Here is a 114171-nt window from a genome sequence, read left to right as displayed (position 1 = left end):
CCCGCCAGCTCACAGTGACACCGAATGCGCATGGCCATTATTCACTCACCGTCGCCACCTTGTGCGAGCAGCTTGATTTAACCACAGCAACGGCGCGTGATGGCTTGCATTTACTCGCCATGGCCGGACGCATCAGCTACCAACCCCATCTTGGATATCAGTTAATGCCCTTAAGTCAGCCAGACTGGCAACCTCTCGCGGCTGGCATACAGGCGATGGTTGGCGCTTTCATGGATAGGCTGCCGCCTCGGTTGGATGAGCCGACCTCATTGACCCTACTGGGCTTACTGCACAGCCTACAGCATCTGCCAGCCAAGGATTATCGTGACCTCGCTGCCTTGGCGCATTGGCATCAGCAGCTTCATTACACGCTCTTTGCCGGCATCAATCCGTATCTTGCAGACGCGATACAGCCGCTTGTCGCCCAGCATTTACGCTACCTCACGCATCCCGATATCGGCTTTGAATTCGCATCCAGTTGGCAGCGCTTAATGCCAGTATTGCGCGGGCTAGTCTCTGCGCGACCGCAGGCTCATAGTCACGCTTATCAACACTACTGGCTGGAGCTTAATACTGCGATCGGAGAAAGGCTCAGCACCTTTACCAGTGGACAATTTCTTTGAAGTGGGTTTTTATCAAGACCGCTAACGGTACCAAATAGATGGCACTAAACTTGACGGCCATCACTGCCAACGTCAAGGTGGTGAGACGTACTAAGCACTTATTGATTGTTTGTAGTAAAGGGTGACTCATCATCATTTCAGTCTAAAGCGGGATGTCTGTTCAAAAATCAGGCATTAGTTTACAAATTAATCAATAAATCGCAAGCGCCAATCACGCCTGTTATCATCACACTCCAACAGGCGGCGACTAAGCTGCTGATTTAGTGTGACGACAGAGAACAAGATGACAAAAGCATTGACGATTTTGGATATCGCCCGCTTAGCCGGGGTGGGAAAATCGACCGTATCTCGTGTGTTAAACGATGATCCACGGGTCAAAGACAGTACGCGCGAGAAAATACAAGCCGTGATTGACCAACACGGCTTTATGCCCTCCAAATCTGCACGTGCGATGCGCGCACAACGCAGTGGCGTCGTGGGTGTGATTGTGGCAAAGCTCAGCTCTAATTCTGAAAACACCGCGTTGACGGGCCTGCTCAACACCTTATATGCCAAAGGCTATGACGCCGCCATTATGGAAAGTCAGTTCTCACAACAAAAAGCCCAAGCACATCTGGATGTGCTGAAACGCCGCAATGTTGATGGGATTATCTTTTTTGGTTTTTCTGGCTGTGATCTCAACGCGCTCGCGCCTTTCGCTCCCAACTGTGTCGTTCTGGCCGTTGATAGTGATCAATACATTAGCGTCAGCTATGACAACCAAGGCGCAGTCACACAAGTGATGGACCATTTTTATCATCAAGGATGTCGTCATATTGCCTTCTTGGGAATTGATGAGCGCGATGAAACCACCGGCCTTGCCCGCTCCGATGCCTATCAGCGTTTTTGCCAACGCCACCAACTCTCACCACAATTACATCGCTGTGAAATGCGCTTACACGCCGCCTATGACGCCACCGATGCCCTCATGAACTCACATACTGATGCGATTGTTTGTGCGTCAGACACCCTGGCGCTAGGGGTTGCCAAACGGCTACAAACCCTAAATCGTGAAGATATCGCCATTGGTGGCATCGGTAACCATGACATGCTTCGTTTCATGTTCCCGCGCGCCGTGAGTGTGGAGCTAGGTTACCATCAAGCAGGGCAACATGCGGCTGACTTGCTGCTCAAGCAGCTGGATGACGACGCTCCCGTGATTAGCCACTGGACACAACCTTGCCACCTAGTCACTCCCTAAGCGGCGGCTCACACCAATAATCAGGCAGTTACAGATTTCTCTGTGATGGTTTTCAAATAATGGGAACGATTCCACTGATAAATTCGATAGTAGGATCCATAATGAGTGGGAACGTTACCAATGAATACCCTACAGCAATACAGGATTGCTTATGAGCCAGATAGATAAAAAAGCCATCGACCAATTGGTCACTCATATTGGCGGCAAAGATAACATCGCAACCGTTAGCCACTGCCTCACGCGTTTACGTTTCGTACTAAATGATCCAGAAAAAGCGGACGTGGCCGCGATTGAAGCGATCCCCATGGTCAAAGGCTGCTTTACCAGTGCCGGCCAATTTCAAGTCGTGATCGGCACCAATGTTGATCAAGTGTATGCCCTATTGGAAGCGCAAACCGGCGTGGAAGGCCAGTCAAAAGATGAGGCCAAACAAGCCGCGCGCCAAAATATGAGCCTAACTGAGCGTGCTATCTCACACCTCGCGGAAATCTTTGTGCCCCTTTTGCCCGCGATTATCACCGGTGGTCTGATCCTCGGCTTCCGTAATGTGATCGGCGATATCCGCATGTTCGATGGCAAAACTCTGACCGAGATCAGCGAGTTTTGGGCCACTGCTCACGGCTTTTTGTGGCTGCTTGGTGAAGCTATCTTCCACTTCCTCCCTGTCGGTGTGTGTTGGGCGACGGTGAGAAAAATGGGCGGCACCCCCATTTTGGGTATTGTTCTGGGTATTACCCTGGTATCCCCCCAATTGATGAACGCGTACCTTATCGGTAAAGAAATGCCTGAAGTGTGGGACTTTGGCTGGTTCTCAATTGAAAAAGTCGGCTATCAAGCACAGGTGATCCCAGCGATGTTTGCCGGTATGGCGCTGGCATTTATTGAAACCCAGTTAAAACGGATTATTCCAGATTACCTCTATCTTGTGGTGGTGCCGTTTGTTGCGCTGCTGACTTCCGTGATCTTGGCGCATACCCTGATTGGTCCATTTGGGCGTGAAATCGGCAACGGCGTCGCCTTCTTAGCTCGCACGGCGATGACCGGTGATTTCGCCTTTATCGGGGCAGCGCTGTTTGGCTTCCTCTATGCACCTTTGGTGATCACCGGGGTTCACCACACCACCAACGCGGTGGACTTGCAGCTAATGCAGGAAATGGGCGGCACACCTATTTGGCCGCTGATTGCCCTGTCCAACATTGCACAAGCCTCGGCGGTAGTCGGTATTATTTGGGTCAGCAAGAAAGAAAACGAGCGCGAAATTTCGGTGCCCGCGGCGATTTCCGCCTACCTTGGCGTGACAGAGCCGGCCATGTACGGGATTAACCTGCGCTACAAATTCCCGATGCTCTGCGCCATGGTTGGCTCGGCGCTAGCGGCGATTGTGTGTGGTCTTTCCGGTGTGATGGCCAACGGTATTGGTGTCGGGGGTCTACCAGGCATCTTATCTATTCAGCCACAATTCTGGGGTGTTTACGTAGTCGCGATGTTAATCGCCATCTTAGTGCCAATCGCACTCACCGCCTTTATGTACCGCCGCCAGGCCAGCAAAGGCAAATTGGCGGTCGTCTAATTCCCATTCCGTCTGCGGGGAGGGAACGCTCCCCGCTTTTTTTAGCGTTAAGAGAGACATTATGCACGCACATCCCTGGTGGAAAACGGCCACCATTTATCAGATTTATCCAAAGAGCTTCCGTGATACCACACAAACAGGGACAGGTGATCTGCCAGGCATTATCGAAAAGCTGGACTACTTTTCGACACTGGGCATCGACGCGTTATGGCTAACCCCCATTTATGTATCGCCACAAGTCGATAACGGCTACGACATTGCCGATTATTACGCGATTGACCCTAGCCTAGGCACCATGGACGATTTCGACACCTTGCTCGCCGAAGCGCATAAACGCGATATCCGCATCATCATGGATATTGTGATTAATCACACCTCAACCGAGCATCCTTGGTTTCAATCAGCGCTTGCCAGCAAGGACAGCCCCTATCGCGATTATTACATCTGGAAAGATCCGGTTAACGGCGGCGTTCCAAACAACTGGCAATCAAAATTTGGCGGTAGCGCGTGGCAATGGCATGAACCGACCGGCCAGTATTACCTCCACTTATTTGCCACCGAACAAGCCGATCTTAACTGGGAAAATCCAGCGGTGCGGAAGGCCGTCAAAGAGGTGATGGCGTTTTGGGCCGAAAAAGGCGTGGATGGCTTTCGCCTCGATGTGATCAATTTGATCTCCAAAGATCAGTCGTTCCCTGATGATCATCAAGGCGATGGTCGCCGCTTTTATACCGACGGTCCCCGCGTTCACGACTACTTGCAAGAAATTAGCCGCGACATTTTCCAGCGTTACGGCAGCGTCACTGTAGGCGAGATGTCTTCGACCACCTTGGAGCATTGTCAGCAATACTCCGCGCCAGATGGCAAAGAGCTCTCCATGGTGTTTAACTTCCACCACTTAAAAGTCGATTATCCCGGTGGTGAAAAGTGGCGACTGGCACCGTTTGACTTCTTGGCCCTAAAACAGCTTTTCCGCACTTGGCAGCACGGCCTGCACAATCAAGGTTGGGGCGCACTGTTTTGGTGTAACCACGACCAACCGCGTGTGGTCAGCCGCTTTGGTGATGATCGCCACCATCGCGTTGCCTCCGCCAAAATGCTCGCCACCGCGATTCATATGCAGCAAGGCACGCCTTACGTGTATCAAGGGGAAGAAATTGGCATGACCAACCCTGGCTATCAGCGTATTGATGACTATCAAGACGTTGAGAGTCGCAACATGCACCGTCTGCTGTGCGACCAAGGCATGCCAGAAGGGGAAGTACTGGCCATTCTGGCGGCACGCTCGCGCGATAATTCACGCACGCCTATGCAGTGGGACAGTTCAGCAAACGCCGGTTTTACCACAGGTACACCGTGGCTAAAGCCTGCGCCTAACTATGCTGACGTCAATGTCGACACCGCACTGGCGGATAAAGACTCGGTGTTCTATCACTACAAGCAGCTGATTTCCCTGCGTAAAACCTTACCCGTGATCCGTGAAGGCGATTATCAGGACTTGTTGCCTGACCACCCACAACTGCTCGCCTATCGTCGCGACAATGGCGATAGCCAACTGGTGGTGGTGTGTAATTTTTATGGCGAACCGGTCACGGCGACCTTGCCTATCGCCCCTGCCCCGACCGCAGACTTGGTGAGCCATAATTACCCAGAAGCCAAGCCGTTGATGCCAGAAATGCAACTGGCCCCCTATGAAGCCTTGGTGTATTTGATTAATCCCGCTTAACCGACAAAAAATGGCACGCCTTGGCGTGCCATTTTTCTACCACAATGAGTGGCTTTGATTACTGGCGCAGCGCTCGCTCGCCACGTGCAATGCCCACTACGCCACTGCGTGCAACTTCAATAATCTCGGTAATCTCACCCACCGCGCGAATAAAGGCATCCAGTTTGTCACTATCACCGGTCAACTGCACGGTGTAAAGCGAGTTCGTGACATCGACAATCTGCCCGCGGAAAATATCGGCGGTGCGTTTTACCTCCGCGCGGGCAAAGCCGCTGGCTTTCACTTTCACCAACGCCAGTTCACGCTCAATGTGATCGCTCTCGGTGACATTGCTCACTTTTAGCACATCAATCAACTTGTGCAGGTGCTTTTCGATTTGCTCGCGATCCGCGTCGCTCACTACCGAGGTGGTGATATTCAAGCGCGATAAGGTCGCGTCATCGGTCGGTGACACCGTGAGCGACTCAATGTTGTAGCCACGCTGAGAGAATAATCCCACTACCCGCGATAAAGCTCCCGGCTCGTTTTCCATTAAAACCGATACAATACTGCGCATTAGGTTCTCTCCGTTTTGCTCAACCACATTTCATTCATCGCCCCGCCGCGTACCTGCATCGGATACACGTGCTCAGTTTCATCGACATTAATATCGACAAAAACTAAGCGATCTTTCATTGCCAGTGCCTTTTCTAGGCCGGCTTCCAGCTCAGACGGATGATTAATGCGCATCCCCACATGACCATAGGCCTCAGTGATCGCCGCAAAGTCCGGCACCGAGTCCATATAGGAGTGCGAGTGGCGACCTTGATAAATCATATCCTGCCATTGTTTCACCATCCCGAGGAAACGATTGTTAAGGTTGACGATCACTACCGGAATGTCGTATTGCAACGCTGTCGACAGCTCCTGAATATTCATTTGAATACTGCCATCACCGGTGACACACACCACCTGCGCGTCCGGTAGCGCAAACTTCACCCCCATGGCGGCGGGAAGCCCAAAGCCCATGGTGCCCAAGCCACCCGAGTTAATCCAACGACGTGGCTTATCAAACGGATAATAAAGTGCGGCAAACATTTGATGCTGGCCGACGTCTGAGGTCACATAGGCCTCGCCATGAGTGAGGCGGTACAAGGTTTCAATCACCTGCTGCGGTTTAATCCGCTCAGGATCGGCGACATACTGCAAACACTGGCGCTCACGCCAAATTTGAATATTGTGCCACCAGGTGCTGATCGCATCACTGTCATTGCTGCCACCTTGCTCCACCAGCAGCTTGACCATGCTATTTAATACCGCATCCGCCGAGCCAACGATGGGAATATCCGCGGCGACGGTTTTAGAGATGGTGGAAGGGTCCACATCAATGTGCATGATGGTGGCATCGGGGCAGTATTTTTCTAAATTATTGGTAGTGCGATCGTCAAAACGGACACCAATACCAAAAATTAGATCGGCTTGGTGCATCGCCATGTTCGCTTCGTAGGTGCCATGCATGCCCAGCATGCCCAGCGAGTGTTCATGGGTGCCGGGAAACGCCCCCAGCCCCATCAAGGTGCTGACGACGGGAATGTTTAGGCTTTCTGATAATTGACGGATTTGTTCACCACAGTCGGCCATGATGGCGCCGCCACCGACATACAGCACCGGCTTTTTCGCCGCCAACAGCGCTTTTAAACCACGCTTTATCTGCCCTTTGTGTCCCGAGGTGGTCGGGTTGTAAGAGCGCATGCGCACACTGTCAGGGTACTGATATGGATGCTTTTGTGCCGGGTTCAGCATGTCTTTGGGAATATCGACCACCACAGGGCCAGGACGTCCCGTCGCGGCAAGATAAAAGGCTTTTTTAACAATATTGGGAATATCTTCGGCGCGTTGAACTAAAAAGCTGTGTTTAACCACCGGGCGGGAAATCCCCACCATGTCACATTCTTGGAAGGCATCATTGCCAATCAGGCCGCTCATGACCTGGCCAGAAAAGACCACCATGGGGATCGAGTCCATGTACGCGGTGGCAATACCGGTAATCGCATTGGTTGCCCCTGGGCCTGAGGTGACCAGCACCACGCCCACTTCACCCGTAGCCCGTGCGTAACCATCGGCCATATGCACCGCGGCTTGTTCATGACGCACCAACACATGGTCAATATCACTCTTTTCGTGTAATGCGTCGTAAATATCCAGCACCGACCCGCCTGGATAGCCAAAAATATGTTTTACGCCTTGATCGATCATGGAGCGCACGATCATCTCGGCACCGGATAACATTTCCACTCTACGCCTCCCTGTCTGCATAGTTAGGACTTACTTTTAGCCTAATCTTGCCCCTTACGCTTGGATGTACTGGTGGCCACTCACCACGCGGACATCTAAACCAAATACTGGCGGTAAGGCGGCGTTAGATTGTCATTTGGCCTGCTTCGAATGAAGCTGCAATCAATGTAACGTTTTATTTGCAAAACTGTCTATTAGCTAATCAGTATTTACATTTTTAATCTAAATGTTGAGTGAATGTTGCTGGTTTACGCTGACCAAGGGGGATGAAATTGGAAATATCCACTATAAAATCGCCACTTTGCCAGATTTGCTATCCAGACATGAGGAGAAAAGAGGGGGAAAAGGCATAAAAATATCAGGAAAAAAGGAAGATTCTCAGCCATGAGAAATCTTCCTCGCTTTGGTACACCAAACTAACGCTGATACATCGTATTAATGTGATCTTGGTAACGTGAAAGGATCACTTTGCGGCGCAGTTTCATAGTCGGCGTGAGTTCGCCACTGTGCATGCAAAAGCCCTGCGGCAACAAGGTAAAGCGTTTGACTTGCTCAAATTTGGCCAATTCATGTTGCAAGCTCTGCAAACGCTTTTCAAACAAGGCCACCACATCAGCGTGTTTTAGCAGCTCTTTACGGTTTTGATATTCGATATTGGCCGCCCTCGCCCACTCTTCCAAGGCATCGAAGCAAGGTACAATCAAGGCAGAGACAAAATGACGCGCCTCAGCCACCACCGCAATCTGGTCGATAAAGTGATCACGTACCAAAGCGCCCTCTACCCGTTGAGGCGCGATATACTTACCGCCAGAGGTTTTCATTAGCTCTTTGATTCGGTCGGTGATAAACACGCTGCCCTTGGTATCGAGATACCCCGCATCGCCGGTTTTCAAAAAGCCATCCTCGGTAAAGGTCGCCGCCGTCGCATCGGGTTGATTAAAGTAACCCCGCATCACCATCGGCCCACGCACTTGAATTTCATTATCCGCCCCAATCCGTACTTCTGCGCCCGGCATCGGATGGCCAATCGATTGAGGGTCAAAGCAGGTATCGTCCCAGCAAGAAACCGTGGCGGTGGTTTCGGTCATGCCATAACCGAGCTTGACGTTAATGCCGATTGCATGGAAAAACGCGCCGATGTCAGGGTCAAGACGCGCCCCACCGCATGGCATCAAGCGCATCTTGCCACCCAATAGCGCACGTAACTTACTGAGCACCAGCTTGTCGGCCAACGCCAATTGCCATTGCTGACGCCGCGACAGTGATTGACCAGCGCGTAATTGCGCAGCATGACGTTCGCCTTGGCGCAGGGCCCAACGGAATAAATGCGGTTTAACGCCAGTGGCCCGACTGAGTTTGTCGTGAATAGCACCATGGATTTTTTCGTAAAAACGCGGCACTGCACACATCACCGTCGGTTTGACCTCGGCCAATGCCTCACGCACCTGAAGCGGGTTGGAGAGGTAGCAATTGACCGCTCCGCGGTGAAGCACGTAATAGCTCCATGCGCGCTCAAACACATGGGAAAGTGGCAAAAAGGCCAAGGACACATCATCCGGTCTTAGTGCCAAGACTTGGTCATGCACCTCCAACTGCGCCGCGATATTGGCATAATCCAGCATCACTCCTTTCGGATCGCCCGTGGTGCCGGAGGTATAAATCAAGGTGGTCAGATCGTCCATGCATCGTGCGTCAATGCGCGCCTCTAATTCGGCTTGGTAGCCACGATCGTCTTGCAATAACCAACTGGCCCAATCCCACACCTTGGGGTGCGTTGGAGCCGTCGTCTCTTGGCTTAGGGCAATCACCCCTTTGACATTAGGACAGTGTTCGAGAGCAGCCACCGCGATCTCTCGTTGTTCGTCACCGACGAAAACCCATTGCACGTCCGCATCATTGATAATGTGTGCCGCTTGCTGAGCGGTGCTGGTGGCGTAAATCGGCACAGGTACGGCGCGAATTTGCAATGCGGCGTAATCTAACATTGCCCACTTTTCGCTGTTCGGCGCAAAGATAGCGATGGTTTGTTGAATCTCACACCCGGCATTTAACAAACAGCGTGACAGCTGATCGATTCGCTCGCCCATTTGACGCCAGCTGAGGCTTGCCCACTGTGACTGTTGCTGAAAACGAATGGCTTCGCGTTCACCTTGGGCGCGAATCTGCTCGCGGATGCGAGTAACGATATGGTTTTGGGTGTTCACTGTCTCTCTCTTGGTTCGCATTTTTGGCGAACACATGTACGCTCAATAATGACAGCGAGTGTACCGAGCGCACGACCAAACTCAAGAAAAATTGAGTGAATGCTCTAGAGAAAGTGTAAAAACGTGATTCAACCTTGTGGAAGCGGCTGATCGACGCACTTACCGCACAGCGCGCTACCGAATCAAGCGTTGCAACCTAAGTGGGTGTGGATCCATACGTATTGATGAGCGATTAAAGTCCAAAATCGACTCCTCAACCGTTTCTGGGTAATCCACCTGAGCCCATAGATGGTGAAACAGGCTGCGTGTCTGACTTAGCTCGCCTTTCACCAGCCATTCCGCCAATGCTTGAGCAACATCCGGGTAGCCAATCGCGCCCACCTTCGGTGCCTGCAACCATTCGCGTACCGCACTCGCATCCAAGCTATCCATACTATGTGCTAGCCCAAGCTGAGAAAGTGTGGCGACATTACTCAACTGTTCAAACTGACCAGACAATGGCTTTAAAAGGAGCTTTTTCCCTAGGCTTAACGCCTCGGAAGGGAGTTCAAATCCCCCATTGGCAATCACGCCCTGGCACTGATTTAGCGCTGTGTGAAAGCTTTCTTTGCCTAAGGGCATGAGCGTTAGGTTTTCACGCTGATAGGGCGCATTAACCTCGGGGTGAAAGCAGATAAAAAGTTGGCTAAAGCGCAACAACAACTCACTCACCGCAGATAAAGATTCAAAGGGAAGATACACCAGCACCGCCCTCTCCGCAGCCGGCGGTGTCACCGCTTTATCTACCGGAGTGGTATCAATAATCGGAGGTAAGATCGGTTGGTTAAAGTGATACCAGTGCAAGCCAATGGCATAGTCTGTTGGAGCAAAATAACGCATGATCATGCGATTGATCAGCGTTTCTCCATGTTTGGGCACCGCGTGAGAAAAAGCCGCTTGGTGGCTGATCGCCACCGATGGTACCCCTTGCTGGCGCGCCGCCCACGCACTGATGGGTTCAAAATCAGAGATGACCTTATCGTAGCCTGATACATCAAGCTGGCGAATATCGCGTCGTAGCTGCGCCAAGTGATTGTGTCGCGCGGTGGCGAGCATATCAATTTTGCCATCACGGCTGACAAAGCTCATCCCAGTAAATGTGCGATAATCGCCAAATGGCGCCATATCAAAATAGCGCTCGGCAGGCCGCCCGGAAAAAACAAAATCGACGTCGACATCGTATCCGGCCAAGGCACGCGCCATCGCACGGGCACGCGATATATGCCCATTACCGGTTCCCTGAACACCGTATAAAAGCTTCATTAAATACCTGTTATTCTGTAAAGATCGAAAGTGATACTGTGTGCCAACGTCGCGCACATCAGCCCTAATCCAGCGCCCACCACGATATCGCTCACAAAGTGCACGCCCAGTAGCACGCGCGAAATACCGATTAGGCTGGCCCAAATGAACACCAAAAGGGTTAACGAAGGGAAGAAGGTGCTCAGCAATGAGGCCATGAGAAAAGCGGCGGCCGTATGGCCTGATGGCATACTGTAAAGATCGGAAGGCGTGATAAAGGCGGGCAACTGCGAAGGGCGTGCGCGCCGAAAGCTGCGTTTAAGTACCCAGTAAATCGGCAGCTCGATGGCAAAAGCCGTCAGTCCGGTGAGCAAAAACCAGAGCCCGACCGCCTCATGAAGCCACCAAGCCGTGAAGCCAATCACCAAATAGAGGGGGCCGTCACCGGAACGGGAAACGGCACGGGCTATTTTTGCTGTGCCAGCGCTAAAGCGATGCGATAGACAAAAGGTCGACACCGTGTGATCGAAGCGTTGAATCGCGGTAAAGCTTCTCATCCTGCCTCCCAATGCGGCGAGCTGATGGTTAAACTCTAGTCAGCCGGTATGACAGGTCGGTGACGTTATTGGGTCATCTCGATGAATTTACGTCGCCGCTTGATCTCAGGGACGTTGGGACAAGTAAAAATAATGAAGACTGGATAAAGCCGCGCCAGAGCACAGCACAAAAATCTAACTTTTAGTTTTAAATCCAGTTTAATTAACCAGTTTTTTACCTTTGCATTGCGCAGAAAACGGGTTTTGTTTTTTTCAGATTGACGCTTTCCCCATCGCTCTGTTATTTCTGGTAACAGAATATTTACTGACGGACATCAGCATGACATTGTTTCACCTACGCCTCATCCTCCTTCTTATCGTGACCCAGTCGCGCGGGTAGGTTTTGGGCAGAAAACAGTGAATGCCAAATCTCAAAAACCCGCGCCAGACGCGGGTTTTTTTGTATCTAACGTCGCCAAAATAACATCAAGCGCCAATTAAAGAGCCCTTCAAAGCGGCCAGCAAACACAACAGGGAGTCACCCATGAGCGAGAACAGCCAAGTTATTCTGTTTGATACCACCTTACGCGACGGCGAGCAGGCGCTGTCAGCCAGTTTAACCGTCAAAGAGAAATTGCAGATCGCCCAAGCCTTGGACCGCATGAAGATAGACATTATTGAAGCCGGTTTTCCGGTCTCCTCACCGGGCGATTTTGAATCCGTGCGCACTATCGCCGAGCATATGCAACATGCGCGCGTTTGTGCCTTGTCTCGCGCGGTCCCCAAAGACATCGATGTGGCCGCCGAGTCCCTCAAAGCCGCTGACGCCTTTCGTATCCACACCTTTTTATCCACCTCGACCATCCATGTAAAAGACAAGCTTCGCCGCAGCTATGATGACGTGGTCGAGATGGGGGTACGCGCCGTCAAACATGCGCGCCAATACACCGACGATGTAGAGTTTTCCTGCGAAGATGCCGGGCGCACCCCGATTGATAATTTATGCCGTATGGTCGAAGCGGCGATTGATGCCGGCGCGACCACGGTCAATATTCCCGATACCGTCGGCTACACGGTTCCCAGTGAATTCGGCGATATCATTGCGACCTTGTTTAACCGCGTGCCTAATATCGACAAAGCGGTGATTTCTGTCCATTGCCATGATGATTTGGGGATGTCGGTCGCCAACTCTATTGCCGCGGTACAAGCTGGCGCTCGCCAAGTGGAAGGCACTATCAATGGCATCGGTGAACGTGCGGGGAACTGCGCGCTGGAAGAAATTGCGATGATTTTAAAAACCCGCGCCGACTTGTTAGGCGTAGAAACAGGGTTGAACCACACCGAAATTACCCGCACCAGCAAGTTGGTTAGCCAGCTTTGCAACATGCCTATTCAGCCCAATAAAGCCGTCGTCGGCGCCAATGCCTTTAGCCACTCCTCCGGTATCCACCAAGATGGCATGCTGAAAAACAAAAACACCTACGAAATTATGACGCCAGAGTCGATTGGTTTGGGCAAAAAAGCGCTTAACCTGACCAGTCGCTCCGGCCGTGCCGCGGTGAAAAGCCATATGGATAACCTTGGCTACAGCGAACAAGACTACGATTTAGACACCTTGTATCAGTCATTCTTACAGCTGGCGGATCGCAAAGGTCAGGTATTCGATTACGATTTAGAAGCCTTGATGTTCTTCAATAATCTTAAAGAAGAGGACGACTTTTATAAGCTGAACTATTTGGGCGTGCAATCGGGCAGCTTAATGGCAACCACCAGCATCAAGTTGCAATGTGGCGATGAAGAGAAGCACGAAGCAGCCACTGGCAACGGCCCCGTCGATGCGCTGTATCAGTGTATTTACCGCATTACCGATTATGATATTGAGCTGGATAAATTTGATCTGACCGCCAAAGGGGAAGGGGAAGATGGCCTCGGCCAAGCTGACATCATTGCCAACTACAAGGGTCGTAAATATCACGGCACCGGAGTGTCAACCGACATCATCGAGGCCTCAGGCGAAGCGTTATTGCATGTGATCAATGCCATCTATCGCGCCGACAAAATCGCTCAGATTAAGGAACAATCCCACTTGAAACAGGAGACAGTATAACCATGGCCAGCGCACACCAGATTGCACTCTTACCCGGCGACGGTATCGGCCCCGAAGTCATGACGCAAGCCGAGAAGGTGCTTGATGCAGTTAGCGAGCGATTCTCACTCACTTTGGAGCGTCAGCATTATCCGGTGGGGGGAGCCGCGATTGACGCCCATGGCTCGCCGCTGCCCGAGCAGACCTTGGCGGGATGTGAAAAAGCCGATGCGATTTTATTTGGTTCAGTGGGCGGCCCAAAGTGGGAGCATTTACCGCCCAATGAGCAACCGGAGCGCGGTGCCTTGCTGCCGTTACGCAAGCACTTTGGTCTTTTTTGTAATTTGCGTCCGGCGCAAATCCATACCGGTCTCGAAGGCTTTTGCCCACTGCGCGCCGATATTGCCGACCAAGGCTTTAACATCGTGGTGGTGCGAGAGCTGACCGGCGGGATTTATTTTGGTGAGCCCAAAGGGCGCGAAGGCGAAGGCCGCGAGGAAAAAGCGTTTGATACCGAGGTTTATCATCGCTATGAAATTGAGCGTATCGCCCGTATCGCCTTCCAGTCGGCTCAGTTGCGTAACAAGCAAGTGTGCTCAATCGATAAAGCCAATGTGTTGCAAAGCTCGATGCTGTGGCGTGAAGTCGTGGAAGAGGTGGCCAAGGACTATCCAGATGTCCACTTAAGCCATATGTATATCGACAACGCCACCATGCAGCTGATTAAAGACCCATCGCAATTTGATGTGATGCTGTGCTCGAATATTTTCGGCGATATCATCTCCGATGAGTGCGCCATGATCACCGGCTCGATGGGCATGCTGCCATCCGCGAGCTTAAACGCGAGTAAATTTGGTTTGTATGAGCCCGCCGGCGGCTCTGCCCCCGATATCGCGGGGAAAAATATCGCCAACCCGGTCGCACAAATTCTCTCCGCCGCGTTGATGTTGCGCTACTCGTTAGGCGAAGAAGACGCAGCCTGTGCGATTGAGCATGCAGTCAGCCAAGCACTGGCGGCCGGTGAGCTGACCGCCGATCTGGCAGGCAACCATCCTGCATTGAGTACTGAACAAATGGGCGATCGTATCGCCGCCTATATCCGCCAAGGCGCAGAATAATTACCCGTAAGGATACGAGCTATGTCGAATGCAAACACTCAGCAAGGCGCCAAGACCTTGTATGAAAAAATCTATCAAGCCCATGTGGTCACCGAGCAGCCGGGCGAAGCGCCACTGCTGTATATCGATCGTCATTTGGTGCACGAAGTGACTTCCCCACAAGCCTTTGATGGCCTGCGGGAAAAAGGGCGTCCGGTGCGCCAAGTGAGCAAAACCTTCGCTACCATGGATCACAATGTCTCCACCGAAACCAAAGACATTAACGCGTCTGGAGAAATGGCGCGCATCCAAATGGAGACGCTAGCCAAAAACTGCGACGAATTTGGCGTCACCCTGTACGACCTAAATCACCCTTACCAAGGCATTGTCCATGTCATGGGCCCCGAGCTTGGCATTACCCTGCCCGGCACCACCATCGTCTGTGGTGATTCGCACACCGCGACGCATGGTGCCTTCGGCTCCCTCGCCTTTGGTATTGGCACCTCAGAAGTCGAACACGTACTCGCCACCCAAACGCTTAAGCAATCCCGCGCCCGCACGATGAAAATTGAAGTCACGGGCAAAACTGCCCCCGGGATCACCGCCAAAGATATTGTCCTCGCGATTATTGGTAAAGTCGGCCACGCAGGCGGCACCGGACATGTGGTGGAGTTTTGTGGGGACGCGATCACCGCCTTGTCGATGGAAGGGCGAATGACGGTCTGCAACATGGCCATCGAATTAGGCGCCAAAGCTGGCCTGATCGCGCCGGATGACACCACCTTTGCCTATTTAAAAGACAAGAAATTTGCTCCTAAAGGCGAGCAATGGCAGCAAGCGGTCGCTTACTGGCAAACTTTGCACTCGGACGCCGATGCACAGTTTGATCGCGTGGTCACCCTCGATGGCAGTCAAATCCATCATCAAGTCACTTGGGGCACTAATCCCGGCCAAGTGGTCAGTGTGCATGATACCGTGCCTGCCCCTGAGACAATGACCGATCCGATTGAACGCCACTCAGCAGAGCGCGCGCTAAAATACATGGGACTGGCACCGGGACAAGCCATCAACCAAATCAGCATTGATAAGGTCTTTATCGGCTCTTGCACCAACTCACGGATTGAAGACATGCGCGCGGCCGCCGCGGTCGCCAAAGGACGACGCGTGGCAGATAGCGTCCATGCCATGGTGGTGCCTGGGTCCGAGCAAGTGCGCGCCCAAGCAGAGCAAGAAGGGCTGGATGTGATTTTCCGCGACGCTGGCTTTGAGTGGCGCTTACCCGGCTGCTCAATGTGTTTGGCGATGAACAGCGATCGCTTGGGCCCCAAAGAGCGCTGCGCGTCCACCAGCAACCGTAACTTTGAAGGCCGCCAAGGCCGTGAAGGCCGCACCCACTTGGTCAGCCCGGCGATGGCCGCCGCCGCTGCTATCGCGGGTCATTTTGTCGACGTTAACCAATTATAAGGAGGCCTTATGTCAGGCATACACACTCACACCGGCATTGTTGCTCCATTGGATGCGGCGAACGTCGATACCGATGCGATCATTCCCAAACAGTTTTTGCAAAAAGTCACCCGTACTGGCTTTGGTCAGCACCTGTTTCACGATTGGCGCTTTTTAGACGATGCGGGCAAGCAACCGAACCCCGAGTTTGTGCTTAACCAAGCGCGCTATCAAGAGGCAAGCGTGCTACTCACCCGCGAGAATTTTGGCTGTGGCTCGTCACGCGAACATGCCCCCTGGGCGCTGGATGATTACGGCTTTAAAGTGATTATCGCCCCCAGTTTTGCCGATATTTTCTATGGCAACTGTATCAACAACCAAATGGTACCGGTGACCCTTGAAGAAGCCCAAATCGATGCTTTATTTGCGTATGTAGCCGAAAATGAAGGCGCGACGGTAACCCTGGATTTGCCCGCCCAAACCATTCGAGCCGGTGAGCACTGCTTTAGCTTCCAAATGGATGATTTTCGTCGTCATTGCCTGTTGGAAGGCTTAGATAGCATTGGCCTCACCCTACAGCACGATGCTGAGATCTCGCGCTTTGAGCAGCGCATCCCGGACTTTTTGTCATAAATCCCCGCTTTAGCCCACTCCACCAATAAGCGCGATCCTCGCCGCGCTTATTGGTCAAGCCCCACTTTTTTCCATTCACCATGAAACCAACAACGCATTTGCTTGGTCTAGTCTGAAAAGAAGGCTTGCTGAAAATAAGGACGGGCAATGCAAAAACGTTTGATACTTCTATTCTGTTTGGTTTTTCCGCTGTTTAGCCAAGCGGCCCCCAAAGCAGAGTATTGGGCGATGTGGGATGCCCATAATCCTGACAGCCAGGCGACCTTCACTCATCACAGCTGGCAAGTATTGCTCGATAAGTATTTGCAGCCTCAGGGGCAGCACACCTTATTTAACTATGCGGCGGTCACCGACGCTGACAAGAAAGCCCTCGATCATTATATCCGCATGCTCACCGCGCGCGACCCGCGCACCCTGACCAAAAACGAGCAATACGCGTATTGGGTCAACCTTTACAATGCGGTCACCGTAAAACTGATTATCGCCGAGTACCCGGTCAGTTCCATCACCAAACTCGGTGGGCTGTTTAGCTTTGGCCCATGGGATGATGAGGTGGTCACGGTGGCAGGTGAACCCCTTACCTTGAATGATATTGAGCACCGCATTCTGCGCCCACTATGGCAAGATCCGCGTACCCACTATGCGGTTAACTGTGCCAGTTTGGGTTGTCCAAACCTGCAACCTAAGGCCTTCCAAGCAAACGCGCTTGAGGCACAGCTCGAACAAGCGGCCTATCGTTTTATTAATAGCGATAAAGGGGTAAGTCAGCAAGGCGATCAATGGCAGCTTTCTTCTATCTATGAGTGGTTTGAGGCTGATTTTGGTGGCGATAAGCAAGGCGTGATCGCTCACATAAACCAGTATCGCGATATTCCATTGCCACAAGAGGCAACATTGGAATACGACTACAACTGGGACCTTAACCAACTCGCTGACTAAAAGGCTTGGTTAACCCTAAGCCAATCAGTACAATGGCTTGGTACTCATTGGGGAGCCTCATGGCTGAGATTGCGCTCTGCGCTAGACCCATCGAACCTGATCCAGCTAACACTGGCGTAGGGATTGAGACTTGATGTTGCCATCAACTTGCCTCAACACCCACGCCCAACTTAGGAGCGTGCTGTGAAAGTTTTTACCTCTGTTCTCACTCTGATTTCTCTGTCGCTGTTATCACTCAGTGCCCGCGCCGCGGACCCACTGACCGTGTATACCTATGACTCCTTTATCGCCGAATGGGGCGCAGGGCCCAAAATCAAAGCCGAATTTGAAAAACAGTGCGATTGCCAACTGGAATTCGTGTCTCTCGATGATGGCGCCGCTTTGCTCAATCGCCTACGCATTGAAGGGGAAACCACCCAAGCCGATATCGTGCTCGGGATGGATACCAATTTAATGAAAGAAGCCGAGCGCAGCGGCATTGTTGCTGAGCATGCAGTCAATACTGAGCGCCTGCAAGTGCCTGGCGGGTGGGACAACAACTACTTTATCCCTTACGATTACGGCTATTTTGCCTTTGTGTATGACACTACCCGCTTGCTCGACCCGCCCAAAAGCCTCAAAGCCTTGATTGAAGAGCGTGATGACATCAGTGTGATTTACCAAGATCCGCGCGTCTCAACCGTCGGCCAAGGCTTAATGCTCTGGATCCAAAAAGTGTATGGCGATGACAACCAACAAGCATGGCGCGAACTGGCTGATAACACCATTACCGTGACCAAAGGCTGGACCGAGGCGTACAACATGTTCCTTAACAAAGAAGCCGACATGGTGCTTTCTTACACCACTTCACCGGCCTATCACCGGGTTGCTGATGAGGACGACCGCTTTGCCGCTGCCATGTTTGAAGAAGGCCACTACATGCAAATCGAAGTGGTGGCAAAATCAGCCTACACGGATCAACCGGAACGTGCAGACGCGTTTTTACAATTTATGCTCAGTGATGCAGCTCAATCTGTGCTCCCAACCACGCAGTGGATGTATCCGGTAACCGATGTCAACCTGCCTGATGCCTTCTACACCTTAGACAAGCCGGAGGAAAGCCTGCTATATCAGCCTGATGAAGTGATGGGCAATCGCCAGCAATGGGTGCGTGACTGGCAAACCGCGCTGGTTGAATAGCCAAGATGCTCAACCCTTCTCGAACCTGGCCGGGCAGTATGGCGGCCAGCTTAGTCGTGGTTTTGATTGGCAGCGCACTCTGGGCGCTGTTCTCTCACAGCCACGACCTAGTGCTCACCGCGTTGTGGCAAGATACCTACCTGCGCCATGTCACCTACTTTAGCTTTAAGCAGGCGACCTTATCTGTGATGCTCAGCGTTGGGCTTGCGATACCCGTCGCCCACGCCCTGTATCGCCGGCAGTTTCCAGCCAAGGCATGGCTGCTTAAGCTATTTGCCATGACCTTGGTGCTACCGGTATTGGTGGGGGTATTTGGACTGGTTGCCATCTATGGCCGCAGCGGCTGGATTGCGCAAGCCTTCGCGCACTTTGATGCGACGATGCCGTTTTCTATTTATGGTTTAAGTGGCATTTTGCTCGCGCATGTGTTTTTTAATCTGCCATTTTCCGCCCAACTCATGGTGCAAGCGTTAGAGGGGATCCCCGCTGATCAACGTCGTCTTGCTACCCAGCTAGGGCTGAAAGGCTGGCAGCGCTTTAAGCATTTAGAATGGCCGTATTTACGCCAAAGCTTGCCTCATATCGTCGGGCTGGTGTTTATGTTGTGCTTTACCAGCTTCGCCACCGTGATGGCACTGGGTGGCGGACCTAAAGCCACCACGATAGAGCTAGCCATTTACCAAGCCATTCATTTTGATTTCGATTTACAAACGGGTGCTGTCCTTGCGCTTTGGCAAATGCTCTTGTGTGGCGCCATCGCATTTACCGTGCAAACCTTGACGCGCCCGCTGCCGAGTACGCCCAGTGAAGTGCTGCCTCTTCCCGCCTCTTTGGATAGCCGTGCCGCCAAATGCTGGGACAGTCTATGGATTGGCCTCGTTTTGCTACTGGTGTTACCGCCGCTGGGCGTGGTGATTGCACGTGGGCTCAACCCCAGCGCATTAGCGGTACTCGGCGATGGCGCACTGTGGCAGGCGACACTGCACTCCCTCGCCATTGCCTCAGGGGCAACCAGCTTTGCCTTTGTGCTTGCAGCCGCAGTGATCCTCGCTAGCCGCCACTGGCGCTTACACGGACGCAAAAAACAGGCGGATGGGATAGAAACGCTAGGAGCCATTATCCTGGTGGTCCCGAGCATCGTGCTCAGCACCGGGCTTTTTTTGCTGTTTCGCCAGTTTAGCGACGTATTCAGTTTAGCGCTGTGGCTAGTGATGGCGGTGAACGCGCTGATGGCGCTGCCTTATCTCATAAAAGTATTAAGTGCCCCCGCGTTTCAGGTTGCCCAGTCTTACCATAATCTGTGCGCCACCTTAGGCGTAAGAGGCATCACGCGTTTACGTCTGATTGAGTGGGACTGTTTACGTGCACCGATTGCACGCGGTATCGCGGTCAGTTTTGTGTTATCGATGGGTGATCTCAGTGCGATAGCCCTATTTGGCAGCCAAAACTTTCAAACCCTGCCCCTGTATTTATTTCGCTTAATGGGCAGTTACCAAATGGAAGCCGGTGCTGCTGCAGCGATGCTGTTACTGCTCACCAGCTTGGGATGTTATGCCCTGCTTACGCGCCTTATCCAATGGAGACACGCATGTTAACGCTTTCCAATGTCCATTACCGTTACCAGCAAGATTGGATGATCTTTGATGCCAAGATAGCGCCGGGGGAGATTGTGGCTGTGCTCGGCCCAAGCGGGGCGGGAAAGAGCACCTTGTTATCCTTGATTGCCGGGCTGATCGCGCCAGATAGTGGCGAGATCACCATTGATGGCAAGCCCGTCACCACGACGCCCGCCCACCAGCGGCCATTGTCTATCTTGTTTCAAGAGCACAACGTCTTTACTCACTTGTCGGTATTCGACAATATGGCCATTGGCTTGTCGCCATCACTGAAACTTACCGCTTCCCAGCGTGACAGCATTCACCAGGCGGCCCACGCCGTGGGTTTAAATGACTATCTGTCACGTCTGCCCGGTCAACTATCAGGCGGCCAACGCCAACGTATCGCACTGGGTAGAAGCATCGCACGTAACCAGCCTTTATTGCTGCTCGATGAGCCCTTTTCAGCGCTCGACCCTGCGCTAAAAAAGGATATGCTGGCATTGGTCAAGCGTACCGCCCAAGCACAAGGCACGACGGTGGTGATGGTCACTCACCATCCCGAAGATGCCCAAGCCATTGCCTCTCAGTTTCTTTATCTCGATGAGGGACAAGTTCGTCTTCATCGTCCGATTGAGGCGCTCAATCATCCGCCAGAAATGATGCAAGGTTACATGGGCACCGCTGACGATTCGTTTTGGGTGGCATCCCCCTGATAGGCTTCTATACTAAGGAAAACACGGTAGATTCCAAGGGGGCGTCCTGTGGCCGCCAGCAGTATCCAGATTCTCGACTCGATCGTCGACTTTACCGCTAAAACGGAAGTCGACGCGATTACTAAGAGCTTGCTGACCTCGATTACCGAGCTTACTCCGGTAGGCGAAGTCGTACTGCTTGATTACTGCGATGATATGCAGCCTGCCTTTACCGTACTCGGCACCAACGACAACAGTGCGTTTCAGCAAGAGAATATCCATCAAATTGACGCGCTTTTGGCAGAGTGCCTTGCGTCCCAAGCGGTTATTCAACACCACACTCATGATCATGTATTGATTGCCGTTCCCATCTATTATGAGAAAGAAGATGGGGTCAGCGGTATTTTGTGCGGCCGCGCCAAAAGCCTTAGCCAGGATCAACGTGCTTTGGTGGCCGGACTCACGCGCATTTATGAGAACTACCAGCAGATTATTATGGCGAGCGAACGTGACAGCTTTACCAGCTTATTTAATCGTAAAGTCTTATCTAAAAAGCTGGATCTGATATGTGATCGCTTAGCGCAAAGCGAGGCGACGCCAGACAGTGACGCTGACAGCGCTCTCTCACCTTGGGTGTGCATTTTCGATGTCGACCACTTTAAGCAAGTCAATGACAATTTTGGTCATGTGTTTGGTGACGAGGTCATCTTGTTACTAGCTTCACTAATGCGCCAGAGCTTCTCTTCACAAGACACCTTGTTCCGGTATGGCGGCGATGAATTTGTAGTGCTATTTCAGCCCTGCTCGCGGGCCATGGCCGAACAAAAGGCCAATGCCTTTATTGCCAATGTCAACGCGCGAGACTTTGGTGCCGCCCAAACCGTGACCATTTCCATGGGCGCGACACGGATTGAACATGGACAGCTGAGCACCAGCGTCATCTTAGGCTATGCCGATCAGGCGCTTTATCACGCCAAACAAAATGGCCGTAACCAAGTCGCTTTTTATGATGATTTACTGCAGTCTGGGGTGGTCAAAACCTTTGTCGCCGAGGACGATGTTGAATTGTTTTAGGCAATGGATGAAGGTGGCGGCCTGATAACCGCCACCTGATATCAGCTATAGATTCTCTTCGGCAAACTCAGCCAAGCGACTGCGCACCACGCCATTGAGGTACACACACGCACTGCCTTCAAAGTTTTTAAACCGCTCAACAATATAGGTCAGCCCAGATGTCACTGGGGTCAAATACGAAGAATCGATTTGCGCCAAGTTCCCCGAGCACACCAACTTGGTCCCCTCCCCACACCGAGTAATAATGGTTTTAAGCTGAGAGGCGGTGAGGTTTTGGCACTCATCCAAAATCACGAACGCGTTTTGAATCGAGCGGCCACGCATAAAGTTAATCGATTTAAACTGCAGATTCGCTTTCTCCATGATGTAACGCATCGAGCCATCGGTGCACTCATCGTGCATGTGCAAGGCTTCTAGCGTATCGGTCACGGCCCCTAGCCAAGGCAACATTTTCTCTTCTTCGGAGCCCGGCAAAAAGCCAATTGACTCGCCAATATCTGGAGTGTTGCGGGTCACGATGATTTTATCGTACATCCCTTTTTCTACCACCTGCTCCAGCGCGGCGGCCATCGCCAGAATGGTTTTACCACAACCTGCCGGACCGGTGAGGATCGCCAAGTCGATACTCGGATCGAGCAACGCATCCATCGCCATCCCTTGGTAGATATTTTTCGGTTTCACATCCCACGCAGCGCGATGCATCAATCGCTCTCGGCTCAGATCTTTAATCACCGCTTTATCGCCATCAATGGCTTGCACACGCGCGGCAAAATCGTCACTGTCATCTAACAGGTATTGGTTAACAAACGGCGTATCGAGAAGCTCTGACGGCAACGTATGTAGGGTCTCTGTGCCATAGGCTTGACTATTACATTCTCCCACTTTATCCCAAAAGCTGCCTGTAAATTGGTGGAAGCCTTTGGTTAGCAGTCGCACATCATCAATCAGCTGATCGGTGCGGTAGTCCTCCACATACATCACCCCCGCCCCTTTGGCGCGCAGGCGCATATTGATGTCTTTGGTCACCAATACCACTTTGCGGGGGGAGCGCTTAGTTTGCAGGTACAACACCGCATTGAGTATGCGGTTATCACCCGCTTTATCGGCAAAGGCATGGACGGTTTCTTTGATCTCAAAATCAGCGAGGATCGACACCGTCCCTGTCGCATCGCCTTTGCCAACGGCAATGCCCTCGCCAATTTCGTCAGGAGTGGCCTCTTTAAAAATATCTTCCAGCGCACGGATCGCCACACGCGCATCGCGTGAAACATCGCGTTTGCTATCTTTAATCCGGTCAAGTTCTTCGAGGACGGTCATGGGGATCACGACATCGTGTTCTTGGAAAGAGTAAATCGAGAAAGGCTCGTGGAGGAGAATATTAGTATCAAGTACAAACAGCTTCCGGTCGGCGTCGCCCATAGGCACCTCCTGTATCGGCAGTTCACTGTCGGTGACAGCGCTTAAAATAAGCGTAGACCTGGCCGTTGGGATGCGCCCAACTTGTTTTACTGCGCCAGCTCACGCTTTTATCTTTGCCGTCACTTGATGACGTTTGTATGTCAATCTACCTCTTTGCCACTATTGATTGAGTTTCATCGTGACCCTCCTCACAAGTTCGAGTACTATTGGCGGCCAATTTTTTCAGTGCCACACTGAATAGCAGAGTATTTAAACGGTGCCGTCGTCAACGGCGCCGCGTCTTTCGACAATCGAGTTAATTCAGAGGTTTTCCCTTATGTCATTTGCGCTTGGACAACGTTGGATCAGTGATACGGAGCATGATCTTGGACTCGGCACCGTGGTGTCCGTTGATGGCCGTACCGTGACCCTAATGTTTCCTGCTAGTGATGAAACACGGCTGTACGCCAGCCATGATGCGCCCGTGACCCGGGTGATGTTCAACCCCGGCGATGAGGTAGAAAGTCACGAGGGCTGGACCATGACCGTCTCGCGCATTGAAGAAAACGATGGGGTGTTGACCTATTACGGCCAGCGTACCGACACAGGGGAAGATGAGGTCGCACTGCGTGAGATCTTACTCAGCCACCAAATTCGCTTCAACAAGCCGCAAGACAAACTGTTTGCTGGCCAGCTCGATCGTATGGACCGTTTTGCCCTGCGTTATCGCGCGCTGACCAATCAGCACCAGCAACTGCGCAGCCCATTACGCGGTTTAACCGGCATGCGTGCTGGCCTGATCCCCCATCAGCTTTACATTGCCCATGAAGTCGGTCGTCGTCATGCACCGCGCGTACTGCTCGCCGATGAAGTGGGGTTGGGGAAAACCATTGAGGCAGGGATGATCATCCACCAGCAAGTGCTAGCGGGTCGCGCGGAACGTGTACTGATTGTGGTGCCCGAAACCTTACAGCATCAGTGGCTGGTGGAGATGATGCGCCGCTTTAATCTGCATTTCTCGATTTTCGATGAAGAGCGCTGTGTGGAGGCTTTCGCCGACGCCCCCAACCCCTTTGATACCCAACAATTGGTGTTGTGCTCACTGGAGTTTCTGCGCAAAAACCGCCGCCGGGTGGAACAAGTGTGTGATACCCATTGGGATTTATTGGTGGTCGACGAAGCCCATCACCTCACTTGGGCACCCGATGCGCCGAGCCGCGAATATCAAATTATTGAAAGCATCGCTGAGCACACCCCTGGCGTATTGCTGCTCACCGCGACACCAGAGCAATTGGGCCAGCAAAGCCATTTTGCCCGCTTGCGCCTGCTCGACCCCGATCGCTTCTATGATTACGACGCCTTTGTTGAAGAAGCCCAACAATACGCGCCCGTGGCTGAGGCGGTGGAAGCGCTGCTGGACGATACGCCACTGACCGACGCGGCACAAGCTGGGATACGTCAGCTATTGCAACACGAAGACCTGTCAGCACGTTTGGCCCAAGTGCACAGTGACGACGCAGAAGAAAACGCCCAGGCGCGCCAACAGCTGATTGATGATCTGATGGATCGCCACGGCACTGGACGCGTCTTGTTCCGTAACACCCGAGCGGCCATTAGCGGCTTCCCCAGCCGCCGCCTGCATATGCAGCCACTGGCGCTACCCAGTCAATACCAAACCGCCATGCGGGTCGCCGGCATGATGGGCAGCACCGGATCAAGCGAACAAAAGGCAGTGCAAAACCTATACCCAGAAGATATCTATCAACAGTTTGAAGGGGATAGCGCGAGCTGGTGGGGCTTTGATCCACGTATTGATTGGCTGTTGGATTACCTAAAAGCCCACCGCAGCGAGAAGGTGCTGATTATTTGCTCGCGGGCGCAAACCGCACTGACCCTAGAGCAAGCGCTGCGTGAGCGCGAAGGTATTCGCGGGACTGTATTCCATGAAGGGATGTCGATTGTTGAGCGTGACAAAGCCGCGGCTTACTTTGCCCAAGAAGAGGGGGGCGCGCAGGTCTTGATCTGCTCGGAAATTGGATCGGAGGGGCGCAACTTCCAATTCGCCCATCAGCTAGTGATGTTCGACTTACCGATGAACCCCGATTTACTTGAGCAGCGTATCGGCCGTCTTGACCGTATTGGCCAGACGCAAGATATTGCCATTCATGTCCCGTATCTTGAAGGCACCGCTCAGACCATTTTAGCGCGCTGGTATCACGAAGGCTTAGACGCGTTTGAAGATACCTGCCCCACCGGCCGCGCGGTGTTTGAGCAATATGGCGAGACCTTGTTAACGCTGCTCGCGGCCAATCAACAGGATGACGCGCTGTCGGCGCTGATCAGTGACAGTGCAGTAATGAATCAGCGCTTAAAAGCAGAAATGGAAGAAGGCCGAGATAAGCTCCTCGAAATGCACTCTCACGGTGGGGAAGCCGCTAACCAACTGGCAAACACCATTGCCGAGCAGGATGGCGACACTAACTTGGTCACTTTCACCTTGGGGCTGTTTGATACCATCGGAGTTAACCAAGATGACAAAGGCGAGAATGCCTTGGTGGTCAAACCGTCTGAACACATGATGGTACCCAGCTATCCAGGACTGCCTGCCGATGGCTGCACCATTACCTTTGACCGCGATACCGCATTGAGTCGCGAAGATGTTCAGTTTGTATCTTGGGAGCACCCGATTGTTCGAGGCGGCATTGATTTGCTGCTGAGCGAAAACATCGGCACTACCGCGGTATCACTGCTCAAAAACAAGTCACTGCCGGTAGGCACGCTGTTTGTCGAGCTTATCTACACCATTGACGCCCAGGCGCCGAAATCGAGCGGTATCCACCGCTTTTTACCGCAAACGCCCGTGCGATTGCTGCTTGATGCCAACGGCAATGATCTGTCCACCAATGTCGAGTTCGAAAGCTTCCATCGCCAGCTCAGTCCGGTAAATCGCCACCTCGGCAGTAAAATGGTTAACTCGGTACAAAGCCAGATCCACAACCTGATTGAGAAAAGCGAACCACTGGCAGAGAAAGCCCTCGGCGAGATCCAAACCCGGGCGCACCAAGAAATGGAAACCGAGCTCCAACAAGCCTTAGCGCGTTTAGAAGCACTCAAAACGGTCAATCCGAATATTCGTGATGATGAGCTAGACGCATTACGCGAGCAGATAAGCACCTTGTCGCACCATATTCAGCACGCTCAAATTGAGCTTGATGCGCTGCGCCTTGTTGTGGTTAGCCACCAATAAACCAAAGTGAGACGGGGCCTGATGGCCCCGATAACCCTATGGCAATGACTGAATACCATCCACCGACGGATCCTTGGTTAGATATCCTCTATCAAGACACGGATCTGGTGGTGATCAATAAACCCAGTGGCTTGCTGGCCAATCCTGGTCGCAATCCCGAGCATTACGACAGCGCATGGTCGCGGGTGAAAGCCGAATTTCCCTCCGCCGAGCTGGTTCACCGCTTAGACATGTCCACCTCAGGCGTGATGGCCTTTGCTGCCCATAAGGAAGCAGAACGCAATCTTAAAGCGCAGTTTCGCGACCGCATCCCCACCAAGTTGTATTATGCGGAAGTATGGGGACAACCAGAAAGCCATGAAGGCATTATCGACTTGCCGTTAATTTGTGACTGGCCCAACCGCCCGCGCCAAAAAGTGTGTTTTGAGCATGGTAAGCCCTCGCAAACGCACTATCGCTGCTTACACACCTTCTCCCAGACCAGTTTGATGGCTTTGTACCCACTGACTGGGCGCTCTCACCAGCTTCGTGTCCACATGCAGTCTTTGGGGCATAGCATTGTCGGCGATGAGTTTTATGCTTGCCCAGACGCGCTCGCCTATACCCATCGACTGCATCTTCATGCTGCCGAGCTTAGCCTTTTGCATCCAGCGACCGGAGAAACCATGCATTTCCAAGCTCCCTGTGATTTTTATCCCCAGATGCCCAATAACCGCTTGGCCAATGAGTATCAATTGGCCGTACCACTTGCGAGCACAACGACGGATTCACAGGCCAGCTAGCTGAAACCATTGCACAACATCGCGATATCTCGCACCCTAGAGCCATGGATTGAGACTCGGAGATCAACATGGCTCAGCACGACCCCGTCAATATCATCTTTCTCGACCGCAACACTATCCCAGCGCATATTGTCCTGCCCACGCCCCAGCATCCACATCACTGGCAAGCCTACGGTGAAACGCAACCCAGCGATGTGATCGCGCGCTTACAACACGCTGATATCGCCATAACCAACAAAGTGGTGATCGATGAGACGGTGCTTGCCGCCTGTCCTAACCTCAAACTGATTGCGGTGGCTGCCACTGGGGTAAACAATGTCGACTTAGCCGCCTGCCAAGCCCGTAGGGTACAGGTGTGCAACGTACAAGGTTACGCCACTCAGTCGGTACCTGAGCATGTCGTCGCCATGATTTTTGCCCTTAAGCGACAACTGCTCGGATACCACCAGGACGTACAAAACGGTGAATGGCAAAAGCAAGGACAGTTTTGCTTTTTCACTCATCCTATTGGCAGTGTGGCCGGCAGTACATTGGGGATCATTGGCAAAGGCGCATTAGGTGAGGCCGTCGCACAACTGGCGCGCGCCGTCGGCATGAAGGTGGTTTTTGCTGAGCACCGAGGGGCGCAGGCATGCCGGCCTGGCTATCTGCCTTTCGAACACGTGTTACGCCAAGCCGATGTGCTCTCCTTACATTGCCCACTCACCGATAACACCCGTCATCTTATCGACCAAGACACGCTGGCGCTGATGCCAGCGCATGCCATATTGATCAACACCGGACGTGGCGGCTTAGTCAACGAGGCCGCACTGCTACAAGCACTGGAAAGCGGACAAATTGGCGGTGCTGGATTGGATGTGCTGAGTAAAGAGCCGGCCCCTGATACTCACCCGCTGATCGCCGCATCATTGCCCAACCTGCTGGTCACCCCCCATATCGCATGGGGCGCAGATGAAGCGGTTAACCGTCTCGCCAACCAACTGATGGATAATATTGATGGTTTTTTAAGCGGCTCGCCGCAACACACTCTGATTGAATAGCGCACAAGCCCGCTACATATCGCGGGCTTTTTTCACCACATCGTAGGCTTGTTGGATCTCTTGCGCTTTTTCTTTGGCCAGTTCCATCATTTCTGGTGGCAAGCCTTTTGCCATCAATTTGTCGGGATGGTGCTCATTCATCAGCTTGCGATACGCTTTTTTCACTTCTTGAGAGGATGCATTGGCATCAACCCCTAGCACATCATAGGCATCATCAATCTCACTTTGCCGTGGTGGTGCGCCCGGGCCATCGGTTTGATGCTGCCAGCCGCCTTGATAACCTTGGCTGAAGCGAAACGCGGCTTCTTGCATCCGTAACCGTTGCTCCAGTTGCTGCGGCGAAAAGCCCAGTTTCTCAGCAATCACATAGAGTAGTTCCCGCTCTTTAGGATGCAGCTCGCCATCGGCAAACGCCGCTTGTATCTGCATTTCCAAAAAGACACGCGACAAATCACGCTGCCCCTGACTTAAGGTGCGAATACTACTGAGAGTCTCATCAAGCGGAAAGTCACTGTCTTTGCCCTCACGGAACGCCTGCTGGGCCAACTGCCTGGCTTCACCTTGCAGCTGCATTCGGTCCATAAATAAGCTGGCGAGACGTATTTCGTCCTGAGTGACTTGCCCTTTAGCTTTGGCGATATGCCCCATCACCGCAAAGGTACCGTGGAAAAAAACACGTTGCGCTTGCGGGCCTTGGGCACCAAAACCGCCGAAACGCGCGCGCTGTTTCGCTTTATCAAACTGATGACCTAAGAAAAGGCCAAGAAGAAAACCGATTGGGCCTCCCAACAATGTGCCGAGAATTGCACCAATCACCTTGCCATTTAGTCGCATGCCATGGTCTCATTGCTAGTTTCACACCCTGAACATTTACAGGTGATGCCGGGCGTAAATTGATTTATGATAATCGCATTTTGCAGCCAAAGCATACTGATGCGTTGCCTTCGTGTACACCACGCAATCAGATAAAACAGGAATGTCTTCTTCAATGTCACCGACTGCACGCAGCTTTTTAGCCACCATGATTAGCCTGGCCCTTTATGGCCCAGCCCTTGTTTTTGCGAATGCGGAAACATCCAGCGAACCTTGCCCCGATAGCGAGGCGCGCTGTATTCCAGCGAGTGAGCAAACCCAAGATGTGAACAATGCACCCATTCGCGTGGTGGCCGATCGCGCTGAAGCGCAAACCAATGAAAAAGCCATCTACAACGGCAATGTCGAGGTGACCCAAGGCCATCGTAAAATGACCGCGGATACCGCGACCTTGCGCGATCCAGAACGGATCGTCACCGCACAAGGAGATGTGGTGTTCAATGACGGCCAAATGATGGTGACGTCGGACTATTTACAAGCCAATTTAGAAAACGAAGACACCACGCTCAATAATGCCCAGTACAAGATGCTATGTACGCCAGGGCGAGGGGAAGCTAAGCGGGTATTTAAAAACGGTACCACCTTCTACGAACTGGAAGATGGCACCTATACCACTTGCCCGGACGAAGACAAAAGCTGGCGTTTTTCTGCTTCTAAGATAGAAAAAGAAGATAGCAGCCTGTTTGCTGACCTTTATCATCCACGGTTTGAGGTGATGAATGTGCCGGTTTTTTATCTGCCATACCTGCGGGTGCCGGTCGAAGACGGTCGACTGACGGGCTTTTTATACCCCTCGGTCTCTTGGAGTGATCGCGACGGTATCGAGATGGAAACGCCATTTTATTGGAATATCCATCCGCAACTTGACGCCACGATCACGCCCAAATATATGTCGGAACGCGGCGTACAACTCAATACCAATGTTCGTTACCTTACCCCACTCGGCTCAGGCTCGTTGTACTCAGAATATATGCCTGATGACCAGCGTAACCCAGACCTTGACGCACGCTGGGGCTTTAACTGGACACACAGCGGCGTACAGGGCCACTGGCGCTATCAAGCCGATTACAGCAAGGTCAGTGACATTACCTACTTCCAAAACATTGACTCGGACGTGGGTAAACGAGAAGACAATACCTTGCTGCAAACCGGTGAAATCAGCTACCGCGGCTTAGATTGGAACAGCACTGTGCGTGTGCGGGACTTTCAACCGCTCACAGAAAACACCAGTGTGTATCGTTTGATGCCGCAAGTGGATTTTAACTACTATGCGCCGCAAGTGATGCCATGGTTGGACATCAGCGTCCCCGCACAATTTAGTGTATTTGCTAATGACGACCCCAATAAACCTGAAGCGACGCGCACGCACCTGGCGCCGACCTTGACCATGCCCTTCACGCGTCCTTGGTTTAATGCCACGGCCGAAGCGAGCATGCTCTACACCCATTACGATCAACGCTTTGACAACGCCATGCCAGATGCCGAGTCCACAGCGACCTTGAGTAAATCGGTGGAGCGTAAAATCCCAACCGTAAGATTGCATTCCGGCGTGGTACTAGAGCGTAACTTTTGGGCGATGGGGGGACACTTTAGCCAAACCATTGAGCCTCAAGTGCAATATTTGTACATCAAAGACGTGGAACAAGGGGATATTTATAACCCGGTCAACTTCAGTGGCGGCGGTTACGATACCGCACGCTTACAAACCGACTACTATGGGCTATTCCGCGGCAATCAATTTAGCAGCATTGATTATATTAACCCGGCTAATCAGCTAACCTACGGGGCGACCACCCGTTTTTACGACGGTGGTTATAAAGAGCGACTCAACCTGTCGTTCGGGCAAATTTATTACTTTGATCAGCCCTCCAACCAAGACGCAGAAACCTTCGATTATTCGTCTTGGGCGCTCGAAGGGGAAGCCAATATTGATGACTACCTGTTTTTACGGGCATCCATGCAATATGACAGCAACCTCAGTGAAATGCAGTTTGGTAACGCGATTGCCGAGTATCGCCACCAACAATTCTACGCACAAACCAGTTATCGCTATGTGGCACAAGAATATATTGAGTCTACCTTGCCGAACCGAGATATCAGCGCACTCACCGATGATGGCCTGTCCCAAGCCGGGGTGGTCACGGGCTTCCCGCTATGGGGAGGCCTCAGTTTTAAAGGCCAATACTGGCGCGATCTCACTCAAGACGTGATGCTAGAAAACCAGTTTAGCCTGACCTATCGCTCTGATTGTTGGGTGGTCGGCTTGAGCTATAACGAGTACTTACTCTCACGCTCTGATATTAATACAGACCCAGAATACGACAATAACGTCACCCTCTCATTTAGCCTCCTAGGGCTAGGGGCTGATAGCGGCTTTAACTTCAGCACAGACTCAGGCAACGCCTTGGGTTATCGCAATCCTTTTGCGCTGAAGAACTAACCCGCTTTATTGTGGTCTGGACTGTTGAACCTATGAAAAGAAGTGGACAAAGCATGAACAAATGGAGTCACGCCCTCATCACTGGCGTTTTAGTGTTGCTGACCCCCTTAACGCAAGCGGCACCTCAAGAGCTGGATCGCGTGATCGCAGTGGTCAATGACGGCGTGGTATTACAAAGTGATATGGCGGCGATGCGTCGCACCGTAACCCTTAATGCCGCCAACAGCGATCGCGAATTACCGCCACAAGATGTGCTTGAAGAGCAAATGCGTGAGCGGCTGGTTATCGAGGAGCTACAACTGCAAGAGGCCAAACGTTTAGGGATCCAGATAGACGATAGCCAATTGCAACAAGCAATCGAAAACATTGCTAAGGAGCAGTCTGTCAGTGTGCAAGCCCTGCGAGAAAAAATGGCCGAGCAAGGTGTCGCATGGGCACAATACCGTGAACAAGTGCGTCGTGAACTTACCATTTCCGAAGCACGTAACGCGCAAGTACGCCGCCGAATCAGTATTTTACCGCAAGAAGTCGAAACGCTTGCCAGCCAGTTAAATGAGCAAAAGATGCAAAAGGTAAAATACAAACTTTCGCATATTCAGCTCAAATTAGACGACGATGCCAGCAAAGCTGAGCGTGAAAGCGTAAAAAAACAAGCTCACCGTCTCGTTGATACCCTGCGCCATGACGGTGATATCGCCGAGCTGGCGATGGAATACTCCAAAGGCCCTAAAGCGCTAGACGGCGGTGATTGGGGCTGGTTGCGCCGAGAGGAAATGCCGACTATTTTCGCCGACCAGATCACCAACCAAGGTAAAGGGGCAATCATCGGGCCGTTTAGAAGCGGGGTTGGCTTCCATATTCTCAAAATTGACGATGTACAAGGACTAGAAACTGTCGCCGTCACCGAAGTGAAAGCGCGTCATATCCTGATCAAACCATCGATCGTGCTGAGTGATAAAGGCGCGCAGAAAGAGCTCAACCAATTAACAGATCAAATCCGACGTGGTGAGCAAAGTTTTGCTGATCTCGCCAAGCAGTACAGCGACGATCCAGGCTCGGCAGTCAATGGTGGCGACCTAGGTTGGTCCACCACCGATGCCTATGTACCCGCCTTTAAGGCGAAAGTTGATGCCCTGCCAGAAGGCCAAGTCAGCGAACCGTTTAAAACCGTACATGGCTGGCATATCGTCGAAGTCACTGATCGTCGTGAAGTGGATAAAACCGATGCGGCTGTGAAAAATCGCGCTTACCGCATGCTATTCAATAGAAAGTTCAACGAAGAAGCGCAGGCCTGGCTGCAAGAGCTACGCGCAGGGGCTTACGTCGAGGTGATCACCGATGACAGCTGAGCGTATCGCGATTACGCCCGGAGAGCCTGCGGGCATCGGGCCTGATCTTGTCTTGGCCATGGCGCTTCATGCCTGGCCTCATCAGCTTGTCGCGGTCGCGAACAAGCAAATGCTGGCTGAGCGCGCCAAGCAATTAGGACTGGCCATCAGCTTACGAGACTATGATCCCAGCACTGAGCCGCAAGCACACCAGGCGGGCGAGCTTATCGTCGCAGAGACGCCGATTGGTGCGGCGGTGACCCCTGGTCAATTAGATGAAGCCAACGGCCGCTATGTGCTCGATACCCTGACTCGCGCCGCGGAAGGAAACATGAGCGGTGAGTTTGCCGCGATTGTCACCGGCCCAGTTCACAAAGGGATCATCAACCGTGCAGGGGTATCTTTTAGCGGCCATACGGAGTTTTTTGCCCAGCACGCCAATGTCAATCAAGTGGTGATGATGCTCGCCACTGAAGGGTTACGTGTCGCCTTGGTCACCACCCACATTCCCTTGGCCTATGTCTCCAAGGCCATCACCCGTGAGCGCTTGCACGATGTTATCGGCATTTTGCATCAAGACTTACGCGAGAAGTTTGCGATTGCACACCCTCGTATTTATGTCTGCGGCCTGAATCCTCATGCCGGAGAGGGAGGCTGTTTAGGCACAGAGGAAATCGACACCATTGAACCGGCCCTCGATGATTTACGCCAACAAGGGATGGATTTAGTCGGTCCCCTACCCGCGGATACGCTTTTCCAAGAAAAGTACCTGCAAGATGCCGATGCTGTACTGGCGATGTATCACGACCAAGGCTTACCTGTGTTAAAATTCAAAGGATTTGGGCGCTCAGTGAATATTACCTTGGGCCTGCCTTTTGTCAGAACATCAGTAGATCATGGTACCGCACTGGATTTAGCGGGTACCGGTACGGCGGATACAGGAAGCCTGCGGACGGCCATCTCCCACGCCATTGAATTAGTAGATAGCAAGCATGAGCGATAAAGTCCATCAAGGCCACCGTGCCAGAAAACGTTTCGGGCAAAACTTCCTCAATGATCCTTACATCATTGACGGCATTGTATCAGCCATTAACCCCCAATCCGGCGAGAACTTAGTCGAGATTGGCCCAGGCCTGGGCGCGCTCACCGAGCCAGTCACAGAGCAGGTCGACCACCTAAACGTGGTAGAGCTTGACCGGGATCTTGCCGCGCGCTTGCGCAGTCATCCTTTCATGGGCCGTAAACTCACGGTGCATGAAGCCGATGCGATGGCCTTTGATTTTGCCGAGCTTGCCAAGCAAGGCCCGCTACGGATTTTTGGTAACCTGCCATACAATGTCTCTACGCCGTTAATGTTCCATTTGTTCTCTTTTGCCGACCAAGTGCAAGATATGCACTTTATGTTGCAAAAAGAGGTGGTGAATCGTCTCGCCGCTGGTCCTGGCACCAAAGCCTACGGGCGTCTTACCGTCATGGCACAATACTACTGCCAAGTGATCCCGGTATTGGAGGTGCCACCGAGTGCCTTTAAGCCGGCACCGAAAGTGGACTCCGCGGTTGTGCGCTTAGTGCCACACAAAACCTTGCCACATCCAGTCACCAATTTGTCATGGTTAGAGCGCGTGTGTCGTGAAGGTTTTAATCAACGCCGTAAAACCATACGTAACTGTTTTAAATCATTGGTTAGTGTCGATACATTGACCGAGCTTGGTATCGACCCTAGCTTACGTCCTGAGCACATGACCTTGGCGCAGTTCTCCAGCTTGGCCAACTGGTTAGATGCCAATCACTCATCATAAACAGGAGCCTTGATTTGCAAGCCACCGAACAATCGCAATTCGAGATTCACGTCGCGACACAATATGTGGAAGACCAATCTGAGCCTGACAATGAGCGCTTTGTCTTCTCATACACGGTCACCATTGAAAACCGCGGCGATGCCCCTGCGCAACTCATGCGCAGAAAATGGCTCATTACCGATGCCAATGGTAAAGAGCTAGAAATAGAAGGAGAAGGCGTTGTCGGCGAGCAACCCAAGATTGCCGCGGGGGAAAAATACACCTACACCAGTGGCACCATCATCGAGACGCCTGTGGGTGTAATGCAAGGTTTTTATACCATGCAAGATCAAGACGATCAGTCGTTTAAGGTCGATATTGCACCGTTTCGTCTCGCGCTGCCAAACATTCTCCACTAATCCCAACAGGGAGGCATATGGCGACCTATCTTGTCGGGGATATCCATGGTTGTGAGCGCACATTACGTGCGCTTCTCACTCAGGTCGATTTTTCCCCAGATAAAGACATCTTGTACTCGGTTGGGGATTTGGTCGCACGCGGCCCCGACTCCCTCAACGTGTTACGTTTCTTTTATCAGCTCGGGGACGCGGCGCGCGTCGTCTTGGGTAACCACGACTTGCACTTGCTGGCCGTTGCCCATGGCATAAAACCGATTAAAGGCAAAGACAATACTCAGTCTATTCTTGATGCGCCAGATCGGGAGCAACTCCTCGGCTGGTTGTCTCAGCAGCCGCTCCTGATGGATGTCGCCGCGCCAGACGGTGGCTTTTTGCTGGCCCATGCAGGCATCAGCCCGCAGTGGGACAAAAAGACCGCTGTCACCTGTGCCAATGAGGTAGAAGCGATACTGCGCAGTAACGAGCAGCGCTGGTTGCTGGAAAACATGTATGCCGACAGCCCCGATCAGTGGGATCCATCACTGAGCGGCCTTGACCGTTATCGCTATATCATCAATAGCTTTACCCGCATGCGTTTTTGTTTCCCAGATGGTCGCCTGGACATGCAATGCAAGCTGCCACCTAGCCAAGCGGCTGACAGCGGTTTATTGCCTTGGTTTGAGGTGCCAGCGCGCCAGCCGCTTGATCAGTCGGTGGTGTTTGGCCATTGGGCGGCGTTAAATGGCACCATCCAGCCCAAGCTTTATGGGCTAGATACTGGGTGCGTATGGGGCGGCAAGCTCACGCTCCTTCGTTGGGAAGATAAAGCCTGCTTTACGTTAGCGGCAGAAAATAGCGCTACTTAGGCACGATCCCAGACAGTAAAAGTGATGGGGTGGGCGTTTTTATCATCCACTGGATGTGAGCCGACCTCTGTTTTCTTCCACCCTTCTCCCCACTGCGGGAAGCGGGTATCGCCGTCGACGTCAAGATCAATAAAGGTAAGATACAAGCGGTCAGCACGGGGCAAAAATGCCTGATAAATGGTACCGCCACCAATCACCATGACCTCCTCATACTCGGCCACGGTTTTAAGCGCTTGTTCTGGCGAGCGCACGACAGTGACACCCTCTGGCTGATAGTCCGGGTCGCGACTGATCACAATGTTCGGTCGTTTGGGCAGCGGACGACCAATTGACTCAAAGGTTTTGCGCCCCATCACCACAGGATGACCAAGAGTAGTACGTTTAAACCACGCTAAATCTGCCGGCAAATGCCACGGCATTTGGTTATTCTTGCCAATCACTCGATCGTTTGCCATCGCAGCCACTAAACTGACGCGCATTACAGGTACCCTTTTCTTCAAATCACTGGTCGGCGACGATAAAACAATAACCCTGGCATCGCAAGGCCAATGGCCAGTGCCGAGAGAATGAACCCCGCGGTGGTCAGGTTTTCAATTAGGCTCGCCCATAAAGCAGGGCTATAGCCTTGATTGTTGATGGTTACCAACGCAATCATCGCTTTAAACGCGTAAACGCCGGGGATCATCGGGATAATTGCCGCCACGGTAAACACCTTGGGATGCGCCAAAAAGCGCTGCGACCAGTACACACCTAAAAAGCCAATCGTGGTTGCGCCTGCCAGCGTGGCCCATTCAATGGCGACCCCGGATTCCATCAGCACAAAGCGCAAACCATGGCCGACCGCACCGCCATAGGCACAGTATTTGAGCGCCTTAACCGGTACATTAAACACTAATGCAAACCCCACCGCGGGGATCATGGCAAAGAACATATCTTCCAGTAAGGCGAGCAATAAACTCATAACCATCCCCATGCCCCCACAAGACTCATGGCACCAACAATACCCAGCGCTGTTGCCAAGGTGAGCAAGGATGCCATCGTCCAACGAGCGATCCCCATATCGACAAAGCCTTTGACCATATCTGATACCGCGTTTATCAACGGATAGCCGGGGACGAGCATTAAGACTGATGAGGCCATGATAAGGAAGGGTTCGTTACCCCAATCCATTATCGTGCCCACGCTGGATATCAAGGTGGTGACCATCGCGGTGACCGCGAAAGTGAGAAGCGGATTAAAGTGACGGTGGGCAATCAGTTGGCGCACTCGCATGCCGGTTGCAGACGCGATAAACGTGAGTGCAAACACCACGGCATCGCCGCCCGCTAATCGACTGAAAGCCGCACATGACAAGCCTATCATCCCCACCACCAGCCAAGGTGGATAGCGAAAGGGCTCGATCCGACTTAAGCGCTTGCGCACCGCCAAAGCATCGAGGATCCCTTTCTCGGCCAAAATGACCGTGCGTTGGATATCGGTCACCACTTTCATGTTGATCCCGCGATCGGGGCAACGTCTGGCGGTGGTGATACAATGACCTTGACTGAGCGTGGTGACCACCAAAGAACTCGCCGATAACGCCAGCTCAACGCTATCGAGTCCTAGTGCACGTCCTAAGCGAATACTTACATCACTGACCAGCTTACTTTCCGCGCCATGCTGTAATAGTCGCTGCCCGACTTCAATCACTAAACGCGATATAGCACGTTGCTCTGGCTCGGTTAACCGCTTTCCCACCTTAAAAATCCCTCTTACATTGCGCCTATCTGCTCGCAGTATTCATCACCGACTCGCTGCGGTCTTTGATACAAATAAAGTTGCGATCAGATTATCGCCAAATCGGACATAAAAAAAGCCGCTACAGACGTAACGGCTTTTTAGGATTAAGGCTTGTAGATGATCTCGACGTCGTAGTCGTCTTCGTTCCAATCATCCCAATCATCGTCGTCATCGCTTTGATTGAGCTGCTGTTCGTGGTGATCATCCCACTTGAACGCCACCGTCTCATCTTCCGGCTCAACCTCAGGTTTCGGCGCAGGTAGCGCCTCGATCGATGCCATCAGATCGTAAATAAGCGGTTGGACGTTCGCTTTGTTAATCGCGGATATCGCGTAGTATTTGTCATCCCACGCCAGAGCTTCTAACACACGCTCAATTTGCGCCTGTGCCTCGTCTTCTGGCATCAAATCCACTTTGTTAAATACCAACCAACGCGGTTTATCCGCCAGCTTTTCGCTGTATTGGTTCAATTCATCAATAATGGTGAACGCGTTATCGACCGGATCGGTACCATCAACGGGCAGCAAATCAATCATGTGTAACAACACACGACAGCGTTCCAGATGTTTCAAGAAGCGAATACCCAGTCCCGCGCCATCAGCCGCACCTTCAATCAGACCAGGAATATCGGCCACCACAAAGCTCTTGTCAGCCGCGACACGGACCACCCCAAGGCTAGGCACTAACGTGGTAAAGGGATAATCAGCCACTTTCGGTTTTGCCGCCGACACCGCACGAATAAAGGTCGATTTACCCGCATTCGGCAAACCTAACATCCCCACATCGGCCAACAACAACAACTCCAAACGCAGCTGACGGACCTCACCTTTGGTTCCCATGGTTTTTTGTCGTGGGGCGCGGTTGACGGATGATTTGAAACGCGTATTGCCAAGGCCGTGAAACCCACCTTTGGCTACCATCACTTTCATGCCATGTTGGGTTAAGTCGGCAATCACCTCACCCGTGTCTTCATCCACAGCCCGGGTACCAACAGGCACATTGAGTACCAAGTCTTCACCGCGTTTACCGGTACAGTTCCCCCCGCGACCGTTTTCACCACGCGCTGCAGAGTGAAAGCGCTCAAACTGATAATCGATCAGGGTATTGAGGTTTTCGTCGGCTAGCAGATAGACATCACCACCATCACCGCCATCACCGCCATCTGGGCCCCCTTTAGGGACATATTTTTCCCGCCGGAAGCTGACGGTCCCATTGCCCCCGTCCCCGGCATCGACGCGAATAATCGCTTCATCTACAAACTTCATGCTAACTTCTCCGCACCAATTGCTAAAACGCACGTTTATTGCAACTAGCCTTATCCCAGATTAGTGAATGGCGATCTTATCGATCTTAGGATCATTTTTCTGCTTTGACCGACTTTCCGCGCCTCTCTGATCAAACGCTCATTGACCGGTGATCACCAGACACAATAAAAAGCCCCGCCAAAAGGCAGGGCTTCAGAAATTCGCTTGGCGTTGAAGCTTATTCAGCTTCGATAGTAACGAATTTACGGTTATGACGACCTTTGGTCTCAAATTTCACTTTGCCATCAGACAGAGCGAATAGAGTGTGGTCTTTACCGCAACCTACGTTAGTGCCTGCGTGGAATTTAGTACCACGTTGACGAACGATGATGTTACCTGCTAGTACAGACTCACCACCGAAGCGTTTAACACCTAGGCGTTTACTTTCTGAATCGCGGCCGTTTTTAGTAGAACCGCCAGCTTTTTTGTGTGCCATCTCTTCTCTCTCCTACTCTTAAGCGCTGATGCCAGTGATTTTGACTTCAGTGAACCACTGACGGTGGCCCATGTGCTTGCGAGAATGTTTACGACGACGGAACTTAACGATATTCACTTTATCGCCGCGACCGTGAGTAACAACTTCTGCTGTTACTTTTGCACCGCTAACAAAAGGCGCGCCAACTTTAACGTCTTCGCCGTTTGCCACTAGCAATACTTTGTCAAGTTCTACACTTGCGCCAGTTTCAACGTCTAGCTTTTCCAAGCGAATAGTCTGGCCTTCGCTTACTCGGTGTTGCTTACCACCACTTTGGAAAACTGCGTACATGTTTTACTCCGCATTTCCGCACGGCCTGCTGCAATATTAAGCAACAAGGGGTGCGCATATAATTCATCAATAGGGCGCGAATTCTACGGCAGAAATTGATTTGAGGCAAGAGGGGAAAGCAAGAAAATTGGTGAAAAGGTGCTCAGCATTAATTCCCACACATTTTCCCTGTGCGAGCGCTATCTCGTCGCCTGTCATCTGGTGTACTATGCCAAGCTAAATACCCGCTCTGGTGCCGATACTGACGAAGGTTTCACGCCATTCTGAACGTATTAACGTGCAATATTTCGCCTCTTGCTGCTAGTGAGTTGTGATTTATTTCGTTAGCTCGGCAGGCAAGTAACTAGGACAACGCCCGGATATATTCATGGATTTCAAATCAATCCAAGCCTTAATTAGTGATGACATGGCGCAGGTCGACCAAAAGATCCTCGCCCAGTTAAACTCTGATGTCGCGCTAATCAATCAGCTCGGCTTTTACATCGTTAACAGCGGTGGCAAACGACTGCGCCCGATGCTCGCTGTATTAGCGGCGCGTGCACTTGGTTATCACGGTGACAAACACACCACCGCCGCCGCGTTTATTGAATTCATTCATACCGCCACCTTGCTCCATGATGACGTGGTCGATGAATCGGACTTGCGCCGTGGCAATGCAACCGCCAATGCCTTGTTTGGTAATGCGGCCAGTGTGTTAGTCGGTGATTACATTTACACCCGCTCGTTTCAAATGATGACCAGCCTACGCTCGTTACGCATTCTGGATTTAATGAGTGAGGCTACCAATGTGATTGCCGAAGGGGAAGTATTACAGCTTATGAACTGTAATGACCCTGATACCACAGAAACCAGTTATATGCAGGTCATCTACTCTAAAACCGCGCGTTTGTTTGAGTCAGCCACCCAGATTGGCGCGATTCTTAACGAGGCGGACGCAGACACGGAGAAAGCCCTCCAAGACTATGGCCGATATCTTGGAACAGCGTTCCAGTTAATAGATGATGTAATTGACTACACCAGTGCTGACAATGAAATGGGCAAGCAAACGGGTGATGATTTGGCAGAAGGCAAACCAACGCTACCTTTGCTGCACGCGATGCAACACGGCTCTGAGGAAGAAGCGGCGATGATTCGTACCGCCATCGAAAAAGGCAATGGCCGCGATAAACTCGAGGCGATTTTGGCCTGTATGGACGCCTGCGGCTCACTGGCGTATACCCGAGAGCGTGCCGAGCAGGAATCAGAAAAAGCCATCCGTGCGCTCGATATATTGCCAGAAACCCCGTATAAACACGCCTTAGTGGCATTGGCGCATTTAGCGGTTGACCGCAACACCTAACGCAATTTAAGCCCCTCAGCCAAACTAAAAAGCGGCGCTATTGCGCCGCTTTCCTCACCAAGGTCGAATGTCCGCTATTTCGCCGCGAACTCTTCGCCCATTTTGATATCTTTACGCAGCGTTTCCAGCATCTTGTCCATCGCTTGTTGCTCATAAGCACTTAGCTCACCGATGCTGAGGATCTCGTCGACTCCCTCTTTACCCAGACGTACCGGTTGAGCGAAGAAGCGGGCGTGCTGACCGTCGCCTTCAACATACGCACATTCCACCACGTTTGATTCACCTTGCAGGGCGCGCACCAGCGAGAGGCCAAAGCGACATGCTGCCTGACCCATTGACAAGGTTGCGGAGCCACCACCGGCTTTAGCTTCAACCACTTCAGTGCCAGCGTTTTGAATGCGCGGTGTCAAGGCTTCAACCTCTTCTTGGCTAAATGTCACGCCTTTTACTTGTGACAATAGCGGCAGAATCGTCACGCCTGAGTGGCCACCGACAACAGGAATAGACACTTCGCGTGGATCCATCCCTTTCAGCTCACCGATAAAGGCTTCTGAGCGGATCACATCCAGCGTGGTCACGCCAAACAGTTTATTTTTATCGTAAACGCCCTTGGCTTTCAGCACATCGGCGGCAATCGCCACCGTGGTATTAACCGGGTTAGTGATAATACCTACGCAGGCTTTTGGACACACATCAGCAATCTTTTCCGCCAATGATTTCACAATGCCCGCGTTCACATTGAACAAATCAGAGCGATCCATACCCGGCTTACGGGCCACCCCTGCAGAGATTAACACCACATCAGCCCCATCAAGTGCTGGCGTTGGATCTTCGCCGCTATAGCCTTTGATGGTGACCGGCGTGGGGATGTGACTCAAGTCAACCGCTACACCTGGCGTAACAGGAGCGATATCGTACAAGGCCAGGTCGGAACCGGCTGGTAAATTGTTTTTTAGCAGTAGGGCTAGAGCCTGACCAATGCCTCCCGCGGCGCCAATCACAGCAACTTTCATGTCGTTCTCCTTTCGATATTTCTTATAGTCCGGATCCGGTCCGGCTTCTGTTCGGGCACAAGTCGCCCATCAATGGTGCGAACTGTTGCTTCATCATATGCCCGCCCCTACCCCCACTCAAGCCTCAGGCGGTGATGATCAGCCTAAGCTCTCATTTTTTCGCTCTCCCTTTGTTTGTCGCGGAGCGTCTGGTCAGCAACAGTGATATTGTCGCCATTTTACACCCTCAGTGATTGCCCCTCGTTGCATGTATATGCAAAATAGCCACTCGTTTGTCATTGCGAGTCTGCCGTCATGCGTAACTCAGAAAAACAAGACCAATTGGTTCGAGCGTTTAAAGCGATCCTCAAAGAAGAAAAGTTCAGTTCTCAGGGTGAGATTGTCGAAGCCCTACGTGCTCAAGGATTTGAGGGCATCAACCAGTCGAAAGTATCACGCATGTTGACCAAATTCGGCGCAGTGCGTACCCGCAACGCCAAAATGGAAATGGTCTATTGCTTACCGATCGAACTCGGTGTCCCCACCACCGGCAGCGCCTTGCGCGAGCTGGTGATGGAGATCGACTATAATGAGGCTGTGGTAGTGATCCATACCGGGCCAGGGGCCGCGCAGCTTATCGCACGGCTTCTCGACTCATTGGGCAAGGCCGAAGGAATCCTGGGTGCCGTGGCCGGAGACGATACCATCTTTATCACGCCCACCCGCGGTACCAGCACAGAAGCCTTATTTGAGGCGGTATGCGATCTGTTTGAATATCATTATTGATTACCCTATCAGGCAGCGCGAAGCCGCTGCCTACCTGCCTTATCTCACTTTTGAGTCATTGCAACGAAAGTAAAAGCGATAACATCGTTTTAATTTTTTGATACCCCTCTGTTACTATCTGCTTTTAGCTGCCACACACTGTTCACGTTTTCGTTAAACGTCAGTGAGACTGCGAGCGTAGCAGTGGGCTGCAGACAGGCGAGTCGCTCATAGATAGTGACGCAGCCGGGTATGCATTTCTCGGGACACTGTAGCCGCATCAGCGGTGCATATGATAATAAGGACAAACTGCATGACGAAGACACATCAATCGTCTCCTGATGTGCAAGACATGGTGGCGCAAGCAGATACTGGCGCACGCTCACCGGATGGACTATCAGGACGTATTCTTTGGCTGGTACCACTTTGCTGGTCCCTGTTTCAGCTTTGGTATGCGTCGCCGCTACCTTTCGCGCTCGACTTTGGCGTACTCAATAATACCGAAGCTCGCTCGCTCCATTTGGCGTTCGCGATGTTTTTGGCCTACACCGCCTACCCCGCGCGTAAGACCTCCCCCCGAGATCGGGTGCCATTACTCGATTGGGTATTTGCACTAGCGGGTAGTTTAGCCGCCGGTTACCTCTTCCTTTTTTATAATCAACTTGCAGACCGTGCTGGCGCTTATACCTCGTTTGATATTACGGTTGCCGCCATCGGTATGATTCTGATGCTTGAGGCAACACGCCGCGCCCTTGGCCCACCGCTAATGGTGGTGGCAGGTGTGTTCTTACTCTATACCTTTGCCGGCCCCTACATGCCGGACGTCATCGCTCACAAAGGCGCGAGCTTGAACAAAGCCATGTCACACTTGTGGCTGACTACTGAAGGCGTCTTCGGGGTGGCACTGGGCGTCTCTACCTCGTTTGTATTCCTGTTTGTCCTGTTCGGTGCCTTGCTCGACCGCGCCGGTGCCGGCGGCTACTTCATTAAAGTGGCCTTCTCACTACTCGGTCACATGCGCGGTGGCCCCGCCAAGGCCGCGGTGGTCGCGTCCGGCCTGTCCGGTTTGGTCTCGGGTTCTTCGATTGCCAACGTAGTGACTACCGGGACCTTTACCATTCCCTTGATGAAACGCGTGGGCTTTCCAAGTCATAAAGCCGGGGCGGTGGAAGTGGCCGCCTCGACTAATGGCCAGCTCACCCCACCGATTATGGGGGCGGCGGCATTCTTGATGGTGGAATACGTGGGCATTTCCTACGTAGAAGTGATTAAAGCCGCGCTACTTCCCGCACTGATCTCTTATATTGCTCTGATTTACATCGTGCACCTAGAAGCCTGTAAAGCTGGTATGGAAGGCTTACCACGCCGTCATACCAGCACGGTACTGCAAAAACTGTTCTCGTTTATGACGGTGTTTGTTGGCTTGTTGGTGCTCAGCGCGGCGGTCTACTACGGTATTGGCTGGACCAAAGACGTATTTGGTGCCATGGCAACCGTGGTCATCGGTATCCTCACGCTGATTGCCTATGTGCTGTTGGTGCGTTACTCCGCCCAGTATAAATCGCAAGCAGCGGAAGACCCCGCGGCGGCTGATTTATCCGAGGTCCCCGAGCCCGGCCCCACCGTGCGTTCTGGCTTATACTACCTGCTACCAATCGGCGTATTGGTATGGTGTTTGACCGTGGAGCGCTTCTCGCCAGGCCTGTCTGCATTTTGGGCGACGGTGTTTATGATTTTTATCATTCTCACCCAGCGTCCACTCATTGCCTACTTCAACCAGCGCACTAACTTTAAAGAAGAAATTCGTGACGGGGGCGTTGATCTGCTCGAAGCCTTTGTGACCGGTGCGCGCAACATGATCGGTATCGGTGTCGCCACTGCAGCGGCCGGGATTGTGGTGGGTACGGTCACCCTCACTGGCATCGGTTTGGTAATGACAGACTTCGTCGAGTTTATCTCCGGCGGCAACATCTTCCTGATGTTGCTGTTTACCGCGGTGATCAGCTTATTGTTGGGGATGGGACTACCGACCACCGCCAACTATATCGTGGTCTCCACCCTGATGGCGCCAGTGATTGTTACTTTAGGCGCACAGCAGGGGCTGATTATTCCACTGATCGCGGTGCACTTATTTGTGTTCTATTTCGGTATTCTTGCCGATGACACACCCCCTGTGGGGTTGGCTGCCTTTGCGGCCGCGGCCATTGCTAAGTCCGATCCCATCCGCACCGGTGTGCAAGGTTTTACCTACGACATCCGCACCGCCATCCTGCCATTTATGTTTATCTTCAACACCCAGTTGTTGTTGCTCGATCTCGATGGCCCCTTCCACCTGATTTTGACCATTGTGTCGGCGACCATAGCAATGCTGGCGTTCTCTGCCGCGACACAAGGTTGGTGGATGACTAGAAACAAATGGTGGGAAACCGCCTTATTGTTATTGATTACCTTCTCCCTTTTCCGTCCAGGGTTTTGGTGGGACGAAGTGTATCCGCCGACGACCAGCTTCCCAGGCACAGAAATCACCCGTGTAGCGGAGCAACTACCAGAAGGAAAGCCGCTGCAGCTTGAAGTGGAAGGGGAAAACTTCTTTGGTGAGCAAGTCTCCAAACATGTGGTATTGCCCGTGGATCATAGCCTTGAAAGCGGTGAAGCCCGCATTAACGACACAGGCTTAATGCTTCGCGAGGAAGACGACAAGTTGTTGGTGGATATGATCCAATTTGGCAGTGACGCTGACAAAGCAGGGATTGATTTTGATTGGCAAATCAAAACAGTGACTATCGATAATGTCCGGCCATGGAAAGAGTGGGTGTTTGTCCCTACTCTCTTGCTCTTAGCATTGTTGGGGTGGAATCAACGCCGCCGTATTCGCCAAGCCTAATAACAGGGGGACGTGTGTGACACGTGCCCCTTTCTTTTATAAGTGCAAAGGATATCGCTATGTATAAACATATCTTGGTTCCGGTTGATTTGAACGACGAAAGCTTTGCAGATACCGCGGTCGATCACGCTGTTTGGCTCGCCAGCCAGTCAGGTGCCAAAATCCACCTGCTCACTGTATTGCCCGGCATTCATAATTCGATGGTCGCCTCTTACTTCCCTGAAGAAGCCGCCAATAAAATGAAACGCGACATGAAGCGCAATTTACAAGGATTTGCGGATAAATATGTCCCCGAAAACGTGGCCTGTCAGGTGTCGGTTGAAGAAGGTAAGCCCTACAAGGGGATCATTAAAACGGCAGAGCGCATCGGCTGCGATTTGATTGTGATGCCAAGCCATAAGCGTTCACGCGTCAATAAAATGATGCTGGGCTCAGTTGCAGCCAAAGTGCTCGAAGGTGCCAGTGTCCATGTAATGGTGTTAAAACCTTAACCATAGGGTTCAGGCACGTCGATGCGTGCCTGAGCATTGTTCACCGCTGGCGTTGATCATAGCCCCAGCGAGGCACCAAGGTTTGTTCGGCCCCCAAGTGATCTAAAATGCGCGCCACCATAAAATCCACTAAATCATCGATCGACTGAGGCTGGTGATAAAAGCCTGGCGCGGCAGGCATAATGGTGACACCCATCTGCGATAGCTTGTGCATGTTTTCTAAATGCAGCGTTGAAAACGGGGTCTCGCGCACCACCAAGAGCAACTGTCCGCGCTCTTTAAGTACCACATCCGCCGCTCGTTCGATAAGGTTATCGGACAAACCATGGGCAATGGACGATAACGAACCTGCCGAGCAGGGGCACACCACCATTTGCTTGGGCGCTGCCGATCCCGAGGCGACCGGCGAAAACCAATCTTCTTTACCACAAACGATCAGTTTGTTGCTATCACATTGCAGATGTTCGGCTAATATTTTCTGTGCCGCTTGCGGGCCTGACGGAAGTTTCAGCCCATGCTCGGTCGCTAACACCACACGTGCGGCCGACGAGATCAATAAGAAAACCTGATAATCTTGTGCGAGCAAGCACTCGAGCAAACGTAGACCGTAGGGCGCACCGGATGCGCCTGTCCACGCTAAGGTTATTCGTTTATCCGCCATAAACCGCCTCCTTACTCGCCAGAGCTGTTAGCAGCTTGTCATGAATGCCACCAAAGCCGCCGTTGCTCATCACCAACACGGTATCGCCTGCTTGGGCGTGCTCAGTCAGTGCAGTCACCAGTGCATCAATATCGTCATGTCTATGCGCCGGCTGCGTGCAGTTGTCCACCACCGCTTCAAGCGACCAATCTAGCCCTTGCGGTTGATATAAGAACACCGTGTCCGCACGGGCCAACGACGCCGCTAGTGTATCCTTGTGAACCCCTTGCTTCATGGTATTAGAGCGTGGCTCTAGCACAGCGACAATGCGGCCATTACCCACTTTCGCGCGCAACCCCTCAAGGGTCAGGCGAATCGCCGTCGGGTGGTGGGCAAAATCGTCATACACAGTGACACCGGCTTGCTCCCCCCGCCACTCTAGACGTCGCTTGGTATTGATAAATGTCTCGAGCGATTGGCAGGCCAAATCAGGTGTCACCCCCACATGACGCGCTGCCGCGATGGCCATCAACGCATTACGCACGTTGTGATCACCGACTAAATCCCAGCTCACCGTCCCCACGAGTTCACCGGCAAAGTACGCGTCAAATTGACTGCCAGCTGGGTCTTTTTTCATGCTCTGCCACTGGCCATCCGGCCCGGCGTACACACACTCACTCCAACAGCCCATCGCCAACGTGTCCGTGACATTGGTATCGTCTGAGGGCGCAATAATTTGCCCAATCCCCGGCACGGTACGCACCACATGGTGAAATTGTTTCTTGATCGCCGCCAGATCATCAAAAATATCGGCGTGATCGAACTCAAGGTTATTGATCACCAAGGTTTTCGGTTGGTAATGGATAAACTTAGAGCGCTTATCGAAAAACGCACTGTCATATTCATCCGCTTCCACCACAAAAAACGGGCTATCGCCTAATCGCGCCGACGCGTTAAAGTTACTCGCTACCCCACCAATCAAAAAGCCGGGGGCGTAGCCACAGTCTTCTAAAATCCACGCCAGCATGCTGGCGGTGGTGGTCTTTCCATGGGTGCCAGATACCGCCAGCACCCAGCGGTCTTGCAGTAGAAAATCATGCAGCCATTGCGGGCCAGAGGTATACGGTAAGCCTTGATTGAGGACCGCCTCGACACAAGGGTTACCACGGCTCATGGCATTGCCAATCACCACCAAGTCAGGTGCAGGTGATAGCTGGACAGGATCATAGCCTTCGATAATATCGATTCCCTGAGACTCAAGTAGCGTGCTCATCGGGGGGTAAACATGGCTGTCAGAGCCCGTCACCCTGTGCCCCAGTTGTTTTGCCAGCATGGCTGCGCCACCCATAAAAGTCCCGCAGATGCCTAAAATATGAATATGCATAGCCTTCACTGTATTGTTGATTGTCCTGTCGTTTGGCGCAGGCGGTTATTATGCCTTGGATTAACGCTTGGGTCTTATCGCTTGCGCGCATCTGACATGGTTTTTATGTCGCGATCACACTTCCCTGGCCTGATTCATTTCTTCAGTACGATTAAAAAGTCACGAAAGCTAGAATAGCGGCGATTCCAAGAGGCAGCTCACTGCCCATGTATCCGATTGCACAAGAAAGACAGTTCATCATCATTAAGGATTGAGAATGCCCGACATTAAGACCCTCGGCGAGTACATTGTTGAGAAGCAACACGCGTTTCCGCATGCCAGCGGTGATTTATCTTCTCTTCTCGCCTCCATTCGTCTGGCCGCCAAAATTGTTAACCGTGAAATCAACAAAGCCGGCTTGGTCGACATTGCTGGCGCGATTGGCACGGAAAACGCGCAAGGTGAAGAGCAGCAAAAACTCGACGTTTATGCCAACGAAAAATTTAAAGCCGCGATGGAAGCGCGCGACCAAGTGTGTGGCGTCGCCAGTGAAGAAGAAGATGACGCGGTTATTTTTAATAAACAGCTTAACCGTAATGCCAAATATGTGGTGCTCATCGACCCGCTGGATGGCTCCTCTAACATTGATGTTAATGTGTCTGTTGGCACCATTTTCTCCATCTATCACCGCGTGTCACCGGTAGGAACACCGCCCACCGAAGAAGACTTCCTTCAACCCGGTCACCGCCAAGTCGCCGCCGGCTATATCATTTACGGCTCATCCACCATGTTGGTTTACACCACGGGTGATGGTGTACATGGTTTTACCTACGACCCTTCGCTAGGTTTGTTCTGCCTGTCTCACGAAAACATGACCATTCCTAAAGACGGCAACATCTACTCCATTAACGAAGGGAATTACATCAAATTCCCACAAGGCGTCAAAAAATATATCAAATACTGCCAAGAAAACGTCCCACAGGAGAAACGCCCTTATACGTCACGTTATATTGGCTCCTTAGTCGCCGACTTTCATCGCAACCTGCTCAAAGGTGGCATTTACCTCTACCCCAGCACGCTCGCCTATCCCAATGGCAAGCTACGCTTACTGTATGAGTGTAACCCCATGGCCTTTATTATTGAGCAAGCCGGCGGCAAAGCTACCGATGGCACCCAGCGCATCATGGACATCGCGCCGAATGAACTTCATCAACGCGTGCCTTTCTTTGTTGGCTCAAGCAATATGGTCGATAAGGTCGAAGAATACCTCGACACTTATCCGGATCATGACGACGAATAGGCGCAAAATAGACACCTAACGCCAGTCTTCCATGATAAAGAGGCGGCCAATACGGTCGCCTCTGTTATTTTCACGCTTGGCGGTTATAATTGGCACACACTTTTTCATTAAACAAAAGGACATCCCATGAGCCTGAACCAGGTCCCTGCGGGCAAAGAGCTGCCTGAAGATATTTATGTGGTGATTGAGATCCCAGCCAACGCCGATCCGATTAAGTATGAAGTCGATAAAGATAGCGGCGCCGTTTTCGTTGACCGTTTCATGGCAACGCCTATGTTCTATCCATGTAACTATGGCTATGTGAACCACACCTTGTCTTTGGATGGTGACCCTGTTGACGTACTGGTTCCAACCCCATTCCCATTAGTGCCTGGCTCAGTGATCCGCTGCCGCCCTGTTGGCGTGCTGAAAATGACCGATGAGTCTGGTGAAGATGCCAAAGTGATCGCGGTACCGCACAGCAAGCTCACCAAAGAGTATGATCACGTGAAAGACGTGAACGATCTGCCTGAGCTACTGAAAGCACAAATCACGCACTTCTTCGAACGCTATAAAGAGCTAGAAGCCGGCAAGTGGGTGAAAGTTGACGGTTGGGAAGATGCCCAAGCGGCAAAAGACGAAATCCTGTCTTCATTTGAGCGCGCAAAACAGTAATCAGCCGCTTCAATGAAACACTGCCCGCGAGCCTTCGCGGGCTTTTTTTTGTCTCTACTTGACCTCAAACTGATAGAGCAGATCCACTGCCTGATCGACACCAGACACCGCTTCCAGATAAAGGTCTTGCATCAGTCGATAGCGCACCGTGAACACACCAATTGCATCGAAGATCCCCACGCCGTATTTCACCTCTAAATCGGGCAAGATATAACCGGATACTTCCACTTTTTGCTCGTCGCCCGCGCCTGAGGTATCGAGAGTCAGATCCTCAACCCCAAACGCCTGACCAATCTCCCCGACCAACTTGCCACTTTGCGCTAAGCCCAAACCAATCAGCATCGAGGTCATATTGGCATCACCGGCACCAGCATCAAGCGCGCGGCCACGTAACAAATAGGACAGGGCATTGGCCTGCGAGCCAGCCGGGTCCATAAATACAGTCGCCACCGGGTCATCAGCGGGCCCCGTTAAGCGGATCCCTGCCGTCACATCTCCTTCAATACGTTCAGGGTTTCGAATCGCTTCCACTTGCAAGTACGGCTGATCAGCGGGGCCATTGAACAAGATCTCGCCCTTTTTAATCAGCAAGTCTTGGCCAAACGAGCGATAAGTACCATCAAGCAAGCTCACATTCCCCACAATCAAGGCGCCTTGCTGATTGTTTTTAATATTAAGTTCGCCTGACAAACGAGATTTCAGTCCAAACGCCGCTAACTGTACATCTTCCCCCAGTACGAGTTGCACATCAGTCTGTAAGTTAAAGGGCACGGATTCACTTTGCTCAATATCCTCTGGCACATAGTTCTCTTTCAGCAGGACCGTATCGTCCGACACCGTGATGGCAGACTCGGGCAGGTTCTCGACTTCAATCCGCCCCCATGGCACACGAATGTCGCCCCGAATCGTCATATCATGTGGCGTTGCCGATACCGTGAGGTCAGGTGCGACATCCAGCCGCACCATTGGCGGCACATTGACCCGTAAGGTGTCCCCCGCCACGTTTAAGCCAAAGCGCCAGTCGTCCATACTGGGCCATTGCCCATCGCCGTTCAGTGCCAGCACGCCATCCGGTGTCACCAGCTTGCCTTCCACCTTGCCCTGCTTGCCATCCAACGTGAGCGCTAACTGCCCATCGTTCACATCAACAGGTGACGCCAAGCCTTTGACTCGCAATGCCTCAACGGTCAATCCACCATATACATCAGGTAAGGTCAGCGGCCCCTCGACCCGTAAGTTAGCATTCACTTCACCATTAATGTCCGCTTGTTGATCGCTACCCAGCAAAGGTTCGAGCTTGGCCAGTTGAACATCATTGACCGTCACCTCCCCCGTCAAAGATCGGCTTGGCGCCAACAAATCGTTCAAAGTAAAGGCCGAGGCGAGGGTCCCCCCTTCGGACAATGTCAGCGCCAGCGCGCCTTGCAATTTATCCTGATGCCAACGCGTATTGAGATTGGCATGTTGCCAGCCAATCACCAGCGGCGTATCGGCCTGCTGGCGCAGATCGCCATCCGCGATATCAATCGAGGCCTGTACATCCGGTGAGGCGTCAGGCTGCCAGCGTGCGTGAATCGCGGCATTGGCACGTGTATTGAGCTGCCATTCCGGCGGTAAGAAGGCCGCGATTTGCGCCGCTTCAAAGCCTTCAATCTTAGCGGCCACGTCCCCCTGCGCGCCGACGGTTGCCGGTTGCGATAAGCACAAGGAAGTCGCTTGCCACTGCCAACAATGCTCGCCAACCTCGGTTTGCATATCGGAAAAACTAAACGCAATCGGTGCTGCGCTTTGCTGCACAATGTCGCCAAGATCGTCCACGTTCACCGATGTATCAAACAACCTCCCTTGCCATCCTGTCTCTCGCGCCAGTGCGCCTTCAATACGTAGCGCGCCAGACGCTGGGGCACCTTGCCAGCGCAAATCCAGCTGATGCTCGCCTTCATCACCGCGCACGGATAAATCGAGGTTATCTAAGCGCACGGTTTGATAGCGCCCGCCTAATACCGATACCGTCAGATCGCCACCCAAGCTGTCTTTCAAGGCAAGATTGCCGTCTAACGTCAGCTGATTGATGCGCACATCTTGCCAACGCAGCTGCTTGGCTTGGAGTGCGAGTTTGGCATCTGGATGTGCAAACGGCCCGCTCAGCTTTGCATCGCCGCGGATCACGCCAGTGAACATAGGCAAGGATTGCGACAAATCGGCAATATCGACCGACAGTCCCATTTGCCACTCATCACGCACTTGCCCCTGTGCCGTGACTTGGTTGGGGCCGTGCGACAGGGTCAGTCCCGATGTCGACACGCTCGGCTGGCCATCGCCATCCCGGTCATGCGCATTAAGGGCGCCTGCGACTGCCAGTGGCAGTTTTTGCAACGCCCCATGCACCACCAACGTGGGCACAGACACCTCCCACCCGCCTTGGGCGGTTAAGCGGCCACGATGGCTGATTGCACCGGTTAAATCCCCCGTAACCTCCGGCCATTGCTGCTGAGGTTGAATGTTGGCAAACCCTAACTCAGCTTGCCAAAAAGGCACGCTGGACCAATCCACGCTGGCACGCCCGGCCACCTTGCCCCCCAGTGTGTTGGCCTCCAGCTGCGAGAGAGTCAGCGCCGTTAGGCTACCTTGACCGGTCAAATTCAGCTGGGTGGTCGGCACGTCAGGGCCATCGACGCCGGTTTGTAAGCCGAGCTGATAGGCAGACAAGTCACCATCGGCGTGAAATTGTAGCTCGCGTAATGCCGCGATCGCTTCCCCCGTCAGCGGCCACGCCAATGCTTTGCTCTCCAATTGCACGGCAAAAGGTAAGTTTGCCGCCAGCAGGTTTGCTTCTCCTTCCAGCGTCGCCGTCACCGGGCCGCGCGCGCTCGCGTTTAGCTTAAGCGCGGCAAGACTTCCTGAGGCCGACAGCGATAAAGCTTGGCCTTGAAGCGGAGCGAGGTTGTTGGTCAATTGAGTTTGCAAGGTTAGTGGGTACTCACCTTTAAGTATGATATCACCCGCAAGGTTTGCCGTGCCTTGGGGAGCAGCCACCGAGACGTTATCAATCGTCACGGTGCTGTCTTGAACACTGCCCGCCAGGGATAACGATGAAAGTGTTTGCACTGTGCCCGCTTCAATCCGCGTATCTTGTAGATGGAGCTGTTCCACCTCGATAGACAGCGGCAGCGCCACCGTGGGTAGTTTCAGCCCCGGATAATGCCATGGCGGGCTTGCCACCGCGCTATCCGGTTTGCCGACCGCTTGGTCGGTATTTTCTTGAGGCTCAGTGTCGCTCGGTAGGCTCACCACCAGCTGCTGCCAATCCGTCGGCGATAGGGTTAAGGTGTCGCCAACAAAATGTACGCCTCCTTGCAGCTGATGCCAACTGACCGACTGCTCGGCAACCTGAATCGCCACATCGTTAAAGGCAAAGGCATTAACATGGATCGGCAGCGGCGCTTGGATAGCCGGTGTGGAGACGTCTTCCGATGATGTTGCCTCCTCAGTCGCGGGCAAATGAATATCAAGGGTGACTCCTTCGACGGCCAATTGGTCAATACAGATCGCAGGCGTCAGTAAGCACTTACCTTGGATAACAAGCCTGAGCTGTTCGGCGTTCAGTTGCAGCAGCGCATCATCATAGCGCACCCCTTGCAGTACAAACCCGGAAAGTAGGCTGCCGTCGGCCTCATCAATCGATAAAGCAGGCAGCGCTTTCTGCGCGCCCCACACCCCTACCTGCAAGCCCACAGGCGTAAAAAGTGCGGCCGCTACCAGCCCCACCACAGAAAAAAGACTGATTAACGTCATAAACGTTAGTCTGACCAACCAACGACTCATAATTCAGGCCCTAAGGTAAGGTGTACACGAAAATCATCACCGTCATTATCAAAACCATGTGCGACATCAAGGCGAATCGGGCCGACCGGCGATGACCAGCGAATACCGGTACCAGCCGCACGCTTCCACGATAAACGACTGGTCCACGCGTCACCGCCATCGGCAAATAGCGCCCACCACCAATTGCCGCCAAGGCGATATTGATACTCTAACGTCCCGGTCAACATATAGCGCGCACCGCTCAGCTGGCCGCTTTCATCACGCGGAGAAACGGTCTCGTAGCCATAGCCGCGAATACTGTTGTCCCCCCCGGCGAAAAAACGCAACGATGGCGGCGCTTCACTAAATTCTTCAGAAATCAGAGCGCCACCATCGACGCGTAATAAACCGCGATGGTTTTTGTTCAGGCTACGAATCCACGCACTCCGCCCTTGCAAGCGCACCAAACTAATATCTGACAACCAAATCGGATCGGCCGCTTCCAATGTAATCGATTGCTTATCTCCCCAATGCGGCATTAATCCACCGCGTGCACGCGTGCGAGTGAAATTGATCCCAGGCAGCACCACGCTGACGCTATCTTCATCTTGCCCTTGGGTGTAGTCTTCATAAAGCCAGCGTAACGAGACACTGCGTTGCCAGCCGGTGTCATACAGCCAATGTCTAGAAACCGACGTCGACACCTCAAGGCTGGAGGTGTCGCGTTGTTCGGTGTTTTGTAACCCTAACTGCACTTGATAATACTCGCGGGAAACATCCTCCAAAGGGACCTTGTAGGTCGAGGTCAACGTCTGCTCAGGCTCAGAAATCGCGAGTGATGTGGTGATACTGTGGCCGCGTGAGTTATACCAAGGCTTGCGCCAGTTAAACTTGAACCGTGGACCAATGTCAGTGGAATACCCGACACCGGTTTCAAACTTATTGCGCGCTTCCGGGGTCAAGTTTACCTTGATGGGGACTTCATTATCTTCCGCTTGCTCCATGTCCGCTTGCACCAAGGCACTGGAGAACCAACCGGTATTCGCGAGCGCTTGGTTAAACTCTCCCAGTACCGACACACGATACGGCTCACCCGGGGAAAAATCACGTAGGGTGTCGAGACGCTGCAACTGAATTTGCGCGCCTTGGTAGCGAATCGCACCAAAGTGATAACGCTTGCCACTGGCAAAGTGAAGCCGAATAAAGGCCTGCTGACGATCAGGCGCGACCTCTAATCGCGTTTGCGTAAAGCGACCATCAAAGTATCCCTTTTTCACCGCCAAGCTTTGAATCTGGCTTTTTAGCGTCTCGTAATCATTGTGATTGAGCCTCGCGCCCGGCTGCGGCCCGTCAGCCTTGAGAGCATGAAAATCGTCATCCATGCCCGCTTCACCGCTAAACACCACATCCACTTGCGCCAAGCGCACAGGCTCACCGGGGTTAACCTTGACGTTAAGCGTGGCATCACCGTCCATGTGAGTGGCAATCTTGGGTTGATAAAACCCCACCGCTTGCAGCGCTTTGCGCACATCTTTTTCGACGCGAGCAATAAACCGGTAGGAGCCATCCCGCTCTTCTGGGGCAATCGCCGCAAGATAGGTCTCGACGTTATCTTGTGCAATGCCATCTAGCCCTTCAATATCTATGTCGACATCCGCACGAGCCATACTAGACATCAAGCTGATAGCGATCGCGAATAGGGGGAATAACCGTATATTCATGCAGTGAGATCCATTACCCGGGTGTCGCCCGGCTAAATTGATGATATCTTGCCATATTACGTGTTGAGCGGGGCAGGAGGCCAGCACCATGTTGTTCATAAGGTGCGGGATCCATGCCTGAATGCCAACCATTAACGCGCATAGCAGCACGCATTGCGCTTTTTCATCACAGCAGTCAAAGGATGCCTATGTCGATGCAATCTTCCTTTACCCAACCTGACAATGCGATAGCGGATCGACCCGATCCGATTATTCCAGCCGAACCGCACGCGGTATTTAATCAGCCTATCACGGCCATGCCAGCGTCTGGTCAAAAACAGGTCATTTTTGGTATGGGCTGTTTTTGGGGGGCCGAGCGAAAGTGGTGGCAACAGCCGGGTGTGGTGATGACATCGGTGGGATACAGTGGCGGTGTTACCCAACATCCGCGCTATCAAGACGTCTGCACAGGACAAACCGGCCATGCCGAAGTGGTTAACGTGATTTTTGACCCGTCCGTAGTGAGTTTAGACACCCTACTGGCGGAATTCTGGGAAAACCACGACCCGACCCAAGGTATGCGTCAAGGCAATGACGTCGGCTCGCAGTATCGCTCCGCGATTTACTACTGTGATCCCGCGGATCAAGCCAGTGTCGAAGCGAGCCTGGCCACTTATCAAGCGGCATTGAGAGATGCCGGTAAGCCAGATGCGGTGACCACCGAGATCGCACCGGCCGGCGCGTACTACTTCGCGGAAACTGACCACCAGCAGTACTTGCACAAAAATCCGCAAGGCTACTGCGGCCTGGGTGGCACAGGGGTTTGTTTCCCACCGCAATAAGCCTTTGCTCAATGGCGAGGCATAAAAAAACACGTCCGCTTGGACGTGTTTTTTGAGTGTGGCGATGTTTATGCAGTAATGGCCATGGCTTTAATTTCTTTATTCACCTCAGTCATTACCGATAACGCTCGTTTGTCACTGTGCCCCGGCGGCAGTAAACGGCCACCATCAAACTCAAACGCGCCTACACCTTCGATGTAGAGTCGGCCCTTAAAAAATCGTTTCACATACCGCGCAATCTGGGTTGGTCGATATTGACGAAAGATGCGAAGCATAAGGATCCCTTTCTTGTTCTCAAAGTCTGTCTAAGCAGACCGAAACGGCAATTCATTTCTTTCACCGTCACGATGACCGTGTGATATTGCCACCTTGGAGCGCCAAATATTATCTGGCAATCTCCGCGTAAAAAGCTAAGCAAGCAAAGTGCCATCTCAATAAGATGGCAATCACAGCATTAGAGCCTGCTTGCGAACAGAAGTTCCCGCTTTAGAGAAATACGTTTTGCGGCACAAGTTCGATCGACACAGAAAAGTCCGATCTTGCGCACGGAATCACCCTAGATACTTGGCACAAATCACCGTGTGACGTAACCATAGATAACTTGGCACCTGATGCCAAATAGTACCCACAAACATGGATGATCAATAATGAAAAAAACCACCCTACTTGCTCTCACCTTTGCGTTATTCTCCGGCACGAGTATGGCGCACACGCTCCAAAATGGTGCACCCTTACCGCCAGCCAAGGTCGCCGAGCACGGCGAATTGACGCTGAATGGCGACGATATCGTTTATCAAACTTGGCAAACCGAACAATTGCCGGGCAAAGTACGCGTGATCCAGGCCATCGCCGGACGCAGCAGTGCCAAGGAAATGAATGCCCCCTTGATGGAAGCCATCACCGCCGCAGACTTTGACGATGCTCGCTACCAAACCACCACTATCATTAACCAAGATGATGCCATGTGGGGCACCGGTGGCTTTGTCAAATCATCAGCCGAAGACAGTAAACGTGAGTTTAGCTGGTCATCGATTGTGCTCGACGAAAACGGCAATGTCGCAGAGGCATGGCGCCTAAAAGAAGAAAGCTCGTTAATTGCCGTATTGGATGACCAAGGCTCGGTACGCTTTGTCAAAGAAGGCAAATTAAGTGCCGACGAAGTGAATCAAGTCGTCAGCTTGGTCACCCAGTTAGTCAACCGATAACAACCACGCGCGGGGACAGCCCGCGCTGTCATTCAACACTTGGCGTTGATGATGATAATTGTTATGTTATCACATTACTTATGTGGCACGGAAATTGGCATGTCTCGGCGATTGATCGTCCATCTGCTATTTGTTTTGATGCTCAGCCAAGCTGGGCTGTGGGGAGAGCATCATCTCGATACTTTCACCCCAACGCATCATAGTGAGCACTGCAGCGCCTGCCATTTGGTGCCGCCAGCCCTCTTAGCTTATGCGGTCTCAGCACCTGTGCCCACCTATGTGGTCAACGCAATTGTTACCCTTGCAAAGCCACCACGTGCTTACCACACCGCCATTGCCTTTTCAGCTCGCGATCCACCTAGTCGAATAAATTCCCTCATGATTTAACCCATTTATTCACTAGGAGAACCCAATGAAAACACGTTTTTTACCCAGCATTATCGCCATGGCCGTTACGATGGCTGCGACGTCGGCACTCGCCGAAGAAGCCAATTACCAATCGTTTGACGCCCACGTGCACGGTGAAGTGGCCGCTAGCCTCGCCCAAGACGGTGAGCGTGTGCTGATTGAGCTGACCGCGCCCGGCCATGATGTGGTTGGGTTTGAGCACCACCCGAAAAATGCCGCCGATCAGCAAACGCTCGAAGATGCCTATGCGCTGCTGCGTGATGGTGAGAAACGCTTCCAACTTGCCGAAGCGGCGAATTGCCAGCTCGCCGAGACCAAAGTCACCAGCAGTTTTAACGACTACAATGAGCATCACGGCCATGAGGAGCATCATGGTCATGATGAACACCACGGTCATGACGAGCACCATGACCACGACGAACATCACGGCCACGACGAGCATCATAACCACGACGAACATCACGGCCACGATGAGCATCATAACCACGACGAACATCACGGCCACGATGAGCACCATGACCACGACGAGCACCACGGCCACGATGAGCACCATGATCACGACGAGCACCACGGCCACGATGAACATGATGCTCACCATGACGACCATCATGGACATGACCACGGTAACCACAATACCTTATCCGCGAACTATCAATTCGTTTGCCAAAACCCACAAGCCTTCACCGAATTGAAAACTGATTGGTTTAGCCTGTTTCCCAACACAGAAACCATCAAAATTCAGGCCTTTACTAATGATAAGGTCTGGGTAGACACCTTGAATCGTGCCAAGTCGCACATCCAGTGGTAGGGAAAAAGGAGGCGGGGCGCGTTAAGCGCCCCTGTCAGGCATGATTACCATCGAACAACTGCGTTTTACGTGGCCAGATCAGTCTCAACCGATCTTAGACATCGATAGCTTTGCGGTCGGTGAGGGCGAGCATGTATTTTTAAAAGGCCCCAGCGGCAGCGGGAAATCCACGCTACTGAGCCTGATTGCAGGTATTCATACCCCACAATCGGGTGTGTTGACAGTCAATCACCAAGCGCTGACGGCACTGAATGATCGCCAGCGGGATCAGTTTCGCGCTAACCATATTGGTTATATTTTTCAACAATTTAACCTGCTACCGTACTTATCTGTGCTTGATAATGTCACTGTGCCGCTGCGCTTTTCTCACGCGCGACGTCAAGCACTTCACCACTCCCCGCACCAAGAAGCCGGCACCTTACTCGATCGATTAGGCTTACCGGCTAGCTGCTACCATCAGCCAGTCACTGCGCTGAGTATCGGCCAGCAACAGCGGGTCGCAGCGGCACGCGCATTAATTGGGGCACCAGCGTTAATTATCGCTGACGAACCGACCTCTGCGCTTGATGCGGACACCCGCAATACCTTTATTCGGTTGCTGCAAGACCGATGCCGAGAAGCCAACAGCAGCTTATTGTTTGTCAGCCATGACAGCCAATTGGCGCCCTTATTTGACCGCGATGTCTCGCTTCCCGCGCTTAATCGCGCCATACATCGCGAGGAGGCCAACCTATGATTTCGCTTTTAGGATTGGCGGGGCAAAGCTTGAAGAATCGCCGCGCCACCGCACTGCTTTCTTTACTGACCGTCACCATTGCCGTGGTGCTCTTGCTCGGGGTAGAGAAGGTGCGCACCCAAGCTAAAGCCAGCTTTGCCAATACCCTCTCCAATACCGATTTAATTGTCGGTGCCCGCTCCGGCCCCATTAATTTACTGCTCTACTCGGTGTTTCGTATTGGTAACGCCACCAACAATATCGGCTGGGACAGTTATCAGCGCCTTCGTGAGCACTCGGATGTAAATTGGACCATTCCCATTTCACTGGGGGACTCTCACCGCGGCTTTCGCGTGGTCGGCACCACCAATGATTACTTTGCCCATTATCAATATGGTCAAAAACAACCACTCGCCTTTCGCCAAGGCGGCCCATTTTCCGGCTTATTTGATACCGTGATTGGTGCCCAAGTGGCGAAAGAGCTGGGATACAAGATGGGCGATAGCTTGATCATTGCCCATGGACTGGCCGACAAAGGCTTTAATCAGCATGACAACTTGCCCTTTACGGTCACTGGGATCTTGGCACCCACTGGCACCCCCGTCGACCGCAGTGTGCATGTGTCGCTCGAAGCCATCGAGGCGATTCATGTCGGCTGGGAGAGTGGCGCGCGACTCGGCCAAGGCCTGACTCAAGCGCAAGCGCAGCAACGCAAGCTACAGCCGGAGCAACTGACCGCGGTGATGGTGGGCTTGAACAGCAAAATCAAAACCTTCGCTGTCCAGCGTTGGGTCAACACCTATCCACGCGAACCATTAACCGCGATTATGCCCGGCATTGCCTTGCACGAGCTGTGGGGCATGATGCGGGTTGGCGAACAAGCCCTGCTGGTGATCTCTGGCTTTGTCGCCGTCGCCGGGCTTTTGGGCATGCTCTCAAGCCTGCTCACCAGCTTGAACGAACGTCGACGAGAAATGGCGATCTTACGTGCAATGGGCGCGCGGCCTTTGCATATTATTTTGCTTTTGGTCAGTGAGGCGGTCGCGATTACTCTCGCGGGGATCGTCTTTGGCGTGCTCCTGCTTTATGGTGGACTCGCGCTGGCGCAGCCTTATATTCTCAGTGAATTTGGCTTGTTCTTGCCACTCGACTGGCCGTCTTCTTACGAGCTATCACTGATGGCCGGTGTGTTGGTCGCTGGCTTTATCGTGGGCTTGCTCCCGGCTTGGCGCGCCTATCGACAGGCGCTCGCTGATGGCATGACAATTAAGGTATAACAGATGAAAAAACGGATAATGCTCGGACTTATCGCCTTGCTTAGCAGTCTTTTTGGCTCTCAGGCTTGGGCAAATAGCGAACCACTCACGCTGGATTGGATTGATTTGGTGCCTGAGCATGAACGTGCTCAATTTGATAGCCGCGGGATGCCGGAAATCAGCCACGACAGTGAGAATCCACAAAGCCTGGTCGGCTCTGTTCGCCCAGAGCTCAACAACAGCCAAGTCAAAATCCCTGGCTTCGTGATCCCACTGGAAGGCGACGATAAAGTGGTAACGGAATTCCTACTGGTGCCCTTTCTTGGCGCCTGTATTCATGTTCCACCCCCGCCACCCAATCAAATTGTTTATGTAAAGTTTGCCGGCGGCGCGCCGATTCAACAACTATGGGATGTGGTCTATGTCGAAGGCACGCTGAAAACCGAACATGTGAGCCATGACTTGGCAGAGGTGGGTTATGTGCTACAAGGCACCGAACTAACGGACTACGACGACGGATAAGTCCCTATCAATCAGTGAGCCTGATCGGCGCACCCGATGTTGTCAGACAATATAATGAGACAAGATCGCCAGTGCGCCAATGTACACGGCAATCAGTAGCAGATTGATGGGGTTGAGTTTTTGCTTGCGCACACGCATCCCTATGCTTGATTGTTAACGCTCATAATGTTAACAAATTTAATCTTTAATTAACATATTTGCCAGCACTAAATTTGCTGACAATCAGTGTGAGAATCGCATGGCAGAGCAAGACAAACCCGAGGTCGTCGACGTCCACCCCGATAAACGACAACATCAGGATCACAAGAATAAAGAAGACGCGGATCTGCGTGGCAGTAAAGGGCGACTAAAAGCCATTGCCAGTGAATATTATGTTGATGCGCGCCTGCAAGAGGTTGAGCAGGAAGATCTCGCCCATCGCAGTGCCACCCGCCAGCGTCATGTGATGCAAAAGCAGCAGGCTAACCTCGAAGCCATCATTGCTCTGACCTACGACCAGTGTCATAGCGAAACCGCTCAGACCCCGGACCCAGATTGGCTGGTTCGTTTTTTCGATTTAGCCCGCAATATTCACGGCCATGCAATGCAGCAGTTGTGGGCGAAGATTCTCAAACAAGAAATGCTCCGTCCCGGCAGCACCTCAATTAAAGCACTGACCATTCTCGAGACTATGACCCAGCGCGAAGCGCAAGCACTGCAACGCGCCTGTGCATTGTCCAGCACCTTTGGGCAAGACAGCACCAAAAAGCTAGTCACTGGTTTTCGCCGCCGTCAAGGCTTGGTACAACTGCTACGCCCAGAGCCGCCTCATAAGCTCTCGCTGGGTCACTACCAACTGTCTTACACCGACTTAATGCTGTTGATGGACTTGGGGCTGATCCTGCGCACCGAGCTTGAATCTGGTGTGATTGAAATGCAGCCAGCGATGCCGCTTAAACTGCAAGACACCCAATACATGCTCACCCCGCTCCACAAAGGGATGCGTCTTTATTATTACCGCTTTAGCCCCACTGGCCATGAGCTAGCAAAACTGGTCGGTAAACGCGTGCATCCCGATTATCACCACGCCATTTGTGAATTACTCGCCGAAGGCTTTGAGATGCACAGCGATGTGGGTGATACGGTCAACACTCACGCTTAATCTGACGAGCGCAACACCCCGCGCTCACGCAGTACGTGAAGACAGGTCGCCACATGCTCGGCGACGCTGAGATCACCGCTTAAATGGATCGCCGGTGTTCGCGGTGGCTCATAGTCGGAAGATATGCCGGTAAACGCCGGGATCTCGCCGGCACGTGCCTTTTTGTACAGTCCTTTGGGGTCGCGCTGCTCACACACCACCAGCGGCGTATCGACAAAGACTTCGATAAACTGCCCCTCTGGCAAACGCTCGCGCACCCGCTCTCGCTCCGCGCGAAACGGTGAAATAAAGGCACTCAAGACAATCAGGCCCGCATCAGTCATCAACTTAGCCACCTCGCCAATTCGGCGAATGTTCTCGGCTCTGTCCTGATCGGAAAAACCCAGGTCGCGACATAGGCCATGGCGAATATTATCGCCATCCAGCAAATAGGTATGGTGCCCTTCGGCCACCAAGGCCGCCTCCAGCGCGCCGGCGATGGTCGATTTGCCCGAGCCAGACAAGCCGGTAAACCAAAGCACCACGGGTTGTTGCTGTTTTTGTTCACTGCGCTGGGCTTGGTCAACATGATGCTGATGCCAGATCACATTGGGATCGGTTGACGCAGATACAGTGTCAGTCATGAAAGTCTCCGCTATTTCGTTGGCCACGCCATGATTAAGGGGCGACCGCCGTTAAAGGAAAAACAATCGGTAACAAGGTGAGCACTACTGCGGAATACACCACAGATAATGGCAGCCCCAGACGCAAATAATCACGTAGCTGGTAATTGCCCACGCTGTATACCAATAAATTGGTTTGATACCCGTAAGGGGAAATAAAACTGGCACTGGCGCCAAACAGCACCGCCATCACAAAGGGCATAGGATCAACGCCATACCCTAGCGCCAAGCTATAGCCCAGCGGGAAAGCCAGCGCTGCTGCGGCATTGTTGGTGATAAGCTCGGTGAGCAACAAAGTCAGCAAGTACACGGCCACCAGCGCCCCTATCGCGCCCCCTGCGCTAAAGGTCGCCATAAACCAATCACTAAAGCGTGCCGACAGCCCTGACGCCAACATCAGTTGTGCCAATGTCAGCGCCGCACCGACAATCACCACCACCTCAACCGGAAAGCGGCGTTGTAAATCGTGCAAGGAAATAATGCCGGTGACCAGCAACACCACCAAATACGCGGCTAAGCCATTGAGCAGTGGCATCGGGGTGAGCAAGGCCGCGCCAATCACCGCGACAAATCCTGCCAGTACCGCAACGCTTTTCCGCTCGGAAAGACGGGTACTGGCTTCCAAACCATTAAAGAGCACGAATTCACGCCGCAGCGCTTGGCTGTCTTGGCGAAAGGTTTTGCCCGGCACCAACACCAGCGTATCGCCGGCATGCAAAGGAATATTACCCAGCCCACCGTCAAGTTTTTCATGGCCGCGACGAATGGCGACCACCACAGCATCAAAGGTCTCGCGAAACCGGGCGGCTTTGAGGGTTTTGCCACAAATGCTGGCGCTGTGGCTCACCACCACCTCAATCAAATTTTGCCCATCAATGTGATGCTGGCCGAACAAGGTCAAGCCAGGGATCTCTTGTAAGGTCGCAACACTTTCCACATCGCCGGCAAACTGCAACTTATCACCGGCCAATAACGGCGTCTCCGGACACACGGGCGCAATGACGCCGTCTTGACGATGAATTTCGGCCAAGTACAAACGCCGTAGTGCTCGCAAGCCATTGTCTGCCACGCTTTGCCCACATAGGGGCGAGTCGGCGGCTAGCCGCGCTTCGAGCACATACGGCAAGCTCTCTTCTTGTTCACCATCCTGGCGTGGCAACCGGTAGCTGAACGGAATTAACACCAACAATCCTGCCACCAGTGCGGCGGCACCGATGACCGTTGGGGTGAAAAATCCCAAACTGGGAAATCCCGCCCGCTCAACAAAGCTGTTCACAATGAGATTGGTGGACGTGCCAATCAGCGTCAGGGTGCCGCCGAGAATGGCGCTGTATGACAATGGGATCAAAAGCTGCGAGGGTGAGTGACGTCGGTTGCGCTTGATTGCGCCAATCATGGACACCACCACCGCAGTGTTATTGACCAGCGCCGACAGCAGCGCACTTGAGATGCCTAATTTAGCAATCACAGTGGGGAGTGCGCCGTGCGACGCCTGTCGCGCGACCCAGCTGGTCAGATGGGTTTTCTCTAGCGCACAAGAAACCAAAATCAGCAATACCAAGGTCAGCAGTGATGGCGCGGTAAAGTTCGCCGTCAGCGCTTCAACCGAGGTCAGCCCAGTTTGGAACGCCACAAACGCGGCCCCCGCAAACAAGAGCGCAGGCTTTAATCGAGTGAGCACCAAGCCGGCGACAATCGCCACCAGCAAGGTGAGTACCGTGGTTTCCTGCCAACTCATGGTCTATCCCAGTTGACGCAGATCCCGCGCTTGCCAATGCGGAAAGTGCTTGCGGATCAGCTGGTTTAACTCAAGCTCAAACGCTGAGAACGACGAGGTGGTTTGCGGCTGCGTCTCAGCCACATGACGGATCATCCCCGCGCCGACCGTCACATTGGTGAGGCGATCAATCAGGATAAAGCCACCGGTATTCGGGCTATCGTGATAGGTATCCAGCGGCACCGCTTCGCTCAGGGTCAAGGTGCAACGACCAATACCATTGAGCGGCAAGGTGTCTGCGTCATGGGTGTTAAGCGTATTCACATCCACCCCATAGGACAGCGCCTCAACCTGCGCCGAAGTTTTCTTGCTGGCCAACTTAATCTCGTATTCGCGCCCCGGTGCCAGTGGAGTTTGCGTCATCCACACCACGTCGGCGTCAAACCGTTGACCCACCGCCACGTCATCATCCGCTCGCACCAAGAGATCGCCACGCGAAATATCAATTTCTTTATCCAGAGTGAGGGTAACCGCTTGACCACTAAAGGCAAATTCTCGGTCACCGTCAAAGGTGACGATGCGCGCGACCTTCGCGGTAAGCCCAGAGGGGAGTACCTTAACCTCATCACCCACATGCAACTCGCCACTGGCAAGGGTGCCCGCGTAACCGCGAAAGTTCAGATCCGGTCGATTGACATACTGCACCGGAAAACGGAACGCGCCCGTCCCGCGCGATTTTTCAATGTCGATGGCTTCTAGCTGGCTGAGTAGCGGCTCGCCTTGATACCACGCCATCGCGTCACTGGCATTGACCACGTTGTCGCCTTCCAGTGCCGACAAAGGCACCATAGACACTGACAAGCCGGGGTTGAGCTGATCGGCAAACGCCAGATACTGCTCTTGAATTTCATCAAACCGAGCTTGGCTATATGCCACCAAGTCCATCTTGTTCACCGCTACCACAAAATGCTGAATACCCAGCAAGTTAGCGATATACGAGTGGCGACGAGTCTGATCCAAGATGCCGTGACGCGCGTCGATTAAGATCACTGCCACATCACAGGTCGACGCACCGGTGGCCATATTACGGGTGTACTGCTCATGGCCGGGGGTATCGGCGATGATAAACTTACGCTTGGAAGTGGAGAAATACCGGTACGCCACATCAATGGTGATCCCCTGCTCGCGCTCAGCTTGCAGACCGTCTACCAGTAGCGCCAGATCCGGTTTCTCGCCCGTGGTGCCAACACGCTGGCTATCGGCATGGACGGCCGCAAGCTGATCTTCATAGATCTGCTGCGAGTCGTGCAGCAAGCGGCCAATCAAGGTCGATTTACCGTCATCGACCGAGCCACAGGTCAAAAAGCGCAATAAACTTTTGTGTTGGTGCTGTTGCAGATAACCCTCAATACCCAGATCGGCTACCTGTTGTTGAATTGCTGGATTCATGACTGCTCCTTAGAAATAACCCTGACGCTTCTTGCGCTCCATGGATCCGGACTGATCGTGGTCGATCGCCCGCCCTTGACGCTCACTCGAGGTGGCGACCAACATCTCTTCGATGATCTCTGGCAAGGTATTGGCATGTGACTCGACTGCCCCGGTTAATGGGTAGCAGCCCAGGGTGCGAAAACGCACCGATTTATGGGTCACGGTTTCGTCGGGCCCAATCGGCATCCGCGCATCATCCACCATGTACAAGGTGCCATCGCGCTCTACCACTGGGCGCTCGGCCGCTAAATAAAGCGGAACAATGTCGATGTTTTCCAGATAGATGTATTGCCAAATATCGAGCTCAGTCCAGTTAGAGAGCGGAAACACGCGAATACTCTCGCCTGGGTTCACTTGCCCGTTATAGTTGCGCCACAGCTCTGGCCGTTGGTTTTTCGGATCCCAGCGATGGTTCTTATCACGGAACGAATAGACACGCTCTTTGGCGCGGGATTTTTCTTCATCCCGACGCGCGCCGCCAAACGCCGCATCAAACTTATGCTGATCCAGCGCCTGCTTCAGCGCTTGGGTTTTCATGATATCGGTGTGCTTGTCGGAGCCGTGATCAAAAGGATTGATCCCCTGAGCCATCCCTTCTGGGTTTTTGTGCACAATCAGATCTAGCCCGAGTTCCTTAGCGGTGCGATCGCGAAAGGCAATCATGTCGCGAAACTTCCAGTCGGTATCGACATGCAGCAGTGGAAACGGAATCTTTCCGGGGTAAAAAGCTTTGCGCGCCAAATGCAGCATCACTGACGAGTCTTTGCCAATCGAATACAGCATCACGGGGTTATCAAACTCCGCCGCGACTTCCCGCAGTATATGAATGCTCTCGGCTTCTAACTGCTGGAGGTGTGTGAGTGTTTTTGCATCCATCCTAACTATCCTTTAAGCGAAGTTAACCACAGCGGTGGGGGCTTGCGTGGGGTCGGCATCGCTTACCGCGCGCCCCTCGCCAAACCATGTCAGCTGACCGGCGAGTGCCGCCACTTCACCCACCACGATGAGCGCGGGCGACGCAGCTTGCTCCGCCAGCGACGGTAAGTTATTGAGTTGACCGGTAAACACTTTCTGCTCCGGACGCGTGCCGTTTTCAATCACCGCCGCAGGCGTATCCGGCGATCGGCCGTGAGCCATCAGTTGGCTTTGAATATGGGCCGATTTCATCAATCCCATATAAATCACCAAGGTCTGACGCGGGCGCGCTAACGTCGCCCACTCCAATGTGTCTTGTTCTTTTTTCAAATGACCGGTAATAAACAGCGCGGTCTGGGCGTGATCGCGATGGGTGAGCGGAATACCGGCATAGGCCGTCGCCCCAGCAGCAGCGGTGATCCCGGGTACCACTTGAAAAGAGACACCGGCGTTGGCTAGGGTTTGTAATTCCTCACCACCGCGGCCAAACATGAAAGGATCGCCCCCTTTTAAGCGCACCACCCGTTTTCCGGCTTGAGCATGCTCGACCAACAGGCGATTGATGTCGTCTTGGCTCACACTGTGGTAGCTCGCCCGTTTACCCACACAAATCAGCTCTGCGTCTCGGCGGCACAGTTCCATAATCGGCTCAGCCACTAGGTAGTCATAAAGCACCACATCGGCTTGCTGCATCAATTGCAACGCGCGCAAGGTCAATAGCCCAGGATCTCCCGGACCGGCGCCAATCAAGGCCACTTCGCCTTGGGTGGTGATTTGTCCACTCAGCTGCTCCAGCGCCTGCTCGGCTTGCTGGTGTTTGCCTGCCGCGACTAAATCGGCAAACCGACCACTAAAGGCGGCCTCCCAGAATTTGCGCCGGCCGGTCAAAGTCGGAATGCGCGCTTTCAGTTTGTCGCGAAACGCACCCGCCATCGCTGCCATCTTGCCGATATGCTGGGGCACTAGGGTTTCAATCTTCTCACGGAGCATCCGCGCCAATACCGGCGCTTTGCCGCCCGATGAGATGGCAATAATAATGGGAGAGCGATCCACTAATGAGGGGACAATAAAGCTGCATTTGGGGGTGTCATCGACGACATTGACCAAGATATTGCGGCTATCAGCGGCAGTGGAGACCAGCTCGTTGACTAAAGCATTATCGGTCGCCGCAATCGCCAACATGTTTCCGTCCAGATGATCGGGACGAAACGCCTCGCGCAACACCGTCAGCTTTCCTTGCGCGTGTGCCTCCGCAAGTTCATGGTCGACGTCAGGGGCAACCACAGTGACCGCTGCGCCTACCTTGAGCAACATGCGCGTTTTGCGCCATGCCACTTCGCCGCCGCCAACGACGAGGCAAGGACGATGTTTAAGCTGAGCAAAGAGGGGAAGATAATCCATGATCGCGCATTCCCTTGATGACAATGCAGCCACTATATCGCCCCACATCTATTACTTGAAATTCTATAAATTCATTTTTTATTCTTTTTTGTGCTTAATAGAGTGAGCGTCACGATAACGGAAAGGATTAACGATGACTGAGATCGCAAAGCGTGCATGATCCTTATGTTAAGCGGTAACCAAGACTGATAAGCCGATCAATCGCACAGCTTTTCAGGTATGAGAAACGGCATAATTCATCTGCCTGATAACTAACGCACACTTTTCACTGGAGACTCTGTTATGCGTTTACTGCCTTCTGCTGTTGCCACCGCGGTGGTTGCTGGCCTATTTGCCGCCTCTGGTACGGCGCTTGCCGACACCATTAACCTGCGTGTGATTGAAACTACCGACATTCACACTAATGTGATGGATTACGACTACTACAAAAACAAACCGTCACAAAAAATCGGCTTGGTTCGCGCCGCCACCGTGGTCAAACAAGCCCGCGATGAAGCACAAAACGCGCTATTGGTGGATAACGGTGACCTTATTCAAGGCAGCCCAATGGGCGATTATATGGCCAGCAAAGGTATCAAACCCGGTGAGGTGCATCCGGTATATAAAGCGATGAACTTGCTCGATTATGAAGTGGGTAACATCGGTAACCATGAGTTCAACTACGGCCTAGCTTTCTTAAAAGAGTCGATTAACGACGCCAACTTCCCGTATATCAACGCCAACGTATTTGATGCGGAAACTGGCGCACACTACTTTGACCCGTATTTAATTAAAGAATACCAACTCAAAGATGAAGACGGTGATGCCCACACCATCAAAGTCGGTTACATTGGCTTTGTCCCGCCACAGATCATGACTTGGGATAAAGCCAACCTTGAAGGTAAGGTCATCGCCAAAGACATTAAACAAACTGCTGAAAAACTCGTCCCAGAGATGAAAGCCAAGGGTGCAGACGTGGTGGTGGCCATCCCACACTCTGGCATCTCCCAGGCGCCGTATAAAGCGATGGCTGAAGATTCAGTGTATTACCTCACCGATGTCGACGGTATTGATGCCATTGCCTTCGGTCACTCGCACGCCGTATTCCCAAGTGACGACTTTGCCAATATTCCCGGCGCGGATATTGAAAAAGGCACCATCAATGGTGTCGCCAGTGTGATGGCCGGCCGCTGGGGGAGCCATGTCGGGGTCATCGATCTTGCCTTGGAGCAAGTGGACGGCCAATGGCAAGTCACCGATAGAAACGCGCATGCGCGACCGATTTTTGACCGCGCCAACAATAAAGCATTGGTTGAAGCCGATGAGGCGATGCTTGACGCGGTAGAGGCCGATCATAAAGCCACACAAGATTTTGTGAATCAACCGATCGGCAAAGCCAATGATGTGATGTACTCCTACTTAGCATTGCTCCAAGACGATCCGACTGTGCAGATTGTTAACCTTGCGCAGCAAGACTATGTCGAGCGCATGATCCAAGGCGACCCGGATTTGGCTGATCTTCCGGTTGTCTCTGCCGCTGCGCCCTTTAAGGCCGGTGGACGCAAGAACGATCCGACCAACTTTACCGAAGTAGAAGCCGGTCAGCTCACCTTCCGCAACGCCGCCGACTTGTATTTGTACCCCAATACCTTGGTGGCGCTGAAAGTCTCTGGCGCCGAACTCACCCAATGGCTGGAGTGTAGCGCCGGCCAGTTTAATCAAATCGAACCAAACGCAGAGCAGCCGCAATCGCTGATCAACTGGGACGGTTTCCGCACCTATAACTTTGATGTGATTGATGGGGTGGAATACCAAATTGATATCACCCAGCCCGCGCGTTACGACGGCGATTGTAATGAAGTGAACCCAGACGCATCACGGATCGTCAACCTCACCTATCAAGGCGAGCCGGTTGACCCCGAGCAAACCTTCTTGGTGGCGACAAATAACTACCGTGCCTACAGTGGTAAGTTCCCTGGCACCGGCAGCGATCATATTGCCTTTGCCGCGCCGGATGAAAACCGTACCGTGGTCGCTAACTACATCAGTCGCGTGAGTGAAGAGGAAGGAGAGGTGACCGTTAGCGCTGACAATAACTGGTCGATTGCCCCGGTTAAGGGAGAGGCCGTGGTGCGCTTTGAAACCTCCCCGAGTGCGCAAGCGGCGCAGTTTATCGAGCAAAAAGGCCACTGGTCGATGACGCGAGAAGGGAAAGATGCGGTCGGATTTGCCGTTTATCATGTTGATTTAGGCCAACCTCGCCAGTAATTAACACAGAAAGATAAATAGCCTTTGAATACCGCAGCCTGTCTGCGGTATTTTTTATGTTCAATCAAGAGGAAATGACATGGAATGGCAACAGGCAACCTTTGATGCGCTGGATACCCGCACCTTATTCACACTGATGAAATTGCGTGTTGATGTGTTTGTGGTCGAGCAAGCCTGCGCCTATCCAGAGCTGGACACGCACGATACCGCGTCAGATACCGTGCATTTAATGGGCTGGCTAAACGGCGAGCTTGCCGCCTATGCCCGCATTCTCGCCCCTGGGGTAAGTTACTCAGGGAGCAGTATTGGTCGCGTGATTATTGCGCCCACTCATCGCAACGGGCAATGGGGTCATCAGCTGGTCCGCCAAGCCATTCAAGTATGCCAACAACAATGGCCCGAGCAGAATATAGAAATAGGCGCTCAAGCACACTTACAACGCTTTTACCAAAAACACGGTTTTGTCGCGTTTTCCGACGTTTACTTAGAAGATGGTATCCCCCATATCGATATGCGTTTAGCGGTCAGTGAGACGTCTGCCGTTTAAGCAAAAAAATCCCGCTGAATCAGCGGGATTTTTTCATCTATTGGCGGTTCGACCTATTTAGTTAGACGGAAACGCTGCATAGTGCTTTGCAGTGATTGCGCCAATTGGCTCAGTTCGCTACAAGCTTGCGCGGTTTGATCGGCGCCACCCGCCACTTCTTGGGCTGAGTCATTGATGCGCTCGATATTGCGGCTTAGCTCATCCGCTACCGAGTCTTGCTCACCACAAGCACTGGCGATCTGCATACCCATATCAGCAATATTTTCCACTGAGGTTTCAATCCCACGCACCAATTGCTGCGCCTGATCGCCCTGCTCCACACATTGCTCGATGCTCTCACAACTTTGGGTAGTAGCATTGCTAGCCTGAGTTGCAAACTGCTGTAGTTTCTCAATGATGGTGGTGATTTCACCGGTCGAGTCTTGCGTCCGGCCCGCCAGGGTGCGCACTTCATCCGCGACCACCGCAAAGCCACGACCAGACTCACCCGCACGTGCCGCCTCAATTGCCGCGTTCAAGGCCAACAAGTTGGTTTGCTCAGCGATATCACGAATCACATCCACCACCATGTTGATTTGTTTCGACTGCTGATCGAGCTCACTCACGGTATCGCCGGTTTGACGCATGTCCTCGGCAACTTTACGAATCGAAGCTACCATACCGTCAATGTCTTGTGCGCCCATGCGAGACTGCTCACTCGCTTCATTGGCCGCGGTGGATGAGCTCTCGGTGTTCTGCGCCACATCCGCCACGGTGGCTTTCATTTGCGCCATCGCGGTCGCCACTTGCGACACTTCGTGTTGCTGATTTTGCATCCCCGTCGAGGTTTGGCTCGATACCGCACTCACTTCTTCGACCGCACTGCTTAGCTGGGTTACCGCGGCAATTACTTCTTCGATTAAGCTGCGCAGGCTGTCTTGCATAGCGATACTGGAATCGGCCAATTTACCCATTTCATCATTGCCAATCTGGCTACGATCTAACTGGTAAGTCAGGTCGCCCTTGGCAATCGCAGACGATTGCTCCATCACCATACGTAGCGGATTAATGATCGCGCGGGTGAAGACCACCGCTACCACAATCATAAAGGCGATCACCGCAAGCAGTACCCCGATAATGGTCATGCTCACTGTCGACACTTGATTCAGCATGGAGGTGCGGTTTGAGGTAATAAAACCTTGGGTCAGCTCAGACATTTCTTTAAGCGATTTATCCAACTGGCCAAAGGTGCCAAACGAGTTAGATAGGATTTTTTGCGCCGCGGTCAGTTGTCCTGCTTCGACTCTGTCAGGAAAAGCACTGAGCTCTTGATTGTATTGGTCCCAGTGATTTTGAATACGAGTAAAAATAGCACGCTCGTTGTCATACCAAAGGCTTTCTTCATACGCATCAAGCGCGCGGCTGTAATCGCGCTTCATGACATCGATTTCGCCCAAGATTTCACGCCGTGTTGCTGGATCGTCAAAGGTGAGCACCGCATACTGATCTTGACGAATACGTATTATCTCTTCATTGAGTCGCTCGATCTCAAGCACTGCAGGGAGGGTATCGTCAGTAAAGTTCAGCATATTATCGCGCATGCCGCTGACTTGGGTAAAAATGTAAAACCCAAAGATCACCACAGCGATACCAATTAGGGAAAAAGCCGCCGTAAACTTTTTACCAATAGATAGATTTTTCAACATGGAAAAGCGAGTCCTCAACAAAATAGTGATTAGCGTGTTAATGCCTAGACATCCATGTTGAGGCGGGCTTGCGTGTCTGTCCTACACAGCGGCACGAATGCTAGCACAAAAAATAACCAAAGTGTGATGAGAGACTCATTATTTTTGCAAAAAGTCTGTCATACAATGATGGCTGATTGAGTAGACATTCTTGCCCTGAACAGCAACTTATCCCTTTTCCGCCCCAATGGTGTAGCGTATTCGGCCCTATTGACCGATTTATAAAAAGTAGATCAAAAATCGTCCGGCAGCGACTTTAATCACACATCGAGTAGAAAAAGACAGAACAAGGCTGAGATAAAGAGAGGCTGAGTACCGAAAGCACCCTGTTACTGTGCTTTCGGTTGGATTCTTGACATCAAAAGACTAACGCTGGCGAGCAAACCCGCCATCAGACAAACGGAAATAGAGTACCGATTGCCCTTTCTCGGTTTCGATTTGCAGAATATCTAACGCACCACTCTGTGTACGTTTAAAGCGGATCCACTGCCCTGGCTGGATGCGACTAATCGGCTTTCCCTCACCTTCAATATTAGCAATCGCATACAGATCGGTTAACGCTAAATCGTAGCGACGAAAGACTTTGGCCAGCGTGTCACCGGGCTCAATTTGATGGCTCACCCAAGGGCTATTTTCTGTTTTTTCAGCTTGTTGAGTCGCAGGTTCAGCGGTTGACGCCGCGACGGACGAATCATCTTGCGACGCAGACGACGCATTCGTCCCCGTATTCAGGGCGACGGGTTGACGAGTTTGCGGCGAGGGGGCTTTGGGCGAGGGGCTGGGAAGCATAGCCAACACCAATACAATCGGGATCAGCACTATCAATAGGCGTCGATGTAACACAGGAAGACGTCGCCAAAGCTGTTTTAACGGCTCCAAACCAGGTAGACCATGGTTCAAGTGGGGCCGGTTTGTCCACTTCGCGTTAAGTTTCTCTCGCCATCCAGCACGCAGTTTGTTCCAGTGTGAACGCATTGCTGTTAACTTCATTGCCACTCCGCGCATGTTTTGTTGTTTTGTCCTCATCTTGGACGCCTTATTGGCACAAAAGTTTACCCACGAAACCATCACCTGTTATCCTTTCACACTTTATTGACGCAAAAAAGAGAGACGTTATGTCTGACGTACAACTGGAAACTGTCGAGCAGAAGGCGAGCTATGGCATCGGCCTACAAATGGGTCAACAGCTTGCCGGTAGCGGCCTAGAAGGCTTGCACGTTGATGCGATTGCAAAAGGCATCAGCACCGCGCTAGCTGGCCAAATGCCAGAGATTGAAATTGACGACATCAATAACGCATTGCGTGAGCTTCACACAAAAGCGGAAGAAGTTCGTCAAGAGGCTGCAAAAGCACAAGCGGCAGAAGGCGATGCCTTCTTGGCAGATAATGCCAAGCGTGAAGAAGTGACTGTGACAGAGTCAGGTTTGCAGTACGAGGTGCTGGTACAAGGTGACGGCGAGATCCCAACCAGCGATAAGCAGGTGCGTGTTCACTATCACGGTCAATTGGTTGATGGCAGCGTATTTGATAGCTCAGTCACGCGTGGCGAGCCGGTTGAGTTCCCTGTAACAGGTGTGATTAAAGGTTGGGTTGAAGCCCTGCAAATGATGCCGGTTGGCTCTAAGTGGAAGCTGTATGTACCACAAGATCTGGCCTACGGCGAGCGTGGCGCTGGCGCAGCCATTCCTCCGTTTGCCGCTCTTGTGTTTGAAGTTGAGCTACTCGACATCCTGTAATCGCTGACTGAATACAAGCGCCCAATCAGGAATGAGAAAAGCGATGCCTCGGCATCGCTTTTTGTCTTTTCATCTAGCGTTATTGCACGTACTCACGTGGGTTCACCGCGCCCCACCAGCTATAGATTTCTGGGAAAATCACATCCGCCTTGGTCTCATACTCGACTGCTCCAATGGTTTGCTCCCCTTGCTGACCGAATAGCACCACTTCGTCATTAGGGGCCACCTGATCAGCAATATCCGTAATATCAACCATAATAGTGTTCATTGATGCAACGCCAACAACAGGCACTCGGTGGCCCTGAATGAGCACATCGGCATCATTACCCATTTTACGTGGGAAACCATCCGAATAGCCGACCGGTAAATTAGCCAGAATAGAATCGCGCTCCAAGGTATAAGTGCTGTCATAACCGACCGTGCTACCAGCAGGCAAGTGGTGAACAGAGGCCACCTTGGTCTTAAAGCTCATGATGGGCGGAAACTCTCGGTTGGTGGGCTGATCGCCGTACAGCGCACCGCCAGGGCGAACCATATCAAAATGCCCCTCTGGTACGTTTAAGGTGACAAACGAGTTCGCGGCATGCAGCAAGACATCTTCACGTTTCAAGTCTGCCTGTTCAATCAACCATTCACTGTTGGTTTTAAATTGTCCCAATTTGCTGCGAACATAATCCGCTTCGTAGTTAGGAAAATGCGTCATGATTCCCACCACGTTAAAGCGCGGGTCAGTGGCAATATCCAACGCGACTTGCTTACCCGCTTCCTCGTTCATCTCGATGCCATTGCGACCCATTCCACCGGCATTAAACGCCATGTGAACCGGAATGGTCATATCATGTTTGTCGGCAAGTTGCCGCATTTGCTCGGCTTGCTCTGCTGAGCCAATCAGCTCTTGCATATTCAATGCTAATGCACTCTCCATTTCCTGTAAGGTCGCAGTGCGCACACGCATGATCTCGCCGGTAAAACCGCCTTCACGCAAGGTCCGTGCTTCTTCATTACTGGCAATGCCAACACAGTCAATGCCACTGGCAATCACAGTGGGTAAAAGACCAGCAATCCCATTGCCATAGGCATCGGCTTTCATGACCACACAAATCTTGGTGCCTTCGCTGACTTGCTGTTGAACACGCTGAATATTGTCGCCAAAGGTGGAGGTACTCACTTCTAGCCAGCCGTTGCCATGCCCCATGTAACGGTTGCCGGTATCCGGCGTTGACGGCGTAGGCGAGGAGTAGTCGATAACGGCGGGCGCCCCAAGGGCAACGACACCGGCGACGGCAAGCGCCACTAAAGAGAATTTTTTGTTCATAAGCTTCACTGTTGGTCACATAAATGGAGCATCCGTGACGTGTTGAATAAAAGCTCGGCGCTTCTATTTATGCCTCCTGGCAATGCGCGCTGTTTATATCACAGAACACGGCACGGCTGACGAATCACTCAATAAAAAAGATAGACAAGTTCCGCGTATTTGAACAAAAAAACGCCACCCTAGGGTGACGTTTGAGAGAAGCGTTGTCGCCGACAAGACTCAACACGCTAGATGCCAGCGCCATCATTCAAGTCGTCTTCGTGCAATCCACATTCGCGTTTTAAGCCAAAAAAGCGCGTTTGTTCATCACGCATTCCTGGCTCCAAGCGCTGGGTAGTATGCACATCGCCCACTGATACATAGCCTTGATCACGCAAGGGGTGATAAGGCAAGTCGTGCTCGCGCAAATAGTCATCCACCGCTTGGTTCGACCAATCAATCACGGGCAAAAACTTAAACACCCCATGCTGAACACTGAGTATCGGCAAATTGGCGCGAGAGTCTGATTGACCCCGGCGCAATCCCGACAACCAGGTGCCGGCGTTTAGCTCTCGCAGCGCACGCTTCATTGGCTCAACTTTGTTGATTTGATTGTATTGGGTGATCCCCTCCACGCCTTGCTCCCACAGCTGGCCATAACGCGCTTCTTGCCAAGCAGGGCTGAGTGCGGCGCGATATACCCGTAAGTCTAAATCCAATCGAGTGGTGAGGGTATCGATAAACCGATAGGTTTCCGCAAACAAATAGCCAGTGTCGGTTAAAATCACCGGAATGTCCGATTTTACTTGGCTGACCAAATGCAGCATCAGCGCGGCTTGCACCCCAAAGCTCGACGACAGGACAAATTGCCCCTCAAGGTGCTCTAACGCCCAGGCGATACGCTCAGGTGCCGAGAGTGTTTCCAAGCTGGCATTGACCTCCGCCAATGCCAAGGCTTGCTGGCTTTTATTCATCGCGGCAATGTCAGCTAAGGCTAACGTCGCGTTGGGTTGAATAGTTTCAGGCATAAAAATCCCTCTTAGAGACATGCACGGGGGCAATCACCTCGCCACGGATCAAGAAATCACCAAAGTGCTCGCCCGGCTCGCGTTCTGTCGCCCAGCGACCAATCAGCTGATCCAACTCCTCGAGGATTTGGCGATCGGTGATATTCTCTTTATACATTTTAGGTATCCGGGTGCCTTCCCAGTTTCCGCCTAAGTGCAGGTTGTAACGCCCAGGCGCTTTACCTACCAAGCCGACCTCAGCCAGCATCGCGCGGCCACAGCCGTTCGGGCAACCGGTTACACGCAGTACAATCGGATCATCTTGTACTTGATGTTTTTGCTGAATTTTCTCCACTTCCGTGACAAAGTCCGGTAAGAAGCGTTCGGCTTCAGCCATCGCCAGTGGACAGGTTGGGAAGGACACACACGCCATCGAGTTAGTACGCTGAACACTGTGTTCGTCATCAATCAACCGATAGCGACGCGCTAACGCTTCAATCTCGTCTTTTTGCGCTTCCGGGATCCCAGCAATAATCAAATTCTGGTTGGCGGTCATACGAAAATCGCCTTGGTGGATCTTAGCGATCTCTGCCATGCCGGTTTTGAGAGGTTTTTCTGGCGTATCACGCAAACGGCCATTTTCGATAAACAGGGCAAGGTGGTATTTGCCGTCAATGCCTTTGGTCCAGCCTAAGCGATCGCCGCGTCCGGTAAAGGTATAAGGCCGGCTTGGTGCAAAGCTCACCCCAGCACGCTTTTCCACTTCCGCTTTGAACACATCCGCGCCCACGCGATCAAGGGTGTACTTGGTTTTCGCATTTTTACGGTTTGAACGGTTCCCCCAATCACGCTGGGTAGTGACCACCGCCTCAGCAATCTGCAACGTATGTTCAAGCGGAATAAAGCCAAAGTCATCGGCACGACGCGGGTAGGTGTTGGTGTCACCATGGGTCATCGCCAGCCCGCCACCAACGAGGACGTTAAAGCCAATCAGTTGTCCGTTTTCCGCAATCGCGACAAAGTTAAGATCGTTGGCGTGCACATCCACATCGTTTTGTGGCGGGATCACCACCGTGGTTTTGAACTTACGTGGCAGATAGCGCTCACCCAAAATCGGCTCTTTGTCTTGGCTACCTTCGACTTTTTCACCATCAAGCCAAATCTCTGCGTAAGCGCGGGTTTTAGGCAGCAAGTGCTCGCTGATGCGCTTTGCCCAATCATAGGCTTGCTGATGAAGCTCTGACTCCACCGGGTTAGAGGTGCACAACACGTTGCGGTTCACATCGCCGGCGGTGGCAATCGAGTCAATGCCATATTCATTCAAGGTCTGGTGCATAAGCTTGATGTTCGGCTTAAGGACACCATGAAACTGAAAGGTTTGTCGGGTAGTCAGGCGAATACTGCCATAGAGCGAGCTTTCACGGGCAAACTTGTCAATCGCTAGCCATTGCTGGGGCGTAATAATCCCGCCCGGCATCCGCGCTCGCAACATCACATTATGCAGCGGCTCCAGTTTTTGCTTTTGCCGCTCAGCGCGAATATCGCGATCGTCTTGCTGATACATGCCGTGAAAACGGATCAGCTGGAAGTTATCATCGGTAAACCCCCCCGTGATCGGATCCTGTAAGTCTTGATCAATGGTGCCACGCAAGTAATCACTTTGCTCTTTCAAACGCTCATTATCGGCCAGTGGGCCCAGTGTATCGCCCGCAAATTTCTGTTCACTCATTAGTACACATCCCTTTGATAGCGCTTATCTTTGCGCAATTCATTAATAAAGGTTTCCGCTTGCTCACGGCTTTGTTGACCCTGTGTCTGGGCAATCTCAATTAAGGCTTCATGGACATCTTTCGCCATTTGGTTGGCATCACCACACACATAGATGTAAGCGCCATTTGATAGCCATTGCCACACTGTCTCAGCACGCGCGAGCAACCGGTGCTGGACATACACTTTCTCAGCCTGATCGCGGCTAAAGGCCACATCCATCCGCGTCAGCAGGCCAGATTTAAGGTATTGCTGCCATTCAACCTGGTAGAGGAAATCGTCAGTAAAGGTGCGATCGCCAAAGAACAACCAGTTATCGCCTTTCGCCTCGCGTTGCTCTCGCTCTTGCAAGAAGGCGCGAAACGGTGCGATACCGGTACCTGGACCAATCATAATGATGGGAGTGTCATCACTGGTTGGCAGTTTGAAGTTATCGTTGTGCTCAACAAACACCTTAACCGTCTCGGCCGCTTCAGCGCGGTGGGCAAGAAAGCTCGAGGCGCCGCCTTGGCGTGATTCCCCGCTCTCATGCTGATAATCCACCAGCCCGACGGTAAGGTGCACTTCGTCCTCCACTTCCGCTTGGCTAGAGGCGATCGAGTACAAACGCGGAGTCAGTCGGCGCAATATCGATTGAAACTGCTCGACATTCAGGTTGACGTCCGCCAGTGCCAGCACATCAATCAGCTGAGTGCGATTCGCGAACTCGCGCAATGCGGCTTTGTCTTCCGTCAATGCGGTGAGTGTGTCGCTTTCCGATAACGCCGCCAACGCTGTGATCTGCTGCGGGTTAGAAGCGGTGATCTCATAGTGGGCAATTAACGCGTCTCGCAACGAGAGGCTGTCACCACCGATATCGACGGTTTCATCGCCACGCAGGCCCACCTTGGCGACGATGCTGTCCACCAGTTCGGGATCATTTTGATACCATACGCCCAACGCATCACCCGGTTGATATTCAATGCCGGATTCATCGAGATCGAGTTCAATATGGTAAACCGCTTTATCTGAGCCTCGTCCGGTAATGCGCTGGCAGGTGAGTAGCTCGGCCGTGTACGGGGATTGTTTGGTGTATTTTGCCTGCGCGGTAGCTTGATGGAGAGGCACCACCTGCGCATCGCCACTGGCCTGAAACTGCTGCTTCACCTCGGCTAAGGTTTGCTCTCGCCAAGCACTGGCAGTGGCTTCATAATCCACATCACAATCAAGACGCGCGACCATCGGCTTGGCGCCAAGCTTTTGCAAGAAGGCATCAAAGTCTTTCCCCGTCTGGCAGAAGTACTCATAGCTCGAATCCCCCAAGCTCAACACCGCATAATGCAGGTGATCAAGTTTGGGCGCTTTCTTGGATTGCAAAAATTCATGCAGCTCAATGGCGTTATCCGGCGGCTCGCCTTCTCCATTGGTAGAGGCGACGATCACAACATGGGTTTCTTTGCCCAGTTGCTTACCTTTGTAGTTATCTGCCGCCACCAATTTGGCTGGGATCCCAGCCGCTTCCGCTTCCTGATGCAGCGCCTCCGCCACGCCTTTAGCGTTGCCGGTTTGTGACGCATACAAAATGGTCAGAGTCTGGTTAGGGGCAGAACTGGCTTGTGGCATAGCATTGGGTGCCGCCGCTTCACCAGCAGGTGTTTGGCTTAACCCCCAAAAATAACCACTAATCCAGGCCAGTTGCTGCGGTGACAACTCCGCCACGGCTTGTTGCAACTGGCCTATTTGCTGATCATTAAGCGGGCTGGTTAACCCGGAGAGATCCTTGAGTAACATGGTGACGACATTCCTTGCTAACATTGCGTGAATGCTAGCGTACCCTCACCAATTAATAACAATAAAGAATAGATACGAATGTTTTATAACGTTTTGTAAGGTAGGTACGTAATCGCGTGTCATTGAGCGGGAAAATAATGTTAGTCAGCAATACGTACTTGCTGAAAACCAATCTCAAGCGCGTTCAAGGTCGCTTGGTCAATATCGGTAAAGCATTGTTCAATCCCTTCAGCATTGGTAAGCGCCATTAAACCGCCACTGGTGTGTCGACACTCAACCACCCACCCTTCGCTATCTAACGAAGGCTCAACGACCGCTTCAATCAAAAGCTGTTGACGGTATAAAGCACGTAGCTGTTCGGCTGTCATGATGCTTTGCCCACTCAATTGGATCACCTATTGAGTTTAGTCTCAGATAAGCAAAGCTGCCATGCGGGAAGCTTGATGCGCAGAGGCGATGTTATCCCCGCCCCTGCTTTTAGGGGTTCTCTATTAAAAGAAGCCCAATGGATCAATGTCGTAGCTAACGAGTAAGTTCTTCGTTTGTTGATAGTGACCCAGCATCATTTTATGTGTCTCTCGTCCAATACCGGATTTTTTGTAGCCACCAAAGGCGGCATGGGCCGGATAAAGGTGATAGCAGTTAGTCCAGACCCGCCCTGCTTCAATCGCACGTCCTACACGATAAGCGCGGTTCATATCACGTGTCCAAAGCCCTGCGCCCAACCCGTACTCGGTGTGGTTGGCAATCGCCAACGCTTCCGCCTCATCTTTGAAGGTGGTCACTCCAATTACGGGCCCAAAGATCTCTTCTTGGAACACACGCATGTCATTGTGCCCTTGCAGTAAGGTCGGCTGCACGTAATAGCCGCCGCCCAAATCCTGATGGCTACCGCCAATTAAGACCTTCGCGCCTTCTTCTTGACCGACCTTCAAATAGCTCATGATCTTATCGAACTGCTCATCGGACGCTTGCGCGCCCACTTGGGTCTCGGTATCGAGCGGGTTACCTTGTTTTATCGTCCCTGCACGCTCAATCACACGTGCGATAAAGTCGTCGTAGATGCTTTCCTGGATCAGCGCGCGCGACGGACAGGTGCATACTTCGCCTTGGTTGAAAAAGCCAAGCAACAGGCCTTCTACCGCTTTATTGATATAGGCTTCTTCTTGCTGCATCACGTCTTCAAAATAGATGTTGGGCGATTTGCCACCCAGCTCGACGGTTGACGGAATGAGGTTTTCTGCCGCACAACGCAGAATGTGGTGACCGACTGGCGTTGACCCCGTAAACGCGAGCTTGGCAATCCGTGGGGACGTCGCGAGTGCCTGTCCGGCTTCGGCGCCATAACCATTGACCACGTTAACCACACCCGCTGGCAATAGATCACCAATCAATTCCATCAGCAGCAAGATGGTCGTTGGGGTTTGCTCCGCCGGCTTTAGCACCACGCAGTTCCCAGCCGCCAAGGCCGGCGCAAGCTTCCATGACGCCATCAGCAAAGGGAAATTCCACGGAATGATTTGTCCTACCACCCCCAATGGCTCGTAAATATGATACGCCACTGTGCCCGCATCCAGCTCCGCCGCGGTGCCCTCTTGAGCACGAATACAGCCGGCAAAGTAGCGGAAGTGGTCGGCGCAAAGCGGAATATCGGCCGCCAGAGTTTCACGCACCGCTTTACCGTTTTCCCAGGTTTCCGCCACCGCGAGCATTTCGAGGTTCGCTTCAATCCGATCAGCAATTTTTAACAGAATATTGGCGCGATCAGTGACAGAGGTTTTCCCCCATGCGTCTTTGGCGCCATGAGCCGCATCCAGTGCCAGATCGACATCATCGCTACTTGAGCGCGGCACTTCAGCAAGGGTTTCGCCAGTGCACGGTGACGTATTGGCAAAATACTGGCCTTTCACCGGCGGCACCCAATCACCTCCAATAAAGTTTTGATAACGCGACTTAAAGCTCACCACTGACCCATCTGTTCCTGGTTTTGCGTAAATCATACTCTTTCCTTATTCCATGTTTGAGTTGATGGCGGAGCACGTACTGCTCTCTCCTTGCCGTTATTACTCAAAAAGCGTGGCAGAGTTTTTTATCGCTGGGTATTAGGCGAAAGTCGCAGTGAGACATGGGCGACAGATGCGAATAGGAGGAATCTTCAGGTATAAAAAACCGCGCCTATGCGCGGTTTTTACTCGTTGCCTTGACGTTCAACCGATTAAAAGTCGAGCTCTGCACCAACAAAGAAGCCAGTCAGATCAAGCTCACCTTTGTTATTGTCAAAATAATCGAAATCGTGATCAATCATCCGATACCCGCCTCGTACGTTCAAATCAGCGGCCACTAAACCTAACTGATATTGCAAGCCCGCTTCGGCATCCAAGGTGCTGGTACCATCAAACTCGCCTTTGCTCACGGTGGCAAATACAAATAAAGGCGTGCCGACTAGACCTACACGTGCATCGGCATAAATGTTCGGTTGCCACTCGTCAAAACTTTGTCCTTGAAACTTGCCAGATTGGAAACGCTGCATATTAATGCCCGCATCCACCGATACGAGATCGTTATCGAGAAACTCGTAGTAGGCAACAAAATCGATTTGGTCAAAATCAACTTTTCCCGTATCTGCTCCATCAACACTCACCGACGTTTGACGGATTTTTGCATTGGGGATCAGCGGAAGTGGGTGCTCAATTGCCGCATAGTAAGAGCCAGCCGTGCTCGCATCATCGGCTTCTACATTATTGACGTCAGCATCCATAAACCAAGCATCAGCGCCGACTTTTCCCCCGGCAAGGGTGGCTGCTTGAGACGGCATGGCCAGTAGCGCGGTAAACGCTGCGGCGGCAAGCGTCATTGAAGTGGTTTTCATGAAACTCTCCACATTGTCGATTAAAAAAGGTCGTCACGCGGAGGCGGCAAAGCCATGCCTTGTCGCCGATTGCTTAGAATAATAGCAAGCTTTGTGCCGAGGTGAAGAGAAAAAACCGCAACAGCATGCGTTTGCTGTGTCAACGCGCAAATTTTGTGCGCTTAGCGGCGACGGAATCGTGCCCAGCGCTTTTCATTGATAATCACTTCAGGCTCACCTTTGCGGCCGCGACGCTGGCGTTTAACCAGCCAAACGACCAAAGCGATCACCAAAAGCCATGGTAGTAGCTTAAGCAGGGTCCCTATCATCCCGGCCAACATCATCACAGCAAAGCCTGCCAGCATGGCCAGCACCATGCCCATGATGCTCACGCCTGTCATGAACAATACAACAGCAAAGCCAATCAGAAAGAGTATTTCGATCATTGCGATCTCCTTGTCTTGATAGCGAGACAGACTTTGCAGGTTTTAGGCCAATTTGTCACTCGATAATTGATCATTAATTCAATAGATTACAGAAATGCCTTCAAGATGAAATGAAGGTGCGGTTAGATTGGCACCAACAAGTGGTGATTTTCACCGGATTAGGCGTCAAGCCATTGCTCGGGGATATGGCTCATTGCAGTGGTCAGTACCTCAATCCCAGCGCCCGGCTTGTGCGCATTCTCGCTGATATAACGGCGCCACTGCCGCGCGCCTGGCATATTTTGGAACAGACCTAACATATGGCGGCTGATATGATTGAGTTGCGCCCCGTGAGTAAGCTGCTGCTCGATGTATGGGAACATCGCCTCGACTGCTTGGCGACGTGTAATGCGAGGGGTTGTCTTACCAAATAAACGCTGATCGACCTCGGCCAACATAAACGGGCTCTGATAGGCTTGGCGGCCAACCATCACACCATCAAGATGCGCAAGGTGCTGCTCCGCCTCCTCAAGGCTTTTCACCCCGCCATTGATGGCAAGCGTCAGGTGCGGAAAATCTTTTTTCAGCTGGTACACACGCGGGTAATCCAGCGGCGGGATCTCCCGATTTTCTTTAGGGCTCAGACCTTTCAACCACGCCTTACGTGCATGCACGGTAAACATATCGCAGCCACTCTTTTCACTGACGATACCCACAAAGTCAGTCAAAAATTCATAGCTGTCTTGTTCATCAATACCAATGCGAGTTTTCACCGTAATAGGCACATCGGTTACTTCACGCATCGCGGCCACGCACTGCGCCACCAGCTCAGGTTCAGCCATTAAGCACGCCCCAAATCGCCCGTTTTGCACCCGATCCGATGGGCAACCAACGTTGAGGTTAATTTCATCATAACCACGCTCGGCCGCCAGCTTAGCGCATGTTGCCAAATCCGCCGGATCCGATCCTCCCAGCTGCAACGCCACCGGATGCTCCTGCTCGTGGTAAGCAAGGTAATCCGCCTTACCATGAATGATCGCACCTGTGGTGACCATCTCGGTAAACAGCAACGTGTGATCTGATAGTAAGCGATGAAAATAACGGCAGTGACGATCGGTCCAATCGAGCATCGGTGCCACGGAAAATCGTTGCATTGGATAATTTGGCTTGAGACCGCGTGAGGCCTGTGTTTTTACTGCATTTGTCATAAGTCTCAATTACTGCGAATTCGGTTAAATTATAGCGAATTTTGATGTACAGTCTCCCTATAGTCTCCCCGAACTGGTAGGACGGAATGGCATCGTACTCTATAGAACACCGTAAACTTGTCAGTGGTGAATCTCGATACCGCTCTCAGGTCGTCATCAAAAAAGGCGGCCGGATTATACACCGAGAGCAAAAAACATTCAGGAAAAAAGCACACGCCGTTGAGTATGGTAAAAAACGGGTTTTCGAGCTAGAAGCCGAGGGCGTGAACAAGTCACAAGTTGTTACGCTTGGCGAGCTTATCGAAAAATACATATACGATGCCGACTTATGGAACAACACGGGGCGCACGAAACGCTACGTGATCGAAATGCTGAGGGACTGCGACATTGCCAATGTGCTCAGCAACGAACTAAAACCCAGCGACATCATCCAGCACTGCAAAAACCGTATAGCCGCCAGTGCTAAGCCAGTTACCGTTTACCACGACGTGGCGTATTTACGTTCTGTGATGCGCAAAGCCAAACCCGTGTTTAATATCGATGCGAACGTTGGCGTGTTCGAAGAAACCATTCCGATACTGGTTGAGATGAAACTGATCGGCAGAAGTGAGAAGCGAACGCGGAGACCGAACGAGAACGAAATCGAGCAACTGCGCGAGGGGCTGCTGCAGCGGCAAAACTTCCGCAAGAACGGCAACGTGCGTATTCCGTTTATTGATATTCTCGATTTTTCCGTGCTTACCTGTATGCGCATTGGCGAAGTTTGCGCACTAACCTGGAAAGACTTAGACGAAAAGAACAAACAGGTGCTAGTCCGTAACCGCAAAGACCCGCGCAAGAAAAGCGGCAACCACATGTTGGTCCCCTTGCTGGGTGAAAGCTTTGATATTGTGATGCGCCAACCAAGAGAAAGCGATCGGATATTTCCGTATAACCCGCGCTCAGTCACTGCCGGATTTCAGCGTGTGCGCAATGCGCTAGGAATTACAGATTTGCGCTATCACGATTTACGCCGCGAGGGTGCCAGCCGACTGTTTGAGAAAGGCTATTCGATTGAGGAAGTGGCGCAGGTGACAGGCCACCGCAACTTAAACGTGCTATGGACCGTGTACACGGAGTTGTTCCCGCATAAGCTGCATGACAAGAAATAAAAAATTAATCTAGCTCTGTCTCAAAATGCATTCAGGGGTGTTTACCTTTCTTTTGTCGCCTTGCAGTCTGGTTTTTCCATTAACAAGAAGCAGGCGAAAGTCATGAACGATAAATTAGATAAGTTTCTGAGAGAAAGAGAAGAAGACACTAATGAAAAGGAGCAGGGGGTAGAAATAAGAAAGGAAAAGTGGCTAGAACAAATTGAGAGAATACTGGCCCAAATTGAGGGATGGTTTAATCACGATAAAATTCATCAAGAAAGAGTCCCCATCGTCCTTAGCGAAGAACTAATCGGTGATTATTCAACTCAGAAGCTAGTGATAGAAATGCCAAATTGTCGCACTGTTACCATAGAGCCCGAGGGCTGCTGTTTTATTGGTGTAAACGGTGCATTTAAGGTTAAGGCTGGTAGTAAAGAGGTAGCGCAAATTCAGCTAACGTCTTTTGGCAATGAAGATGATGGAGTGTACAAGAGAGGGACGCAAACGCCTCAAACTTGGAAGATTTGCTTGGGTGTCCCGGGGGCTCCAAATAACTACCAAGAATTCGATAAAGATAATCTCACAGAGATAGTGATGCGTTCAGCATAAAAATAAGGCGCTGAATGCAGCGCCTATACCAGCCTTTAAAACTGAAGATCATATCTCCGCAAGCAACTTCTCTTTCTTTGCCTGAAACTCTTCATCAGTGAGAACGCCTGCATCCTTTAGCTCTGCCAGCTTTTTGATTTGCTCTATCGCGTCGGGCTGGTTTTGCTCTGGCTCGGCAGCAGGCTGAGAGGGTGATGGGGCATCAGCGCGGCCACGCTCTATCGTATCAACCAGCGCTTGATTTTCCTCTTTGCTGGCGGTGCTTTTAAAAGATAAGTCATCATGACTCGCGTGCATGGTAATGGTTCGGAACCCAAAGGTAGACTTGCGTTCAATGGACGAAATCGACTTAAGCGGCATGGTCTCTATAATTTCACCCGTAAAACCTTTGCGATAAAAAACAGCTCTCGATTCGGTAACAATTAACACACCACTATGCTGAGTTTTATCTCCTCGCCCCATCGACTCGCCAATATAGCCCTTAGACCATGCGATAACGGACTCGCCAGGCTGTAAGTGATCAGATTTAAACTTAGTAACGTGCTTTGATTCTTTCATCGTTTCTCCCTAAACCGACTAAGGCTGATTGTCTAATAGTGTCTGCCTTTTTCACTTAAATACGTCAGGGCAGCTTTGGGAAAAATATTCGCCTGACTTCTTGATTGCGACCCATTGCGTTTTCACTGACTCTTTTTTGCTCTCACCATATCGTAATGTCGTATAAACACTCTGGCTTAAAAGGCGAACTCTACCAAGATAGTCAGATACAACGTTCATATAGACGGGATAGTCAAAGTTTTGATACGGGTAAGGTGATTTGTGGTATTTACTTTCTAGCTCTTCAAGTTGGGGTTGTAAAACTCCCATTCTCCATTTTGTATAGTCTTGATAGCTAATTCTATTTTTAAACTTACCTGCGATCTCCTGAATGAGCGGGGTCGTTGAAACAACTAAATCAGCAGAGTAACGGCAATCCAGCTCATTGCTTTCATTGGCATAAGCTGATTTTGTTAACAACACAGCCGTACAACAAAGACAGAACAAAGCCTTGTTTATGTTCATGATTCCTCCCTAAACCAACTGAAAAAGCGCCTCTACGGGCGCTGGTTATTCTTTTTTCATGCTCATAACGACACGGCCAAGAACAGAGATCTCGTCGTCCGTCACAGTAAAGCTGCTTTCATTAAAGTTAATCGCTAGCCTTTTGCCTGGTAAGCGTTGGATTTGGTTGATAGAAACGGTGCCATCTATGTCGATAACGTAGCGACCTGAGCTTGCAGACGTTTCTTCAAAGTTTACCAGTAGCTTTTCGTTATCCAGTTCTACGACCTTGGATTGAACGGCTTTCACGCCAAAGTCATTCAAAACAATGGGGTCGAACAGTACCGGCTGTGACTTCTCCAGACGGCCGTTAATCAACCGCCTGCCCTCTACTTCCTCCACACCGTCGAAAGCTTTATCAAATAGCTCGCCATCATCGAGCAGAAGAGACCTAAGAGAGACACCAGTTGCTAGATGTAAACGGATAACAATCTCAAATGGAGTCATCTCACGATTAACCCATGTTGCAATCGTCGACTTCGAGATTCCAATTACGTCCGCAAACTGCAAATCAGTACTCACGTTTGTGATCTGCTTCATTTTTTCTATCAAAGCCCTCCCTTTTGAATAGGGAAAGGGTTTAATTTGTGGTTGTAATGATTTCATTTGAGATCTATAGTCCTCATATGACATTCAGTGAGCGCTATAGAGACCGATAACGCTCAATATGATTCCTGTATACGCTAGAGGATACCATCATGGCAGCACTTCAAATAGCAATTGACACGCCTGTGTGCACAAAAAAGGAATTTTTACGTCGCACAGGGTGGTCACAATCTTCCCTAAACCGTGCCATCTCATGTGGCGAAATCCCCGTTATGCCAAAGGCGTCAGCCCAAAGCGCTGTCCTGATCAACATGGTTAAGCTTGCCCAGCGTGCCGCTGAGCAGGAGGCCTAATCATGCCATTCCTCAACCTTTTTAACTCAAAACCCATGCCAGCAATCCGCGATTGGCGCTGGGAGTCGCAGACCTCAGACCAGCCAAGCGAACCAAAGTGCCCTGTTTGGCTACACATTGTTGGCATTGCGTCAGTGCTGGCGCCCTACGTACTCATTTGAGTGTCAATCATGGAAGGGAATGACTCAATGTGTGAATTTCGTCAGCTCAAACATCAGTCTTTTGACGATGCGTGTTGCGCATTTGCAAACCGCCACAATTTGCAGCAATTGGCGTCGCAAAGTGAGATCCGTGCGCAAGTGCTGCGCAACAAGCTCAACCCTGAGCAGCCGCATCAACTCACAGCCAAGGAACTGGCCACGCTCACGCACGTGACCGACGACGAGACGCTAGTCAGTGGACTGCTGTTTGATTTGAGAATGGTGGCCGCCAAGGTGCCCGAGAGCGACGAGGCGGCCAGCCTTGCCACTCGCGCACTGCAAGCCAGCCAGCACGCGGGGGAGATTTCTGCCGCTGCCTTGCAACACGGCGGCAACCACTACCTACCGCGCACCGAGCGCGACCGCTTAAAAGAGACCGCCCACCGAGGCATCCGCAACCTAGTGATGATGGTGAGCGATTTAGAAAACCGCACATCCGGCATGACGCCGTTCCTGTCGATGGCCGTTGATGCCGTCGGCAACGGCATGCCTATTCCCGGCTTGAGTTAAGGAGACGACACCGATGAACACCCAATTTGCGTTACTTGCTCAGTACGAAACGACAACCATCCCGCTGAAAGACGTGTGTGAAGAGTTTTTTGGCGTGAAAAAGAACACCGCAGAACAGCAAGCCAAAGCCGGCACGTTCCCCGTGCCCACTTTCAAACTGCGCGATAGCGAGCGCAGCCCGACGCTAATTCACGTCAGCGATTTAGCAGAATACATCGACGCGCGTTACAAGCAGGCCAAAGAAGAGTGGACTGCCGTTAACACGCCAGCCGCTTAGGAGGGAACCATGTCTCAAGCCGAAAACATCAGCAACCAACACAAAGCACTCAGCCTGCGAGTGATCACCGGCCGCCCGCGAAATTTTGCCGAATGGGACGCCGCCATTGATGAAGCCACCGCGCAACCCAAAACCGCGGCGGAAAGCATTGCAGAAGCCCGCGCGTTGTTTGGGCGCAGCCACCGCGCCAGCCAGTTACGAATGGCATTTAACAGCCTCGCCGCTGCCGAACGCGCCATGGTGTTAGCTGCCGGTGGTTTAGATCACCACCTGCACACCTGGAACTTTGAAGACTTTGACACCGCCGACCGCGACAAACTGCGCGTTGGACTTGCTCGCCTCGAGCGCATCGTCAACCGCTTTTCGACCGTGCTTGGTCCAGTTAAGCGCTTAGACAAAGCCGATTTTCGCTAGCCACTGCATCAGCGTTTGCCCCGCAAGGGGCTTTTTTTGTCACTCGTTTTAGGGAGAACGAAAGATGACACAGCAAACATTCACCACGCCGCACGGCAACGTCACCGTCAGCGCTCCAGAATACAGCGCCCGCACAATGAGCATCGCCCGTGAGCTAGAGCTCGAAAGCCCCAACCCCGAGCGCTGGACAGTCTGCGCGCTTATCACGCCAGAAACTCACGTCACCCAAGAAATGGCCGAGCAGTTCGCCGCTAATTCAATCAAGTATTTATAGGAGCAAGGGATGGGCATCTATCTACTCACGGGCGTAAAGCTCGATTTTTATGTGCAAAAGCAACTCGATTTTGAATGCGCTTACTACGTGCTCAAGGGCACATTCACCCCCACTAAAAAGGATTAACACGATGCAAAAGTATTGGAACGGAAAAGGTAACCCCGTGCGCGGACAGCTGTATTTGGATGAAGACAGTCAACTCTGCGCGTTAATTGAATGCGTGGAAGGCTTATTCATCGGCAAGATGATTGAGCACCCAAGCTGGGGAGAGCATGCCCTGCCCGCGCTATCCATTAGCCGCCGCGACAGCATAAGACCAGACCCCAGTCATTTATCAGAATTGACGACGCACAGAACACTCGAACAACTCGAGCAGGAAACCAAAGCGTTGATTGATGCGATGAACCGATATGGATATTTCTTTCTCGACATCAATATTGCCCGACGGGCAGCAAGGGCAGACTTATACCGCGAAACAAGGGAAGACTTATACCGCGAAACGGAGCACATCGAAGCGCTGTTGATGAACCGAGTATTCGACCGTGATGGAGATTTCCGAATCGTCGAAAGCGCGCAATCAGCAGTGAAGTAGGAGGCGGCATGCAATATTACGCAATTCAATTAAGCGGCGATGGCGGCGTTGTTCGTCACCCTGAGACAGAAGAACCAAAGGCCATCGAAGTTGGCGAGCTGGATGATATGCAAACCGCCATCGACCAAGCCTGCGAAAACCTAAAATGCCAGCACCTTTTTAAGGGTGTGATTACTCGTGGTAATGGTTTGGGTGGCTATTTAGTCGCTACCGCGCACGAACTGGCAGAAATGGGTGTGCAATGAGCAAGCAATACCGCTCGCCTTACCAGATAGCGCAGGCAGAAAAACTAGCGGCATTGTGGGCGGCTGGTGAACTGCCCGCGCCTACTGTTGATGATTACTATTGTGAGCCTCAGCAAATCGAGCGCGAGCCTGATGGCATGTCACCGGTTGAGCGTAAACTCTGGGAAGCCAACCCGGATGACTTCGATTTTCTGCGCCCGTATTTCCGCAACTTGCCCGACTACCTTACTCGGTATTTTGCCGATCGGTATGTGCGTGAATACAAGCAAAACGGCCGCCGCATGGCCAACACATTTATCCGCAATCGAATGGGTGGTGAACTACAACGCCGCATTCGATTGGTGATGAAGCGTTATCAAAACCTGCCTACCCAATCCAAGGCGCTGCAAATTAGCGAGGATGCCGAAGAGGCGCTGCGCAATGCAGATATCGAATATCGTCACAACCCGACGGGCTGCACCGCGCCACAAATCAGCATGAATCTCGACAAGGCCAAGAACAACGCGCCACGTGAGCGCATTCTTGCTGAGCTCGAGCAAGACGAAATCGCAGACATGGCATTTAAACTCGCGCAAGCCGCGCAAAACCAACTTCACCTGTTGGTGCATGAAGATATTGACGAGGCAGAAGACGAAACTGCACTCCGCGTCTATCGCGAGCTCGCCAACTTTGCCGAATCGATGGGGATCCCCCAACCCGAGCAACGCAAGAAACTGCTCCCCGAACACGCGCAATGCGGCTTATTAAAACTGCTCGACACCAAGTGGTGGCAACGTCGATTAAAGAAAGCGCGCGCACTCATGCGTGAGCATCTTGCGATTGCAATGGGCCAAGTATCCAAAAGTGCCAGCACTTATTGCTCGCGCGATTGCTTGAGTGAATACAAAGAGCAGCAGCGCAAAAACTGGCAGTACATTGAGAAAAGCGTACTGATAGATGAAGACACGGAAGAAACCGTGGATTTATCCGACATGGTGTTGCGCTCGGTGGCCAACCCTGCGATCCGTCGCCACGAACTCATGGTGCGCACCCGTGGCTGTGAAGACATAGCCAACCACCTCGGTTTAACCGGTTTATTCCTCACCTTGACCGCGCCATCCAAATATCACAACACGCGCAAGAAAGGCGGATTTATTGAAAACTGGAACGGCGCCAGCCCCCGCGATGCGCAAAGCTACTTAAACGCCGTATGGTCTCGCATTCGTGCGCAACTCGCGCGTGATGATGTGCGCTGGTTTGGTGTGCGAGTGGCCGAGCCGCACCACGACGGCACCCCGCACTGGCACTTGCTGCTATGGCTAACGCCCGAAAACGTCGCCCATGCGCGCAATGTGTTTATTGAATACGCGATAGAAGACGACACCGCCGAGTTGCTACCCAAGAAAACCAAAACACGCGAATACGTGGGGCCGCTCGATTATCGCCCCCGCTGCGATGTGAAAATCATCGACCCCGAGAAAGGCACAGCAACCGGATACATCGCGAAATACATCAGTAAAAACATTGATGGCTTTGCGATGGACCAAGACAAAGACGACGAAACCGGCGAAAGCATCAAAGAAACGGCCAAGAACGTGTGCGCGTGGAAGTCGCGCTGGTCAATTCGTCAGTTCCAGTTCTTTGGCGGCGCACCGGTCACGACATACCGCGAGCTGCGCCGTTATGCAAACATCGACAAAGCCAGCTTTAACGAATACCTAACCACGCTAAGCCGCAAAGAGCTGATTGCCATTTACAACGACCATGCGATGGCCGCTGATTTGCACGGCCCTCGCCTACCCGCCAAAAAACTGAAAACCAAAGACCTCTTTGCGCGCATCAGCAACGTGTACCAACCAACCGTTGAGCACCAAAACGGCAATGTGGTGCAAGCAATGCAAAGCGCAGACACCGGCGACTGGATGGGCTATGTGATGGGGCAAGGTGGGCCGTTCGTTAAGCGCAAAGATCTGATTATCCGCAACACCTACGACGTGACGCCATTCGGATCACCGTATGGTGAGGCGGTTTCAAAAATCGGGGGCATCGATGCCGCAGGCATGGAGATAAAAACACGGCTACGGCGGTTCCAAATAGTGCTGAAGTCAAAAGTCGCGCAGGTGGCTGATGCTCTTTCTGGCGGCGCAGCCGCCTCTCGGAGTTCTGTCAATAACTGTACGCCCACCTCTGGCGACGATTTTAAAGAACGGATCCGGTCTGAGTTCTTGAACATTGTTGGCCAAGCCTACGAACTGGACGATGACAACCTAAGCAGACTGCTCAAAGGACAAAAAATCGGTGTCGGCAACGACACCATCCTCAAAGTTGCGCACCAAAACGGACACGTGCAGCTCATTCAAAGTGACCCACCAAACGACAGCGATTATCTATGCCGCCTCGATGCGCCATTGGATGACCTGCCGTGGATAGACGACTGGCCAGAAATATAAGGAGGCTCTATGGATTTGACACCCAAGCAACGCGCTCAGCAGTGGATAAAAAACAATGCGCTAATACTTGATACCGAGACAACAGGCCTTGGCGATACGGATGAAATAGTCGAAATAAGCGTCATCGATTGCACAGGTAAAGTGTTGCTCGACACCCTGGTAAAACCAACGCAACCCATACCCGCTGAGGCTACGGATATTCACGGGATCACTAATGAGATGGTAGCCACTGCACCAACATGGCCTGATGTAATTCGGCAATTTGAGCAAGTGGTTATAGGGCGTGATTTAGTCATTTATAACGCTGACTACGACCTAAGAATCATCGACCAAACAAGCAATTTGCACAACATACTGGAAACAATATGGCTAGATGCTGATTGCGCCATGCTGACCTATGCAGAGTTCTACGGTGAATGGGATGGCTACCGTGAGCAATACAAATGGCAGCGCCTTGGCAACGCGGCAAAACAACAAGGCGTCGTTATCGAAGGAAAAGCCCACCGCGCACTGGCTGACTGCCAGCTAACGTTGGGGATCATTAAAGCAATGGCTAGTGAGTGAGGCGCCCACTATGGAAAAAGTAAAAGTGCTACTCGAGGTCGAGATCGACAACAAAGGCGATTGGCTGGGGCTGGATGACGAGAACGGTTGGCAGTCATACCCGGGCGTAAACACACCGCTAGACCAGTTCAACAAAATGGCGGAACTAGAGAACTGCTCAGCGCTAAATGCAATATTGAACATGTGCGACGCCGAGACGCCAAGCCGGTTCGTGAGTGTTAGTACCGATAACGCTGGGGGTTTATCAGCACTGCACGTGAGCGCAAAAGCGTTAGAAGAGCTGGATGAGAAAGCCAAGATAGCGTTAGCGGATGCATTCAAGTTTAAAGGCAGGATAGTAATAAGCAATGAATGATAGAAGTTACCCACAGATTCTGTGGTAACTCACTACACCTCTTTCCTAATCGCGATCATCAGTTGTAAAAAGTGCTCGCGCACCTCAAACGGCAATGTGGCGGCCACGCTCGCCACGTCTGCCGCATAACGGCGACGAAATTGCAGCTCGCCCAAAGCGACATCAACCGACGTCACATCAAACAAACGACACAGCTTGCGAAACTGGCTCATTTTCAGCTCAGCTTGCCCGGTCTCAAGTCGCTGATACGTGCGAAAAGGGATGCCTGCTTGATGCGCGACATCCTGCTGCGTCATTTTATAAACGATGCGCTGACGAATAAAAAACAAGATAGCGGGGTCGGGTCCCTTGATAGCACGCTTAGTCATTTTCTCCAGTCTGGTTTGGCGTAAAAAACTGCACATTGCGCCAAAAATGGCTAGCGCACTATCAGACGTGCGCAGCGTCGCATTTAATCAGCAACGCTTTTTGTAGTGTTCGTTCCAAATATTGTAGCTCATAAAAACGCATTAGTAAGTATTAGCTCAATAACGTACAGTTGCAATAACCAAAAATACTGTATTAATATACAGTGGTCGGGGACAGTCAGGAGGCTAAATGTCTGATATATCAAAGCAAGCGGTGGCGTGGCTGGAGTGCGCGTTATCGCAAGACACATGCAGTGCGGATACCGACAAAACCGCAATTGAAGCCTATCTCTATCGATTGATAGCAAAAGACAGCGAGGAGCAGCGCGAGAGCGTTGGTAGTAGCTTGTAACCTCATGACGCCCCTAGCCAGCCAAGCGCTGGCTTTTTTGTGACTGTTGTCTGGTTTTCTATTATTAACCGTTTGACTGCCCCGAATCGGGGCGTTATAGTAAACACATAAGCTAATCAAACGGATTAGCAAAACCGGCAAATAAGGAAAACATTATGTCAATTCAAGATAATACATTCGCTGCAGCGTGCTACGACCAAAACACAATCGCTGAGCTAGAGGCTTCTTTGCTTAATGATGCTGACGCTGAAGATATGGAAGCGTGGAAAATTTCAGAGAGTGAGTGGCTAGAACAAATAAAGCTGGCGCTTTTTGAGCTATATAAAGACGAGTTTGATTCTGTTGAATTTGAAGGCGGTGAATACGCGCTCACTCAAAACGCTCACATCTGCGATAGCGGAAATCAGTACCAAGCGATAGCTGTTAACGAAAACGGCGAAAACTTTACTGTTCTCTGGGATGTTATCAGTGACGACCCAGACAACGAAACCGACGAAAGCAATATGTGCGACTGGGAAAAGCCAAGCGAGATTGTGGCGCATGATGAATAAAAAGCAAAATCTTGCTGAAAAACTTTCAGCCCTGGTTAGCAGGGCTGGAAGCCAGCGAAAGGCGTTGAAGCTGATTGAGTCAGTGCGAGGAACGGCGCCAACCAAATCGGCAATAGATCGAGCAGTGAAAGGCTCGGGTACGGAATACGCGATGCACTGCATGATTTCAGACTTAGAAGAAGCGCTTAAAAACGAGTGAGCATAGCGGGGCGGGAAATGAAACAAACCATCGAGCAAAAAATCATAGATCTGCATTATGAGATATCGGATGACTGTGTTGTGGTCATGCACCTGGGCGGCGGGGAAGTGTCGCACCTTCGTAGCAGTAAAAAATTCGTGGAGCATCCTAAAGCCCAAAAAATGCTCAACTTGCTGATGAAATTTCACGGCAGTAAAAATATCACTGGCGACGGTGTTTATGCGTTGTTGGTCAGGTTGCAAAAAGAATGCGGCATTGTAACGGGAGACCACTATTTCACGCTGTTGATGTCAAAAGTGACTACGTACAAAGTGAGGCTCCATTCTGGCATTGTTGGCAATGTGTGGGATAGCGAGCTAGATGGCAAACACCCGTCTGACTGCATCGGTAAAAATGTCAGCGTTTTTTATTACGAGGGCGCAACATTGAGAATGGCCCGCGGAGAAATCGCCGAGGTGGCGGAATGAACTACACACTACTCACGCACAACGAACTAAACCTGCTGTTCGATGCCGGCGCTGATTCAAGCGCCGTCATTGCCCACATTGACGAGATTGAGACGCTTGCTGTCGAGGTTAATAATTTTTACGAGAACTTGCTATCAGCATCAAACGAAAAGGCGGCGGAACTCGAAGCGAAGCGCCAAGCGCTGCTTAAAAAAATCGGCGTAAACATCATCGGCGTGCCCTTTACCAATCACGACGCCACGTTATATGCACTGGATAGAAAGCTGAACTTCACTCGTATCGAGATAAATGCTCAAAACAAAGAAAGTTGAGTATGAAGATTTTTGCGCCGCTCTGGCGTGAGTGATTTGATTAGCGCGCTGGCGAGTTCATCAGTCGTTTTCGCGCTTGGCGATAAGGGGCTGTGGTAGTGGGAGAACGCCACGAACTGATGGCCGCAGTCAGCGTTCGTGCACTGGCAGTAAACATCAGCACAGTTTTGCGAGAGTCGATTGGTTTTTGTGATCCGCGCGCGGGAGCCGCAGCCACAAAAAATGCGCTTCTGTTTCACAAAAGCGCCCTGCTCTAAACTTAGCTTGCTGTGCTGCAAGGTGTGTTTATAGCCCACGGCCTGCACAAAACTGTGCCCACAGTTTGGATCGCTGCACACACAGTGCAAATCACTGCTATCACCGTTTTGTTGATGTTTTGGCGCGTGTGCCACCGCGCCGCATTGGCAATAAACTCGCATAACACCTCCCCCGACTGACTCAGTAAATACTAAGTAAAGGCTGGATGTTTGTACAGCGTTACGACTCACCAGGTATCGTCATATCAAACTTAAGTTTTAACCGTGGCGGTATTTCTTTGTCCGCGTTCACTTCATCCATTGCGAGTTCGCAAACTGGGATAATTTCATCGCGCGCGAACTCACGCCCGACCTTTTCCGGGTCACCAAGGCCGCCCACGTTTTGAGGGATAATCCCCGCTTTGCCGGTTGGGAAGCGATGCCCGACCAGAACGTCTTGAGCGGTTATATTCTTGATTCGCTCGAACTCATCTTTTGTCGCAATGTCGCCAACCGGTATCAATTGAATGCCTTTCTCGGCACCGTTGGGAATATTGACGAACATACTGCGGAAATTTCCCACCCCTTTACTCGCCTGAATTTTCTCTTTGAGTTCCTGCTCGTCGTCTTTCGATAAATTCGGGTCCGTGGCGTAAAAAATGTAACCCATGTGCGCCCCGTTCTTGTAGTAGCGACGGCGAAACAAGGTAGCATCTTCATTTAACAGCGAAGATTGCAGCGAGCCTAAGTAATCCGGCAAACCATAAACCTGTTGTTGCGGATCGTACTGGGGCAGAAATATCACATCTTCCGCGCGATAGGTGCGCTGCTTATCGTCACGCTCAAGCAACGCAAAATCGCCGTTTTTGCGGCGTCGTAGGTACATTGACGGCAACGGGCACAGCCCAATAACCCGCCCAAAGTAATCACGCAGCTTGAGCAGTGCTGCATCACCAAACGTAAAGTAATCGCGCAAAAACTGCTGCATCTCGCGGCGCTTCATCCCGCCACCGCCAGTGAAGCGCGCGCTCACATAGTTAGCACGCGCAATCAAGCAGCTACCGTGATAAGCGTTGGCGTTGGGGATACGCGCCAGACCAGTACGACTAATCGGCGGCTCCCAGTAATCATCCATGTCGTTATAAAAAAGTTCACTGTATTCAGTCAGCCAGCTGTCTGAGTTCACCGCTTCTGCATTTCCATCGATGCTAAAAACCGTGGATGACTCGGTTTGTTCGTCGGCTTGTGCGTCTTGCTTGTACTGCTGCTTCTTTTTTCTGCTCATGCTGCTGTTGCCCATGTCGATTTGCGTTTGGTGGTGTGATCCAGCGGCTCATTAATCAATGCGTGTGCGATGGCCCAAAAGGCGTCGGCGTGGCCTGTTGTCGCGTCGCGTTCGGCGCGGAAAGTCATCGCCCCGCCGGTTTTAGTTGGCACGCGCTTAATCGCCATAAATGCCATCGCAATGTCTTTGTGTTCGGCGTCAAACTCGAGCCGGCCTGCTTCAATCACATCAATCATTTTGAGTACCAAGCGATTTTTGTTTTCGCTGGAATAGTGAATGGCGTGTGCTTCACGCGGGTGTGCGGCACTGACCAAATCCCACACACCCGCGCCAATGCCGGTGGTATCAACACCAAGGTACGTCACGTTGTAGCGCTCAAAGGCTTTATCGATTTGGTTGGCTTGGTACTGAAAATTGAGGCCGCGCCAGTAATGTTTCTCGAGCACACGGAACCGCTCGGGCGCGACGGCTGGCGGTGCAATCACGACTAAACAGCCGTTGTCGCGTGTGCGGCTTGGGTCATAACCCAGCCACACTTCGCGATCACCAAATGGCCGTCCCTCGTTGGGTGAGAAGTCGTTCCAGTGCGACGAGTCTTTCATCGCTTTTTGCAGCGCGCTGAACTTGAATACCGAGTTGCGACCATCCACGAACACGCACATAAACAGATTGTCGAAATCGTCTTTGTTGTATTCGTCGCGCAGTTCGTCGATATCAAACAAGTCACAGCCGCCCGCCGCGGCATCTTCAATCGTAACGACGTAGCGCCATTGATTATCAGGACACAACCGCCCGCCATCGCGGTATTCATCAAAAGTGGGGAATTCAATTTTGGCGCGAGTCTCGCGGCCTTGCCGCCACGTGTCGCCCGTCCAGAACGGATAGGCTTGATGCGTTTTGGCTGATGGCGTTGAAAAGTAGGTTTTACGCCACTTTTTATGCGTCGCCATCGCTGACGCCAATTTGTTCAGCTCGTCGAATTTCGGAATCCAGAAGTATTCATCGACATAAACATGGCCATGGTAACTCTGCGCGGTTTTAGAGTTGGTCGAGAGAACGTGCAACTCTGCACCATTGCTCAGCACCATCGGATTGCCCGTGAGCTCAATGTTTAAGAACTCGCGAGCAATGGCAACAATGTAGCGCCGGAACACCTCGGCTTGGGCGCGTGATGCAGAGAGAAAAATCTGGTTATCGCCGGATAAAATCGCATCTTCCAGCGCTTCCCCGGCAAAGTAGTAGGTAGCGCCGATTTGGCGTGATTTTAAGATGTTACGAATGCGCTGGTGCAGGTTCTCGCGCATCACCTTTTGATACGCGAATAGGCTGTGGTGCCACTCGGCAAAATCATCTTCCGTGATTTCGCTGATATCGTTTTTGAGCTTTTTCTTTTTCCCGCCCTTACTGCTGCCACCGCCGCTATTGCTCGATGCTTGGCGCTGGCCTTTGCTCCCCTTGCTTGGTTGGCTCGGCTGCTCGCTCTGGCTGAGCTGTTCTGCTGCACGCATTTTCTTCAACTTGGTGTGATGCGCAATCAGCCTATCCAGCATATCGAGCTGGTTCTTCGTCGGGTCCGGTGTTTCGAGTAGCGTGGCTATTCGTGTAGCTATCGCTTCATCCACGGTTTGTTCGCGCAGCATGTCGCGCCAGCCGTATTTGTCTGCCCAGTAGTAAATAATTCGTTCACTACCCAGCCCCAATTCGCTAGCGATTTCTTTGGGCGTCCACGCCTTTAAATAGAGTGCGCGCGCCGCTTGTCGTGTTTCCGGTGTATATGCCATATGCGGCAATAGTACGCCGCCAAACCCACCACATAACCAACTGAAATTCGGCTTTATTCGGATATGCGCTAGATCCGAATTTTGAAGAACGCACGTTGATGAAAGGAGTTATTCAGCGGCGTATGTTTGCGGTAATTGATAACGCATTCGCATTACCGAAACGCATTAACGAGAAAGGTCAAATGAGCAAATGAGCAAGCAAACTGGCTGGATTATTGTCGCAACTGCTGGCGCTACCGTTGATGGCCGCACCATTACCGAAGCATGGATTAAAGACATGGCGGCGCAATACTCACCCGATGAGTATCAAGCGCTAATCTGGCCAGAGCATTTCCGATCTAGCTGGGCGCCCTTTGACGGCAAGAACTGGGGCACCGTGGATGAACTCAAAGCAGCCAAGAAAGGCAACTCATTGCGCCTTTACGCAAAAATCACCGCCAACGATTACCTACTGCTTGCCAACAAAGACGGCCAAAAGCTGTTTACCAGCATCGAAGCAGACCCCGACTACAAAGGCTCTGGCCGTTGCTACCTGCGAGGCCTTGCTGTGACCGATTCCCCCGCCAGCACGGGCACCACGCGCTTGAAATTCAGCATTGGCACCGAAGAAAAGCAGCGTGAATACAGCCAGCTTGAAAGCCTTGTTTTTACCCAAGACCCAGACAGCACCAACCCAGACACCAACGAACACGACGTGAAAGAAGCCGTCGCGTTTTTCCGTGGATTTAAAAACCTATTCGGTGGGCTATTTGGGGAGAGCGCACCACATACCAACCACACCGAACCAGAGGACACCGACGTGACCGAAGAGCAACTAAAAGCCGCACTGGCTGAACAGCTAAAGCCGTTTAGCGACAAGCTGGGCGCACTTGAAAACAAAGTGAACTCGTTCAGCCAGCCAGCAGCCGGCGACAACAGCCAAGGCGATGGCGGCCAGCCAAATGCTGAACAAGGCGAACAAGGACAAGGCAATGAGCAACCAGCGCAGTTTAACGCGGAGCAATTGAGCAAAGCGTTTAGCGATGCCATCAACCCCGTTGTTGAGAAGCTCGATGGCTTGGAAAACAAATTCAACGCGCTAACCCAAGAAGCACCCGGACAGCGTCCGGACGGCACAGGTGGTGGCGAAACTAAAGTGGAGGCGCTGTAATGGGATTGAATGCGACCGCCGCCAAATATTTAGGCGAATATTTCAAGTCTCTGCGAGATGGTTACAGCACAGAGAACCCTCAGAGCCAGTTTTCTGTTTCACCAGTCATCGAAACAAAACTGCGCCAAGCCATTCTGGAATCTGATGCGTTTCTACGGATGATTTCATTGTTGCCTGCTGATCAGGTCAAAGGGCAAGTTATCGATGTAGGAACCGGCGGCCTACTCACAGGACGTAAGAAAAATGCGCGCCACCGCGGTTCACTCGATAAAAGTGGGAATACTTTCGAGTTGTTCGAAACAGACTCGTGCGCATGTATCGCGTGGGAAACACTATCCCAATGGGCAAATAGTGGTAAGCCCGGTGAGTTCATTAAACTAATGAACAATGCCGCCACACGTCATTTTGCGCTCGATATGCTGCGTATCGGTTTTCATGGCGTCAAAGTCGAAGAAAACACAGATCCAAGCAAATACCCCAACGGTGAAGACGTCAACAAAGGCTGGCTGCAAATCGTTAAAGAGAAAGCATCAGAGCAAGTGTTGCCCTCTGCGACTATTGACCCATCCGGTGCAACGCCGGGGAGCTACAAAAACCTTGATGCATTGGTTAATGACCTTGTGAACACAACAATCCATGAAGTCTTCCAAGACGATACGGATTTAGTGGTATTGCCGGGTCGTGATCTGGTTGCTGCTGAGCAACATCGTTTACTCAGTGCAGCTAACACACCAACGGAGCATCGTGCCGCGCAGTCTTTAGCAAAAACCATCGATGGCAAAAATGCCTACATCGCGCCGTTCTTCAAGAAAGATCAGCTATGGGTAACCTCGCTAAAGAACCTACAAATCCTTACTCAAAAGGGCACGCAGTATCGCAAAGCGCGTAACGAAGATGACCGCAAGCAGTTTGAAAACTCATACCTACGTTACGAAGGGTATGCCGTTGGCAACTTAGAGAAATTTGCGGCCATTGAAAGCGTGACCATTGTAGACCCAACTGCAACGACGGCTACTGAAGAGCCAACCGCAGACGACACTACGCAGGCGTAATCATGGTTAGCAGCTTACGTAAACAACGTGATGCAATCTTGGCTCAAAAAGCGGGGCAGTCTGCCCCGCTTGGTCAGGACGTCGATACCGACTCACTACACATTAAGTTGATTGAGCTCGATGAAGACGTTCAAGCCATGCGCCACCGCTTTGCCGCAATTGCTGATCGCATTAAACACAAGCGTGATGTGCTGCTACCCAAGTACCAGCCACTCGCGCAAGCGTTTATTGATTCAGGCGACCGCTATCAAAACCCACTTTTTGCCCACGTGCTTGTGTGGCTGTTCGACGTCGAAGACCTCGAGAAAGCCATCGAGTGGTGTTTGATAGCGATAGAACGCGACATACCAACACCGGAATTCATGAAGCGAAACTGGCCGACGTTTTGCGCCGACCAAGTGTTCGACTGGTGCGAACGCCAAGCCGAAAACGGCGAAAGCATCGAGCCGTATTTTTCGCAGGTGTTCACGAAGATTCGCGACGACTGGCGCTTACACGAAAAAGTGAATGCCAAGTGGTTCAAATTCGCGGGCTTGATGCTGCTACGCGACGAAAACGGCAGACCACGCCCCAGCACCGTGGGCGATAAAAAAACACTGGCAACTGCTTACGCGCTGCTTGAGCAAGCGCACAACTACCACGCGAAAGTGGGCGTGAAAACCATGATGAACAAAATAGCAATGCGCATCAACGCGTTGGAAACGGGGAAGAATTTGTAAGGCTCCCTACCGCCACGCGCCCGGCTGGCGATGCATGTTGGCACAGCCAAACACTGCAAACGACCCAGTGGCCAGGGCGCACTTATTAGGAGAACGACATGAGCTTAGGCGGCAAACGACCAGAAACACAAAACACAGACATTCCAGCCAATGGCTGGCCTGCGCTGTCAACGGGTGAGTTTCGTTCGCTGCGCCGCATAGCGTTCACGTTCGATGAAAACAGTATTGCGATGGCAGTAAGCATTGCAGCGCAAGCAGTGCAAAACCAGTTAGCTGACATTGACCGCTCAACGCTAACCGGTGGACTTTTGCTGGCATACAAGCGCGCCGTTTATAGCCGCGCTCACGCGGATTTGCTGCCCGAGTTTGCAACCCAAAGCCGCCGCGATGAGGCCGAGAACGCCGCAGAAGATGCACCAGAGCAAGATGCACGGTTTCGTGCCCAGAGCAATCGAGATATTGCGCTGATATTAGGGCGCAGTGCCAACGGAGTGGAGCTGATCTAATGGCAATCACTAAGTTGGAGCACCTCACCCAATACATGATTGAGCACATCAAAGGCGCAGTGCTCGATAACAAAATTGATGCATGGCAGGAGAACGCCAGCATTGAAGTGAACGGCGAAGACCGAGGAAACGGCGGATACATCATTGCCGATTGGCGCTATCGCGCAGTGATCAGTATTGAAGCGTTTCCGCATGGACAAATGGACGCGCGCAATATTCTGGCGCTTGTCGCGTGCTGGCTATCGGATTACGACAGCGACCGAAAAGACCACGATTTAGCCGATCCCGAAATGGCAATCGATGTGATTGATTGGCAAACCGCAGATTTAGCCATCGAGCTTGAAATGCTCGAGCAAGTGGAAATGGTACCAGACGAAAACGGACTGATTAGTTATCGCGGCGAGCAGTATCACGTGCAGCCAGTGGATATCTGGACCGCAACAGAAGCGGAAATTACCAATGCGTCCAACGATTGAAGTTAATCAGCGCGATGCGCTCAATTTCAACGAAAAGCTGGCAATGCTGGCGCTACCGCGACGTAAGCGGACGTGGATATTAAAAACACTAGGACGCTGGGAACGGCAAAACACACGCCAGCGCATTCGGCAGCAAAAAGGCATTGATGGCCAAGCGCTAGAGCAGCGCAAGAGCGGACGCAAGAAAGTGATGCGTCGCATGGCAAAAGGGTTAGAGCCCTACGTTAGGCACAACGCAACCGAATTAGACCTGACGTGGAAAAACAAGCTCACCGCCCAAATAGCAGCGCGTCATTACTTGGGCCAAGCACAACGAGTGACCGCGCGACAGATGGAAAAGCGGTTTGGCAAGCCGGATTACAACGCCCCCGCATCGCGAGGCATGGCACGCAAGCTACGCGAGGTGGGTTACACGGTAAGCACAAAATCAGGCCGAGGACGCAAAAAGCCCACGCTCAAGTGGATTCAAGCAAACCTAAGTCACGGCCAATGCGGGCTGTTAATTCGACAGCTAAGTAACAAACCCCAGCAGCGCGCTTGGGATATTCCGTTGCCGGAGCGGCAAATCCTCGGCAGCAATAAAACCGACGTTAACCGCCAACTCGTGAAGATCTTCGAGCAGGCAAAACAAAGGAAATAGCAATGGCATTGGGCAAGGTACAGATAAACAACTTAAACCTCGGCCAAGGTGGTATTCCTGAAATCGAGCGGCACTTGCTGTTCGTGGGCAACACCACTAAAACCGAGCTGCAAAACACGCTAACTCGCGTTAACGCGATGACCGACCTCAACGAAGTGGTTGCCGATGATGCGCTGGGCGAAAACATTAAAGCCGCGCAAACCGAGGGCGGGCAAAACTGGACAGCCGCCATTTACGGCTTGCCTGAAGCAGGTAGCTGGGTTGATGCCGTTGAGCAAGCGAACGATCACGACTCGTTCGAGGGCGTGGTATTGCTCGACCCTACAACCGATAAAAGCGACTTTAACGCGATGCAATCTCTGCACAAAACGCTAGTCGCCAAACTAGGACGCTGGCAGTTCTTTATTGCCGCCGTGCCCGGCATCGATAAAGCCGCGCAAACCTGGTCGGAATACACCAACGCAATGGTGGAGCTGGTAGAAGACGTTGCCGCGAACATGGTAGTGCCGGTGCCGCAGCTGCACGGCAACAATGCAGGCGTGCTCGCTGGCCGATTATGCAATCGCGTAGTAACGGTAGCCGATACCCCCATGCGCGTTGCAACTGGGCCCGTCACCTCATTGGGCGCCGCACCCGTTGATAGCGAAACGAAGCCACTAGAAATGGCAACGCTGGGTGCCCTCGCAAAAGTGCGCTATTCGGTGCCGCAGTGGTACCCCGACTATGAGGGTGTCTACTGGAGTGATGGCACCACACTCGAAGCCAAAGGCGGTGACTACCAATTTATTGAGTACGTTCGCCCTGTTCATAAGCTGAACCGTCGTGTGCGTGTTAAAGCCATTCGCCGCATCGGTGACAAGATCCTCAACTCCACCCCGCGTTCGATTGAGATGAACAAGCAGTATTTCTCAAAAGACATGCGCCAAATGAGTAAAACCACCGAGATTGGCGGCATTACGTTCCCCGGCGAAATCATGCCCCCACGCGATGGTGATGTGTCTATTCAGTGGATGACCAAATCCAAGGTGAACATTGGTTTGATAGTACGTCCGCACAACTGCCCCAAGCACATTGTTGTGAACATTGCGCTTGACCTGACTAACCCAGCAGACGCGGAGGCCTAATGAGCACTGTTATTTCTGGTAAGAACCTGCGCTTTAACATCGGTGACCTGAAAATCGTGGCCAGCAAATGGACGTGTTCAATCACGGATAACAGCGCCACCAATAAATCCAACGGCGTACCAGACGGCTGGGTGGAAGGTGATGTGGAAGCATCCGGCGAAATCGAGCTGACCACCACCAACTTTAACTTGCTAATGAAAGCGGCAGAGAACGCAGGCGCATTCCGCGCTTTGCCAGAGTTCGATGCCATGGGCTACGGCAAGACCAACAAAGACGAGTTGAAAGTCGAGATGTTTGGCATCCGCTTGAAAATCTCAGACCTGCTCGACGTCGATGCCAACGGTGGTAGCGCACTGATGCACAAGATCCCCTACGAAGTGACCAGCCCGGATTTTGTTCACATCAACGGCGTGCCCTATCTGCGTGAAGACGAGATAGAGGACTTGGTTAACTGATGCCGGATTACTTAGACCATGCAAGCGGCGTTGAAGCCCAATTCACCCAAATGGCGCTGGAACGGCAACTGGCAACCACGGCCCGTGCGCAAAACCAACACGCGCACAGCCAAACGCATTGCCTTGATTGCGGCGAGGAAATCCCCTCCGCACTGCGAGCCGCCCAGCAACACGTCACTCTTTGCATCGAGTGCGCAGCCGATGCAGAAAAACGAGCGAGGTTAACGCGATGACAGTAACCATCGACCAGTTCAAAAACCGTTGGCCGAATTTTTTACCCAAAGAGTTCGCCTGTAAATGCGGTAAGTGTGGTGAAGCGTCTGGCCTAAAAATGGATGCGTACACACTCGACAAGCTACAAACCGTGCGTGAAGAAATGGGGATCCCATTCATCATCACTAGTGGCTACCGCTGCGCGAACCACCCCGCAGAAGCTAAGAAGAAGCAGCCCGGCACACACAACATGGGTAAAGCCGTAGATATCGCCGTTCGTGGCAATGAAGCACTGCAATTAATTGCGGTGGCGCAATGTTATGGGTTCACGGGGATTGGTGTTGCTCAAAAAGGTGGCGGACGTTTCATTCACTTAGATGATGCCCAAGCCGCGCCTCGCCGCCCTCGCCCTCATATCTGGAGCTACTAACTATGTGGGACAACGTTAAAAAAATCATCGGTACAGCTGCCCCCATGATTGGCACGCTAATCGGTGGGCCCGCGGGTACCGCAGTGGGTGGCATGGTTGCCAGCGCGCTGGGCGTTGAAAACACGCCCGATGCTATCGAGCAAGAGTTGAAAGCCAATCCCGAGGCACTGCTTAAGCTCAAGCAGCTGGAATCTGAAGAGCGCGTGCGCTTGCGTGAACTGTCTGTGGAGCAATCCAAGATTGAGAGCGAAGAGCGGCGCAACCAACTCACCCAGCAACATGCAACCATGCAAGCAGAGCTGGCTAGCAATGATCCATATGTACGGCGCTGGCGGCCAACGTTCGGTTATGCCATGTGCGTGGCTTGGTGCCTGCTCTTTGCTGGTATTGCTTACGCACTGGTTGCATCACCCGAGCACGCAGCAGACATGATTAATGCCGTGGTTGCCCTAACGCCGCTATTTAGTGTCGCGCTGGCGGTGCTTGGTATCAGCATTCACAAGCGCAGCCAGGACAAGCAAGTGGCCAAAGGAGTGAAGCCGCTAGGCGCGGTGGGCGCGCTGAAAAAGGTAGTAAAAGGGGGATAGATGGCAGATTGGGTAACTGCCGTTGCTACGGCTTTGGGTGTGCTCATAACCATCGGAGGCGTCGCCATTGCCGTTGTAAATCGTATTGGCGCGGTTGCCCGCGAGCTGTCAGAGCACAAAACCCACGTTGCGGAAAATTACGCAACCAAAGATGACGTAAAAGACATGACCGAGCGCGTTGAACGACAAATGGAAGCTGGATTCAGCCGCATTTACAAACTGCTAGAAAAAGAGCGAGAAACATCATGACTCAGAAAAAAATCGTACTCACCGTCTCGGGCACAGATACCCATTTTGAACCCACGCCAGAGCTGTACGCGGATTACATGGGACAAGTAGCCCAGGGCAACATTTCGGATGCGGCGCATAACTTTGTGATGCAAAGCGCGACAGAAGACAGCAAGCCAGCACTGCGCGAACTCAATGAAGAGAACCCAGGGGCAGCCATTCAGCTTGCTGGGGTGTTAATGCAGGAGTACGCGCCAAAGGTTAATATCGCGGTAAAAAAATAGAGCAGCAGGTCGCGGCAATTGAGCATAGCGACCTGGCAAAGCTGCTCACATATCGACGTAAATGGCTACCACATGGCGAGGATAACGAGCGAGATATCGCCCGCGCCATGTGGTTAGAGAAAGAATACTGGCAGAACATGGCAACAGCCACCGCAAACGGCATTGCCAAAGGATTTACAGGCTAACGCATGAGTTTACCCGAACCGCTGCGATTTACAGTTGGACTTGTTGACCAAATCAGCAAGCCGCTCGGTAATATCCAGCGCCAGATGAACCAATTCACCGAGGGCTACCGCGATGCTAGTTACACCATGGCATCAGGTGCGGCTGGCATGGTGGCGTCTGGTTATGCGTTAAAACAGGCAATGATGCCAGCCATCGAGATGGACCGCGCACTCGGTGAAGTGAAATCGCTTGGGGTGGCGGATGACAAACTCAAACAACTGACACAAACCGCACTTAAATTCAGTGTTGAATACGGCAAGTCTGCCACCGAGTTCGTGGGCGCGAGTTATGACATCAAGTCAGCCATGGGCGAGCTAAGTGGTGATCAACTCGCAGGCGTTACACGCAGTAGTGCGATATTAGCGGCAGCGACGAAAGCCGATGCAGCAACCATTACCAGCTACATGGGCACCATGTATTCGGTGTTCAAGGACCAAGCCGAAGCCATTGGCAAAGACGACTGGGCGCAACAGCTCGCAGGCATGACCGCCAAATCGGTGGAAATGTTCAAAACTACCGGGCAAGGCATGTCGGATGCCTTTAAATCCGTGGGTGCGCTGGGTAAAAGCCAAGGCATTGCGATTCAAGAGCAGATGTCAGTGCTGGGCTTGTTGCAGGGCAGTATGTCAGGCAGTGAAGCAGGTACGCGCTATAAAGCATTCCTGAACGGCGTGGTGAAAGCGCAAGACCAATTAGGCATGGCGTTTACCGATTCCAACGGCAAGATGCTCCCCATGTACGAGATCATGAACAAGCTGCGCAACCAGTTTGGTGAGCTCGATTCCATGGAGATTGCGCAAATCAAAAAGGCGTTTGGTTCGGATGAGGCCGTCATGGTGGTAACCGACCTGATCAACAAAACCAAAGATTTGCAGTCCAGCGTTAGTGACTTAAACGAGGCATCCACGCTGGATACCGCCATCAACATGGCCAAAGACATGACCGACCAATGGCAGCGGATGGAGCAAGGTATCTTTGCTATTCGTACTGCATTTGGCGCGGCCTTGCTGCCCTCACTCGTGCCTGTGCTGTCATCACTGGCCGATGGAGCTGGCGAGATCATCAAATGGACAGAGCTATTCCCCAACCTCACTAAATACATTGGCTATGCCACGCTGGCGTTTTTTGGCCTCGCCGCTGCCGGCGGTGCTGCAACGTTGATGATGGGCATTGGAAAACAAGTGATGCTAACGTGGACTTTCGCAACCGACTTTGCTGTGGGAGTTACGAAGGCATTAGCCGGTATTTTACCGTTGCTGACCAAAGCAATCACATTAGTTAATGCCGCGATGATGGCTAACCCTATCATGTGGGTTGTTGCTGGCATCGCAGCCGCTATCGCCGCGGTTGGAGCGCTGATCTATTACTGGGATGATTTACGCGCCGCATTCGGTGATACCGTTATTTTCCAAGCTTTCGATTTCTTTGGCCAAGAGGCGGTAGCCGCATGCCGCGCATTGTTCGATGCGATGAAGCCTATTCTGACCTTGATTGGATATATCATCATGGGAATAGGTAAAGGCATTGTCTTTGTCATTAAATTGTTGTGGCAGGTCGCTTCGTTCGTCTTCAAAGCCATCATTCAGGCGTTTCAGCCCTTTATTTACCTACTTGATGTAATTCGCACTGGCGTCGTCTATCTGTTCTCAGGGTTTGTGTTCAGCATCGGTGTGGCGCTGCGCGCTTTCAGCTACTTCTTCAAATTTGTATCCGCTGGCTGGCAATGGGTGATGTCAGGCTTCCAAGACGTGTCAGGGTTCGATTTCCTATTCCAGATAACTGACGACATTAAAGCTGCTTTTGATGACATGTTTGCTTGGTTAACCAGCATGTTTGATGGCGTCATCGAAGAAGCCAAAGACCTCGTTAGCTGGATCCCCGGCTTAGGCGATGACGACGAACAGCCAGGTAAAAAAGTACAAGCCGTTGCAAGTGCCACCCCACGCAACCAAGTGCAACGTGGCGGTGCCGCTCGTGCCATGGCGAGCTACCAAACCAACGCCACCCACTATGGCGGTGTCAGCATTTACGCCCAGCAAATGAATAACCCGCAAGACCTCGCCACCGAACTGGAGATGAACACGCCATGAGTTATCTCTATCAAGACATTCTGATTGAAAACGGTGATGTGGTACTCGATGACGGCCGCAACCCCGTGATGATTCAAGACCGTGCGGTTATCGCCCAAGACATTAAGCACGCGATCATCGAGTCAGGTTATGCCGTGGATTTGGTCGGCGAGAAGTCCCGCGCCCGTCGTGAAGACATTAAAACGCAAATCGAACTGCTGGTTGAAGAAGACAAGCGCATTGTGCCGGGTACTGTACGCATTGAAGAGCCAGAGCTCGGCAAGCTCTGGATATTCGCAATCACTCAAGACTTTGGCGAGATGGAATTAGAGGTGCTAAATGGCTGATATCCCAAAACCGGATTACAAGAAAATCGTCAAAGAGGCAGGTATACCCACCGATGCCAAAGCATGGCGCAAAGTGCTGCAAGATGAGATGGAAAAAGCCGGCTCAACCATCAACAACGACAGCCGCTTTTCACCGTTCTGGCGGATGATTGAACAAGCCGTGATTGTATGCACAACCTGGTTGATTAACACCTTGCTGGTTGGCTACATCCTGCCAAACATGTTTTTGGCTACCTCAGCCGGTGAGTGGCTAAAAATGATGGCATGGGCGGTACGCATTACGCCTAAACCCGCATTTAAAGCACGCGGCAAAGTTGTGTTTCAGCGTGCCGCAGCCAAAGGGCCCGCATTGATTATCCCCAAAGACACGTGGATACAAACCGAGCCCATCAACGGCACCGTTTATCGCGTGCGCGTGACTGAAGACGTGACCCTGCCCGAAGACCAGCAGACCATATCCGCCCCAGTGGAAGCCGAACGCGCGGGCGCGGCCTACAACCTTGGCGGCGGGTATTACCACATTTTGCCCGAGTCTGTGAACGGCATCGGTGCTGTTACCAATACTGATGATTGGCTAGATGATGTAGGCGCCGATGAAGAGAGCGACGACGAACTGCGATTGCGTGTACGTAATCAGTGGTCGGCAGTCGCCAAGTGGCATATTGATGCCGCCTACCGTTCGCTGCTGATGGAAAAAGCCGGCATTCAAGATGACAACATCTATTTCGAGCACAATGCACCGCGTGGCCCCGGCACAGCCAACGCCTATATTTTGCTAGATACCGGCGATCCATCCCCCGACATGCTGACCATGCTAAACAAGCATATCCAAGACAACGGCCAGCGCGGGCACGGTGACGACTTGCTGATAAAAGCGCTACCCAAAAAAGACACGGATGTGCGCGTCACTGTATGGCCAGAGCCAGAACTTACCGATGATGAACGCATCAAGCTAAAAGCCAATATCGAGCAGCTGATCCATTGCGCGTTCCGCGAAAACACTGATTTTGACGTAACACGCACCGAGCCATTGAGTCGCTTTTCATTCTCGATGCTGGGTAAAGAGTTGCACGCCAATTTCACGGGCATTCAATCACTGGACTTTGAAAACAGCGACATTATCACCGCGATGAACGTGCCACGCATTCGCACGCTGGAGGTCACCATTGCGCCTGCCTGATATCAAATTCAAGTTCTGGATGGGCCGCGGCGAGCTTACAAAGTTCGCCAAAGGCTTGCGCGCGTACTGGGGCCATGTTGAAGCAGCACTAAAAATGCCATTGCAGCAGCACGACCCACTTACTGCGCCAATGCCATTGGTGCGATTGCTAGCTTGGCAGCGCGACATATCACCACTGGAGCGTGAGCCCGAGGAGATATTCCGTATTCGTGTCGCGTATGCCTACGAATTCGCGCGTCATGGTGGCGAGGTGGACGGGTTCCACAACATGTTTGAAAAGCTCGGGATTGATTGGATAGCCATTCACGAACGGCAAGACCCTGTTCAATGGGACGTGGTAACCATCGAAACCGCAGACGGCGACCTCGCGCAAAAAAGCTGGTTGATGAACGCAATGATCCGGCAATACGGGCGTACTTGTCGCCGCTATCGATTCAACGTCACACATCCGGTGACGCTATCGCTGCGCACTTATCAATTCTCACATGCGTTTCAGCTCTGCACCGCCAGCGCATCAAATCAAGTAACGCTCAATGGCCGCGAAAGTGCCTTTGAACACAACCAGCAACTCTTTATCGCAACACTGGAGAGTAAACAATGAGCCAAACGGCAATCCCGCTGGAGTTTGAAAAGTACCTCCAGAATAAAACATCACTCAACAAGCCGACGGATTTAAACGAAGTCGTCTTTGCGATGATCCCCGATTTAGACCCAAGCGCACCCATCGACCGAAACAGCTCACTGCCGCCTATGGGGCAATGGGTCTATCAGCAAGACGTTGACCAAATCGGTAAATCTGGCGATAACGCCGTGGTCTATTCCGTGGTGATCCCCGGCACCGTCGCACCGTTTCAATTCAACGCTATGTTCTTGCGTGATAAGAACGTGCCGGAAAGTTGCGGGGTGATTGTTCACAAAGCGACGGAAACCAAAGAAGTCGGCATGGCGCTGACCAAATCGCTGATGATGCAGTTCGACGGTGCAGCGGCGGCAGGCAATGTGACCATTGACGCAGAAACATGGCAGATTGACTATAGCGCCCGATTACGCGGAATGGATGAAGACTTACGCTTGGTGAATCTCGACACCTACGGCCATACCGCGTTTGTGGACGGCTTTGCAGTAACTCGGCATGACTTTGACGCAAATAAATACCTAATTGCACCCGGTGTGGTGTATATCGGCGGGTTGCGTGTTGCGCTCAACGATACGCTAGTGCAAACCGTTACCGATAAACCCAAAACGCTATATATCGACGCTTATCGAGATGGAACCGCCCTATCCGACTGGGAAAACTTGTTTGATATCGTCGCCAGCAATGACGAACTCACCGACTACACCGCCCAGAACAGCAGCCCCCACTACGTCACCAAGCTGGCACACATCAACAGCGACGGCAGTATCGAAGACCTGCGCCAACGCGGCGGCCTGCAAGCGCACTTAGATGCCGAAGACCCGCATAACCAATACATCCCCAAATCCGCCATCGCGACCATCGAAGAAGCCAAGCAAG

At 52.2% G+C, this 114171-nt stretch carries 115 protein-coding genes and 1 riboswitch (2 of these 116 running past the window's edge); of the genes, 73 read left to right on the top strand and 42 right to left on the bottom strand.

Annotated elements, in window-relative coordinates:
* The 4 genes from BGL48_RS05465 to treC all read left to right on the top strand — a co-directional run.
* Positions 1-623 carry the 3' portion of a hypothetical protein gene (locus BGL48_RS05465; protein ID WP_069361706.1) on the top strand. Its footprint begins 55 nt before the window's first position, so the window shows 623 of its 678 coding nt (coding positions 56-678); the start codon falls outside the window, past its left edge; its stop codon occupies positions 621-623.
* A 283-nt stretch (positions 624-906) separates the two neighbouring features.
* Positions 907-1863, top strand: coding sequence for a trehalose operon repressor TreR (gene treR / locus BGL48_RS05460; RefSeq protein ID WP_069361705.1), 957 nt, complete (start codon positions 907-909; stop codon positions 1861-1863).
* Positions 1864-2014: 151 nt separating this feature from the next.
* Complete coding sequence (gene treB / locus BGL48_RS05455; RefSeq protein ID WP_069361704.1) at positions 2015-3433, top strand: PTS trehalose transporter subunit IIBC; 1419 nt, start codon at positions 2015-2017, stop codon at positions 3431-3433.
* A gap of 61 nt (positions 3434-3494) precedes the next feature.
* Positions 3495-5159: an alpha,alpha-phosphotrehalase gene (gene treC, locus BGL48_RS05450; protein ID WP_069361703.1), complete on the top strand. Its 1665-nt coding sequence runs from the start codon at positions 3495-3497 to the stop codon at positions 5157-5159.
* Positions 5160-5217: 58 nt separating this feature from the next.
* Here the strand turns inward: treC and ilvN are convergent, their stop codons facing one another.
* From ilvN to BGL48_RS05425, 5 genes are all read right to left on the bottom strand, one after another.
* Entirely contained in the window at positions 5218-5715 is a 498-nt protein-coding gene (gene ilvN, locus BGL48_RS05445; protein WP_021023377.1) for an acetolactate synthase small subunit, read from the bottom strand.
* Entirely contained in the window at positions 5715-7433 is a 1719-nt protein-coding gene (locus BGL48_RS05440) for an acetolactate synthase 3 large subunit (protein WP_069361702.1), read from the bottom strand. Before BGL48_RS05440 ends, ilvN begins: the two co-directional genes overlap by 1 nt.
* 416 nt (positions 7434-7849) lie before the next feature.
* The gene (locus tag BGL48_RS05435; RefSeq protein WP_069361753.1) at positions 7850-9658 is read right to left on the bottom strand and encodes an AMP-dependent synthetase/ligase; all 1809 of its coding nucleotides are present in this window, start codon (positions 9656-9658) and stop codon (positions 7850-7852) included.
* 153 nt (positions 9659-9811) lie between these two features.
* Positions 9812-10939, bottom strand: coding sequence for an MJ1255/VC2487 family glycosyltransferase (locus tag BGL48_RS05430; RefSeq protein WP_069361701.1), 1128 nt, complete (start codon positions 10937-10939; stop codon positions 9812-9814).
* Complete coding sequence (locus BGL48_RS05425) at positions 10939-11475, bottom strand: phosphatase PAP2 family protein (RefSeq protein ID WP_069361700.1); 537 nt, start codon at positions 11473-11475, stop codon at positions 10939-10941. Before BGL48_RS05425 ends, BGL48_RS05430 begins: the two co-directional genes overlap by 1 nt.
* 523 nt (positions 11476-11998) lie before the next feature.
* Between BGL48_RS05425 and leuA the strand changes: the two genes are divergently transcribed.
* The 9 genes from leuA to BGL48_RS05380 all read left to right on the top strand — a co-directional run bounded on the left by leuA (position 11999) and on the right by BGL48_RS05380 (position 22195).
* On the top strand, positions 11999-13561 hold the full coding sequence (gene leuA / locus BGL48_RS05420) for a 2-isopropylmalate synthase (protein ID WP_069361699.1): 1563 nt from the start codon (positions 11999-12001) through the stop codon (positions 13559-13561).
* A 2-nt stretch (positions 13562-13563) separates the two neighbouring features.
* Entirely contained in the window at positions 13564-14658 is a 1095-nt protein-coding gene (gene leuB / locus BGL48_RS05415; RefSeq protein WP_069361698.1) for a 3-isopropylmalate dehydrogenase, read from the top strand.
* 21 nt (positions 14659-14679) lie between these two features.
* Positions 14680-16101 (top strand): 3-isopropylmalate dehydratase large subunit, encoded by a 1422-nt coding sequence (gene leuC / locus BGL48_RS05410; RefSeq protein ID WP_069361697.1) that lies wholly within the window; start codon positions 14680-14682, stop codon positions 16099-16101.
* A 9-nt stretch (positions 16102-16110) separates the two neighbouring features.
* Positions 16111-16713, top strand: a complete 603-nt coding sequence (leuD, locus tag BGL48_RS05405; protein WP_069361696.1) for a 3-isopropylmalate dehydratase small subunit — start codon at positions 16111-16113, stop codon at positions 16711-16713.
* Between the two features lie 147 nt (positions 16714-16860).
* Complete coding sequence (locus tag BGL48_RS05400) at positions 16861-17652, top strand: DUF547 domain-containing protein (protein WP_069361695.1); 792 nt, start codon at positions 16861-16863, stop codon at positions 17650-17652.
* A 38-nt stretch (positions 17653-17690) separates the two neighbouring features.
* Positions 17691-17792: riboswitch (TPP riboswitch) on the top strand.
* A gap of 43 nt (positions 17793-17835) precedes the next feature.
* On the top strand, positions 17836-18831 hold the full coding sequence (thiB, locus tag BGL48_RS05395; protein ID WP_069361694.1) for a thiamine ABC transporter substrate binding subunit: 996 nt from the start codon (positions 17836-17838) through the stop codon (positions 18829-18831).
* 5 nt (positions 18832-18836) lie between these two features.
* Positions 18837-20426 (top strand): thiamine/thiamine pyrophosphate ABC transporter permease, encoded by a 1590-nt coding sequence (gene thiP, locus BGL48_RS05390; protein WP_069361693.1) that lies wholly within the window; start codon positions 18837-18839, stop codon positions 20424-20426.
* On the top strand, positions 20420-21142 hold the full coding sequence (gene thiQ / locus BGL48_RS05385; RefSeq protein WP_069361692.1) for a thiamine ABC transporter ATP-binding protein: 723 nt from the start codon (positions 20420-20422) through the stop codon (positions 21140-21142). Before thiP ends, thiQ begins: the two co-directional genes overlap by 7 nt.
* 48 nt (positions 21143-21190) lie before the next feature.
* Positions 21191-22195, top strand: a complete 1005-nt coding sequence (locus BGL48_RS05380) for a GGDEF domain-containing protein (RefSeq protein WP_069361691.1) — start codon at positions 21191-21193, stop codon at positions 22193-22195.
* A 45-nt stretch (positions 22196-22240) separates the two neighbouring features.
* On the opposite strand, the gene BGL48_RS05375 is transcribed toward BGL48_RS05380, so the two are convergent.
* Positions 22241-23614 (bottom strand): PhoH family protein, encoded by a 1374-nt coding sequence (locus BGL48_RS05375; protein ID WP_069361690.1) that lies wholly within the window; start codon positions 23612-23614, stop codon positions 22241-22243.
* 316 nt (positions 23615-23930) lie between these two features.
* Here BGL48_RS05375 and rapA point away from each other — a divergent pair, with 316 nt between their 5' ends.
* From rapA to BGL48_RS05360, 3 genes are all read left to right on the top strand, one after another.
* Complete coding sequence (gene rapA / locus BGL48_RS05370) at positions 23931-26840, top strand: RNA polymerase-associated protein RapA (protein WP_069361689.1); 2910 nt, start codon at positions 23931-23933, stop codon at positions 26838-26840.
* 38 nt (positions 26841-26878) lie between these two features.
* Positions 26879-27622 carry a bifunctional tRNA pseudouridine(32) synthase/23S rRNA pseudouridine(746) synthase RluA gene (gene rluA, locus BGL48_RS05365; RefSeq protein ID WP_069361688.1) on the top strand — a complete coding sequence of 248 codons (744 nt, stop codon included), beginning with the start codon at positions 26879-26881 and terminating at the stop codon, positions 27620-27622.
* A 68-nt stretch (positions 27623-27690) separates the two neighbouring features.
* Positions 27691-28662, top strand: coding sequence for a D-2-hydroxyacid dehydrogenase (locus BGL48_RS05360; protein WP_069361687.1), 972 nt, complete (start codon positions 27691-27693; stop codon positions 28660-28662).
* A 12-nt stretch (positions 28663-28674) separates the two neighbouring features.
* Here the strand turns inward: BGL48_RS05360 and djlA are convergent, their stop codons facing one another.
* Complete coding sequence (gene djlA, locus BGL48_RS05355; RefSeq protein ID WP_069361686.1) at positions 28675-29496, bottom strand: co-chaperone DjlA; 822 nt, start codon at positions 29494-29496, stop codon at positions 28675-28677.
* Between the two features lie 154 nt (positions 29497-29650).
* Between djlA and lptD the strand changes: the two genes are divergently transcribed.
* Genes lptD through apaH form a run of 6 tightly spaced genes read left to right on the top strand, consistent with a single transcriptional unit; the run spans position 29651 to position 36345 of the window.
* Positions 29651-31975, top strand: coding sequence for an LPS assembly protein LptD (gene lptD, locus BGL48_RS05350; RefSeq protein WP_069361685.1), 2325 nt, complete (start codon positions 29651-29653; stop codon positions 31973-31975).
* Between the two features lie 53 nt (positions 31976-32028).
* Positions 32029-33324, top strand: a complete 1296-nt coding sequence (gene surA, locus BGL48_RS05345; protein ID WP_069361684.1) for a peptidylprolyl isomerase SurA — start codon at positions 32029-32031, stop codon at positions 33322-33324.
* A complete protein-coding gene (gene pdxA / locus BGL48_RS05340; protein WP_069361683.1) occupies positions 33314-34306 on the top strand; it encodes a 4-hydroxythreonine-4-phosphate dehydrogenase PdxA in 993 nt (330 codons plus the stop codon). The genes surA and pdxA overlap by 11 nt, the downstream gene beginning before the upstream one ends.
* A complete protein-coding gene (rsmA, locus tag BGL48_RS05335; RefSeq protein ID WP_069361682.1) occupies positions 34296-35102 on the top strand; it encodes a 16S rRNA (adenine(1518)-N(6)/adenine(1519)-N(6))-dimethyltransferase RsmA in 807 nt (268 codons plus the stop codon). The genes pdxA and rsmA overlap by 11 nt, the downstream gene beginning before the upstream one ends.
* 14 nt (positions 35103-35116) lie before the next feature.
* Positions 35117-35500, top strand: a complete 384-nt coding sequence (gene apaG, locus BGL48_RS05330; protein ID WP_069361681.1) for a Co2+/Mg2+ efflux protein ApaG — start codon at positions 35117-35119, stop codon at positions 35498-35500.
* A gap of 17 nt (positions 35501-35517) precedes the next feature.
* Entirely contained in the window at positions 35518-36345 is an 828-nt protein-coding gene (gene apaH / locus BGL48_RS05325; RefSeq protein WP_069361680.1) for a bis(5'-nucleosyl)-tetraphosphatase (symmetrical) ApaH, read from the top strand.
* On the opposite strand, the gene folA is transcribed toward apaH, so the two are convergent.
* From folA to rplU, 6 genes are all read right to left on the bottom strand, one after another.
* Positions 36342-36824 carry a type 3 dihydrofolate reductase gene (gene folA / locus BGL48_RS05320; RefSeq protein WP_069361679.1) on the bottom strand — a complete coding sequence of 161 codons (483 nt, stop codon included), beginning with the start codon at positions 36822-36824 and terminating at the stop codon, positions 36342-36344. The two genes, apaH and folA, sit on opposite strands and share 4 nt — an antisense overlap.
* Before the next feature lie 17 nt (positions 36825-36841).
* The gene (locus BGL48_RS05315) at positions 36842-37306 is read right to left on the bottom strand and encodes a threonine/serine exporter family protein (protein ID WP_069361678.1); all 465 of its coding nucleotides are present in this window, start codon (positions 37304-37306) and stop codon (positions 36842-36844) included.
* Complete coding sequence (locus BGL48_RS05310) at positions 37303-38082, bottom strand: threonine/serine ThrE exporter family protein (RefSeq protein ID WP_069361677.1); 780 nt, start codon at positions 38080-38082, stop codon at positions 37303-37305. The genes BGL48_RS05315 and BGL48_RS05310 overlap by 4 nt, the downstream gene beginning before the upstream one ends.
* 146 nt (positions 38083-38228) lie before the next feature.
* Positions 38229-39389: an Obg family GTPase CgtA gene (gene cgtA, locus BGL48_RS05305; RefSeq protein WP_069361676.1), complete on the bottom strand. Its 1161-nt coding sequence runs from the start codon at positions 39387-39389 to the stop codon at positions 38229-38231.
* Between the two features lie 217 nt (positions 39390-39606).
* Complete coding sequence (gene rpmA, locus BGL48_RS05300; protein WP_069361675.1) at positions 39607-39864, bottom strand: 50S ribosomal protein L27; 258 nt, start codon at positions 39862-39864, stop codon at positions 39607-39609.
* A gap of 18 nt (positions 39865-39882) precedes the next feature.
* The gene (gene rplU, locus BGL48_RS05295; protein ID WP_046074286.1) at positions 39883-40194 is read right to left on the bottom strand and encodes a 50S ribosomal protein L21; all 312 of its coding nucleotides are present in this window, start codon (positions 40192-40194) and stop codon (positions 39883-39885) included.
* Between the two features lie 367 nt (positions 40195-40561).
* Here rplU and ispB point away from each other — a divergent pair, with 367 nt between their 5' ends.
* Positions 40562-41533 (top strand): octaprenyl diphosphate synthase, encoded by a 972-nt coding sequence (gene ispB, locus BGL48_RS05290; protein ID WP_069361674.1) that lies wholly within the window; start codon positions 40562-40564, stop codon positions 41531-41533.
* Positions 41534-41607: 74 nt separating this feature from the next.
* Here ispB and mdh read toward each other — a convergent pair whose 3' ends face one another.
* The gene (gene mdh, locus BGL48_RS05285) at positions 41608-42546 is read right to left on the bottom strand and encodes a malate dehydrogenase (RefSeq protein ID WP_069361673.1); all 939 of its coding nucleotides are present in this window, start codon (positions 42544-42546) and stop codon (positions 41608-41610) included.
* 294 nt (positions 42547-42840) lie between these two features.
* Between mdh and argR the strand changes: the two genes are divergently transcribed.
* The 3 genes from argR (at position 42841) to BGL48_RS05270 (ending at position 46665) form a co-directional block, all read left to right on the top strand.
* Positions 42841-43311 (top strand): transcriptional regulator ArgR, encoded by a 471-nt coding sequence (argR, locus tag BGL48_RS05280; protein WP_046074289.1) that lies wholly within the window; start codon positions 42841-42843, stop codon positions 43309-43311.
* 292 nt (positions 43312-43603) lie between these two features.
* Entirely contained in the window at positions 43604-46174 is a 2571-nt protein-coding gene (locus BGL48_RS05275; RefSeq protein WP_069361672.1) for a TRAP transporter permease, read from the top strand.
* Positions 46175-46233: 59 nt separating this feature from the next.
* Positions 46234-46665 carry a universal stress protein gene (locus BGL48_RS05270; RefSeq protein WP_069361671.1) on the top strand — a complete coding sequence of 144 codons (432 nt, stop codon included), beginning with the start codon at positions 46234-46236 and terminating at the stop codon, positions 46663-46665.
* Positions 46666-46705: 40 nt separating this feature from the next.
* Here BGL48_RS05270 and BGL48_RS05265 read toward each other — a convergent pair whose 3' ends face one another.
* Both BGL48_RS05265 and mpl read right to left on the bottom strand, forming a co-directional pair.
* On the bottom strand, positions 46706-47326 hold the full coding sequence (locus tag BGL48_RS05265; RefSeq protein WP_069361670.1) for a flavin prenyltransferase UbiX: 621 nt from the start codon (positions 47324-47326) through the stop codon (positions 46706-46708).
* Positions 47316-48689, bottom strand: coding sequence for a UDP-N-acetylmuramate:L-alanyl-gamma-D-glutamyl-meso-diaminopimelate ligase (gene mpl / locus BGL48_RS05260; protein ID WP_069361669.1), 1374 nt, complete (start codon positions 48687-48689; stop codon positions 47316-47318). Before mpl ends, BGL48_RS05265 begins: the two co-directional genes overlap by 11 nt.
* 256 nt (positions 48690-48945) lie before the next feature.
* Between mpl and fbp the strand changes: the two genes are divergently transcribed.
* The gene (fbp, locus tag BGL48_RS05255) at positions 48946-49968 is read left to right on the top strand and encodes a class 1 fructose-bisphosphatase (RefSeq protein WP_069361668.1); all 1023 of its coding nucleotides are present in this window, start codon (positions 48946-48948) and stop codon (positions 49966-49968) included.
* A 126-nt stretch (positions 49969-50094) separates the two neighbouring features.
* Positions 50095-50622, top strand: a complete 528-nt coding sequence (gene ppa / locus BGL48_RS05250; RefSeq protein ID WP_046074295.1) for an inorganic diphosphatase — start codon at positions 50095-50097, stop codon at positions 50620-50622.
* 54 nt (positions 50623-50676) lie between these two features.
* Here the strand turns inward: ppa and tamB are convergent, their stop codons facing one another.
* Both tamB and tamA read right to left on the bottom strand, forming a co-directional pair.
* The gene (gene tamB, locus BGL48_RS05245) at positions 50677-54417 is read right to left on the bottom strand and encodes an autotransporter assembly complex protein TamB (protein ID WP_176719638.1); all 3741 of its coding nucleotides are present in this window, start codon (positions 54415-54417) and stop codon (positions 50677-50679) included.
* 26 nt (positions 54418-54443) lie between these two features.
* Positions 54444-56147, bottom strand: a complete 1704-nt coding sequence (tamA, locus tag BGL48_RS05240) for an autotransporter assembly complex protein TamA (RefSeq protein WP_069361666.1) — start codon at positions 56145-56147, stop codon at positions 54444-54446.
* Positions 56148-56335: 188 nt separating this feature from the next.
* Between tamA and msrA the strand changes: the two genes are divergently transcribed.
* A complete protein-coding gene (gene msrA, locus BGL48_RS05235) occupies positions 56336-56968 on the top strand; it encodes a peptide-methionine (S)-S-oxide reductase MsrA (RefSeq protein ID WP_369801948.1) in 633 nt (210 codons plus the stop codon).
* Between the two features lie 68 nt (positions 56969-57036).
* On the opposite strand, the gene BGL48_RS05230 is transcribed toward msrA, so the two are convergent.
* Positions 57037-57243: a DUF1107 domain-containing protein gene (locus BGL48_RS05230; RefSeq protein WP_025673598.1), complete on the bottom strand. Its 207-nt coding sequence runs from the start codon at positions 57241-57243 to the stop codon at positions 57037-57039.
* A 372-nt stretch (positions 57244-57615) separates the two neighbouring features.
* On the opposite strand from BGL48_RS05230, the gene BGL48_RS05225 reads away from it, so the two are divergent.
* The 6 genes from BGL48_RS05225 (at position 57616) to BGL48_RS05195 (ending at position 63023) form a co-directional block, all read left to right on the top strand.
* Entirely contained in the window at positions 57616-58173 is a 558-nt protein-coding gene (locus BGL48_RS05225) for a YtfJ family protein (protein ID WP_069361665.1), read from the top strand.
* 412 nt (positions 58174-58585) lie between these two features.
* The gene (gene zrgA, locus BGL48_RS05215; protein ID WP_069361663.1) at positions 58586-59389 is read left to right on the top strand and encodes a zinc uptake protein ZrgA; all 804 of its coding nucleotides are present in this window, start codon (positions 58586-58588) and stop codon (positions 59387-59389) included.
* 40 nt (positions 59390-59429) lie between these two features.
* Complete coding sequence (locus BGL48_RS05210; protein ID WP_069361662.1) at positions 59430-60125, top strand: ABC transporter ATP-binding protein; 696 nt, start codon at positions 59430-59432, stop codon at positions 60123-60125.
* The gene (locus BGL48_RS05205) at positions 60122-61381 is read left to right on the top strand and encodes an ABC transporter permease (RefSeq protein WP_069361661.1); all 1260 of its coding nucleotides are present in this window, start codon (positions 60122-60124) and stop codon (positions 61379-61381) included. The genes BGL48_RS05210 and BGL48_RS05205 overlap by 4 nt, the downstream gene beginning before the upstream one ends.
* 3 nt (positions 61382-61384) lie before the next feature.
* Entirely contained in the window at positions 61385-61882 is a 498-nt protein-coding gene (locus BGL48_RS05200) for a DUF3299 domain-containing protein (RefSeq protein WP_069361660.1), read from the top strand.
* A 238-nt stretch (positions 61883-62120) separates the two neighbouring features.
* The gene (locus BGL48_RS05195) at positions 62121-63023 is read left to right on the top strand and encodes a TIGR03899 family protein (protein ID WP_069361659.1); all 903 of its coding nucleotides are present in this window, start codon (positions 62121-62123) and stop codon (positions 63021-63023) included.
* Here the strand turns inward: BGL48_RS05195 and cysC are convergent.
* Genes cysC through cysG form a run of 5 tightly spaced genes read right to left on the bottom strand, consistent with a single transcriptional unit; the run spans position 63020 to position 69209 of the window.
* Positions 63020-63646, bottom strand: a complete 627-nt coding sequence (gene cysC / locus BGL48_RS05190; protein WP_069361658.1) for an adenylyl-sulfate kinase — start codon at positions 63644-63646, stop codon at positions 63020-63022. The two genes, BGL48_RS05195 and cysC, sit on opposite strands and share 4 nt — an antisense overlap.
* Positions 63647-63680: 34 nt before the next feature.
* The gene (locus BGL48_RS05185) at positions 63681-65423 is read right to left on the bottom strand and encodes an SLC13 family permease (protein ID WP_069361657.1); all 1743 of its coding nucleotides are present in this window, start codon (positions 65421-65423) and stop codon (positions 63681-63683) included.
* A 3-nt stretch (positions 65424-65426) separates the two neighbouring features.
* Positions 65427-66851 carry a sulfate adenylyltransferase subunit CysN gene (gene cysN, locus BGL48_RS05180; RefSeq protein ID WP_069361656.1) on the bottom strand — a complete coding sequence of 475 codons (1425 nt, stop codon included), beginning with the start codon at positions 66849-66851 and terminating at the stop codon, positions 65427-65429.
* Positions 66852-66860: 9 nt separating this feature from the next.
* Entirely contained in the window at positions 66861-67769 is a 909-nt protein-coding gene (gene cysD, locus BGL48_RS05175) for a sulfate adenylyltransferase subunit CysD (RefSeq protein WP_046074308.1), read from the bottom strand.
* 12 nt (positions 67770-67781) lie between these two features.
* Positions 67782-69209: a siroheme synthase CysG gene (gene cysG / locus BGL48_RS05170; RefSeq protein ID WP_069361655.1), complete on the bottom strand. Its 1428-nt coding sequence runs from the start codon at positions 69207-69209 to the stop codon at positions 67782-67784.
* Positions 69210-69491: 282 nt separating this feature from the next.
* On the opposite strand from cysG, the gene BGL48_RS05165 reads away from it, so the two are divergent.
* Positions 69492-71456 carry a bifunctional 2',3'-cyclic-nucleotide 2'-phosphodiesterase/3'-nucleotidase gene (locus BGL48_RS05165; protein WP_069361654.1) on the top strand — a complete coding sequence of 655 codons (1965 nt, stop codon included), beginning with the start codon at positions 69492-69494 and terminating at the stop codon, positions 71454-71456.
* Between the two features lie 79 nt (positions 71457-71535).
* A complete protein-coding gene (locus BGL48_RS05160) occupies positions 71536-72003 on the top strand; it encodes a GNAT family N-acetyltransferase (RefSeq protein WP_069361653.1) in 468 nt (155 codons plus the stop codon).
* A 53-nt stretch (positions 72004-72056) separates the two neighbouring features.
* Here the strand turns inward: BGL48_RS05160 and BGL48_RS05155 are convergent, their stop codons facing one another.
* On the bottom strand, positions 72057-73688 hold the full coding sequence (locus tag BGL48_RS05155; protein WP_069361652.1) for a methyl-accepting chemotaxis protein: 1632 nt from the start codon (positions 73686-73688) through the stop codon (positions 72057-72059).
* 405 nt (positions 73689-74093) lie between these two features.
* Positions 74094-74717: a LysM-like peptidoglycan-binding domain-containing protein gene (locus BGL48_RS05150; protein WP_162300229.1), complete on the bottom strand. Its 624-nt coding sequence runs from the start codon at positions 74715-74717 to the stop codon at positions 74094-74096.
* A 125-nt stretch (positions 74718-74842) separates the two neighbouring features.
* Here BGL48_RS05150 and BGL48_RS05145 point away from each other — a divergent pair, with 125 nt between their 5' ends.
* Positions 74843-75463, top strand: coding sequence for an FKBP-type peptidyl-prolyl cis-trans isomerase (locus BGL48_RS05145; protein ID WP_069361650.1), 621 nt, complete (start codon positions 74843-74845; stop codon positions 75461-75463).
* Between the two features lie 79 nt (positions 75464-75542).
* On the opposite strand, the gene alr is transcribed toward BGL48_RS05145, so the two are convergent.
* From alr to dusA, 9 genes are all read right to left on the bottom strand, one after another.
* Positions 75543-76778: an alanine racemase gene (gene alr / locus BGL48_RS05140; protein WP_069361649.1), complete on the bottom strand. Its 1236-nt coding sequence runs from the start codon at positions 76776-76778 to the stop codon at positions 75543-75545.
* 227 nt (positions 76779-77005) lie between these two features.
* Positions 77006-77785: a phosphoadenylyl-sulfate reductase gene (locus BGL48_RS05135; RefSeq protein WP_069361648.1), complete on the bottom strand. Its 780-nt coding sequence runs from the start codon at positions 77783-77785 to the stop codon at positions 77006-77008.
* Positions 77778-79493, bottom strand: a complete 1716-nt coding sequence (gene cysI, locus BGL48_RS05130; protein WP_069361647.1) for an assimilatory sulfite reductase (NADPH) hemoprotein subunit — start codon at positions 79491-79493, stop codon at positions 77778-77780. The genes BGL48_RS05135 and cysI overlap by 8 nt, the downstream gene beginning before the upstream one ends.
* Positions 79493-81301, bottom strand: coding sequence for an assimilatory sulfite reductase (NADPH) flavoprotein subunit (locus BGL48_RS05125; RefSeq protein WP_069361646.1), 1809 nt, complete (start codon positions 81299-81301; stop codon positions 79493-79495). The genes cysI and BGL48_RS05125 overlap by 1 nt, the downstream gene beginning before the upstream one ends.
* Before the next feature lie 140 nt (positions 81302-81441).
* Positions 81442-81669 (bottom strand): thymidylate kinase, encoded by a 228-nt coding sequence (locus BGL48_RS05120; RefSeq protein WP_069361645.1) that lies wholly within the window; start codon positions 81667-81669, stop codon positions 81442-81444.
* A 123-nt stretch (positions 81670-81792) separates the two neighbouring features.
* Positions 81793-83301: an acetaldehyde dehydrogenase ExaC gene (gene exaC, locus BGL48_RS05115; RefSeq protein ID WP_069361644.1), complete on the bottom strand. Its 1509-nt coding sequence runs from the start codon at positions 83299-83301 to the stop codon at positions 81793-81795.
* A gap of 215 nt (positions 83302-83516) precedes the next feature.
* Positions 83517-84170 carry a TIGR04219 family outer membrane beta-barrel protein gene (locus BGL48_RS05110; RefSeq protein WP_069361643.1) on the bottom strand — a complete coding sequence of 218 codons (654 nt, stop codon included), beginning with the start codon at positions 84168-84170 and terminating at the stop codon, positions 83517-83519.
* Positions 84171-84331: 161 nt separating this feature from the next.
* The gene (pspG, locus tag BGL48_RS05105; RefSeq protein WP_069361642.1) at positions 84332-84595 is read right to left on the bottom strand and encodes an envelope stress response protein PspG; all 264 of its coding nucleotides are present in this window, start codon (positions 84593-84595) and stop codon (positions 84332-84334) included.
* 158 nt (positions 84596-84753) lie between these two features.
* Positions 84754-85782, bottom strand: coding sequence for a tRNA dihydrouridine(20/20a) synthase DusA (gene dusA / locus BGL48_RS05100; RefSeq protein ID WP_069361641.1), 1029 nt, complete (start codon positions 85780-85782; stop codon positions 84754-84756).
* An 86-nt stretch (positions 85783-85868) separates the two neighbouring features.
* Here dusA and BGL48_RS05095 point away from each other — a divergent pair, with 86 nt between their 5' ends.
* Together BGL48_RS05095 and BGL48_RS05090 are read left to right on the top strand one after the other, a co-directional pair.
* Entirely contained in the window at positions 85869-86933 is a 1065-nt protein-coding gene (locus BGL48_RS05095) for a site-specific integrase (protein ID WP_069361640.1), read from the top strand.
* Between the two features lie 102 nt (positions 86934-87035).
* Positions 87036-87524 carry a hypothetical protein gene (locus tag BGL48_RS05090; RefSeq protein WP_069361639.1) on the top strand — a complete coding sequence of 163 codons (489 nt, stop codon included), beginning with the start codon at positions 87036-87038 and terminating at the stop codon, positions 87522-87524.
* A gap of 48 nt (positions 87525-87572) precedes the next feature.
* On the opposite strand, the gene BGL48_RS05085 is transcribed toward BGL48_RS05090, so the two are convergent.
* Genes BGL48_RS05085 through BGL48_RS05075 form a run of 3 tightly spaced genes read right to left on the bottom strand, consistent with a single transcriptional unit; the run spans position 87573 to position 89231 of the window.
* A complete protein-coding gene (locus BGL48_RS05085) occupies positions 87573-88082 on the bottom strand; it encodes an SHOCT domain-containing protein (protein WP_069361638.1) in 510 nt (169 codons plus the stop codon).
* Between the two features lie 51 nt (positions 88083-88133).
* Positions 88134-88586 (bottom strand): hypothetical protein, encoded by a 453-nt coding sequence (locus BGL48_RS05080; protein WP_069361637.1) that lies wholly within the window; start codon positions 88584-88586, stop codon positions 88134-88136.
* A gap of 45 nt (positions 88587-88631) precedes the next feature.
* Positions 88632-89231 (bottom strand): phage repressor protein CI, encoded by a 600-nt coding sequence (locus BGL48_RS05075; protein WP_069361636.1) that lies wholly within the window; start codon positions 89229-89231, stop codon positions 88632-88634.
* A 481-nt stretch (positions 89232-89712) separates the two neighbouring features.
* On the opposite strand from BGL48_RS05075, the gene BGL48_RS05065 reads away from it, so the two are divergent.
* The 9 genes from BGL48_RS05065 (at position 89713) to BGL48_RS05025 (ending at position 95384) form a co-directional block, all read left to right on the top strand.
* Complete coding sequence (locus BGL48_RS05065; protein ID WP_176719636.1) at positions 89713-90234, top strand: phage regulatory CII family protein; 522 nt, start codon at positions 89713-89715, stop codon at positions 90232-90234.
* A gap of 13 nt (positions 90235-90247) precedes the next feature.
* Positions 90248-90511: a pyocin activator PrtN family protein gene (locus BGL48_RS05060; RefSeq protein ID WP_069361633.1), complete on the top strand. Its 264-nt coding sequence runs from the start codon at positions 90248-90250 to the stop codon at positions 90509-90511.
* A gap of 9 nt (positions 90512-90520) precedes the next feature.
* The gene (locus BGL48_RS05055; RefSeq protein WP_069361632.1) at positions 90521-90925 is read left to right on the top strand and encodes a hypothetical protein; all 405 of its coding nucleotides are present in this window, start codon (positions 90521-90523) and stop codon (positions 90923-90925) included.
* 64 nt (positions 90926-90989) lie between these two features.
* Positions 90990-91199, top strand: coding sequence for a hypothetical protein (locus tag BGL48_RS05050; protein WP_069361631.1), 210 nt, complete (start codon positions 90990-90992; stop codon positions 91197-91199).
* 130 nt (positions 91200-91329) lie between these two features.
* On the top strand, positions 91330-91791 hold the full coding sequence (locus BGL48_RS05045; protein WP_069361630.1) for a hypothetical protein: 462 nt from the start codon (positions 91330-91332) through the stop codon (positions 91789-91791).
* An 8-nt stretch (positions 91792-91799) separates the two neighbouring features.
* Positions 91800-92036: a hypothetical protein gene (locus BGL48_RS05040; RefSeq protein WP_069361629.1), complete on the top strand. Its 237-nt coding sequence runs from the start codon at positions 91800-91802 to the stop codon at positions 92034-92036.
* Positions 92033-94465, top strand: coding sequence for a replication endonuclease (locus BGL48_RS05035; RefSeq protein WP_069361628.1), 2433 nt, complete (start codon positions 92033-92035; stop codon positions 94463-94465). The genes BGL48_RS05040 and BGL48_RS05035 overlap by 4 nt, the downstream gene beginning before the upstream one ends.
* Before the next feature lie 9 nt (positions 94466-94474).
* Positions 94475-95029 (top strand): 3'-5' exonuclease, encoded by a 555-nt coding sequence (locus tag BGL48_RS05030; RefSeq protein WP_069361627.1) that lies wholly within the window; start codon positions 94475-94477, stop codon positions 95027-95029.
* A 10-nt stretch (positions 95030-95039) separates the two neighbouring features.
* Positions 95040-95384, top strand: a complete 345-nt coding sequence (locus BGL48_RS05025; protein ID WP_069361626.1) for a hypothetical protein — start codon at positions 95040-95042, stop codon at positions 95382-95384.
* A 32-nt stretch (positions 95385-95416) separates the two neighbouring features.
* Here the strand turns inward: BGL48_RS05025 and BGL48_RS05020 are convergent, their stop codons facing one another.
* A complete protein-coding gene (locus tag BGL48_RS05020; RefSeq protein ID WP_069361625.1) occupies positions 95417-95752 on the bottom strand; it encodes a helix-turn-helix transcriptional regulator in 336 nt (111 codons plus the stop codon).
* Positions 95753-95981: 229 nt separating this feature from the next.
* Between BGL48_RS05020 and BGL48_RS16205 the strand changes: the two genes are divergently transcribed.
* The 5 genes from BGL48_RS16205 to BGL48_RS05000 all read left to right on the top strand — a co-directional run bounded on the left by BGL48_RS16205 (position 95982) and on the right by BGL48_RS05000 (position 97671).
* A complete protein-coding gene (locus BGL48_RS16205) occupies positions 95982-96143 on the top strand; it encodes a hypothetical protein (protein WP_176719635.1) in 162 nt (53 codons plus the stop codon).
* A 155-nt stretch (positions 96144-96298) separates the two neighbouring features.
* Positions 96299-96694, top strand: coding sequence for a hypothetical protein (locus BGL48_RS05015; protein ID WP_069361624.1), 396 nt, complete (start codon positions 96299-96301; stop codon positions 96692-96694).
* Positions 96684-96893, top strand: a complete 210-nt coding sequence (locus BGL48_RS05010) for a hypothetical protein (protein ID WP_069361623.1) — start codon at positions 96684-96686, stop codon at positions 96891-96893. The genes BGL48_RS05015 and BGL48_RS05010 overlap by 11 nt, the downstream gene beginning before the upstream one ends.
* Positions 96894-96910: 17 nt before the next feature.
* Positions 96911-97360 carry a hypothetical protein gene (locus BGL48_RS05005; RefSeq protein ID WP_069361622.1) on the top strand — a complete coding sequence of 150 codons (450 nt, stop codon included), beginning with the start codon at positions 96911-96913 and terminating at the stop codon, positions 97358-97360.
* Positions 97357-97671, top strand: coding sequence for a hypothetical protein (locus BGL48_RS05000; RefSeq protein WP_069361621.1), 315 nt, complete (start codon positions 97357-97359; stop codon positions 97669-97671). The genes BGL48_RS05005 and BGL48_RS05000 overlap by 4 nt, the downstream gene beginning before the upstream one ends.
* Here BGL48_RS05000 and BGL48_RS15975 read toward each other — a convergent pair.
* The 3 genes from BGL48_RS15975 to BGL48_RS04985 are packed head-to-tail and all read right to left on the bottom strand — an operon-like array spanning position 97653 to position 100973.
* Positions 97653-98090: an ogr/Delta-like zinc finger family protein gene (locus tag BGL48_RS15975; RefSeq protein ID WP_083238438.1), complete on the bottom strand. Its 438-nt coding sequence runs from the start codon at positions 98088-98090 to the stop codon at positions 97653-97655. The two genes, BGL48_RS05000 and BGL48_RS15975, sit on opposite strands and share 19 nt — an antisense overlap.
* Positions 98091-98148: 58 nt before the next feature.
* A complete protein-coding gene (locus tag BGL48_RS04990; protein ID WP_069361750.1) occupies positions 98149-99192 on the bottom strand; it encodes a phage portal protein in 1044 nt (347 codons plus the stop codon).
* Positions 99189-100973: a terminase large subunit domain-containing protein gene (locus BGL48_RS04985; RefSeq protein WP_069361620.1), complete on the bottom strand. Its 1785-nt coding sequence runs from the start codon at positions 100971-100973 to the stop codon at positions 99189-99191. Before BGL48_RS04985 ends, BGL48_RS04990 begins: the two co-directional genes overlap by 4 nt.
* A gap of 190 nt (positions 100974-101163) precedes the next feature.
* On the opposite strand from BGL48_RS04985, the gene BGL48_RS04980 reads away from it, so the two are divergent.
* From BGL48_RS04980 to BGL48_RS04895, 19 genes are all read left to right on the top strand, one after another.
* Positions 101164-102123, top strand: coding sequence for a GPO family capsid scaffolding protein (locus BGL48_RS04980; protein ID WP_069361619.1), 960 nt, complete (start codon positions 101164-101166; stop codon positions 102121-102123).
* Positions 102123-103175 carry a phage major capsid protein, P2 family gene (locus tag BGL48_RS04975; RefSeq protein WP_069361618.1) on the top strand — a complete coding sequence of 351 codons (1053 nt, stop codon included), beginning with the start codon at positions 102123-102125 and terminating at the stop codon, positions 103173-103175. Before BGL48_RS04980 ends, BGL48_RS04975 begins: the two co-directional genes overlap by 1 nt.
* A gap of 2 nt (positions 103176-103177) precedes the next feature.
* Positions 103178-103894 (top strand): phage terminase small subunit, encoded by a 717-nt coding sequence (gpM, locus tag BGL48_RS04970; RefSeq protein ID WP_069361617.1) that lies wholly within the window; start codon positions 103178-103180, stop codon positions 103892-103894.
* Positions 103895-103992: 98 nt separating this feature from the next.
* Entirely contained in the window at positions 103993-104400 is a 408-nt protein-coding gene (locus BGL48_RS04965) for a head completion/stabilization protein (RefSeq protein WP_069361616.1), read from the top strand.
* Positions 104400-104876 (top strand): phage tail protein, encoded by a 477-nt coding sequence (locus tag BGL48_RS04960; RefSeq protein ID WP_069361615.1) that lies wholly within the window; start codon positions 104400-104402, stop codon positions 104874-104876. The genes BGL48_RS04965 and BGL48_RS04960 overlap by 1 nt, the downstream gene beginning before the upstream one ends.
* The gene (locus BGL48_RS04955) at positions 104860-105516 is read left to right on the top strand and encodes a virion morphogenesis protein (protein WP_069361614.1); all 657 of its coding nucleotides are present in this window, start codon (positions 104860-104862) and stop codon (positions 105514-105516) included. The genes BGL48_RS04960 and BGL48_RS04955 overlap by 17 nt, the downstream gene beginning before the upstream one ends.
* A 2-nt stretch (positions 105517-105518) precedes the next feature.
* A complete protein-coding gene (locus BGL48_RS04950; protein ID WP_069361613.1) occupies positions 105519-106640 on the top strand; it encodes a DUF2586 domain-containing protein in 1122 nt (373 codons plus the stop codon).
* Positions 106640-107095, top strand: coding sequence for a phage protein (locus BGL48_RS04945; protein ID WP_046074346.1), 456 nt, complete (start codon positions 106640-106642; stop codon positions 107093-107095). The genes BGL48_RS04950 and BGL48_RS04945 overlap by 1 nt, the downstream gene beginning before the upstream one ends.
* Entirely contained in the window at positions 107095-107328 is a 234-nt protein-coding gene (locus BGL48_RS04940) for a TraR/DksA C4-type zinc finger protein (protein WP_069361612.1), read from the top strand. Before BGL48_RS04945 ends, BGL48_RS04940 begins: the two co-directional genes overlap by 1 nt.
* Positions 107325-107738: a YcbK family protein gene (locus tag BGL48_RS04935; protein WP_077457549.1), complete on the top strand. Its 414-nt coding sequence runs from the start codon at positions 107325-107327 to the stop codon at positions 107736-107738. Before BGL48_RS04940 ends, BGL48_RS04935 begins: the two co-directional genes overlap by 4 nt.
* Before the next feature lie 2 nt (positions 107739-107740).
* A complete protein-coding gene (locus BGL48_RS04930) occupies positions 107741-108325 on the top strand; it encodes a 3TM-type holin (protein WP_069361611.1) in 585 nt (194 codons plus the stop codon).
* On the top strand, positions 108326-108574 hold the full coding sequence (locus BGL48_RS04925; RefSeq protein WP_069361610.1) for a hypothetical protein: 249 nt from the start codon (positions 108326-108328) through the stop codon (positions 108572-108574).
* Positions 108571-108837: a putative phage tail assembly chaperone gene (locus BGL48_RS04920; protein ID WP_069361609.1), complete on the top strand. Its 267-nt coding sequence runs from the start codon at positions 108571-108573 to the stop codon at positions 108835-108837. The genes BGL48_RS04925 and BGL48_RS04920 overlap by 4 nt, the downstream gene beginning before the upstream one ends.
* Entirely contained in the window at positions 108834-109022 is a 189-nt protein-coding gene (locus BGL48_RS16670; RefSeq protein WP_425589744.1) for a DUF6890 family protein, read from the top strand. The genes BGL48_RS04920 and BGL48_RS16670 overlap by 4 nt, the downstream gene beginning before the upstream one ends.
* Positions 109023-109025: 3 nt before the next feature.
* Positions 109026-111152, top strand: a complete 2127-nt coding sequence (locus BGL48_RS04915; protein ID WP_069361608.1) for a phage tail tape measure protein — start codon at positions 109026-109028, stop codon at positions 111150-111152.
* Positions 111149-111478 carry a DUF2590 family protein gene (locus BGL48_RS04910; RefSeq protein ID WP_046074354.1) on the top strand — a complete coding sequence of 110 codons (330 nt, stop codon included), beginning with the start codon at positions 111149-111151 and terminating at the stop codon, positions 111476-111478. Before BGL48_RS04915 ends, BGL48_RS04910 begins: the two co-directional genes overlap by 4 nt.
* Positions 111471-112658: a baseplate J/gp47 family protein gene (locus tag BGL48_RS04905; RefSeq protein ID WP_069361607.1), complete on the top strand. Its 1188-nt coding sequence runs from the start codon at positions 111471-111473 to the stop codon at positions 112656-112658. Before BGL48_RS04910 ends, BGL48_RS04905 begins: the two co-directional genes overlap by 8 nt.
* Positions 112645-113259, top strand: coding sequence for a phage tail protein (locus BGL48_RS04900; RefSeq protein ID WP_069361606.1), 615 nt, complete (start codon positions 112645-112647; stop codon positions 113257-113259). The genes BGL48_RS04905 and BGL48_RS04900 overlap by 14 nt, the downstream gene beginning before the upstream one ends.
* Positions 113256-114171, top strand: the 5' portion of a protein-coding gene (locus BGL48_RS04895; RefSeq protein WP_069361605.1) for a phage tail protein. Its footprint extends 1271 nt past the window's final position; 916 of the gene's 2187 nt are visible here — the first part of the coding sequence; the start codon lies at positions 113256-113258; the stop codon falls past the right edge of the window. Before BGL48_RS04900 ends, BGL48_RS04895 begins: the two co-directional genes overlap by 4 nt.

Source organism: Salinivibrio sp. SS3 (genome assembly GCF_001722105.1).
Classification (GTDB): Bacteria; Pseudomonadota; Gammaproteobacteria; order Enterobacterales; family Vibrionaceae; genus Salinivibrio; species Salinivibrio kushneri.
This window is presented reverse-complemented; position numbering and strand designations above follow the sequence as displayed.

Excerpts from the sequence above, each read along its gene's own strand:
- tamB (WP_176719638.1), bottom strand. The coding sequence starts at position 54,417 with ATGACGTTAATCAGTCTTTTTTCTGTGGTGGGGCTGGTAGCGGCCGCA.
- thiQ (WP_069361692.1), top strand. The coding sequence starts at position 20,420 with ATGTTAACGCTTTCCAATGTCCATTACCGTTACCAGCAAGATTGGATG.
- folA (WP_069361679.1), bottom strand. The coding sequence starts at position 36,824 with ATGCGCGTCAGTTTAGTGGCTGCGATGGCAAACGATCGAGTGATTGGC.
- BGL48_RS05230 (WP_025673598.1), bottom strand. The coding sequence starts at position 57,243 with ATGCTTCGCATCTTTCGTCAATATCGACCAACCCAGATTGCGCGGTAT.
- exaC (WP_069361644.1), bottom strand. The coding sequence starts at position 83,301 with ATGATTTACGCAAAACCAGGAACAGATGGGTCAGTGGTGAGCTTTAAG.
- ppa (WP_046074295.1), top strand. The coding sequence starts at position 50,095 with ATGAGCCTGAACCAGGTCCCTGCGGGCAAAGAGCTGCCTGAAGATATT.
- BGL48_RS05050 (WP_069361631.1), top strand. The coding sequence starts at position 90,990 with ATGACACAGCAAACATTCACCACGCCGCACGGCAACGTCACCGTCAGC.
- BGL48_RS05025 (WP_069361626.1), top strand. The coding sequence starts at position 95,040 with ATGGAAAAAGTAAAAGTGCTACTCGAGGTCGAGATCGACAACAAAGGC.
- BGL48_RS05265 (WP_069361670.1), bottom strand. The coding sequence starts at position 47,326 with ATGGCGGATAAACGAATAACCTTAGCGTGGACAGGCGCATCCGGTGCG.
- cysD (WP_046074308.1), bottom strand. The coding sequence starts at position 67,769 with ATGGATGCAAAAACACTCACACACCTCCAGCAGTTAGAAGCCGAGAGC.
- surA (WP_069361684.1), top strand. The coding sequence starts at position 32,029 with ATGAACAAATGGAGTCACGCCCTCATCACTGGCGTTTTAGTGTTGCTG.
- BGL48_RS04905 (WP_069361607.1), top strand. The coding sequence starts at position 111,471 with ATGGCTGATATCCCAAAACCGGATTACAAGAAAATCGTCAAAGAGGCA.
- BGL48_RS05065 (WP_176719636.1), top strand. The coding sequence starts at position 89,713 with ATGTGTGAATTTCGTCAGCTCAAACATCAGTCTTTTGACGATGCGTGT.
- BGL48_RS05200 (WP_069361660.1), top strand. The coding sequence starts at position 61,385 with ATGAAAAAACGGATAATGCTCGGACTTATCGCCTTGCTTAGCAGTCTT.
- BGL48_RS04960 (WP_069361615.1), top strand. The coding sequence starts at position 104,400 with ATGGCAATCACTAAGTTGGAGCACCTCACCCAATACATGATTGAGCAC.
- alr (WP_069361649.1), bottom strand. The coding sequence starts at position 76,778 with ATGAACAAAAAATTCTCTTTAGTGGCGCTTGCCGTCGCCGGTGTCGTT.
- mpl (WP_069361669.1), bottom strand. The coding sequence starts at position 48,689 with ATGCATATTCATATTTTAGGCATCTGCGGGACTTTTATGGGTGGCGCA.
- BGL48_RS05005 (WP_069361622.1), top strand. The coding sequence starts at position 96,911 with ATGAAACAAACCATCGAGCAAAAAATCATAGATCTGCATTATGAGATA.
- BGL48_RS04985 (WP_069361620.1), bottom strand. The coding sequence starts at position 100,973 with ATGGCATATACACCGGAAACACGACAAGCGGCGCGCGCACTCTATTTA.
- BGL48_RS05375 (WP_069361690.1), bottom strand. The coding sequence starts at position 23,614 with ATGGGCGACGCCGACCGGAAGCTGTTTGTACTTGATACTAATATTCTC.
- BGL48_RS04935 (WP_077457549.1), top strand. The coding sequence starts at position 107,325 with ATGACAGTAACCATCGACCAGTTCAAAAACCGTTGGCCGAATTTTTTA.
- BGL48_RS05135 (WP_069361648.1), bottom strand. The coding sequence starts at position 77,785 with ATGCCTGAAACTATTCAACCCAACGCGACGTTAGCCTTAGCTGACATT.
- BGL48_RS05060 (WP_069361633.1), top strand. The coding sequence starts at position 90,248 with ATGAACACCCAATTTGCGTTACTTGCTCAGTACGAAACGACAACCATC.
- BGL48_RS05160 (WP_069361653.1), top strand. The coding sequence starts at position 71,536 with ATGGAATGGCAACAGGCAACCTTTGATGCGCTGGATACCCGCACCTTA.
- BGL48_RS04990 (WP_069361750.1), bottom strand. The coding sequence starts at position 99,192 with ATGAGCAGAAAAAAGAAGCAGCAGTACAAGCAAGACGCACAAGCCGAC.
- apaH (WP_069361680.1), top strand. The coding sequence starts at position 35,518 with ATGGCGACCTATCTTGTCGGGGATATCCATGGTTGTGAGCGCACATTA.
- rplU (WP_046074286.1), bottom strand. The coding sequence starts at position 40,194 with ATGTACGCAGTTTTCCAAAGTGGTGGTAAGCAACACCGAGTAAGCGAA.
- BGL48_RS05120 (WP_069361645.1), bottom strand. The coding sequence starts at position 81,669 with ATGACAGCCGAACAGCTACGTGCTTTATACCGTCAACAGCTTTTGATT.
- BGL48_RS05425 (WP_069361700.1), bottom strand. The coding sequence starts at position 11,475 with ATGAGAAGCTTTACCGCGATTCAACGCTTCGATCACACGGTGTCGACC.
- fbp (WP_069361668.1), top strand. The coding sequence starts at position 48,946 with ATGCCCGACATTAAGACCCTCGGCGAGTACATTGTTGAGAAGCAACAC.
- treR (WP_069361705.1), top strand. The coding sequence starts at position 907 with ATGACAAAAGCATTGACGATTTTGGATATCGCCCGCTTAGCCGGGGTG.
- BGL48_RS04965 (WP_069361616.1), top strand. The coding sequence starts at position 103,993 with ATGAGCTTAGGCGGCAAACGACCAGAAACACAAAACACAGACATTCCA.
- BGL48_RS16205 (WP_176719635.1), top strand. The coding sequence starts at position 95,982 with ATGTCTGATATATCAAAGCAAGCGGTGGCGTGGCTGGAGTGCGCGTTA.
- BGL48_RS05040 (WP_069361629.1), top strand. The coding sequence starts at position 91,800 with ATGCAATATTACGCAATTCAATTAAGCGGCGATGGCGGCGTTGTTCGT.
- leuA (WP_069361699.1), top strand. The coding sequence starts at position 11,999 with ATGAGCGAGAACAGCCAAGTTATTCTGTTTGATACCACCTTACGCGAC.
- zrgA (WP_069361663.1), top strand. The coding sequence starts at position 58,586 with ATGAAAACACGTTTTTTACCCAGCATTATCGCCATGGCCGTTACGATG.
- ilvN (WP_021023377.1), bottom strand. The coding sequence starts at position 5,715 with ATGCGCAGTATTGTATCGGTTTTAATGGAAAACGAGCCGGGAGCTTTA.
- BGL48_RS05000 (WP_069361621.1), top strand. The coding sequence starts at position 97,357 with ATGAACTACACACTACTCACGCACAACGAACTAAACCTGCTGTTCGAT.
- leuD (WP_069361696.1), top strand. The coding sequence starts at position 16,111 with ATGTCAGGCATACACACTCACACCGGCATTGTTGCTCCATTGGATGCG.
- BGL48_RS05030 (WP_069361627.1), top strand. The coding sequence starts at position 94,475 with ATGGATTTGACACCCAAGCAACGCGCTCAGCAGTGGATAAAAAACAAT.
- BGL48_RS05205 (WP_069361661.1), top strand. The coding sequence starts at position 60,122 with ATGATTTCGCTTTTAGGATTGGCGGGGCAAAGCTTGAAGAATCGCCGC.
- cysC (WP_069361658.1), bottom strand. The coding sequence starts at position 63,646 with ATGACTGACACTGTATCTGCGTCAACCGATCCCAATGTGATCTGGCAT.
- cysG (WP_069361655.1), bottom strand. The coding sequence starts at position 69,209 with ATGGATTATCTTCCCCTCTTTGCTCAGCTTAAACATCGTCCTTGCCTC.
- lptD (WP_069361685.1), top strand. The coding sequence starts at position 29,651 with ATGTCACCGACTGCACGCAGCTTTTTAGCCACCATGATTAGCCTGGCC.
- pdxA (WP_069361683.1), top strand. The coding sequence starts at position 33,314 with ATGACAGCTGAGCGTATCGCGATTACGCCCGGAGAGCCTGCGGGCATC.
- cysN (WP_069361656.1), bottom strand. The coding sequence starts at position 66,851 with ATGAATCCAGCAATTCAACAACAGGTAGCCGATCTGGGTATTGAGGGT.
- leuC (WP_069361697.1), top strand. The coding sequence starts at position 14,680 with ATGTCGAATGCAAACACTCAGCAAGGCGCCAAGACCTTGTATGAAAAA.
- BGL48_RS04955 (WP_069361614.1), top strand. The coding sequence starts at position 104,860 with ATGCGTCCAACGATTGAAGTTAATCAGCGCGATGCGCTCAATTTCAAC.
- BGL48_RS05020 (WP_069361625.1), bottom strand. The coding sequence starts at position 95,752 with ATGACTAAGCGTGCTATCAAGGGACCCGACCCCGCTATCTTGTTTTTT.
- pspG (WP_069361642.1), bottom strand. The coding sequence starts at position 84,595 with ATGATCGAAATACTCTTTCTGATTGGCTTTGCTGTTGTATTGTTCATG.
- BGL48_RS05430 (WP_069361701.1), bottom strand. The coding sequence starts at position 10,939 with ATGAAGCTTTTATACGGTGTTCAGGGAACCGGTAATGGGCATATATCG.
- BGL48_RS05400 (WP_069361695.1), top strand. The coding sequence starts at position 16,861 with ATGCAAAAACGTTTGATACTTCTATTCTGTTTGGTTTTTCCGCTGTTT.
- BGL48_RS05015 (WP_069361624.1), top strand. The coding sequence starts at position 96,299 with ATGTCAATTCAAGATAATACATTCGCTGCAGCGTGCTACGACCAAAAC.
- BGL48_RS05150 (WP_162300229.1), bottom strand. The coding sequence starts at position 74,717 with ATGAAGTTAACAGCAATGCGTTCACACTGGAACAAACTGCGTGCTGGA.
- rsmA (WP_069361682.1), top strand. The coding sequence starts at position 34,296 with ATGAGCGATAAAGTCCATCAAGGCCACCGTGCCAGAAAACGTTTCGGG.
- BGL48_RS05315 (WP_069361678.1), bottom strand. The coding sequence starts at position 37,306 with ATGAGTTTATTGCTCGCCTTACTGGAAGATATGTTCTTTGCCATGATC.
- BGL48_RS05225 (WP_069361665.1), top strand. The coding sequence starts at position 57,616 with ATGAAAAAAACCACCCTACTTGCTCTCACCTTTGCGTTATTCTCCGGC.
- msrA (WP_369801948.1), top strand. The coding sequence starts at position 56,336 with ATGTCGATGCAATCTTCCTTTACCCAACCTGACAATGCGATAGCGGAT.
- BGL48_RS05155 (WP_069361652.1), bottom strand. The coding sequence starts at position 73,688 with ATGTTGAAAAATCTATCTATTGGTAAAAAGTTTACGGCGGCTTTTTCC.
- BGL48_RS05090 (WP_069361639.1), top strand. The coding sequence starts at position 87,036 with ATGAACGATAAATTAGATAAGTTTCTGAGAGAAAGAGAAGAAGACACT.
- leuB (WP_069361698.1), top strand. The coding sequence starts at position 13,564 with ATGGCCAGCGCACACCAGATTGCACTCTTACCCGGCGACGGTATCGGC.
- cgtA (WP_069361676.1), bottom strand. The coding sequence starts at position 39,389 with ATGAAGTTTGTAGATGAAGCGATTATTCGCGTCGATGCCGGGGACGGG.
- BGL48_RS05145 (WP_069361650.1), top strand. The coding sequence starts at position 74,843 with ATGTCTGACGTACAACTGGAAACTGTCGAGCAGAAGGCGAGCTATGGC.
- BGL48_RS05095 (WP_069361640.1), top strand. The coding sequence starts at position 85,869 with ATGGCATCGTACTCTATAGAACACCGTAAACTTGTCAGTGGTGAATCT.
- BGL48_RS05270 (WP_069361671.1), top strand. The coding sequence starts at position 46,234 with ATGTATAAACATATCTTGGTTCCGGTTGATTTGAACGACGAAAGCTTT.
- BGL48_RS04940 (WP_069361612.1), top strand. The coding sequence starts at position 107,095 with ATGCCGGATTACTTAGACCATGCAAGCGGCGTTGAAGCCCAATTCACC.
- BGL48_RS05035 (WP_069361628.1), top strand. The coding sequence starts at position 92,033 with ATGAGCAAGCAATACCGCTCGCCTTACCAGATAGCGCAGGCAGAAAAA.
- BGL48_RS05010 (WP_069361623.1), top strand. The coding sequence starts at position 96,684 with ATGATGAATAAAAAGCAAAATCTTGCTGAAAAACTTTCAGCCCTGGTT.
- BGL48_RS05210 (WP_069361662.1), top strand. The coding sequence starts at position 59,430 with ATGATTACCATCGAACAACTGCGTTTTACGTGGCCAGATCAGTCTCAA.
- BGL48_RS04910 (WP_046074354.1), top strand. The coding sequence starts at position 111,149 with ATGAGTTATCTCTATCAAGACATTCTGATTGAAAACGGTGATGTGGTA.
- BGL48_RS05045 (WP_069361630.1), top strand. The coding sequence starts at position 91,330 with ATGCAAAAGTATTGGAACGGAAAAGGTAACCCCGTGCGCGGACAGCTG.
- BGL48_RS04915 (WP_069361608.1), top strand. The coding sequence starts at position 109,026 with ATGAGTTTACCCGAACCGCTGCGATTTACAGTTGGACTTGTTGACCAA.
- BGL48_RS05435 (WP_069361753.1), bottom strand. The coding sequence starts at position 9,658 with ATGCGAACCAAGAGAGAGACAGTGAACACCCAAAACCATATCGTTACT.
- mdh (WP_069361673.1), bottom strand. The coding sequence starts at position 42,546 with ATGAAAGTTGCTGTGATTGGCGCCGCGGGAGGCATTGGTCAGGCTCTA.
- BGL48_RS05080 (WP_069361637.1), bottom strand. The coding sequence starts at position 88,586 with ATGAACATAAACAAGGCTTTGTTCTGTCTTTGTTGTACGGCTGTGTTG.
- BGL48_RS04945 (WP_046074346.1), top strand. The coding sequence starts at position 106,640 with ATGAGCACTGTTATTTCTGGTAAGAACCTGCGCTTTAACATCGGTGAC.
- dusA (WP_069361641.1), bottom strand. The coding sequence starts at position 85,782 with ATGACAAATGCAGTAAAAACACAGGCCTCACGCGGTCTCAAGCCAAAT.
- tamA (WP_069361666.1), bottom strand. The coding sequence starts at position 56,147 with ATGAATATACGGTTATTCCCCCTATTCGCGATCGCTATCAGCTTGATG.
- BGL48_RS05360 (WP_069361687.1), top strand. The coding sequence starts at position 27,691 with ATGGCTCAGCACGACCCCGTCAATATCATCTTTCTCGACCGCAACACT.
- rpmA (WP_069361675.1), bottom strand. The coding sequence starts at position 39,864 with ATGGCACACAAAAAAGCTGGCGGTTCTACTAAAAACGGCCGCGATTCA.
- BGL48_RS15975 (WP_083238438.1), bottom strand. The coding sequence starts at position 98,090 with ATGCGAGTTTATTGCCAATGCGGCGCGGTGGCACACGCGCCAAAACAT.
- BGL48_RS04930 (WP_069361611.1), top strand. The coding sequence starts at position 107,741 with ATGTGGGACAACGTTAAAAAAATCATCGGTACAGCTGCCCCCATGATT.
- rluA (WP_069361688.1), top strand. The coding sequence starts at position 26,879 with ATGGCAATGACTGAATACCATCCACCGACGGATCCTTGGTTAGATATC.
- BGL48_RS04950 (WP_069361613.1), top strand. The coding sequence starts at position 105,519 with ATGGCATTGGGCAAGGTACAGATAAACAACTTAAACCTCGGCCAAGGT.
- rapA (WP_069361689.1), top strand. The coding sequence starts at position 23,931 with ATGTCATTTGCGCTTGGACAACGTTGGATCAGTGATACGGAGCATGAT.
- BGL48_RS05185 (WP_069361657.1), bottom strand. The coding sequence starts at position 65,423 with ATGAGTTGGCAGGAAACCACGGTACTCACCTTGCTGGTGGCGATTGTC.
- argR (WP_046074289.1), top strand. The coding sequence starts at position 42,841 with ATGCGTAACTCAGAAAAACAAGACCAATTGGTTCGAGCGTTTAAAGCG.
- gpM (WP_069361617.1), top strand. The coding sequence starts at position 103,178 with ATGGTTAGCAGCTTACGTAAACAACGTGATGCAATCTTGGCTCAAAAA.
- ispB (WP_069361674.1), top strand. The coding sequence starts at position 40,562 with ATGGATTTCAAATCAATCCAAGCCTTAATTAGTGATGACATGGCGCAG.
- BGL48_RS04925 (WP_069361610.1), top strand. The coding sequence starts at position 108,326 with ATGGCAGATTGGGTAACTGCCGTTGCTACGGCTTTGGGTGTGCTCATA.
- BGL48_RS05195 (WP_069361659.1), top strand. The coding sequence starts at position 62,121 with ATGGCAGAGCAAGACAAACCCGAGGTCGTCGACGTCCACCCCGATAAA.
- BGL48_RS05085 (WP_069361638.1), bottom strand. The coding sequence starts at position 88,082 with ATGAAAGAATCAAAGCACGTTACTAAGTTTAAATCTGATCACTTACAG.
- treC (WP_069361703.1), top strand. The coding sequence starts at position 3,495 with ATGCACGCACATCCCTGGTGGAAAACGGCCACCATTTATCAGATTTAT.
- treB (WP_069361704.1), top strand. The coding sequence starts at position 2,015 with ATGAGCCAGATAGATAAAAAAGCCATCGACCAATTGGTCACTCATATT.
- BGL48_RS04980 (WP_069361619.1), top strand. The coding sequence starts at position 101,164 with ATGAGCAAGCAAACTGGCTGGATTATTGTCGCAACTGCTGGCGCTACC.
- BGL48_RS04975 (WP_069361618.1), top strand. The coding sequence starts at position 102,123 with ATGGGATTGAATGCGACCGCCGCCAAATATTTAGGCGAATATTTCAAG.
- BGL48_RS05075 (WP_069361636.1), bottom strand. The coding sequence starts at position 89,231 with ATGAAATCATTACAACCACAAATTAAACCCTTTCCCTATTCAAAAGGG.
- BGL48_RS05275 (WP_069361672.1), top strand. The coding sequence starts at position 43,604 with ATGACGAAGACACATCAATCGTCTCCTGATGTGCAAGACATGGTGGCG.
- BGL48_RS05055 (WP_069361632.1), top strand. The coding sequence starts at position 90,521 with ATGTCTCAAGCCGAAAACATCAGCAACCAACACAAAGCACTCAGCCTG.
- BGL48_RS05110 (WP_069361643.1), bottom strand. The coding sequence starts at position 84,170 with ATGAAAACCACTTCAATGACGCTTGCCGCCGCAGCGTTTACCGCGCTA.
- cysI (WP_069361647.1), bottom strand. The coding sequence starts at position 79,493 with ATGAGTGAACAGAAATTTGCGGGCGATACACTGGGCCCACTGGCCGAT.
- djlA (WP_069361686.1), bottom strand. The coding sequence starts at position 29,496 with ATGCGACTAAATGGCAAGGTGATTGGTGCAATTCTCGGCACATTGTTG.
- thiP (WP_069361693.1), top strand. The coding sequence starts at position 18,837 with ATGCTCAACCCTTCTCGAACCTGGCCGGGCAGTATGGCGGCCAGCTTA.
- BGL48_RS05125 (WP_069361646.1), bottom strand. The coding sequence starts at position 81,301 with ATGTTACTCAAGGATCTCTCCGGGTTAACCAGCCCGCTTAATGATCAG.
- BGL48_RS05165 (WP_069361654.1), top strand. The coding sequence starts at position 69,492 with ATGCGTTTACTGCCTTCTGCTGTTGCCACCGCGGTGGTTGCTGGCCTA.
- BGL48_RS04920 (WP_069361609.1), top strand. The coding sequence starts at position 108,571 with ATGACTCAGAAAAAAATCGTACTCACCGTCTCGGGCACAGATACCCAT.